The following is a 114,136-nucleotide window of genomic DNA, read 5'->3' on the forward strand; positions in this document are numbered from 1 at the left end:
TTTTCAGTTGGCAACTAAATACTGCATCTTGAAGATTAAGGCGGGTCCCGCCAGATGAGGTGTTGGTGACAATTCGATTTTCACCTGCCACCCTGGCCAGTTTACCAGTAGTCAACCATTCTTTTGGGGATCTTTTTTGTACAAGGATTCTGATGTCAAATGGTCGCTTATCTATCAATGCTAACTTAACGCGTTGCTGAACAATATAGGGAGTGGAGCCGATTTTGTGGAAGATATAGGACTCAACTGCCTCCAATTGATCAAAAAGTTTCTTTTTTTCTTTTATGTGTACTTCATACCTTTTCTCTTGAAGGGATAACCTCATGATACCTTTTCCACCGTAAGCACTAATGGGTTTTAATATCACGTCTTTATACTTATCAACTAGTTTCCACAGGCTTCGTTTAGTCAGATATTCGGTCTCAGGAATAAATTTATTAACTCCAGGGTGTTTGAGTAAAATTCTTGCCATATAAAGTTTGCTGTCCATTTTTTGGAGAGTGTCATTGTCTATTTCTAAAATGGGATAACCAATTTTCCTCCAACGTGAGATCATCTGTTGCCGATAAGCATCCTCAGGATTATTCACTTCTTTCATGTGGCCACATCCTTTAATTTACAATGAAACCTCTTCCATATTATATGTGAAGGGAGAAAGGTGTGGTTAGGCTGCTGTATAGGTAAAATAAAATTATGAAGCCAAAGTATGGGGTATGGCTGTACTTTGGCTTCAAGATTACGAATTGGCTATGTCCATTGCTTGAATAGATTGGGGTCGAATCTTTCAAGGTGGTAAAGAAACGAAGACAACATTCCTAATTCCTTTAATCCTTTAAACAAAAGCTCAGGTTTATGGCGTACTTTTTTATAGGAATTGACTAGATCTATCACTTTGAGTGTACCGTTTTCCATAACGAAGATGTGTCGCATAGCTGCATCTATTCTGGTAAATTCTAAACGTTTCATTTCTTTTAACAAGAATATTATTTTGTCGGCCAATGATTCAGATAAGTATTGATGTCTTTCCAAGAATTGGCTAAGAGTAAGTGCATCTAGGTATTCCATCATGATAAAGTGGGTTCCTGATGAATATACTCTTGGAACGATGGTAGAGGACTGACATAGAATTAAGGCTTCAAGTTCTCTTTTTGCGTGATGCTTTTTGCCGTAGATTTTTATGCAGTGATAGGGTGATAAAAGAAAAACAGCACCTTGTGCTCCTTCTCCTATCAATGGATAATTTGTGGGATTATTAGATCGCATGCGACCTTTCTTCAAGATGTCTCGAATCTTATGAATCTCACTTTCATTCAATGTATTCACCCCCTTTCTTACAATAAGATATGAGTAGTGGGACCAGCTTGTTTTAGTCAGTTGCTGAAATCTATTAATTTGAGGAATGAATCTATAAATTTGTGATAGGGGGTCTTAGATAACAATAAGAATAGAGCTCACGCTCGTAAGCTCTATTCTTAGTTCATTTCTGAAAAACCGGCTAACCTTTTAGCATAGAGCATGTTAGTTAACACTATTTTTTTAAACAGTTTTTTGTTCCCCATATCCAATGCTATCGTAGGATCGGGATTATTATTATTAACTTCAATAATCCATAGGTGACCTTCCTTATCGATTGCCATATCGATGCCCAGATTTCCATAGTTACCGTAACCGTCAATACACCTACAGGCTTCAAAAGCAAGAGAAAACATTCTCTGCTTAACAGATGCAGCTTCTTTTTTGGTTAAGTTCATTTTTGATCGAAGCGCAGCATCCCCACTTTCAGCGATTCCCCCCGCAGAAATATTGGTAACAATACTATCTGCTTCACCAAACCGAGCAACGAACCCCGTTTCCGACCATTTCCCTCGTTGATTCTTTACCATAATAATACGAAAGTCAATTGGCGACCCGTTATAGGAAAATAAATCAATCCCTTTTTGAATAATATATTTAGCTTTATTAATTTTCTTTTTTATTTTTTTCAATAAATGATCAGTATTGTCAAAACTTTTCCTATGATGTTGACGGTAAGTCTTGCTAAGGGTAAGTTGACCTTTCAATTTAGCAACCCGGAGAATGCCATGGCCGCCATAACTATTAAGCGGTTTAATGAATACATTCTCATAACGAGTTAAAAAAGACCGAAGGTCGTTAATATCTTGATAAAGGACAGTTTCAGCAAGATGAGGTTTTATTACAGGATTTTTATTAAGCAAAAGGTACATATCCCATTTATCGATTCCCTGACTATTAAATATACGGTTCCCAATTACCGATTCAAAGTAGTCAACCCAATCTTTATTTGCATCGGTTATCTTAAAGATGGATGAGGGATAGCTAAACAAGCCTGGTTCCCATTGATTAGCATAGGGATTATATTTATAGCCAGTTATAGTTTGTTCCTTTCGGTTTACGCCTTCTAGACTGAAAGCAATGATTAAACCATTTAGGGAGGAGTACTTCCTGCAATAATGTTTCACATGATTTAAAGAAATAAGGAGACCCTTGTTCGAACGGGCACCAAGGATACCAATAAATGGTCCAAGAATGAGTTCATCCTTGCTTCGAATGAGCTCATAGCTCAGTTCCAGTGGAATTCTTAAACGTTTAATAAGGGATTGGGACACAATGAGTTCATGAGAGGAGAGGAAATCGCAATTTTGTAGCGTTATTTTCATCGTCTGGATGCCAAAGCGTAGAGTCCAATGATCCCCGATTAACCGCAATTTTCTTCTTGTCAGGGAATGAAGCATTAAAATGGGAGGATGAGTTTCATATGAGATAATTCTATAGACCTGTGCCATTTTCAACCCTTTCTCACTCATGGATTCAAATAAGGATCGTAACTCCGTGCAAGATAAGCTGCATAAAGCAAAGGAAGACGATTGGCCTCTCTGTACAGATCGCGTCGGCCTATCTTTTTAAAAATTTGCCGACCAGGCTTATCATTTACCTCTATAATCCATAAACGGCCATTGGTATCAATACCAAGATCCAATCCTAATTCCATCATTCTTCCATATTGTCTTTCTATGGCATCCGCAATAACGTAACTAATCTTTTGAGACTTTTCAAGAAGCGACAGCGCTTTTTTTCTTCCGAAGTTTTGTTGAAGGATAGGCATGACTTCTTTTGCGTTTCCTCCCCCGTGCAAATTAGAGGTAGGACTGACCGGTGCTCCGATACGCATCCCTTTACCTGTAATATGCCATCGACCATATTCGTTTTTTTGAACAAGTATACGCATGTCTGTCACTCGTTCAGGTAGTAAGCAGAGGTCAAGGCCCTGCTGAATAATGAATGGGATGCCATCAACCCAATCATCTATCCATGAAACAATTTTATTATCTGGTAACCGCCTTTGTATAATTTTCCTTCCATCTTTTCTTCCTGTTATCAGATACCCCTCTTGAAGACGCTCTACCTTGAGGATGCGATTTCCCCAAGTGCCATGGAAAGGTTTGATATAGAGAAGCGGAAATCGCAACAACATTTTTTTCAGGGAATGACGGCTATATATCTTGGTTTTAGGTAAGTATTTGCGAAGTGAGGGTATATTCTCTAAAAGGTTATGAATCTCCCATTTTCCAGGTAAAAGTTGGTCAGTGAAGGGAAGCAAAGCATGTTTTCTGATATGGTCATAGAGTCTATCAGCGGTTTCAAAATGTTTATCTATGACTATATCCGGCCACTTGAATTTCTTTTGCTCCCAAGAGCCATCCTCTCTGATGCGGTGACCTTTAATTTTCCTTTTTCTAAACATAATATCTTTTGGGGTAAAGACGTAGATCAAATGCCCGAGATCTTCGTTTTCTTTAAATAGTGGGCGGAAATCGTCGTATCCGCCTGGAGTGGTGAGTATCCCTATGATTGCCCTATATTTCATAGGTTCCGTCCTTTCATTAGGAGATTGGTTTTGTCTTTATCATATGATCACCAGAAAACGATTGCTTGGATTATAGTACAGAATATTTTCCGCTCTCCGTTATAGGCTCGCAAACAAGCGGTTTTGCTAGGGACACATAAGCTAATAGAAAATGCGAAGAGAGGGAGTGCCATTGCTGAAACATATCATTATGCGCAACAAATGGAGAATTGCACGTGTGTTGCTAGACGATCCGTACCTTTCACAGTACGTACCGGATACCGTTTGGTTTAGCTCCAAAGGATTAATCAAGAAGCTGAAGCGGCATAAGCATATCTATATCAAGCCGAATGATGGATTGAAGGGAGAAGGGATTATCCGCGTCAAATCTCTTTCAGATCAAAAATATGAGGTTTCCTATGGGAAAAAAGTGAAAAAGCTAAATTTCCCCGATATGATCGATAGAGTTAGAGAACAGATTAGCGGCAAAGGAGATTTTCTAATACAGAAGGGAATTGAGCTAGCAACCTATGATAAACGTCCATTCGATATCCGTCTGTTGCTTGTAAAGGATTTAGGCCGATGGCATTTAACTATGATTACGGCAAAGGTTGCGGCTTATAAGAACGCCATTGTTACGAACGTATCCTATAACAAGAAATTGAGGTCAACGGATGATCTTGAATTTCCAATTTCTAAAGTACTCTACGAAAGTGATCAAAGATTTAATCCATTTGCCACCTTTCGAGAGCTGATGGATGTTTCTTATCAGATTGCCAATACTCTTGGCAGGCAGTTTCCATTCGGCATACTCGGGTTGGATTTAGCCGTTGATAAAAAAGGAAACATCTGGTTTATCGAAGCGAATACAAGTCCTGCAATTAAACCAATGAGAAAAACAAATGATCGTAAATGGTATAGGATCGTAAGGGAAGCCCAGAAGAACATTGAAATTATTGAGCCATAAAATTGAACATGGAGGCAGTGAATATGGTTAGACATGAGTTTATTGAAAGTAAAATGACAAAAACCCAACCATTGTTGGAGGATCCTATTCTTAATCAGCATGTGCCAGAATTACATTGGTTTAGCGAACATCATTTAAAAAGAATGTTATCAACCTATAATACGGTTTATATTAAACCGGACAAAGGAAGTTTAGGTTTGGGGATTTGGCGTATGAAGCTTTTGAATGATTCGAGATGCAAGCTTGCCAACGCGAAGAGTTCCGAAAAATACTCTCCCGCAAAAGCAATTGCAATGCTAAAGGGGTACCTTAATCCAAAAGAAGACTATTTAGTTCAACAGGGGATTAATCTATCTACTTATAAGGGCTGTCCCTTTCATATAAGAGTGGTATTACAAAAAATAATGGGGCGATGGCAGGTTTCCATGACGAGCGCTCTTGTCGCGGGCAAAAAGAATGCTGTGGTTACAAACTTGGCACGTGGCGGCACAGAATTGTCCGTGGAGGAAGTAATGTATCATAATGATCAAAAATGGAGCCAAATCAATACCTTTCGGGAGCTGATTGACCTGTCCCATCAGGTTGCATCCACCCTTGGTTCAAGTTTGCCACTTCTTGTTTTAGGACTGGATATGGGAATTGACAAAGGGGGGAAGATTTGGTTTATCGAAGCTAATACGAAACCCAACATGAGAGGAATGCGCGAACTTAATGATGAGAAGTCATTCGAAAAGTATATTCAGGCGAGGAAATGGATACGGGAAAATGAGGGGAAGAAGAACAGGAAATAAAATCAAAAGATCAATTCATTCTTGGGATGACTCTGTCATAGATGGTATAGATTAACAAAAAGGGGGTTTAGCATTGCCTAGACATAAACTTATCGCAAGCAAAATGATCAAGACGAAACCACTGCTTGATGATCCAATCCTATCCCAATATGTTCCAGAACTCCATTGGTTTAGCAAAGAAAAACTTAAAAGAATGCTTTTTCAGTATGGTACGGTGTATGTAAAACCAGATGAAGGTAGTTTGGGTATAGGCGTGAGACGCCTGAAACGAATAAATGACACTGCTTGTATCCTTGAAACTGAAACTTCATCCAAAAAGATATCTATTTCTAAAGCATGTAAGATTTTAAAACGTGAACAGAGTCCTAAGGAGTTATATTTAATCCAAGAGGGTATTGACTTATCAACGTATAAAGGTTGCCCTTTTCATATTCGTGTGGTGATGCAGAAACCGATGAACCGATGGCAAGTCTCTATGATGTGTGCTACTGTCGGTAGAAAAAACGCAGTGATTACGAATTATGCATATGGCGGCGATGATGTTTCCGTGGAGAAAGCAATGAACCATCGTGATCAAAATTGGGATCCAATCAATACATTTCGGGAATTAATTTATTTGTCTCACCAAGTTGTTGCGTGCTTGGGATCCAAATTACCCTTGCTGTTAGTAGGGCTAGATATGGGAATTGATAAGAACGGGAAAATATGGTTTATTGAGGCCAATACGAGACCTGATATGGATGGAATGAAGGAACTGAATGATAAACTAGCCTATAGAAAGTATATGGAAGCAAAAAGATGGGTTGGTCACGATTAGTAATATGGCAACTTGAAAAAAGGAGAGGAGATTTGATGGTTCCGGATGAACAATTTTTAACCGTCTGTCAGGTTCTGAAGATGATTCAGAATGCAATGGATCAGAAAATCCCTTTTTCACTTGTTCGGGTGGGAGATGGAGAAAACCTAATATTGGCTCAGGAATCCGTAATGCCAATAAAAGAAGTTTTAAAAAAGAAGTGGGCGAAGAAAGCGAATCGAGGTGAAAAAGGCGTTTATCTGCCGAACTTAACATTAAGGAATCAAATGGTAGAAGCAATTAAGAAAGCCGATGTCGTAGGTATACCCTTTTTGACCAATGATCCCATTAAAGCAGAGCATAACATCAAGCGACCACTAACCGAAGCTGCGTTTGACTATTATTCCATTCATCCTAGACACGTCTGTCATACCTTTGTTAATAGAGTACTCGCTCAGAAGCGAGAATTCTGGAACCTTTTAAAAGGAAAAAGGGTATTGCTCGTAGGGGGATGGGCAGAACAAGTACGTAAAATACTGATGTTGGAGCCTTATGGACTTGATAATATTTTAACTATTCCATTCTTCCATAACAAAGAGATGGAGACAACTATCCATAATATTTCAAAACTTAGTAATCAATTTGATATTGCATTGGTATCCTGTGGGGTTAATGCAGTAGTCTTGTCTCAACATATTGCTGAGAAAACGGGGAAAGTAGCAATAGACTTTGGAAAAAATCTTATGTTTATCGTTCAGCAAAAGGCTGGACTCGAGCATTCTTCTAGAGATGCACATGAGGGCCTAATACCTTAAGTCTCAACCATGATGCCCATTTATAAATACCTATTATTTTCTATGATATAAGCCGCCTCATAAGATATTTTAGCTTCATATACTATTTAAACTTCAAGTTCAGAAGTGGAGGGCTTAAGGTGGAGGTGTAAAATGGCCAGAGTTGGAAAAGTGACTGTAGTGATCCCTGTGTACAATCGCGCATTACTTCTTTCAAAGGCTGTGGATAGCGTGCTGGCGCAATCTTATAAGGATTGGAATCTCGTCATTGTTGATGATGCATCGACGGATCATTCCCTCGAAATTTGCTCTAACTATTTAGGAGATAGCCGAATAAGAGTCCTGCAAATGCCAGAGAATTCTGGTACAGGTAAATGTTTAAATTACGCACTGTCCTTTATCGATACTCCGTATTTCGTCATTCTGGATTCAGATGATTGGCTAGAGCCAACGACGCTGGATGTGCTTCTAAAAAAGATGGAGGAGGAGCCCAGCACCACATCATTGGTTTATGGCAATACAAAGATTTGGAAAGAAGATCAAAACGGTTTGCATTTTAGGAGTATTAGAAAATATCGCTCCTTCCAAGATAAGTATGATTTCATCATGTACCCGCATATTCCCTACCCCCGTTTTTTTCGGACAGAAACGGTCAGGGAAGTCCGCGGGTTTGAGAGTGACATTCCTTATGAAGGGCGTTACGGTGAAGACCGTTACCTTTTGCTGAAGTTAATTGCGGTTAGCCGCTTTTCTTGGATTGACGAGGACCTCTATAACCTACGAATTCATTCGACTAATATTACTAAAACGGATCAAAAAAAATTTGCGACGGTTAGAGAATACTTGTATTCAAAAATGCTACAAGAGTGGGGAGGAAAGTATCGACCTATCTTTGAGATGAGAAAGGATGGGTGGTTAGTTTTAAGAGAATTACAGCCTGTTGATTCTCTGTCGCAATAAAGAAAAAGAGAGGTGATATGCTTGAGCAAAGCGTTATTTACGGTTGTTATTCCTACTTTTAATAGACGAAATACGATTAGTAAAGCAATTGAAAGTGTCCTAGACCAAAGCTATAAGAATTGGGAATTACTGATTATCGATGATGCCTCAACAGATGATACGTTAAAAGTGATTGAGTCTTTTTTAACGGAAAAAAGAATTCGTTATGTTAGACTCCAAGAAAATGTAGGCATTTCAAAGGTAATGAATAAAGCATTAGAGCTTGTGAGTACACCCTATTTCGTACAGCTAGACTCGGATGATTGGTTTGAAAGTAAGGCATTGAGTGAGTTTCATAAGGCTATCCAAAAAGCTCCGAAAGAAACCGCCTTATTTTATGGAAATATAAAGATGGTAGCGGATCGAGATGGCAAACTCGAGGTCAAACGTTATATTAAGCATCGTAGGTTTGAGGACAAATATGATTTTTTGCGATATCTAAAAAATATGCTTCAACCCAGGTGCTTCCGAACAGAAGCTGTAAGATCTGTCGGCGGTTGGGATACCAATGATCCGTTTGAAGGCAGGTTTATGGAAGACAGGCGGATATGCTTAAAATTAATTGAGAGCTATCCAATTTATTGGATAAATAAACATTTAGGTAACAGAAGAAAGCACGGTAACCAGCTTACACAAAAGGACTCTATTGAGAAACGAAATCTTCTAAGAAAACTCGTTATTGAACACTATTTAGAGAAGTGGGGCAATGAGTATATTCCTATTTATACGATAGGAAAGTCTGGCTATTTGAAAATATCCCAATTGGTTAAAACTAGTGACAGCGCCCAGGGGGAAGAGTATGCGTAAAAAATGCATTATCTTCAATCTAAGTTTTAATGAGCTGAAGAAGAAGAATCGAAATAACGGTCAAGATCATGTTGCAAGACTAACTAAACCTTGGATCGATTATCGAATGTCCATCTTCATGAAGTATACCTGTAAAAGTTTTAAAGCCCAGACGAATCAGGATTTTATTGCTCTAATTAAATATGATCCTCAATCCGATAAGCACATACAAGAAAGTTTAAATCAATATGATAAGCTTCCAGCAAACATACAATTCATCAAGGCCGAAGAGTTTGATGATCATGTTGCTGAACATGCTATCGGCTCTGATTTTTTATATCTGGTGAGATTAGACTCCGATGATATGTACCATAGGACTTTTGTACAGCAATTACACGACGCTGTACCTAAAGAGAAAACGTTAGTCCTGATTTGTAGTAAAGGCTATAAATATGATTGTACGAATCAGCTTCTATCAATTGACCCTCGGAAGTCCCCGCCCTTCTATACCCTTATCTATAAAACAGAGGAGTATCTTAAGGGGGTGAGATATTTATTAAAAGGCGGCCATCCAGGTGCCATCAAGCTTCCACATGAGTATATGCCCAAGCAGAACTATGTATATATCATACACAACCGAAATATTAGAGGGACATTTAATCAAGATAAGGTGATAGAGGATAATCCGGAAAAAATAAAAAGGCTGCTGAAAAGATTTACAAAAAAGCAGAAGGCAAAACAAGATCATACGATTTTTTAGGAGGTTAACCATGAATGTGGATTGGTTGATTGTCGGAGCGGGCTTCACGGGAGCTACTCTGTCCGAACGCCTTGCATCCCAATGTAATGCAAAGGTATTGTTAGTTGACAAGAGGGATCATATCGGAGGCAATTCTTATGATTGCTATAATGAGGACGGAATTTTGATTCATAAGTATGGCTCGCACACATTTCATACTAATTCTCAGATGGTATGGAATTATTTGTCCCAATTTACCGAGTGGCGTACTTATTTTCACCAGGTATTAACGGTGGTTGATGGCAAAAAGATTCCTGTACCGTTTAATTTGAATTCGCTCTATGCCCTTTTTCCACCTAGATATGCCGAAAAATTGGAGGAGCTGCTCATTCAGCATTTTGGTTTTGGTGTCAAGGTACCCATTCTGAAGCTTCGGGAAACAGCTAGCGGAGATTTAAGTTTTTTAGCGGAATATGTATACAAAAAAGTATACTACGAATATACGTTAAAGCATTGGCAATTAAATCCTCAAGAATTAGATCGTTCGGTAACTGCTCGGGTACCTGTATATATTAGTAGGGATAATCGTTATTTTCAGGATACTTACCAGGGCATGCCTAAACATGGTTATGCTGTACTATTTAGCCGAATGCTCCGTCACCCTAATATTAAGCTCTTATTAAATACGGACTATCGTGAGCTTTTGGGAAGCATCAGGTTCAAGCGCATGATATATACTGGACCGATTGACGAGTTTTTTCAGTACAAACATGGTACTCTTCCTTATCGCAGTCTTCGTTTTGATTTTGAAACGATTAATCAAGAGTATTATCAAGAAGTAGGCACCATTAACTATCCTCATGAGTATGACTTTACCCGTATATTGGAACAAAAACATCTGACAGGACAAAAAGCCTCTCATACTACCATCTCCCATGTGTTTCCACAATCCTATGACCCTAAAGTAAATGACCCTTACTATCCTATCCCTCGTGAAGACAATAGGAAAATTTACAGTTTGTATTTACAAGAAGCGGATCAAATTAAAGATAAAGTCTTATTTGCAGGCCGGTTGGCAGACTACAAGTATTATAACATGGACCAGGCGGTTGCACGGGCCTTGACACTGTTTAAGGAAATAGCTTCAAAGAATATATAATATCGGAGGTGAATGTATGATTTGTTATGCTCTCCTTGCACATGAAGATGAAAAGGGGTTGCTTCAACAAGTACGGAATATTAAGAAATACAACAGGGATGATGTGTTTATTGTTTTGTATAACGGAGGGCACAATAGGAAATTTGGGAAAAAAGTAGCAAAGAAAGAAAAGATACAGATATGTCCATATAGCAGACCATTTGAACCGAAGGGTACAGGTAGGATGTTTTATGATGTAGCCAGATGGCTTGAAGAAACGAAAGTTAAATATGATTATTTAGTTTATTTTGAATCCGACATGATGTTTGTCAATCATGGGTTTGAAGATACTCTTGATGAATTACTTAAAGACCATGACTGTGTTTGGAAAATCGCCCGGACTATATCAGATCCTCATAAAACAAAGTGGGAGCCAGGTAAGATGATGCTCGAAGTAATAGAGCCTTGGGTAGATATCTTTCCAGGGGGCACTCTTACTAGAACTTTCAATCCTCTACAAACCTATCGTCGAAGCATGATTTCCAAGATGCTAAAAAAAATCCATCCGGACAGATTGGAGGAATTTTTTTCAAAGGTAAAAATCAGGTGCATGGGGGAAATGCTTTATCCTTCTCTTGCAGCTGCATGTGGGGCAAAAATTCGGACTTTCCCAGGGGCAACGAAAAAATTCCTGAGGTGGAGACCTCCCTTAACCGTAAAAGATATTAAACGAGCGAAAGAGAAAAACAATATCTTTGCAGTACATCCTGTAAAGGATAAGGAAGTACGGGAATGGATCTATAAAAACCTCTAAGGGAGGAAGGATAGTGGATTTGTCATATTTCCTAGATTCCGATGTACGGATAGAAAAAATTGAATGGGTGCGACTGCCGGGAGAACGGTGGAGAGAAATTGGCTGTAATGCTAGGAAGGGTTGGCATGGAAAAGTATATATCAATGAAGTGGCGCGCGTAACTATTGCGGGCATTACCGGATTCGGATGGTCACCGGTTAATCAATCCCAGGCAAGTCATTGGATTGGTACACCAATAAAAGACGTCTTTAGTGCAAACGGGAGAGTAAATGAACCATTTCGGTCTATGGAGTATCCTTTATTGGATTGGTTGGGGAAAATTACAAATACACCCGTTTATGCCTTGATTACAGATAACAGATCGAATAAAGTTCAAGTGCCTATTTACGAAACAACACTATACTTTGATGATCTTCATTTGTCTAACCAGCAGGAAGCCATAAAGTTTATGCAGAACAGAGCGATGGAAGGATGGGCCATAGGGCACCGTTCCTTTAAAATCAAAGTTGGCCGCGGAGCACGCCATATGCCTCTACTAGAAGGGGTCAACAGAGATATAGCTATTATCAATGGTATACGCGAAGCAGTAGGTTCAAGCGCTCATATTATGATAGACGCAAATAATAGCTATAATTTGAATATTACCAAGCAAGTCCTTTCCGAGACAGCCCATTCTAAGCTTACATTTATAGAGGAGCCTTTCTATGAGGATCCCGTTCTGTTAGAAGACTTGCAAGAATGGATGGACTTGTGTGGGATCGATGTCCTAGTAGCTGATGGTGAAGGGTTAACCGCTGCTCCTGCCCTTGTTGAGTGGGCAATGAAGGGTCTAATTGACGTTATTCAATATGATATCCGATTCTACGGTTTCAACAAGCTTTTGGAACTGGAAGATCGCTTGAAGGGAACGAATGTAAAACAAGCGCCTCACAATTATGGGGGCCCCTTTGGAAATTACGCGAGTGCTCATATCGCTCCCTACATGAAAAAATTCACATTTATTGAATGGGACGAAGTTAATATACCCGGAGTAGATACTTCAGCCTATCAGATTGATGAGGGTAGAGTGCTTGTCCCTAATCTTCCAGGTTTCGGATTAGAGCTGGATGACCGATACTTTCTAAAAAAAATACAGAGTGAAGGCTGGACAATAAGAATATGATTGTCTATGCCCTGCTCGCTCATGAAAATGAAGAGGCTCTTCTACGTCAGGTAAGAAACATCAAAAAATTTAATCGTAAAGACACACAAATTGTTTTATACAATGGTGGCTTCAATAAAGATTTTGGAAAAATTACAGAAAAGCTAGAAAATATTCACATCTGTCCTTATAGTCGGCCTTTTGAACCTTTGATGACCGGCCGCATGTTTTATGATGTAGCAAGATGGCTTAAAGAGAATAGGGTCAAATATAATTATCTTGTTTATACCGAGTACGACATGATGTTTGTTAATCATGGCTTTGAGGATCGGCTTGATGAATTACTGATGGGGTATGATTGTATATGGAAATTTACGAAAACTTATAAAGCTTATGATCAAAAAATATGGAAACCAGCAGAAAGACTACTGAAAGAGCAGGAAGCTTGGAAGGATATCCTCCCAGGAAATCAAATATACCGAACATCTAATCCTTTGCAGTGTTATAAGAGAAAAATAGTAAAAAAAATGCTAGCCAGAATTGACGAGGAAAGAATGGAGCAATTTTTTTCCTCAGTAAAAGTTAGAAATTTGGGTGAGATGCTTTATCCTACACTAGCAGCAGTAAGCGGAGCAAAATTTAGGAGGTATCCAAAGCCTTTTCGAAAGTTTCTGAGATGGAAGCCGTCTCTTACGATTAAAGAGGTTAAGAAGGCTAAGAAGCATGGAGATATCTATGTGGTTCACCCGGTTAAAGATGAAGAGGTACAGGATTGGCTTTACAGCCATTAGCCAAATCGATTTAAAGGGAGAGACAAAATGCTCATTTGTAGTATTACTACGAATAACCACATTCCCAGGGCAAAAGTAATGGCAAGATCTATCAAGGAGCATATGCCTGATGCGAAAATGATTTTATGCGTGGTGGAAAAGAAGCTAGATCCTTCCTTATGGGAGTTTTCTCATTTTGATCATTTAGTATTGGCCAAGGATTTGGGAATAAATGATTTTGAAACTTTTATATTCAAATATAACCGATTTGAAGCTGCTAATTCATTAAAAGCTAAACTTTTAAAATATTGTCTTAAAAAGTTCCGCGGGAAGCCTATTTTATATTTAGATACAGATATTCGTTTATACGGACCGCTTACTGAAATCCAAGGATTATTGAAAAAATATGACATCTTATTTACACCACATATAGTAAGACCAATTGGAAAAGCATCGCATATACCCAAATTCGAGCTGCCTATTCTACGAACAGGAATATTTAATGCAGGCTTTATGGCGCTAAAACGGTCAAAGGAGTCTCGTCGTTTTCTTGACTGGTGGGATATGAGGCTGGATCAATACTGTTATAAAGCCTTGGCCGAAGGTCTCTTTTTTGACCAGAAATGGCTGAACTTAGCTCTTTACTATTTCAATGTCGGTGCGATTACACATCCCGGTTATAATGTTGCTTATTGGAATACCACGAATAGGAAGGTTTCATTAAAAAAAGATAGCTGGCTAGTTGATGGTGAACCATTAAAATTTTTCCATTTTTCAGGTGCTGAAACCGGGAGATTAAAAAGTATGGTAAAAAAATATGCAGTTGATCGGTCAAGCGTGAAATGTCTCCTAAACTTAAGGGATAGCTATATTAGTGAATTAAGAGAAATGGGACAAAAGGAACAAAAGAAGGCAGACTGGAGCTATGATTATTTTTCAAGCGGGGAATTGATTCAGGACGAATCACGAATTGCGTATAGGGTGGGCTACGAGAACTTTAACCAAAATTTTAAGAATCCATTTAATCAATCAAATGCTACTTTTATTGAAAAAAATGCATAGGGGATAGTTTAATATTTGTGAAAGGGAAGGAGGAGAGTATGGGAGGGAAAAATAGATTCATCATTTCATGTTTAGGAGAAAATACAGAAGTTTACCATGAGCGGATTCTAGCGTTAATCAGAACCCTCAAGCATTTTGGAGGAACTATGGCTAAGCAGAAAACCATTGTTTATTTTAATGGGGCCAAGGATCCGAAGGTGGAACAAGAGTTAATCAAATTAGGCGTTACGGTTCAGATTAGCAAGCCGTTTGATGTAAGGTCCCCTCATTCAAATAAGGTGAGAATGCTTGAAATCGATGAGGAGCGTGATTATGATGTCTTATTGATACTTGATTGTGATCTTGTAATTGCGCAAGATTTCGTGGATCAAATTTTGAACGATAGAATCCAGGCTGCTCCTGTATATATTGATTTTCTAACCAACAGTCAGTGGCGGCACATTTTCTCTGTATTTGACCTGCGTTTTCCAAAGAAGAAAATGGAAACTTTCTTAGGGGAGAAAACCGTTCCCTACTATAATTCCGGGGTTATAGCCATACCTAGAAAATATGTTAGGCCTTTAAGAGAATTATGGAAAAAATATATTAAGCTTCTACTTGATCAATTCGAGGGAAAACTTAACGACATAGCAGAAAAAAGTTACTTTACAGATCAAATTGCTTTAACTCTTGCCCTCCAAGAAGGGAAGTTTCCCTTCACCCCTTTTCCTCTGGAAATGAATTTTCAAATTAACCAGAGTGTCCACGAAAAATTTTCCCCCGATCTTCGAAAGCCTTATATAATACATTACCATAAAAAATTAATAAACAATAAAATTAGAAAAACTGGGTACAAAAACCCTGACAGGTTTATTCGGAAATTAAATCGGTTCCTAAGAAGGGGGTAACCGCAATAAATAATATGAAAAGACAGGGTTGTACTCATGAACAACCGTAAGAGTTTTCTGAGTAAAAGTGAAACAGAGTCTATAAAGCTATGGACAAAACAAATAGAAGAGTCTCCGGAGGAATCCCTAAAATCAAGGGATTGGTCGATATTAAAGTTAAATTATAAAATTGCAGGTACTGGCAAGAATCGAATTGTTTACGATTTAGACAATGGTCTGGTGCTAAAGGTTTCGATCTCATTAAGGGGAATTAAGCACAACTTCGTAGAGTATGATTTGTATAATACGGTGTCTTCTTGCCTGAAAGACCATCTTGCTGCGATAGTTGACCATGGCTACGGTTGGAATATTATGGAGAAGTTAGATGTGGAAGTACCTAGATCGAAGAAAAATAAGAAGAAGGTGCTAAGAATATATCAGAATTTTATTGAAGAGGGGATCAGACCTCGTGATATCTTAAGCAAAAACAAGAAAAATGCTAGATGGAAAAATCTTGGGATGGATCAGGCGGGGAAAATTAAAGTTTTAGATTATGGAGATTTTTTAAGATGGGAATGAATAAATTGGATGGGTAAAAGGATCTATTATTTAAGTAATCCCTTTGCTACCTTGCAATAAGGAGCCATTCCTGTAATGAAGTAGCAACCAACGAAGAAGATTTAAAAGGCTTAGACCACCTTAAGAAAAGAGCTGATAATAATGGTGTTGATTTGGTTTAGGTAAGAAGTTTCCTCCGAACTAAGCGAGAGACTTCTTTCTTTTATTGTAAGACAGTAATTAGATTATGCTATGAATTAAAAATTTGGGTTTTATAGTATGGAAAATTGGGTTTTTCTAACATTCAAAATCATCATATTAAACATAAACTACAAGAGAAACTAAAAGCAGTTATTATCAGAGAAAAGAAAGGAATGGAGGTAATGAATAGGAAACCCTTATGCTTTCCTAAATTTATTCAGCCTAAAATCTCTATTATTCTAACGAAGGGAAGCACTTTTAAAAGGATGTATTATTGTATCAAATCTATAATACAAAAGACATGTGACATCTCATACGAAGTAGTTCTTATAAATGAAGGGCCACTCTCAGAAAAACTACGGAAATACTTTCCAAATATAAAAATAGTAGAAATTCCTACAAAACAGGGATTCCTAACCCTTTTAAATTACGTCGCAGGAAGTGCTTTAGGGGACTATGTTGTATTTCTTGCGAGTGACTCAAAAGTAAAAGAAAACTGGTTAGGACATCTATTTGAAACGATGGAAAGAGACAAACAAATCGGTGTAATTGGACCAAAATTACTGGACCCTAACGGGAAAATTTGGGCTTCGGGTGGAGTTGTTTGGAAAAACGGAAAGAAGACACTGTATGGAAAAGGGGATGATAAACGAAATTACCAATACAATTACCTAAAGGAAGTAGATTATTTACCTTCTGTGTGCATCATGATGAGAGCTTCTATTTTGAAACATCTTAGAGGGGGGGATTCAAGATTTACTTCTCCTGCGTATGAAGATATGGATCTTGCATTCAGATGTAGGCAGCTCGGATATAAAGTGGTATATGAGCCAACCTCAGAAGTTATCTTCTATCCAAGTGACAAGGACTCCATTTCTAGACGAGGAAAAAGAGTTATTCGTAAAAGGAACAGAACTGAGTTTGTTAACAAGTGGCGCCATATTTTATACAGTGAGAACTTTAAAAAGGGAAAGGATGTTTTTTGGGCGCGAGATCGCAGTCGAAATAAAAAAACAGTTGTTGTGATTGATGAAAATGGGCCCAAATTTGATAAGCAGACCGTTGCGAGAAGTACCTTTCATTACTTGAATTTGTTTATTTCCATGGGCATGAATGTAATTTTTATTGGTGATAATCATTGGGTGAATCAGGTGAATTATTGCAGGCAAGAACCCTATACTACCACTTTGGAAAAGCTGGGTATACAAGTCCTCTATGGTGAGTGGAATGAAAGTAATTTAATTTCCTGGATAAAAAAGCATTCTAGATATATAGATTATGTTTACTTGTGTAGGCCGCATATCGCAAAAAAATATTTGAATCAATTTAAAAAATATACAAGCGCAAAGATCATTTACAATAATTGTGACCTCCATTACTTAAGGGAGTTTCGTAATTATCAAGTAACAAAGAATCCATTTCTATTAAAGCAAGCAGACAAATGGAAGGGAATTGAATTTGAGATTATCGAGAAGAGTGACGTCATTCACGTAGTAAGTTCTTTCGAGCAGGAGCTGCTAGAACGGTATTTTCCCAAAAAACCAATAAGGCATATTCCGGTTTTTATTTATGATAAACAACATACTTCACGGGAATGCAGTACCTTTGACAATAGGTCACATATAATGTTCATTGGACAGTTTGCACATAAACCGAATGCCGACGCAGTTGAATGGTTTTGCCAATCAATATTACCGCTTGTTACAAAGCATGCCCCTGGGATAAAAATATATATTATCGGAGCTAATCTAACAAGTAATATTAAAAAATTAGCTTCGGAAAATGTAATAATAGAAGGTCAAGTATCGGATAGCAAGCTCGAAGAGTTCTATAAGAAGTGTAAACTTGTAGTTGCACCTTTACGTTTTGGCGCAGGTGTAAAGGGAAAAGTTATAGAGGCAATGTATAATGGAGTGCCAGTAATTACTACCTCTATCGGTGCAGAGGGTCTTCCGGAGATTGAGGAATTTTTACCGATTGCTAATTGTGAAGAAAACTTTGCCAGCTATATATTAGACGTTTATTACTCAAGGGATAAATGGGAATATATTACAAATAAATCATATGAATACATTCAAAGGTTCTTCTCTAAGGACTATGCACGCCAACAAATCGAAAAAGACATAAGGATAAGCCAATGACAAGGAATGATGTTAAGTGAAGCTTATACTATTATCTGGGGGGTCAGGAAAAAGGCTGTGGCCCCTATCAAACGAAGCTAGACCGAAACAGTTTCTAAAACTTCTGAAGGGTCCAGATAACCAATGGGAATCAATGATTCAAAGGATTTGGAGGCAAGTAGCATCAGTCGGTTTGGAAAACTCGTGTTATATTACTACAAACCAATCCCAAATTGAGATATTAAATAACCAACTAACCCCTCAACCACATCTTCCCTTAATAGTTGAACCTCAAAGTCGGGATACATTCCCGGCAATAGCTCTAGCAGCTACCTATCTTTACTCCAAGGCAAAAGTTGATTTAAGCGAGGTAGTTTGTGTATTTCCAGTAGATGCCTATGTAGACGATTCCTTTTTAAAAAGGATAAAAGATCTAGAGAGATTAGTTCAAGAGTCACAAGCAAGTGCAGCTCTAATGGGAGTAAGCCCATATTACGCTTCAGAAAAATATGGCTATATTGTGCCAATAGATGTTTTGAAGGGGAATTCAAGAGAATATTGTCTTGTTGATAAATTTGTTGAGAAACCATCCGTAGAGGATGCGAAGGCACTCATTGAAAAAAAAGCTCTTTGGAATTGTGGAGTTGTTGCGTTCAAACTTGGCATGCTCATCTCATTGTTGGAAGAAAAAGGATTACCGATTCACTATGAGGAGATGTTAAGTAATTTTGGTAGTTTATCTAAGGTAAGCCTTGATTACGAAATATTGGAAAGAACCAAGAACCTTGTAGTAATTCCGTACAATGGCAACTGGAGAGACATGGGAACTTGGGATGCTATTGCCGAGCAGATTAACACTCCTATTATTGGTAGGGGGATTTTAAGCACTGATTCACTTAATACGCAACTAATTAATGAGTTAAATATTCCTATTATCATATTAGGCTTATCAAATACGATTGTAGCTTCAAGTCCAGATGGAATCCTTGTAGCAGATAAATCAGCAAGCTCAAAAATTAAGGATTATCTTAACACTGGTGTATCAGTGAGACCAATGTATGAAGAAAGGAGATGGGGATGGTACCATGTCTTGGATCACATTAAATATTCTGAGGGAAATGAAGTTCTAGTTAAAAGGTTATTCATTAAGAAAGGTGAAAACATTAGCTACCAGTTTCATAAGAAAAGATCTGAAGTTTGGACGATAATCTCGGGGCTTGGCATGCTGGCTTTAAATGACAAGATAAAAAACGTAAGTTCCCATGACGTCATAGAAATCGCTACAGGATCAAAACACGCAATAAAAGCTATTACTGATCTTGAAATAATAGAGGTACAAAAAGGTACACAGCTAGTAGAAGATGATATCGAAAGGATTTACAAGGAGTGGGGAGAGATCGAAAAGAAATGTACTGTGGAAGATTCGAAAGATAAAGGATAAAAATAGGGGGTGAAAAGTAAAAATGAACGTTGGTACTATATCAACAATTAACTATTTGCCCCAAGCGATTTTAATGGCTAAATCGGTAAGGAAACACATGCCAGAATGCAGGATTGTACTCTGTTTACTGGAAAGAGAAAAGCCAAAGTCATTTGAAGGATTAAGTTATTTCGATACAATCATACTAGCTAGGGAATTAGGGTTTGATAACTTTGATCACTATATTTTTAAATATAGTAACGCTCCAGCTAGTTTTTCACTTAAAGGAAAATTATTACTTCATTTGATAGATAAATATCCAGCTGATAAGACTTATATTTATCTTGACTCCGATATACAAATCTTCTCGAGGTTTGAAGAAGTCTTTTCTGAATTAAATGAGTATCCCATTGTACTTACACCTCATTTATTACAGTCCCCTGAAAAAGAAGTGCACATGTGGAGGGAAACAGGCATTCTTCAAACGGGGATGTTCAATGCAGGCTTTTTGGCTGTTCGAAGATGTTTAGAGGCAAGACAATTCCTTCGCTGGTGGGATTACAGGTTGGAAAATTACTGCTATTCTGACATTAAAAACGGAATCTGCTTTGATCAAAGATGGTTAGACTTAGTTCCAGGCTTATTTAATACCTCGATATTAAAGCATCCCGGTTATAATGCTGCTTGGTGGAACTTATCAGAGAGAAGAATCCAAATGGGTAATGACGGGGGATATCATATTCTAGGCAAACCTTTACGTTTTTTCCACTTTTCTGGATTGAACAAGAGATTAGATCAAATGATCAGGGTATGGTATCGAGAAAAGAGTGATATTGATACTTTTCTAGAACTTAAAGGACAATATCTTAGACAATTAAAAGACTTGGAAAAAAAGTTTATTAAAACACCGTGGAGTTATGGATATTTTGAAAGTGGGGAGATAATAAAAGACCGATCAAGAAAGATTTATCGAAAGAATGAAAAGCTTTATTTAAAAAAATTTGGAAATCCTTTTAGATTGGAAAATAGCATTTTTTCAAAAAAGATCGTGAAAAAGTTAAAATCCAAAAAGTCTTAGAAGAGGAGGTTGCATGTATGACATCAGGGGGATCAAATCCAACTGTATCCATTATCATTCCTCTAGACTGTGTATCGGTAACCGCCGATAAATGTATACGCTCGATAATTCGCAATACAAGGAAAATTTCTTTTGAGATTATTCTTGCGGGTGACGAGAAAATAATAATGAAACATAGCAATATTGACCCAAAAGGAAGAATAGTTAATACGATAACTGAAGAGAAATCTTATACTAAAATATGTAACAAAGGGCTATACAATAGAAATGGCAAGTACTTTGTTATTCTTGACCCCAAAATCAAGGTAAAACGGGGATGGCTAAAACATATGATCAATTTAATGGATCATGATCCTACCATTGCAATGGTTGGCCCCAAGATTTTATATCAGGATGGAAAGTTACGTGAGGCTGGGGGAATCGTTTGGCGTGATGGAACTCATGAGCCCTATGGACAATATGATGATCCTAGAAAATCTAAATATAATTATGTAAAGGAAACTGACTTTATTTCCGCCAAGTGTTTAATGATCAGAAAAGATGTGTGGAACTGGTTAAAAGGATTTGATACTAGGTTTGAAGCAGGAGGCTACGATGTAATTGATCTTGCTTTCCAAGTTAGGAGGCAGGGGTTCAAGGTTAAGTTTCAACCGAAATCAACTGTTGTTCTTGAGGGACATGATCTTTATCCGGTAGACGAAAATAAAGGTTTGTTTTACAACAAGTGGAAAGAAACTCTTGAGAAAGAACAATTTCCAAAAAATCAACATCATTTTTGGGCTAGGGACAGAAGTGGAAGGAAAAAAACTATATTAATGCTGTATATGGATGGTCCAGATTTTGATAAATCAACAGCATCAAGAATGGCTTTTCATTATCTAACGCTGTTTGTCAAGATGGATCTGAATGTGATTTATGCAGGTGAGGCATTCAAAAGGCGGGAACCTTACACCTCTATTCTTGAGAAGATGGGAGTAGAGGTCCTATGTGGTAACTCAGATGAAAAAAATATTAATGAATGGATCAAACGCAATGCAGAATACATTGATTATGCTTATCTCATTTTTCCATTCATAGCCCAAAAGCACATCAATGTATTACGTAATCATACGAAAGCTAAAATTATCTACAATGGCTGTGATCTGTTTTTCTTGCGAGAACAACGAAATTATGAGTTATTGAAAGATCCAAAAATGCTGGAATCAGCAAGTAAGTGGAAGTCTATGGAGATGAAGCTAATTAGAGAAGCAGATGTAAATCATACTTTAAGTACGTACGAAAAAAAAATAGTAAGAAAGCTATTCCCTGAAAAAAAAGTAAGAATTGTACCAGTGTTTATCTATGATAAGAACCAAGATGATTCTCAAATTAAGTCATATATGAAAAGAGAGGGTCTTCTTTTTGTCGGGACATTCAAACATAAACCAAACGTGGATGGGATATTATGGTTTGTCAAAAATGTATTTCCATATATATTAAGAAAAGTTTCAGATATTAAATTCTTCATTGTAGGGTCCAATCCCCCAAAAGAGATTAAATCCCTAGAATCGGAAAACATAATAGTTACGGGTCACGTTTCAGATCAAAGATTAGAGTCTTTCTATAAGAATTGTAGAGTAGTGGTAGCACCGTTACGATTTGGAGCTGGTGTTAAAGGGAAGATTGTGGAAGCAATGCGTTATCAGGTTCCTGTAGTGACAACAAGAATCGGAGCGGAAGGGTTTAGAAAAATTGAAAACTTTATTAAAGTTGCCCTAAATGAAAAGGAGTTTGCGATAGATGTTATAAAATTATATAAACAGAAAAAACTTTGGGTTAAAGCTTCTATGAGAACCAATAGGTATATTAATAAATATTTTTCGGTAAATGCTGCAAAGAAACAGATGAGAAAGGATATTAAGGCATGAACGCGAGAAGTTAGATAGGGTATGTAAAGGAGGTATAAAGCTTTGAATTGTATCCCACAGCATTTTAGGGACCGGACAATATGCATTGTTGGTTTAGGATACGTAGGCTTAACTCTAGCAGTAGCTATGGCTAATAAAGGGTTTAATATAATAGGTGTTGAAATATCTTCGATAATAAGAGATCGTCTACTCCAAAAAAAAACGATTATGTTTGAGAAGGATCTTGATGATCATTTAAAACGCCATTTGTGCTCAGGAAGAATAAGAGTTTACGAAAAGATTCCTAAGATTCCAGAAATATCTGTTTACATTATTAGTGTTGGTACACCATTAGGAATAAATAAGCAAATTGAGTTAAGTGCATTAGGTAAGGTTTGCGAACAGATTCGTGATGTAATTAAGAACGGTGATTTAGTAATTTTGAGATCTACTGTAAAAGTAGGAACAACTCGCAAGTTTGTGAAACCTATTTTCGAGGGAACAGGGGTTTCCTTTGAACTAGCATTTTGCCCTGAACGAACTGTTGAGGGTAAGGCTTTAATAGAATTAAATTCATTACCGCAAGTTGTTTCAGGTCTGACTGATTCAGCATGTTTAAGGGTTGCGGAGTTGTTTGGCTTCTTAACTCCAACAGTGGTTAAGGTTGCAAATGTAGAAACGGCTGAATTGGTAAAATTGGTTAATAACACACAACGAGATGTTCTGTTCGCATTTGCAAATGAGGTGGCTATGATGTGTGAAGTACTTGGGGTAAATGTAACCGAGGTCGTTCATGCAGCTGTTACCCACTATCCACGTGGTATACTGCCATTACCTGGTCTAGTCGGGGGTCCGTGCTTAGAAAAGGACCCGTATATTCTTGCGGAGAGTCTTAAACAATACGGATATCAACCTCAATTAACTTTGACTGCACGTAAATGGAATGAGGATTTGCCAATGCAGACAGTAAAGAAAATAAAAACTGAATTTGATATGATTATAGAGCAAGATCTACTAGCAGCGCCAGTGATCTCAATTTTAGGATTAGCGTTTAAAGGGAATCCCGAAACCGATGACTTACGGGGGACAATGGCCATCCCGCTTATTGCCGCACTTAAGGAATCTTTTCCTGGGAGTTATATTCAAGGCTATGATCCTATTGTAGATGGAAAAAAGATCAGTGCGCTAGGAATTAAGCCGATTCAAACACTTGAGGAAGCATTTTCTGGGTCCAATATTGTAATTATTCAAAATAACAATCCCTTATTTCAAAAAATGCCGATACACTTGCTAGCAAAATCAATGAGCAAACCTTCGTTAATCTATGACTATTGGAACTTATTTTCTTCAAGTAATGAGTTACTTCAAGGTATAAAGTATATTGCACTGGGAAACCACCAAAATTAATGGGAATATCAGGGGTGAGAACAGATGACCGTTTCGTTGGTAACAGGGGCTGCGGGCTTTATTGGATATCATCTTGCCAAGCATTTAAGTGAGGATCCAACTGCAACAGTAATCTGTGTAGATAACTTCATAAGAGGAGAAAGGGATAATCTCTATGAGGACTTAACAGGCCGCCCTAATGTGATTGAATATTCAATAGATTTGACGAAGCCCGATCAGCTAGTAAAATTGCCTGATAATATCGAATTGATTTATCATTTAGCAGCTTTGAATGGTACACAAAACTTTTACGAGAGACCGTATGAGGTAATGAAATGCTCCACCTTACCGATATTTTATTTGCTGGACCGGTATCGGGATTCGCCAAGCTTAAAAAGGTTTATCTATGCTAGCACATCCGAAGTTTACGCGAGTACTGTGAGAAAGTTTAAATGGGTTATTCCAACTACGGAAAATGTGCCGCTATCCATAGAAGATCCTTGTAACCCCCGATGGTCATACGGTGCATCGAAGCTTCATGGTGAGGTTTTAATTAATAGTGCACACCAGTCCTTCAACATCCCTTACTCTATTATTAGATACCACAATATTTATGGACCGCGAATGGGTGATAAGCATGTTATTCCCGACTTCGCGATACGAATAAAGAAAGGGATCTTTGAATTATACGGCCATAGCGATACTAGATCTTTTCTTTATATTGACGATGCGGTAAAGGCGACAGTGTTATGTGCACATTTGGAAGATACAAAAAATGAAATCATAAATATTGGAGGAAGTTTGGAGATATCGATTCTTGATTTGGCAAAGAAGATGATGGAGATAAGTGGATTATCTGGGGATATGAAACTCTATCCTTCTCCTAATGGTAGTGTTAGTCGAAGGGTTCCATCCGTAGAAAAACTTGAAAAACTCGTTGGATTTAAAGAGTCTGTTTCTCTTGAAGAAGGTTTGAAGAGAACCTTGGACTATTACTTGAAGTAAGATATATAAAACCACTCATATTCCTCGATTGTGTCACCTCCTCCCTCTTAAACACCCAAATACTAAAATACACGAATCACTCAAGAACAAAAGCCGTTGCCCTTAGATGTTTTGATTAATAGGATAGTAGCACAATGGTTTAAGGGGATGAGAAGATTGAAGCCAAGTTCGAATCGAAGAAAGAACAACTCCAGAGAAAAGCAAAGCTTCCGGGAAGAGATTCGCACTTTAAACTCCTTACTCTTTTATCTAAGAGGTAACAGGTCGGTATTTGATCAAACAAGGGCCAAAGTGCAAAAGGGTATAAGAAGATTAGATTATGCTCTTGTTAGGATGCCGAAGCATCAAACTGATAAATCCCATTCATACGTTTCCGTAAAAATTGGGGAAAGAAAAGTCCTGTTAAACAAGAGTGCCTTAGTCAGAAGAAAGAGAATGAGCTTGTCAGGGGCAAACAGCGCTTATGATCGTAGAAGAATAGATAGGCTAATAAGGAATCTCCGAGTATTAGATTCCAATCTTAATCAGGTATTACGTCATGTAGATTACGAGTCAAGATCCAGGCTTCTGAAGATGATGAGATCAATCAGGGAAGAACATCTTAATAACTGGGGTTCAGCAAGAGGGAACTCATCTAAGAACAAAGAGGTTAAAAAGGATAAGCCAGCGAAAAAGAGAAAGGCAAAAGAGACAGTAAAAGCTAAACAAAAAAAATCGAAACAACTTGCGAGTAAGGATAAAACAAGTCTGAGTGGTACCAAACAGGCCGCTGAAACGAAGGACAGTAAAATAGAGAAAAAGTCAAACAAAAAGGATCAGTCAAAGCGTCTAAAGAAAAAAGGAAAGGCAAATAAAAGTGCAAGTAAAAAGCGGAAGAAAAGACCTAGCGTTTCAAGTCCTCAACAAAAGAATAGAACAAAAACAAAAAATTCGAATTCAAGACGCCAGCCTCGTGTAAACGCAGAATTCTTCGAGAGCACGACTAGAGATTTTCCTGAACAACGAGTAGATGATCTCCTTCAGAGCGATCAGAATCAAGATTCTCTGTTCCAAGACCCTAGATATATTGATACGATCACAATAAAGTAAAAAACCGCCATCCCCAGGCGGTTTTCATTTTACTGCTTGATAAACATCTGCGTAAACATATTCCCGTAAGCCCCGCCTGACACAATCCCAATCCCAATATAGTTATACTCATTGCTTAGGATATTGGCCCGATGCCCAGGAGAGTTCATCAACGAGGTATGCGCGCCATCGACACTTTGGTTCCCCGCAATGTTTTCACCTGCGGTTTGGAAGCCGATGCCTGCGTTGCGGATCATGTCAAACGGAGAGCCATGGGTTGGCGATTGATGTGAAAAATAGTTTCCGTTGATCATATCCTGCGATTTTACGCGGGCCAGGCGGGTTAACTCCGTATGTGCTCTTAACGGGCTTAAACCGTTGGCTTGGCGCGCTTGATTCACCAGATTAAGCATCTGCTGTTCCTGTGCAGACAATCCTGCAGCGGGTGCTGGAGTCGCAGGAGCTGCGGGAGCCGGAGTTGGCGCAGGTGCTGGAGCAGGCGTCGGAGCAGGTGCCGGCTGCCATGGCGCAGTTTGAGAACCGTCAGTTGGCCAAGTGATAACGTGCCATTGGGCATTAGGCCATTGTTGATTGGTTGGGCCAGCCTGAGCTCCAGGCGACTGAGCATGTTGCGCCTTGGCGGTATTTCTGCCAGGTTGGGCCGTTTGTCCCTTCATCGTTTTGCCGCCGTCCACGTTCTGGACATTCACGGGCGGATTTTCCGCTGGCAAGGCGCCTTGGGTGCCGGCACCGCAGCCGGATAGAGCGAGACTGAAGAGTAGAGTGGGAACCAGAAAATGTTTTAGACTATTCATGTATAACACCTCCTGTTTCTAGGGTGTCATGAATAAGTCTGCTTCATTCAGGTCCGCAGGCTTACTTGCAAAGTCCTTGGCGGTGAGCATAGATGGCGATTTGAGTCCGGTCTTCGACTCCTAGCTTGCTTAGGATATTGCTGACATGAGTTTTGACGGTTTTAATGCCGATGAATAATTCTTCGGCAATTTCCTGATTGGATTTTCCATCCCCGATCAGTCCTAGCACTTCAAGCTCTCGAGAAGTCAGTTGTTCATGCGGTAAGCTCTTGCTCTCACCTTGTCGGAAGCGGTTCATGATTTTTCCCGCCACCTGGGATTCGAGCACAGGCAAGCCTTGGTAAGCCTGGCGTATGGCTTGAACAATTTCGGGGGCTCTTGCTGTTTTTAGCAGATAGCTAAAGGCGCCGGCTTCTATCACCGGATAGACCTTTTCATCATCAATAAAACTGGTAAGCACAATGACTTTCCCCTCGGGGTACACGGAACGGATCTGCCGGGTCGCTTCGATTCCATCCATGCCATCCATCACGAGGTCCATAAGGATGACGTCAGGTTTGGCTTGTTGCGCTAGTTTCACTCCTTCGATGCCATTGCTGGCTTCGCCTACGACTTCAATATCCTCTTCGGTAGAGAGGTAGGCGGCTAAGCCCATCCGAACCATTTCGTGATCATCGACTAACAGTACTTTAATTGGATTACTCATGACTGGTGTTTCCTCCTCTGCCCATAATGATGGGAATGGTCACTTCAATCAGGGTACCTTGGCCAGGTGCAGAGGATATGTTGAGGACCCCTCCGATTTCAGCGACACGCTCTTGCATTAACGCCATCCCATATGAGGATGATTTTCGTTCATCTTTAATCGTAAAACCAATGCCATCATCTGTTATTTTGAATCGAAGCTTGTTCCCAATAACCACGAGCTTTACTTCCACGCGATGAGCCTTCGCATGGCGCAGGGTATTAGAGAGGGCTTCTTGAAGAATTCGGAACAGATGATCCTCCATTCCCTTAGGCAGGGAGGGGATTTCTTCTATCGACCATTGAAAGCTTATGGGGTGCTTGCCTTGCATTTCACGAAGCAGGTCCTCAATCCCTTGCTTTAATCCTTTGCCTTCAAGATGGGCAGGGCGTAAATGGAGCAGAAGGGCTCTCATCTCGGATTGAGCCGCGGCTGCCATTTCCTCTACGAGCTCAGCTTGTCCCTTGGCTTTTTCCGGATTTTGCAACAGGGTTCTTTTGAGAGCGGCCATGGTCATGGAGATGGCAAAGAGCTGCTGGCTGACCGCGTCATGTAATTCTCGGGCAAGCCGTTGACGTTCCTCCACGATGGCGGCTTGTTTGACTTGATCGTTTAATTCCGCATTATGGGCCGATAACCGTTGTAAGGAGGCGACTTGTTGCTGAAAACGCGTCGTCATATCGTTCAGCTGTCTACCCAATTGCCCAAGTTCATCTTCGCCTAAGTCGGGAATCCGGATGTCTAGATTTCCTCTTTCTAGCATCATCGCCGATTGTAGAAGAATTTCGATTCTCTTCTTTAACAAATTCCCGTAGATATAGCCAAAGCTAGCTCCTATAAGGACAGCGATAAGCCACATGGTTAGCATTTGCGTGACGATAAGAGAAGGTCCAGGGAAAGGGGGAATCGTAACTCCCCAAGATTCAAAAAGCCATTCCTGAAGACTTGATAGTTGGGCCAGCTGGTACCATAGAAAAAAGAAAAAGCTTCCGCCCAGGGTAACGGATCCCAAACATACCCAGGTTCCATGACGCATAAACTGCCATTGAATGTTTGACAACTTTCGTTTTGTCATCGTGTTTTCCTTATACATAGGTAACATTGACGTCTCCGACAAGCAGATGAACGATAAGGCGAACCCTCTGGTCTGCTTGTTGATAATTTGAAGTGGTTAGGGTTACGGTCCGATTTAATCCCCCTTGCTTATTGCCAAAAATATCAATATCTCCGATGTTCACACTCGCGATGAAGGAGATATCTAGCTCATAGGGTACGAAGATGTCGATATCGCCGATCCAGCCGCTAATCATGATGACAGTTTCCCCGTTATGGATAAGTGCCCTGGATAAATCGATTTTTACTTCTCCAATCCCATGCCATATATTCATATCTTTCAGTTCCCAGCGGTGTCCCGTTAAGAAGAGATTTCCGATTAAAGATTGCTTAGTTTCAGGGGAGCCCATGGTATAAGCTTGCTTCTCCTGGCCCCCGGACAACGGAGGGGGTGTCTCCATGGTTTCCTTAGGCGGAGTAGGAACGGAAGCAGAAGGGATGTCAATCTCCTTTTTCTTGGAGCGAATCAATTGGTAGCCCCAATACATGATGGCTAGGGCGAATATAAAGCCGATGAGATCTCCGGCTCGGATGGGGGTCCAGGCATCAATAAAAAATAAGGTTCCGAATAAGAACAAAATTCCTCCGATGATTCTTCGGCTTCGTTCAAGTAAGCGCAAGGCGAAATAGAGGATCAAGAACGGAAAGAGCTTCCCGGGATGGAAATGCATAATCCCTAAGGTGTGCAATAAAATGCCAATACCCGTAAAAATAACGACGATTCCTAAAAAGTATCTGGTTGTCTTGGATTGATGCATGAGAACGTGCACCTCCTTATGCGGGAGTATATTGGAAGGTTAAGCCATAGCATGATTTCCCAGCTATGGCCTTTGTTCAATATATCATAGTAGATAGTTATATTATAGTGCACTCTCTTTAAACTTTGTACTGTCCGAAGGAGGGAGTTACCTCCGCCTTGGGGCGGATGGAGCGTTATTTCTGGCTTCAATCCGACGGGTCAATAAGTTTATAGCGCGAGTCGCTATAACAAAGCCTCGGCCTTGCCGACGTTGAGCGGTATTCGGGAGTCTTCGAGCGGATTGGTCAAGAATTTGTTTGACTTGTCGTGGTGTGAGTTGAGGTGATTGGGAGAGAAGCAAGGCGCAGATTCCTGTTAAATGGGGGGTGGCCATAGAGGTGCCAGATAAAGTCTTGTAGTAGGGGGCTTCAGGCCAGGTGGATAAGATATCTACCCCTGGTTGTACATAGTTTAGTGTACTGCCATAGTTACTAAATGGGGCCACACGATTTTGCCGGTTGGTGGCACCTACGGTAAGAACCTCCGGATGCCTCGCGGGATAGTCCAGGCTTTCGTTTGCGTTACCTGCGGAGGCAATCATGAGAATGCCATTGGCCAGAGCAGTTCTGATGGCTTGGTGGAGCACTTGGCTGGAATCCCTGGACCCAAAGCTCATGTTGAGGATCCGTATATTGTTATCGATGGCCCAATCAATGGCTTGAGCAATATCGCTTAACGTGGCGCTTCCTTCGGAATCAAAAGCTTTGAGCGAATAAAGCCGAGCACGGGGACTTACTCCTACGACTCCCACTTGATTGTTCACTGCCGCAACCGTTCCTGCCACATGGGTGCCATGCCCGTTGGCATCAACAAAAGGACTCGATGCGTCGATGGTATTGACCCCCCCTTTAATATTAGGTTGTAGATCGGGATGCCTGGCATCAATACCGGTATCAATAATGCCTACATTAATGCCTATTCCTTGCACTCTGGGCCAGACTCTGGGTGCTTGCACTCGTGCAACACCCCAGGGTATCGTTTGCTCTTCTTCGTAGGCTTGATGGAGCTTATATTGGATGTTTTTTTCCACGATAAACCCCTGTTCCTCCCCTGAGTCTCCTTGGGTCGTCATCCGACTCTTGAGGGCGTCATAATCCTGTTGAAGTAGAGTGATGGAATTCCATTTTTGCCAAAGCTTCATTCGTTGCTTTAAGTAAACCGGAAGGTTGCTATAAAAATATAATAAATCCTTTTCTGTTTTATACATCACGCAAAGCTGATCTTGATTTCTCACACGCGTTCTCCCGCCCTCCGTTAATATTCTCCAATATTCTATGTTTGTGTGCAAAAATGGTTAAACCCCCAGGAAAAGCCTGGGGGTTAAAGTGAAAAATTAATCGCTCTGACGTTTTGAATAATCCTTTTATAAATTTTATCGTTAGGTAGCTGCTTAAATAATTGATGCCCGGGAGAGGTGTTTACTTCTAAAACCCAATAGCTTCCGTCTATGTCAATGGCAAAATCGATGCCAAGCTCCCGGAGTCCGGGATAACTTAGGGTTAACTGGTTAGCAATGATTAAGCTAAGCTGTTCAAGTTCATCTTTTAATTCTTTCATTTCGTCTACAGAAAGCTCAAGAGTTTTAGAGAGGGCCTCGCGGAAAGAGATCGCCTTTCCCCCCTGAGCCAGATTGGTTGTAATACTATTGGGTTCCCCGAGCTTGCCGACAATGCCAGCGTATACCCATTCCTTTTTAGGCTTCTGCAGGAGGACTCGAAAATCTATCGGTTTGTTTTCTAGGGAGATGAGATCTATGCCTTGCTGGATTAGATATTTGTGACCCGCAGTTTTGCGTTTTAGCCATTGTAAGATGGGGAAAATAGAAGAAACGGCTCTGGAGTCATTTCCCGATTTTATTATATACACTTCAACTTCTTCATCATAATCAATCCGAATAATGCCATTGCCCTTCATTCCATTTTCCGGCTTTAAATAAACCACCGAATGAATCAGCAGCATTTGAATTAAATTTTCTCTCGTAAGGCGCAGCGTATCGGGAATGTAGGGCCGAATGGCTTCATTTTCTAACAGAAGCTGTGTTTTTTTCCATTTGCTTGCTACGTATTGATATCTACGTTTAGGATACACAGATATCCTCTCCTAGAATGTATTAGATAATCTATCCTATGTACCTAGAGCGATTTTGGAATAGTTGGATGCCTATGTCTGGAAAACTATAAGGCGTGAGGTGAAGAAAATGGGCGATGGAATCAAAAAAATAGGGGTACTTTTTTTGCTGGCAGCAGCACTTGGAATTGTGATTTTAGGGCTTGGCCCTTTGAGGGATCGATTAACGGACTTAAATATGACCCTAATCGTCGATTGGTTAAGAAGTCTAGGATTAATTGCAGTTCTGATCGGAGGCGGCTTAATTATCCTCCAAGCGTTTTTGCCCATATTCCCATTTATTGGGCTGGTTACGGCTAATGTTCTTGTTTTCGGTTTGGTTGGGGGCTTCTTCATCAACTGGACCAGCTCGGTATTGGCTTCCATACTCATGTTTTATCTTGCTCGCTCAACCGGAAGGGAGTGGGCGGAGAAAAAATTAAGTCGTTATCCGAAATGGACTCGGATCAATGATTTTTTGCAGGCCAATGGCTTTAAGAGTATTTTAACTTTGAGACTGTTTCCGATTATCCCCCCCGTAGCTTTGAATCTTTTATCCGGCATTTCTAAAGTAGGAGCTCGATCTTACGTGGCTGCGACCTCACTAGGAAAAATTCCCGCGATTCTCTTGCAATCCATGATTGGTAATGACCTGCTGTCCTTCTCAGAAAACAAGACCAGAATTTTACTTTTAGCTGTTGGTTTTGGCTTGGTCCTGTTTATTGGCATGAAAGTTGTAAGGAAAAAAATGAAGCTCTCATGAAAATCGTGGACATGGGCTAAACTATCCCCAAGAAGAATAAGTAAGGAGAGAAAGCCATGATTCCTGTACCCTCTGAGATTCAAGGAAAAGAAGCAACCTTTGGCGAAATTCGTGAGCCTTTTATAGAGCATGGTTTTATTCTGGGTGGCAATTGGGAGTATGAGCATGGTTATTTTGACGCTGCATTAGAAAGAGACGGCGGTGAAACCATTTATTTGCGATTGCCGGTGGAGGTCATTGAAGGAGCGCTCGATGATTCTGGTGCCAGGTTGAAATTCCAGCAGCCATTTATCGTGCGGCACGTGGTTCACACCCAATTGGCGAGCGATTCCATTCCTCTTGTGGATCAGCTTCCGTTCCAGATGAATACGCTTGTGAATCAGTTTCAGACTCCGGAGGCCGTAGATGGAGAGATTCATCGTGTGGACCAAAGGGTGCAAGAAGCCCAGGCAGCTATTGCTAAGTTAATGCGATATGTTCGTTAATAAATCCCGGAGTCTTCTGGGGTTTTTCTGTGAATGAAGGGAGTCTTAGATCCATGTACCGCAAAGGAATGCAGCTCTTTTTCTTTCTATTGCTTTTTATGATGTCTCCATTGGTCCAAGCCGAAGGGAAGGAAGCTGACCAAGCGATTTTTATTGTGAAAGCATCTCCTTCTTCCTTATTCGAAAGCCGACTGCACGTTCAAAACCAGAAATTAGTGAAGGAGATCTTAAAAGGCAAAACCGTGCCTATGACCCGTGTTCCTGAGCTTCCTTATGCTTATTTGGAGCTTGTTCAAAAAGGCAAAAAGGAAGTTTTCATGGTCAGTTACTCGTTTAATCTGTTCCAGCTAGAGAAAAGGGAGAAGATCCTGCTTCCCCTCGATGTAAAATCCAAAATGCGTACGTACATTGAAACGCTTCGCCAGCATCACTTCGGACAGATGGTGACCTGGCGGGAAGCAGAGCGCATGCTGCCACGCAAAGGCTATGCGGAGGTCGTCGATGTGGAGACAGGGCTTCGGTTTCATGTTCAGCGCCGAGCTGGAAGCCAGCATGCCGATGTTCAGCCGTTAACGGCAGAAGACACGAAGATTATGAAAAAGATCTATAATGGCAAATGGAGCTGGAAAAGACGCGCGATCCTCGTGCGGACCGATGGGAAAATACTTGCTGGTTCCATGCATGGTATGCCCCACGGTGGGGGTGCAATTACCTGGAATGAGTTTCCCGGGCATTTCTGTATCCACTTTAAAGACAGCACTACCCATCGTCGCGATACTCCAGACCCAGGACATGATCTGATGATTAGCAAGGCATCAGGGGAACTTCATGATCGGATTGTTTACGGTTCTCCAGAAGAATTGGCTTCACTATTTATTACGGCCGTAAATGAACATGATACAAGCATCATTAGGCTCTTATTAAATCAAGCAGAGTCGGCAGAAGTGGAAAAGCTCTTGAGAAATCTTGAAGATATTGAGAGTGTCCGAATTCATTCGATTGAGAAAGCGAAAACCAAGGAACTGGATCTGCATGTAGAAGTTGTACCGATGATCGTAAACCTTGCAAGAAAAGGACAGAGGGAACAGAGAGTACCCCTTGTTTTTCTTTTCACACGAGGCTCCTTATGGGAAAGATGGAAATTAGAACTAGAGGGTATTTCGCTATAATTTAATCAGGCACGGAGGGAAGAGATGAAAGTTCCAGTTGGGATTTCCAATCGCCATATTCATTTATCAAGAGAGCATGTAGAGGAACTATTCGGCCGAGGCTATGAACTGAAAAAATTAAAGGATTTGCAACAGCCTGGGCAGTTTGCATGTGAAGAAACCGTAACCATTGAAGGGCCTAAAGGACGGATCCATCATGTTCGGATATTAGGACCGGAAAGAAAGCAGTCCCAATTGGAAATTTCTAAAACGGATAGCTATATCTTAGGAATTCAACCTCCTGTTCGGGATTCAGGGGATCTTCAAGGGACTCCAGGGATCATCCTAGAAGGTCCAAAAGGGCGGGTTGTGTTAGAAGAAGGAGTGATCCTGCCTGTTCGCCATATCCATATGGACGAAGAGGATGCTAGAAAAATTGGGGTAAAAGACAAGGACATTGTTAGTGTGAAGACGAAGGGCGAGCGTGCTGTCATCCTCGAGAATGTCCTATGCCGGGTGAATAAAAATTATGTACTGGAGTTTCATGTGGATACGGATGAAGGAAATGCGGCAAACCTCAAAAACGGCGACTTGGTGGAGATCATTGAAGTGGATGCCTGCCGCGAACTCCGAGTGATGAGCCCTAAGACCATATTGCTATTTAATTGCGGAAGTTCTTCCATTAAATACAAGCTTTATGAAATGCCAAGCAAGGTGATTCGGGAATCAGGAACCATTGAGCGCGTCACGCAAGAAGACTACGGGCAACATTTTCAGAGCATTGCGGATGCCATGAAGCCGTATACCATTGATGCGATTGCCCATCGGGTGGTTCATGGAGGAGAAGAGTTTGCCCATTCTGTTGTGATCACGGATGAAACAAAGGAAGTCATTCAAAAGCTGTCACCGCTGGCCCCGCTTCATAATCCCGTTAATTTACTGGGCATTGAGTGGGCTGAAAAATTATTTCCTGGCTTACCACAGGTGGCTGTTTTTGATACCGCCTTTCATCAAACGATGCCGCCATCTTCCTACATTTACCCTATTCCCTATGAATATTATCAAAACCATAAGATACGTAAATATGGTTTTCATGGCTCCAGTCATCGGTATGTAATGGAGCGGGCAGAAGAAATGATGGAGATACCTAAAGAAAAATTGCGACTCATTAGCTGCCACATCGGCAACGGGGTTTCCGTTACGGCTATCCGCTATGGAAGATCGTATGATACTTCCATGGGAATGACACCTCTTGCCGGAGTAAGCATGGGTACGCGCAGCGGGAATATTGATCCGGGTATCGTTCCTTACTTGGCAGATATTGAACAGACCGATGTTCATGGAGCCATTGAAATTTTAAACAAGAATAGCGGGTTACTAGGTATTTCTGGGGTTTCCAATGATATCCGCGAGATCCTAAAGGGAGCCGAAGAAGGGAACGAACGCTGTCGATTAGCGATCGACATCTTTACGACAAAGCTCCATACCTTTATTGGCTTATACTTAGCTCGACTCAATGGAGTAGACGGCATTATCTTTACAGCGGGGATTGGTGAGAACAGCGCAGAGATTCGTGAGAGGATCTGTACCGGACTCGAATATGCCGGCGTGTATTTGGATCCGGAGGCGAATATGAAGAGAGGAGAACGCTTTATCAACAGTCGCTTTTCTCCGGTGAAGGTGATGGTGATTCCAACGAACGAGGAACTGATCATGGCAAGGGACGCGTACCAATTGATTCTGTAGTAAGAGGCTTATCGAGTTAATTTTTACTCGATAAGCTTTTTTATTTTTTTCCTAAAATTATATTCAAGTTTCGCCTCATTTTAACCGATTTAATAGATAACAGATATGTTAGAATGGTAGGGTAGTTCATCTAGGGAGAGAAACAGATGCAAAAGAAAGATTTGGCCACAATTATAGGTATTGCAGCGGGTTGTGTAATCCTTGTCGTCTCCATCTTGGTAGCTGGGGGCTTGGCAGGGGCAAGCGGATTCATCGATATACCCTCCATCCTCATTGTTATTGGCGGGAGCATCTGCTCGATGCTCATCTCCTTTCGAATGGATGGCATTAAAAAAATGTTCCCCATCATGAAAAAAACCTTTTCTTCGAGAGATTATGATCTAGCTAAGCTGGTGGACGACTTTGTCGGGCTAGCTACTACGGCCAGACGTGAAGGACTGTTAGCCCTAGAGGAACAGATGGAAGCGATGCAAGATGATTTTATAAAGAAGGGGATTACCCTTGCGGTTGATGGCACTGAGCAGGATGCACTTCGGGAGATCTTGGATGCCGAATTAGCGGCATTAGAGGATCGTCATGGCCGTGGACGCGCCTTATTTGAGAAAGCAGGAGAATTGACTCCCGCATGGGGAATGATTGGAACCTTGATTGGTCTAGTTCTCATGCTTCGAAACCTAAGTGATCCGTCGAGCTTAGGTCCTTCTATGGCTGTTGCGATGATCACGACCTTTTATGGTTCAGTTATGGCCAATTTCATCTTTATCCCCATTGCCAATAAACTGGCCCAAAACACAGAGGAAGAAGTTTTTGTTAAGCAAATTATGATAGAAGGTATTATTGGGATTACTTCAGGAATTAACCCGAAAGTATTAGAAGAAAAGCTGTCCTCTTACCTGCCGCCAGAAGCCAGAAAGAAGCCTGATGCGGTAAAAGGAGAAGATGAGTAATATGAGCAAACGGAAAAAGAAGGATCCGCCGAAAGGCGCCCCGATGTGGATGACGACGTTCTCTGATTTGATGACGCTGATTCTCGTGTTTTTTGTGTTGCTGTTTGCCTTCTCTGAATTGGATGCGAAAAAGTTCCGTGCCTTTCTTGAATCCTTCACAAATAAAGCAACCTTTGAATACAATCATTCTATTATCGAATTTGATACCCAAGGGAAGATGGTCAGGGGAGAGGAAGTGCAGAAGGATCCTAATAATCAAGCAGCCCTGGAGAGGCCTACGCGTGATGCTGAGATTCAGAGAAAAAATCAACAAGAGTTAGATGAAATCACCCAAAAAGTCCAGGAATTCCTCAAGGAAAATGAACTAGAAACCAAGGTCCAAGCGACTCGTACCCCACAGGGTGTTGAGCTTGTCCTGCAGGACGGTTTGCTTTTCCGCTCGGGTGAAGCGGAAATCCTCCCCAATGGAGTCCCGTTCTTGAATAAATTAGCCGATTTATTTCAGACGCTGCCTAATCATATTATGATAGAAGGTCACACCGATAATTTGCCTATTTCGAACGTTGTTTTTCCTTCGAATTGGGAGCTGTCCTCCGCAAGGTCAAGTCGAGTAGTCCGTTTTTTCATCGAGCGGCATGGTCTTAAGCCTACTCGATTTGTAGCCATCGGATATGGCGATACTCGACCGATGGCTCCCAATACGACGATAGAGGGAAGGCAAAAAAATCGAAGAGTAGTGATTGCCATTGCAAGTCTAGAAAACTAGTGAACTATTAATTTGGTCATATCCTCCCCCTCTTGCTCATAAGATAGCAATAGGACAAAGCAAGAGGGGGATGCGATATGCAAATTCACTTCTACCAACAGTGGGACAAACAGAATGTGCAAGAAAATGGGCAACCGGATGAGCCTCATAAGTCTCCGTTCTCCAACAAAGGCATGATCTTACTCATTTGTATGTCCATATTGTTTGTTTTTTGGGCTACTCTAACCTTGTTTGCTGATCGGGAAGGACAAGCTGTGGTGCTAAATCAACATCAAGCGGGTCAAAGTCTGGCCGTGGCGAAGCCGGACGCCATGCTATATACCGTGAAGTCCGGAGATACCTTGTGGGCGATTGCAGGACTATATTATCCGGAACGCTCAAGAGAAGAAGCGGTCCAATTGATTAAAGAGAAAAACGGATTCAATGGAGCAACGATTCAAGCAGGCCAAACGATCTTGTTACCCTAGATAAAAAATTCATTGAATATCCAAGAATACCAACCACAACCCCTCATTCTGGTAGTATAATAGAAACGGAGAGAAACCAAGAGTGAGGGGGACCATTAGAATGCACGCTAGAGAGATCATGCAAGATGGCCTATCTGCACAAGGGATTGAGCTTGAGATTGTGGGGGATGCCATTTATCGTTTTTCACAGCTTCAATGTGAGTGGATGATCCCTCAGCATATCATCGACCGGATGCTGGACCAGGATTCTGACCGAACCATACAATATATCTCCTCCAAATTATTTTACGTAGTAAGAAGGATAGAAGAATAGCAAATCATCGAAGTCAACTTTCTAGTTGACTTTTTTCTTTTTTCACCATAAGCTATGCTTTTGACTCATAAATTTTGGTTAGATGTAAAGAATTTAACAAAGAACACTTGTACATAGTAAGGAGAGATGAATATGGTACAGGCAGGTCAAATGGCAACGTTAGAAGTTATACGGGTTGCACCGTTCGGGTTTTTCTTGTCGGCAGGGGATGAAGACATCTTGCTGCATAAGAATGAAGCGGAAGGAGAGTTACGAGAAGGACAAAAAGTATCGGTATTTCTATATATTGACCATGAGGATCGATTGGCTGCAACCATGAAAAAGCCTTTATTAACCTCAGGGGAGTTTACTTGGCTCTATGTCTCGGATGTGAACCGTAAGCTTGGTGTTTTTCTAGAAATGGGGATCCAAAAACAGTTATTGCTTTCTAAGGATGATCTGCCTAAGGAATGGGCTTCCTGGCCACAAAGGGGAGATAAAGTATTTGTTGGACTCAAGCTGGATAAGAAGGGCAGGCTTCTGGCCAAACTAGGACTCGATGTGGAATTGCAGGAGATGGAGCAGGAAGCTGGAAAAGACATGCTCCATAAAGAAGTTTCGGGGTATGTATATCGAGTGATTGCCTTAGGGGCATTCTTCTTCACTGAGGAGCAACATATTGCCTTCTTACATCGAGATGATATTAAGGGCGTGGTTCGGCTTGGTCAGCGCGTGAGCGCACGCGTGAAGAGCATCAGGGAAGACGGGCGCCTGAATGTCACCCAAAATCCGAGGAAGGTAGAGGCGTATCAAGAGGATTCGGAGCAGATCTACCAAATTCTTAAAGATCGCGGCGGGGCGATGCCTTTCTCGGATCAAACGGATCCGGATACGATCCGCGATCGATTCGGCATCAGCAAGGCAGCCTTTAAAAGAGCAATGGGCAAGCTGATGAAGGAAGGAAAGATCTATCAAGAAGAAGGATGGACCTACTTGACTTCGATTAAACAGAAGTAGAGCGGTCTTGACATGGAAGGGAGCGGATCAATAACAACATGGCTTCTTTTTGGCAGGGTGACCCGCATCTGACCATATCGGCTTTTGTCATCCGAGCTACGGTCACCTACTTGTTTTTATTTGGGCTGATCAAGTTCCTAGGACAAAGGACGATGAGCAACCTGCAAGCGCAAGATTTTCTATTTGCCATTGTTATCGGGGATGTGATCGGTGAACCTCTAGTCAATGGTGAAACCAACCTCTCAGGTCCTTTTTCAGTAGCTCTTACCCTTACAGGAATTCATTATGTGATCACCTTCATGGCCTTAAAGTCGGCGAGGATCCGCAGGTTTGTGGACGAAGAGCCCAGAATCTTGATTTCACGAGGAAAAGTTCTTCGCAATATGATGAAGAAAACGAAGGTCACGCTGGACATGCTGCTGATGTCTGCGAGAATGAAGAATGTAACCAATTTATCCGACGTCGAATTGGCGATTCTAGAGCCTAACGGTGAGATCAGCATAATTACAAGAGCACATGCCAATCCCGTTACACCTAGGGATCTAGGATTGCCTGCAGCGGAGATCAAAATGCCTTCCGTACTCATTGAAGACGGTCATGTGGTCAAACGCAATCTGCAGTATCATGATCTAACCGAAGAGTGGCTTCAAGAGCAGCTTATCCAAAAAGGCATTCAGTCTCCGACAGAGGTGTTTCTAGCTTTACTGGAGTCGGATGGCACGGTTTATGTCAGCAGGAAAGATGAACCCTACAGACGGTAAGAGGAAGTGGATTAGGAGTAGATCTCCTTCCACTTCCTCATTTTTTTTAACGGGCTCCAATCCTCATGCTTGATAAGCTCAGCCATATCCTCAAGTGATTTTTGAACTTTGCGGCGGAACTCGAAATTTTGCCTTACCGTCTCGATAAACGGCTCACGAGGCATTTGAAACTGATAGGCGATTAATTCTAGCATGTGCGCTTGCCATATTTCCTTAGCACGAGAGCCCGAACAAGGAATATCCGGGTATCGAAAATATTGTCCGTTCATGGTCAGCGCCTTATCAAAATAGTAAGCATAAAATTCAGAGGGCTTGATGCCGCATTCTAACTTAAGTTTTTGGGCGTGGTGAGTCGCTATGGAGTATACACTTTCTGTCGCATTGATATGCTTTAACTGCTGCTCATCAAGTAAGCTTAGCCAAACTTGACACTTAGCCCCCTTCATGGGTCCTAGCATGGCAGGGAGGGCTCCATACTTGGTGATATAGGCGGAATAAAGCACATCCGTATCTCGCAACTTGCCCTTGAGGTTAATGACGATATCGTTTAGTTTCGGATTGAGGCTGTATTTATACTTTAATTGAGCTAAACATGCATTGGAACCATAGCTGAGAATCGGATAGCGTTCAGCAAGCGGGCTTGCCTTCTGTTCCTTGAGAAACTTAGATAAAGTGATGTGACGATCATCCAGCTCAACGGTAAGATTAGCCGGATTTCCAGCTCCCGTTAACCGATAGGCCATTCCATTCATATAAATAAAGGAGTAAGAGGGAGCAGGGCCTGGGTAAATATCGGGGTGATCATAAGGTGACAGGTGAAGAGGCTTGTTGAACGTGTACATATCTCTTTCCTCCCATACCGTGATGTATATATTCTATGAGAGCTTTTAACTTTATGCCACAGGCTCGCGACAAAACTAGTCGCAACTAGTCTGTTTTCGCTAAAGGATTCGACAGGGCAAAAAGCGAAAAGGAAGGGTAGAGGAAATGAAGAGGAGGGGCCAACTATGGAAAACATGAAAGAAATGCATCAGCTGACAAGTGCGGCCTTGCGTTTTGTTCAGGATGTAAGCGAATACGTCAAGGAAAGAGGATACATTTTACTTCAAGAGGAACCAATCATTCATTTGCGTACAGAAGAGCAGTTATCCATGACAATTACACAGCCCCTGTACGTCGGTGAAAGTGACATCGAAGTCACGATTGCGGCTTACCTAGAAGAAGGAAAGCTTGATGATATCGTGGTGGAGACCACTTTTGAATGCCTATTAGGGGATTCGCTTGATATTCAAGAAATCTATGCCGAACTCAAAAAGCTGCGGAATGAACGAACGAACCATTTCTTCATCTGTGTCAGAGGTTCTCAAGAAGACGGCTTTTGTGATGAGGAGATTTCCGTGATCGTAAGAAAGAAGCATAACATCTTTAAGGATAATACTTTTGAACAATGGGATCACTTAATTAAGCTCTTGCAAAGAGGGCAGGAGCATTGTCACCCACTGCTTGGTTATAATCCAGAAGTTACACCGTAGAATCTAGGATTCTGCGGTGTTTTTCTGTTATGATAGAGTATGGGTGATAATCATGAATAAGAAAAATATGCAGCGAATTTTAGAGACACTAGGAGAAATGTATCCTGATGCCTACTGTGAGCTGAATCATGAAAATCCGTTCGAGCTGACGATTGCCGTACTCCTGAGTGCGCAGTGTACGGATAAAAAGGTGAATCAAGTGACAGCCCAATTGTTTCAGAAATACAAGACGCCTTGGGATTACTTGTCGGTACCTCTTGAAGAGCTTGAACAGGATATTAAACAAATTGGATTGTATCGAAGTAAAGCAAAAAATATACAAAAGTTATGTAGGGCCTTGATAGACGAACACCAAGGAGAAATCCCGCGTTCCCATGAGGAATTGACGAAGTTAGCTGGGGTTGGAAGAAAAACGGCTAATGTCGTTGTGTCCAATGCGTTCGGAGTTCCAGCCATTGCCGTAGACACCCATGTTGAACGGGTGAGCAAGAGATTAGGCATTTGCAGGTGGAAGGATTCTGTCCTCGAAGTGGAAAAAACGTTAATGAAGAAGGTACCTCAAGAAGATTGGACACAAACTCATCATCGGCTTATTTTTTTTGGTCGCTACCATTGCAAAGCACAAGCACCTGCCTGTGAGGTTTGTCCCCTAATGGACCTCTGTCGGGAAGGAAAAAAACGAAAGAAGGATCAGCTCGCGTAGGGCTGATCCTTCTTTTCTTATACCTTTTTAAAGTTTTCTATGATTTGCTCATAATCATGCTCGCGGCCTTCAAATTGATCTGGAGTAAAATGAGCATTTACCCAATTCATGAGCTCAGGTCGGCTATGAAAGATATGCTTATCTTCCCCCCATTCCGTTGAGATTTCTCTTACCTCGATTTTCGTTCCTTTGACCTCAGCTACAATCATATTCCATTTATCCTGTTTGAAAATTTCATGCTTCTCCATTGATAAATACGTCCTTCCTACAACGAAATTATGATTAGTTTTCCCAGTTTAAAGACGATTCCCTGCAGGCAATTATTGGGCAGCTGCGGTTTCGTCGATTTCTACAGGACCTGGCGGAATGCGAGGCTGATCCCCGATGCCAATATACTTATCATATATATCCAGCACTCCACGCGCAATATAAGCTGCAGAGTTTGTGCCTCGACCCCCTTCCGGTACCACAACGGCAATCGCCAGCTTGGGTTTTTCTGCGGGAGTAAACGCAATGAAGGTCGCATTCTCTACTCGTCGGTCCTTCTTCCATTTGCCTGGTTCATATTCGACATACATATCTTGCTCGGAGGTTCCCGTCTTAGAAGCAACTGTGTAAGGAAACCCTTGGAAAGGCACTACTGCCGTTCCTCCTGGCTGGGTGACCATCTTCATTCCATCTAACACGACTTTCCAGTATAAGTCAGGGATCTCCATTTCACTCAGAACCTCAGGCTGGGTCACTTTAATTTCCTCGCGACTCTCGATGCGATCGACGATCTGCGGACGAAGTCGCTTGCCCTTATTCGCCAGCGTTGCCGTATACTGTGCAAGCTGCATCGTGGTATAACGTTCTTGCTGACCGAAGGAGGCCTGAACAAGGGCAGCTAGAGCACTGATTCGTTTACTCGTATCGATATAATCCTCCAATCCCTTACTTTCAAACGGGAGCTGGACGCCTGTTTGAATCCCCATGCCAAAGTGGTGGTGGTAGCGCTGGAAGGTTTGAACAGAATTTCCTTTGCTCACGAGATTCTCAGCAATCCTGGCCATATAAGTGTTGGAGGACTTTTGCAAGGCAATTTGGGGGGTCAGCCACCCTAGATCTCTCTTATTTGCATTGCTAATGGAATCCGTCCCACGCCCGTAACGGTAAACCACGGGGTCTCGCCAGCGGTCATAGGGAGAAATGATTTTCTCGTTCAATCCCATAAGCACCGTGAGGGGCTTAATCGTTGAACCCATGGGTACCATCGAGCTGGGATGACGCTCAGATTCTTTTATGGCTTTGGGTCTTGCATCGTAAGGAGCCGAGCGAATCGTCCCATTATTAATGGAGAACTGGATGTCATTGTATCTATCTTGATCCACCCCACGAATCCACTCGTTCGGGTCATAGTCCGGATGGCTGATAATGGCGGCAATTTTGCCTGTTTCTGTTTCCATGGCTACGACATAGGCGTTCTTGACTTGGCGGGTATCGGTGTGAGCACCAGGTCGCTGACGGAGTTCTTTTAGATACTGGGCAATGAACTCCTGGGATTCCTTTTGCACTCTTCGATCCAGCGTGAGGTAGAGATTGCTACCTGGAAGCGGCTTGGTTACCGATACTTCTTCGAGAAGGGTGCCCCGTGCATTAACGAGGAGCTTTTTGGCTCCATTTTCACCGGCTAGTGTGTCCTCATAACTAAATTCTACGCCATCCATCCCGACATACTGATTAGGGAGATAAATGTCCTTGCGTTGTTTATAGTAGCTTTCCGTGGCCCTTGCTGTTTCCGCTACCGCATAAGGACGTACAAAGCCGATGGTCTGGACAGCAATTCGATCTTCGCGATAATAGCGTACCGGCTTCACGACCACGTCAATTCCTTTTAAGGCTGTTCGATTTTCTGAGAGAATGGAGATCTCTTGTTCTTTTAAATCAAACTTCAAGTCTTTTTCCAGGAACTTCGGATCTTTTCGGATGACCCGATTCCCTTCGGCATCATAGCCTGTATCCATCTTTTTCAGAACATCCTCAAGTGGCAGTTGGATAATAGGGGCCACTTGGTTCGCTAAATATAAAATATAATCCTTGGTCATCCAGTCTTCCTCTCGGAAAACAACGGTATAAGAAACCTTGTTGTCAACCAGGATCTCTCCATTTTTGTCTAAAATCTTACCGCGAGGGGCTGGGATCGGGATGGTTTGAATGGATTTTTCAGTTGCAATTTTGAGATATTCTTCTCCTTTGGCAATTTGCACGATCGATAGACGAAAGATAAGCGCGGCAAAAAAGATAAACACGATCGTGAACAAGAGCTGTACGCGTCTGGCAATCAAGGTTTGTTGTTGTTTCTTTTTCTCCTCATTGTTATATATGTCGTTATTATAAATCATAATTTTCGAGTCCTCTTTCTATTGATTAACCCACAGAGCAAGTCCGACCAAGACATAGACAGCGGCGAGTATGTTTAAGGTTTTCCTGCGCTGAGCTCCTTTTTGCTCCGGATGGGGAAATCCTTTTTTCTTGAGCCTAGCTTCTACCCAGTTCCGGTAAGGTCGGGAGGAGTTCACAGCGGCTAACACAAGGCCGAGAATAATCCAGAACACAAGGCAGCACTCCTTATTTAAAGTCTATTATTTTCTTTTGTGTTTTAGCATACCCAAATATTCTATCAGATTTTGCAACATAATGCTCGATTGTCTCAATAGGCTTAAAACAGGTAAAAAAGGGCGAATTAGAACAAGGGTTTCCTGCATAGTATATAAGACCAAAACGTTAGGAGCTATGGGGAAATTCAATTAGAGGGTGAGAGGATTATGAAAACGAAGGTTCGTTTTAAGAAGGGAGACATGGTCAGGGTCATAAATCCTAATAATCATTTCTTTGATGAAGTGGCGGAAATCCTCATGTTTGATGAATTTACCAATAAGTACTTGCTTCAGTTTAATAACGGCTATAAGTGTGAAATGTACCATTATGATCTAGTGAAGTACTTGTCGCACAAAGAACAGAGGAACTTGCAGAAGGCCCACCTGTTTCAGTTAGCTGATTTAGCCTTAAATGTAAAAGACCGTGACTGGTTCGAAAAAATCACCAAGCGTCTAAAAGATTTTAAAGAGTAAGTCCCCTTAATGAAGAAGAAGGGTCTGCACGTGCTGGCAGACTCTTCCTATATTTCTAACCATTCTGTTTCTCGAATGACTCGTTCGGCCTCCGCCTTACGTTCCTCTTCGCGTTTCTTTTCTTCCTCTAAGCGAATTTCCTCTTGCAACAACGCTTCTGTCACTTCTTCTTTCCGGATTAAAGTAAGATAGGAAAACAAGGCCACTTTAAGCTGTTGCTCCGTGGGTTCTAGGGTTGTAATCTTTTTTTGCAAAATAGCGGATAGTGGAAAAATCACTTTTTCTTCGATTGGCTTCATCCATCGGGGAATGACCCATACGCCAATTAGGCTTACGATAGCTGCTCCGTTAGGCCCTAAAGGGTATGAAGTGAGCAGAAACAAGAGTAGAAAGGTCACCACCCCGTTGGTGGAGCAGTGGCGATTTACGATGCTGCAACGCTGGATTTCCTGGAGAGAGTGGTAGCCCTTTTTTCCTTGATGGCTAAACACCTTATGCTCCGCCCCATGATACTGCTTCAGTGAAAAAGGAAAAACAAAGTGATAGCCAAACACACCAAGCAAGATCCAAAAAAATGGAAAACCAGGCTGGAACCACACCCAGAGCACCAAGGCCAGCATACCTATTAAGAAATAGAGAGGGATGGTAAACAGCGTCCGCTTCATAAAAAAGACAAGCCCCTCATAGTCAAAAGGCATCAGCTTGGTCTGAATCTTCCCTTGTTCATCCATCATGGCATGGGCGATGTGATCCTTATCCATGTAGAAGACCCCTTCCGGGTAGGACATGCCTCGAATCATATGGTTTCTCCTATTTCTATGTTTTCTTTTAGTGTACCATGAGTCGCCGTTTTTTTCATGAGGGGTTAGAGAGCTGTAGATATGGAAAAAATGGTTGAAAAAGTGGGAGAATGAACCATGGAATATACAGTAGGTTATGGAAGGAAAACCGTTACGTTTCATTTGCCAACAACGAAGCAAGTAACGGAGGTTTCCTATCGAAGAGACACTGCAGAGGATCAATCCGGACTTATTCAACAAGCCTTACAGTATCCCATTGCCAGTCCAAGCCTTCGTGAATTGGCGCAAGGCAAGCGCAGTGCCGTGATACTGATCAGTGATATCAGTCGCTTATCCCCCAGTTACAAATTCTTGCCGATGATTCTAGGTGAGCTGATGGAAGGCGGGTTAGATCTTTCACAAGTCCGAATCGTGGTGGCACTAGGCATGCATCGTAAACAGACCGAAAAAGAACTCGTACAGCTCGTGGGTGAATCCATTTATAACCAGGTGGAGGTATTAAACCATTCCGCCCTTCCAGAAGATTGTGTGCATGTGGGCACCACCTCACTAGGAACGCCAGTTGAGATTTTTCGTCCAGTCGTAGAGGCGGAGCTGCGAATTGCTACGGGGAATATGGAGCCGCATGGGTTAGCGGGCTTATCCGGGGGGGTGAAGGCCTTAATGCCGGGGGTTTCCTCACAACGGAGCATCCAGCATAATCATGCGTTTTCTAGACAGTGGAAGGTACAGCCTGGGGATCAGGAGAACCCCATTCGCAAGGATATGGAAGAGACCTTGAAATTTTTACCTGTTCACTTCTTATTTAATACGGTTGTGAATCATCAACAAGAGATTCTGGAAACTGTTGCAGGTGATGTGTTGGAAGCGCATCGTCACCTAGCCGAAAAAGCCAAACAGCGGTTTTTGGTACCGATAGACCCTAGCTTTGATGCGGTGATTGTCTCTACAGGAGGACACCCAAAGGATTTGCAATTATATCAAGCCGTTAAAACCTTACAGAATGCCTCCAAGTTGGTTAAGCCCGGAGGGAAAATCCTTTTGATCGCGGAGTGTAAGGAAGTATTTGGAAACGGCTTGTTCCAATATTGGGTCGAAACGGTGCAAGACTCCGCTCGAATCGCTCAGATGATGGAAAAAGAGTTTGTCCTAGGAGCGCATAAAGTGATGCATATTCACGAGATTTTGCAACAGCATGAAGTCTTTCTATTTTCAGAGGTTCCTGACAGTACCGTAGAGCTTCTGGGCTTTCATCCGGTAGCTGATTTGCAAGCCTGTGTAGATCAATTGGCCGAATTGAAGGCATTGGCGGTCATGCCGTATGGAGCTTTAACCTTTCCAACACAGCAAAAGGAGGAATAAACATGCATTGGGGCGGGTGGCCGTTGGAGCGAATGATGATTCTGTTCATCAGTCTGGCTTTTCTTATGATCGGAATTCAGGTGACCTTGTTTCATTATCGACAAAACTTTCATCACAAGGCCATGTGGATACCGGTCATCGCAGCTCCTCTGTTTTTTCTGGTCGGCATGGGGCTAACCTTCTATAACGAGAAATGGTTGTCTTCCTTGTTCTTCTGGTTGATGTGGTTAGGCTTAGTGGACGGCTTAATCGGGTTTTATTATCATTTCCGGGGAGTGGGTGTTCGAGTAGGAGGATGGGCCCTGCGAAATTTCCTTATTGGACCGCCGATTATTCTGCCTTTAATGTTTACGGCGTTAAGTGGGCTAGGTTTGATCATCATGTATTGGAGGTAAGCGGAAGTGGCAAATGAATCACATTATCCAAACTATGATGTACTTCGCAACAAGGAGGAATGGGACGAGCATACCCGGTCGATTGTATTGTCTCGGTATAATCGTACATGGGAGTTTCAATTTCTGACTCTACAAGAAGTTGAGATTCTGCATCTCATTTGCAGTAGGCTAGTGGATGATACCCGAGAGGACTTGGTTGCCTATATGGTGAAGCACATCGATCAGACTCTTGTGGACTCTCCCGGAGAAGGGCAACGGAAGGTGGGTGTGCTTCCCGCTCATCAGCTGATCCGTGAAGGGCTTCAATGGCTGAATGAAGCTTCAATTAAACAGTATATGCTCGGCTTTACCCAGCTGGAGAAAAGACAGCAGCTTCATCTCCTGGATGAATTCAGCAGGGGGAATTTTCTTCAGAAGGAATGGTTCAAAAAACTATTAAGTTTAGCTACAGAATCGTATTATTCTCATCCTACCGTTTGGTCTGAGATCGGGTACGGGGGACCGGCTTATCCTAGAGGTTATGTTAGGGCGCAGCTGGGACAGCTTGACCCTTGGGAAGCTCAACCAGAATGAAAAAAGAAAATCTGACGGCTATCCGCCGTCAGATTTTGTCGTGTAAGCCGCCAAGGCCTGTTCTTCTGTTGGAATGCGGACAAGTCTTAAGAAGGCATAATTTACACCACTCCAAAGAAAGGCTGTATACCAAGCACCGAAGATAAGGGGGATGACGAACAGCTCGGTCATCACAATCAAGTAATTCGGATGTTTAATCCAGCGATAGGGTCCATTTTTCACTAAAGTGCTGTTCGGCAGAATATAAATGCGCGTGTTCCAGTAGGGACCAAGGGAGCGAATGCACCAATAGCGTCCTCCTTGGGCTAGCAGGAATAAAGAAAAAGGCAACACCCACCAGGCCGGAGGTGTAGTAGTGAACAATAGAACCTCTATGAGGAAGCTGCTAAGAAAGCCGATGTGGATCAATACAATATACTTGTAATGCTCCCGACCCACCTCATAGCCGCCCTGTTCCAACATCCAATCCGCGTTACGTTTGGCTAGCCAGAGCTCTCCTAGACGTTGCGTAATTAATAGGGAAAATAACAAGAGAAAAAATGAAGGCATCTCTTACAACCCCTCCATGAGCAGCATTTCCGAACTGAATCCTGGACCTAGTGCGGCTATTAATCCGGTTTCTCCAGGTAGGATTCTCTGGTGATGAAGAAAATGATCTAAGACGTGAATAACGGTACAGGAGGACATGTTCCCATGTTCCCGCAGAACCTGCTCGGACACGGAAAGTTTGTCCGGAGACAGAGAAAAAGCATCCTGATAGGCTTCCAATACCTTTCTTCCTCCTGGATGGATGATGTAATGCCGAGGCTCAGGCACCCCTTGCTGAGCTAGAAAGGCTTGTAGATCTGGGGCCGTTTTCTCTTTTACAATGGTAGGGATGTCCCGGCTAAAAATCACGTGAAACCCGGAGGAGGAAATATCCCATCCCATGACATCCAGGGTGTCCGGCCAAAGCGTGCTTTGGTTAGCAAAGATTTTAGCCTTACCCGAGGATTGGTGCTCTTCTCCTCCAATGAGGACAGCTGCGGCACCATCTGCGAAAAGCGAAGTGGCGACGAGATTGCTTTTCGTTAGATCATTGCGCTGGAAGGTGAGACCGCACAGCTCGACGGTAATGAGGGCAACGATCTGATCAGGATGGCCGAGGGCATACTCGTAAGCCCGAGAAAGACCCGCAGCGCCTCCCGCACAGCCCAAACCCCAGATGGGGGTTCTTTTGATATGGGGATTTCCCTCCAGCTCATTTAAAATAAGCGCATCAATGCTTGGGGTGCTCAAACCCGTCGTGGAAACAAAGAACAGGTGACTGATATCTGAAACCTTCAGATCCGTCTTACTTAAAGCCTGTTGCAGGGCTTGAATCCCCAAAGCTTTTGCGTGCTCTATGTATAGTTCATTTTTCTCCTTAAATTGATGATATTCCTTAAACCAGTCAATCGGAACACAAAAGTATCGGGTATCGATCCCTGTATTTTCAAACACACTTAATAGACGATCAATATCGGCAAAGACATCTGAAAACATGTCCCTGACAAAGGGTTTAACGTCCGCTTGCCGAAAAACATAAGGAGGCTGGGCAATTCCTGTGCTAAGAATAACGGGCAATGAAAAGACCCCCATTTCAATTTACGAATGTATAGGTTATTATTTCCAACAAAGGGAAAAACATTTACAATAATGGAATAGGAATAGAAAAAGGAACCAAGAAATGATTCTTAAGGAGGGCTTAGGATGGGTACTAAATATCAGCACCGAAATGAGATAGAAGAACAGTACAAATGGAATTTGTTGGATCTTTATAAAGAGGAGTCAGAGTGGGAACAGGATTTTCAAAAAGTTGACCAGTTAGGGCAATCGATCGTCAAGTTTAAAGGAAAGCTGGCCCAAACCTCCCAAGCGCTTCTTGAATGTCTGGCTTTAGATGAGCAAGCCAGTTTGATTTTGGAAAAGGTGTATGTGTATGCGGCTTTGAACAAGGATGAGGATACAAGAAATTCGAAGTATCAAGGTTTAACGGATCGAGCCTCCAGCTTGAGTGTAAAGTCAAGCGGGGCTACCTCGTTTATTGTTCCTGAGATTCTAACGATACCGAATGAAACGTTGGAACGGTTCTATCAAGAAGAGCCTAAGCTGCAATTCTACAAAAAGTACTTAGACCGGATCTTGCGCAAGAAAGAGCATATTCTCTCGGCCGAGCAGGAAGAAATTCTCGCACAAACGGGTGAAATGGCTTCTGCACCGCGAACCATCTTCGGGATGATTGACAATGCCGATATGCAATATGGGACCATAGTGGTTGATGGCAAGGAGATTAAACTCACCAAGGGAAGTTATTTTGAACTATTAGAAAATCCGGATCAGAAGGTTCGACAAGAGGCCTTTAAGACGTTCTATAAAAGCTACATCGGTCAGAAAAATACAATTGGGGCAACCCTGAATGCCAGTATCAAAAAGGACGTATTCTTTGCCCGCATCCGTAAGTATCCCTCAGCTCTTGAGGCGTCTTTGTTCGGTGACAATATCTCCGTGGATGTATATAACAACCTGATTGCAACCGCTCGAGCCAACTTGGCTCCAATGTACGAATATATACAGCTGCGCAAGGAAATGCTCGGCGTGGATGAGCTACATATGTATGATTTATTCACACCCTTAGTCGGTGAAGCGAAAATGAATATTCCTTATGAGGAAGCCTACGCTACCATGAAGAAGGGACTGGCGCCGTTAGGGGAGGAGTATAGGGCTCTCCTAGAGGAAGCCCACCAAAACCGATGGATCGATGTGTACGAAACGGAAGGGAAACGGAGTGGTGCTTATGCTTGGGGTGCTTACGGTACGCATCCTTACGTACTTCTCAATCACCAAGACAACTTAAACAGTATGTTTACCTTAGCGCACGAAGTGGGTCACATGCTCCATTCTGCGTTAAGTGATGCCAACCAGCCTTATCTATACGCACAGTACACCATTTTTGTTGCAGAAGTGGCTTCTACCGTCAATGAAGCTTTATTGATGCAGCATCTATTGAAGAATACAACGGACAAAAAAGTAAAGATGTATCTGATTACCTATTTCCTTGATCAATTCAGAACCACCTTCTTCCGTCAAACGCAATTCGCTGAGTTTGAGAAGGTGACACATGAGATGGTTGAGCGCGGAGATTCACTCACAGTCGATTCGTTGTCCGAGGTTTATCTGGACCTAAATAAGGCATACTACGGAGATGGGATTATCCATGATGAAGAGATAGCGTATGAATGGTCTCGGATTCCTCATTTCTATAACGCGTTTTATGTATATAAATACGCCACGGGCTTTGCGGCCGCTATTGCCTTGTCCAAGGCGATTCTCGAAGAAGGGCAGCCGGCAGTCGAAAGGTATTTGGAGTTCTTGAAGAGCGGAGGTTCTGACTACTCTCTTGAGCTGCTGAAAAAGGCGGGGGTTGATATGACCACCCCTAAGCCGATTGAGGATGCCCTTAAGGTTTTTGCTGAGTATGTGCAGGAGCTGAAAAAACTGCATCAGGAAGAATAGAAAATCTATGCAAAATAAGAAAAGAGGCCAATCGATTAGGATTGACCTCTTTTTTCATGGATTCTGGACCAGCCGCTTTTTTCCTTGTACAACGAGGTTTCACAGGATGCACAGAGATACCGCACCGTCCAAGATTCAATGGTGTTATCTTTCTTGCAGCGTGGACACTTGGTTGTCTTCGTAGGGATTTTAAATTGGCAAATCAGGAGTACAGCTGTGGCAAAAAAGAGGTAGTACGAGATTAGAAAGGCTAAGGGAATCATCAATAGGGCTAGTGATAAAAGGATAAATGAAATCGGCCTCCGTTGAATCAAGAACATCCCTCCTTACCTATACATATGGCCAAGCTTTCTTATTCATGCTTCTTTTCCATCAAGAGAACCCTTGCTCATGATCCAGATGCCGACAGGCATGAAGCAGGCGAAAACAATCATGAGGTAATAGGAAGTACCTAACTTAAAGTCAAAGCCAATGATCATCAGGAGAAAAAAACAAATGCGCCCTAAACTGATGGCAAATTCACGAAAAACCAGCCGTTGCATCATTTGACCCAGCTTCATCCCTCTTGCCATTTGTGCGTAATGCAAAGACTTGGCCGGTATCCATAGCAAGGGCAAGGATACGGAGATCACTAGGTTAAACAGAACAAACCAAGGTGCAGAAGAAAAAAGCAAGGTTAAAGTAACGATCATGGAACAAATCATGCCCATTCCAATCAAGATGTCTCGGTTGGATTGATTGAGCGAACGCCCCACGATCCAATACATGAACGCACTAACCCCCCCAAAGACGAAATTCCAAGCACCCAACTCAAACTCGTCTTGTAGAAAAAAGAAAAGGAATAGTCCGTATGACATTTGCACGAAGGCAAAGTAAAAGCCGTAGGCTGCGCACGTAAACCCCATCTTGGCCATGTCCTCGTTTTCTGCCAAGAAAAAATATCGCTTGCGAAAGGATTCCTTCATTCGTGTACTAGGGACCTGTGTACTCAAGACTAGCTGCAGAATCAGCAGGCCCAAGATCATTAGGAAGGTGTAACGATATCCATAATATACAATGAACAAACCGGCGCAAAAGGGAGTAATCAGTTGAGCCAAGGTTGTGATCATAGACTCGAGACCGATAAGAAAAGAACGATTGCCAGCGTCGGAGATCCAAAGAATCTGCAGGTTAAATCCAATGTAAAACAAGCCAACATACCCCCCGTATAATGCCCCTAATAAGGGAAGAGAGCTGTGCAGACTGTCTTTGGCATGGAACAGATAGAGAAATAAAAGGAGCGCGAGTAACGAGGACAGGATAAAGGTCGACCTTGTCCCGAGCCTGTGCAGTAAATAGGCACCGATTAACGATGCTGCAAAAATAGAACTGACAGAAAACAGGTTAAAGATGCCAATCTCCCGAAACGATTTTCCATGGTCCCAGAGATAGACATTCATGAATACATTGACAAAGCAAAAAATGATCGAAAAAATCAACTGAACGGAGAAAACAGCTTGAAGCGGCGATAGAATATAGGACTTTCGAGGCAAAAGGACAACCCCCTTTCTCTTAATGTATATTCCTCGTCAGAACTGGAAATGTTAGGAAAGGAAGAAAGGAAACAGTTGAGGAGGAATCTATGCCTAGGAAATGGTTGTCAACTTTGACTTGGCATGCGGCTTTATTAGCTGCTTTTTCTTGCGTGCTGATCACAGGAAAAGCGAGTGCCGTAGAATCGATAGTTTATAAGGTTGAGAAGGGAGATACACTTTGGGGTATTTCTCAAGTAACTGGAATTGGTGTAGAGGAATTGAAAAAAGCGAATCGTATAAAGGGAGACCTGATTCGCAGCGGAGATAAATTAAAGATTCCCGCAGACGGGAAAAAAACGAAGTCTAAGCGTGGAGTCACCTTTACCAAGAAAGATTTTGACTGGTTTGTGCGGATCATTGAAGCAGAGGCGGGGGGAGAATCCTTTGAAGGAAAAGTGGCGGTTGCTAGTGTAGTCCTTAATCGCGTCCTGCATCGGGAGTACCCGCAAACCATTACGGATGTCATATTTCATAAGGTCAAAGGGGTATATCAATTTTCGCCTGTCGGAGACGGACGGATCCACAAAGTAAAGCCATCCCAAGCTTCCTATCGGGCAGCACAAACCGCTTTAAAAGGAGTGGACCCCACATCAGGAGCACTATTCTTTTATAATCCACATACCGCGCGAAGTCAGTGGATTCGGTCAAGAGTCGTGATCGCTGAGATCGGCAGACATAATTTCGCTTATTAGTGGTTACTCCATGTGCAAAATATGGTACAATTACATAATGGATTGGAAACAGACCCAGAAGCATCTGGTTTACTAGGAGGACTTATGATGAAATGTATTAGTGTATACACAAAAGATTACGAAGTATTTTCCGATATCTACGAGAGAATCCTGGAATTGAATCTTGCCGAAAACGATGAAACGGAGATCGATGGCATTACGGTAAGTGACGCGGGCGAAATTCCTGACGACTACATCGAAAAGATGCGCCAGAAGCCAGAAGTCGCGGTGATGCGCATTAAGAAAAAAGGCGTCATTATCTTGCAGCACGGTGAAGTGTTCGAAATTCTTCTGCCTTCCGATGAAGAAGAAGGAGAAGAGGACGTAGAGACGGCTTAAGACGGACGGCAAGAAAGCCCCTGGGAACAGGGGCTTTTTTGTGTAGGTTTAAAAATAACTACTCCTTCTTCTTGAGACCAGGACGAATCCCAATAAAAAACCGCTCGCTAATCCACCGAGGTGGCCTGTAATGCTAATGCCAGGCAGAAAGGTAAGCACGACCCCGATGACTAAGATTGGGAGGATCGTTTGGCGGGAATAATAATCCATTAGATCCTTCCGGTACTTCGATAGGTAGGCATACATCCCATAGATTCCGAAAATCGCACCTGAGGCTCCTGCTGCCACCATAGCAGAAGAGAACAATAAAGTCATAACAAAGCCGATCAAGCCTGATCCTAGGTATAAGACAAGATAACGCCACTTTCCAAGCATCGTTTCTAGTCCAGGTGCAAAGATCAGGATGGCGAAGCAATTAAAGAGAAGATGCTCCCACCCGATATGAAGAAAGATCGGAGCGAATAAGCGGTACCATTCTCCTTCTAGTATTAAAGGCTTGTAGTAAGCCCCAAATTGAACCAGGGTATATGGGTTAGTGGAACCACCTAAAAAGGTCATGAATAAAAAGATAATGATATTTAAAAAGAGAAATAAAGAGGTAAGTGGATAGCGTTTTAGGTAGGTTCTCCAATCTTCATTGCGATGGAACCAGGACATGACGATGCTCCTTTCAAAAAGACTATTAATAAATTATAACAAATTCTGGCATAGGCTATGTGCCTTTTTAATAAAAATAATTCTAATTTAATATTGAATTTAATCAGAGAATAGATATAATATTACTATAGACACAGTGGAAAGATCAAAAAGTTAGGCTTTGAAGGAGCGATGAAATATGACAAAGCTGAAACTAAGAAATAAAGAAATTAGTTCACCTGAATATCTAAAGAAGCTGCAGGACCTACAGAAGGAATCTGGAAAGACCAAGCGTTCTGCTAAGCTTAAAGGATCTGGAGCGGCAACTGAATAGCTGAAAATGGGGAAAAGGAGAAGCGAATATGCTTCTCCTTTATTGTTTGTATAAGGTTCGGAATATCCCCAAACCGAGTTTTTTGGAGATTTGGTGTAGTTTTAGGCTGGTTTTTGGAATGGAGATTAAAATTTTGGTATAGAACCTCCTGTTTTACGCTGATTTTTTAGGTAAATAGGCTTTTATTTTTAATCATGGCCTGGTCCGGAACCGCATGACTCCTGTTCGGGTTAGGATACTCACAAAATTTTTGATTTGCTCACGGAAAAGTGGCGTTTGCTCACGAGTTGGTATCGTTTGTTCATGTACCTGTAACCATTACAGCTAATCTGGGAGGTTTGGTCACAAGACTCAATGAATTGCTCCCTCAGCAGTAATGGCTACAATTAAAATGGAGTAGTTGGATTTACTTTTTCTCGGGTAGTAACCCCCATGTCTGGAGGGCTTGCCCTCCTGGTCACCGTCTCCAGTGAAAATCCCCTTCCGCGGTTTGGTCCCGTGTTTTTTCGAGAAATGAAGTGATTTGGGTCTACTTTTTAGAAGTGCAATCTAAATTTCGGTTTAGAGCCTTTGATTCCAAGCTGATTTTTTAAGTAATGCGTCTTTTATTTTTCATCTATGTCTGTTTCGGCCCCGATTACGCTTGCCCGTGGCCGGATGCTCACGAAAATCCTGATTTGCTCACGGAAAAGTGGCGTTTGCTCACGAGTAGGTACCGTTTGCTCATGTACCTGGAACCATTCCAGCTAATCTCGGAGGTTTGGTCACGATACTCGGTGAGTTGCTCCCGAACCCGTAATGGATACAATTAAGATGGAGTCACTTGCTTTACTTTTTCTCGGGAATCGATTAGGCATCTCGGATCATCCTGTGATCAAGCACCAACTTTAATGCCAAAGATTTTATATAAACCTGTAATGATTCCAGGTAGGTGGCGGACACTGAGGACCCGCGCCTTTTAGGCTTTGCGCCAGCCAAGCAATCCTGTGGAAACATTAAAAAGAAGGTACCCATCTGGATACCCTCGGATTGTTTTTGGTTATTAGTGGTAGTGCTCAAGTTCCGTTTCTTCTTCTAGAATTTCACGCAAATAAGGGGTGATTTCACTTAGTCTCTGGGGTTCGATACCAAGACGAGTGCAAATCTGATTGAAATGAGCGAGCTTGTCATCGAGTTTCGTTGTCCGCTGTTTCTCAATCTCTGCTAAAATAGTGTCTTCAATGGATCGAGTCAAGACGTATAGTCTCCCTTCGCCTTTTTGTTATATCATTACACTTGAAGAGGGCGTTTATCCCCTTGCAAAGTCATTATAACGGGTAGAAGAGCATCTTGAAAAGGGGAAAATTTTTTCCGTTTTATGGGCAAAATAGTTTAAACTGAAGTTCGGAGATTTTGTCGGAGGTGGAGAAAAAGTGGATTTAAAAAATATTCGAGAGGTAGATATCATAGGAGATATCCACGGTTGCTATGATGAGCTTCTTTTGTTGCTGGACAAGCTCGGATATCGGCGTGATGGGGAGCTGTATCGGCATCCGGAAGGTAGAACCCTTGTGTTTTTAGGCGATTTATGTGATCGGGGTCCCCGTAGCTTGGATGTGATATTGCTGGTGAAAGCATTAGTTCAGGCAGGACTTGCATACCATTGTCCAGGCAATCATGATGACAAGCTTTTGCGCTGGAGTCAAGGAAGACGCGTTCAAGTAAAGCACGGGTTAGAAACGACGGTAGACGAGGTGGAGAGAACCCAAAACCCGGCGGAGACCAGGCAATGGATAGAGGAATATATTAAAAATCTCCCGTTATATCTTCAATTCGATCAAGGGGAGCTGGTGGTCGTGCATGCGGGGATCCGCTCCGATCTGATCGGAACCAATCATAAGCGTCTGAGAGATATTTGCTTATATGGGTTTCCAACAGGTCAGATTGATCAGCATGGCTTACCAGAGCGAGATCCTGTAACCAAGCACTATCGTGGAAAAGCCTTGCTTGTTCACGGGCACACACCTGTATATGAGCCGCAATGGGAGCAAAATGTAATTAATATTGATACGGGTTGTGTTTTTGGAGGAGCCCTGACTTGCTTTCGGTATCCAGAAAAGGAATTTGTCAGTATTAAGGCACTCCAAGTTTATGGGGAAAGCAAGCGATTCCAGCCCAAATAAAAAAATGATAGAGTTTTAAGTCTTGCCTACATTTGAGGCAAGACTTTTTGTTTGCAAAGATTATGGAGTCACAGTTATGGTTTTAATATAAACTTCTTCGGTAGGTTGACTGGGCTCACCCATAGGGCTCTTCTTAACGTTAACATTGGAGATCGCCTGAACAGTTTCCATTCCCTCGATCACCCGACCGAATATGGTATAGTTCGGGTATCCATTTAGGTTTTGGCTGTCTGGACCATTGCATATGAAAAACTGACTGCCGTTCGTATTCGGTCCGGCATTTGCCATGGCTAGAATTCCTTCTTCGTAGCGGTGAGGGGACGGGAGCTCATCGGCAAACGTGTATCCAGGTCCGCCTGTTCCCGTACCGGTAGGATCACCGGTTTGTATCATGAAGCCTTTCATGACCCGATGGAAAATAATATTGTCGTAGAATTGCTCCTTGGCCAAGAAGATAAAGTTGTTGACCGTTTCTGGAGCATCTTTAGCAAATAGTTCTACTTTAATGTCTCCCTTGTTGGTGACAATCGTAGCCGTATAGGCTTGATTCGGATCGATCTGCATCTCTGGCGGCTTGTCCCACGACTTGGTGGTGGTGGCTCCCCGGTCAGAGGCAGGCTGGGCTTGTTCCTTTCCTCCACAGGCAGAAAGCAAGACAAGAGATAAGCACACGACCCATACTGCGTACCATCTTTTCATATTTTCATCCTTTCTCCAATATAAATACATACACTTCATTATACCTCATGTTCAAGCATAGAATGAAGTAGTTGGAATCCAATCAAAGAAGAGGAGAAGCTCAATGAGGAAAAAAAGCAATCCAATTTTGCTGCTTATGCTAATGCTTTTGGTCTTCCTTGGTGGTTGTGGTCAGAGCGTTTCAACAAGTCCTCCAGTCCAAGAGAAGGTGGATGAGGAAATCACACCTCCTCCAGAGTCAGCAACTGCCGCTGAACAAGCTGTTCAGGAATCTCCTCCTGAAACCGAAGGAGAAGCTACGGAAGCTACGGAAACCACAGAAACTCCCGAGCCCTCGGTTCCTGCAGCCGAACACCCGCCGTTTGAATATCCGGATGCGATCAGAGGCATTTATGTAACGAGTCATTCGGCAGGCGGAGCTAAGTTTCCTGAACTGTTAAACTTGGTGAACACCACAGACTTAAATGCCATGGTCATAGATATTAAAGATGATCATGGATGGATTACCTATAAAAGAGATGATGAGTTGGCTTCATTCAGCAAACCTTTTATGAAGGACCCCAAGCAAATATTACAAACTCTCTCCGACAACAAGATCTACCCCATTGCACGTATCGTCGTTTTTAAAGATTCCGTACTGGCAGCTAATTCTCCTCACCTGTCATTCAAGAGTGGCGGCCAAGTATGGAAAAACAGGCGAGGAGAGGCCTTCGTTAATCCCTTTTTGAAAGAAGTGTGGGAACATAACGTCGCTATAGCGAAAGAAGCGGCGAAAATGGGATTTCAGGAAATCCAGTTTGACTATGTACGTTTCCCGGAAGGGTTTGAAACAAGAGATAAGACCCTTACATATGGAATGGGAGCTTACACCCAAGCCGATTTGGAGCCGCGTTTAGTCCAGGAATGGGAAAAGCAAAAAGAACAGTGGGAGCGAAAACATCAAGAGATTTGGGCCGTGGCAAGAGAAACTCAGCCGCCTATTGAAGCTCTAGCCAACGAGACCTCTCCTATAAGTGCTCCTATTAACAACCTGACAGCAGCACCGCCGAAGCCTCAATACGACTCTGTCGCCGCACGGGTTACCGCTGTGACCGACTTCGTGGAATATGCTAAAAAGGAGCTTGAACCTTATAATGTGAAGGTTTCTGTTGATATTTTCGGCTATACTGCTACTTTACCCGAAGCTCCGGGAATCGGTCAGAACTTTTTAAAGATTAGCAGTCACGTCGATGTCATCTGTTCCATGATCTACCCCAGTCATTGGGGGCCGGGCTACTTCAAGATTGCGAAACCTGATGTTGAACCCTACCGTTTAGTCCAAGAATATGCCAAGATGGAAAATGAAAAGCTGTCGCAACTAGAGAACCCGCCGATATCACGTCCATGGATTCAAGATTTTACAGCGCCATGGTTAGGGAAAGGGAACTACATTCCTTATGGAAAGAGAGAAGTGGAGCTACAAATTAAAGCACTGAATGAAGCGGGCATAAAAGAATTTCTGGTTTGGAATGCGGGCAATAATTATACCCCAAACGTGGACTATACGCCCTAGAAAGGAAGAAAACGTGAAACCATCCATTGGAGGGCTTCACGTTTTTTCATGGCTGCGAATAATTTGTAAATAGACCGTTATTTTAGGAAAGAAGGTGATCCTTATTTTTGAGAATACCTTTCTTGACTTTGCTACGATATCTGCCGTGGTAGCTGCATTCGTCTCTGTTGTTGGCAATGCTTTTAATATCCATGCTAAGTTCCGCGCCTTAATCGCGATTGTGATGGGCGTCATATTGGTTACTATTCCGATTGCTTTTATGGAAAAGGCTGTTACCGCCTTGCTGATCGGACTTACGGCAAGCGGGGTATATACCCAGGTTAAAAAAAGAGAGTATCTACCGCCGGAACCACCGGCTTCAGAAGGTCAAAATCCCAATGTGCCGAAACCGCCAACGATTAACGGCCCGAATGATGTGTAGCCTCTAAATAAGCCAGAATGCCTTTACCTATTCCGATGGCTGCAAGCTCCTGGTATTGCGGAGTAATCAGGAGCTTTTCTTCTTCGGGGTGGGACAGGTGACCTACCTCCACGAGAACGGCAGGAACCGTGTTGTGGCGGAGAACGAGAAAATGATTCATGTGGACATCTAACGGTTTGGAGCCAATCTCTTGTACGAGATGATCGTGAACGGTACGAGCCAGTGCTTTGCTTTCCTTAGGGAAAGGATTCTCGGTAGAGTAATAGACTTTAGTACCGTGAACGGTTTTATTGAATTGATCGATATGGATGGAAACAAATAGAACAGCTTGAAGATGAGAGGTGTCGGCAAAACGTGCGCGAAGAAGCAAATCCTTTCGTAGAGTCGGATCAAGAGCATAGTCCCCAATCCGAGTAAGGAAAGCTTTTACTCGATGCTCGGATAGCCATTTTTGTGTGAAGTTAGCGATACTTAAAACAATGTCTTTCTCCTTGACGCCCGTTGTCCAGCCTTTTGCTCCTTCTTCCTTGCCACCATGGCCCGGATCGAGAATGATATAGGCAATAGGAGGGGGAGGAGGGTCAGGAAAAGGATTAGGTTCTGGATTTGGATCTGGTGTTAAATCCGGAGGAAAAGTGCTAGACTGGGATGGAGAGTCTCCCTCCTCAGTCTCCAGGGGTGAAGGTTGAAACGTTGTCATAAACAGAAGAAGGAAAAAGAAGAGCATGAAGATAAGAGAACAATAGCGGTTCATGGTATTCAGCCCTTTTATTTTAAAATATTCTGAAAAAACAAAGTTTATGAGCGTTTTATAGGGTTTATCCATATAAAATTGGACAAGAGGGAGAGTAAATGTGGTAGAATAGAAAGAAATAGACCAAATATTGAATCTCCTTCTCCTATATTTAGAGGAGATGGAAGGAGGGGTTATCTGTTGCAATTGTTTACGAAGAAGGACCAGGTCCCAAACGACTACAAAACGAAGGAAGAGCTGCAAAAGTTGGGCAAGATACCTGTAGGTTCCCCTATTGCTAAGCTAAAGGATAAGGATCGCTTCCATTACCTGTTCGACCTCAATCAATCCGCGCCGATTCCTGCCCGCCACTCAACCCAACTAAAACCAACGGTCGATAACCTGGCCAAGGCTCTTTTTGCGGTTAACCGACACGCTAAGACAAGCCCTCAGCCTCAGAAGCTCTATCAGCTGAAGACATCTGTTATTGAGAAGCTCATCGAGGAGGGAAAAGCGGAGAAGGTAGGTCTTCAGCAATCACCTAATCCAAGCAAATATCATCAGCAGACCTCGAACACGCTAGTTAAAATTGGAGAGTACGGCTTTCATATTCTTTCAACCCGTGAAGATCTTCTGGAATTGCCACACTTAGGAGAATGGAGCGAAGAGTTCCGCAACCCAACTGAAACTTTTCCTCTTCGCCAAGCTGTCCAGCTTCTAGAGCAATATGCCCAACCGAAGGAGAATCATCCTCCAACCCAACTAAAACGGCCAGTCCCCACTCCTAAACCAAACCATCGAAGAAAGACGTACTTTGATCCATTCCCCAAAAAATGAAGAAGCCCCGCTATGGGGCTTCTTCATTTTGTATTCTCCCCAATCATGACTTTCATACTGACCAGGAATCCGGAGAAAAAGCAAATGATGGTAATTTTCCAATCCAGCAAGAAAAAGCAGAATAGGGTAGAAAAAAAGGTGAATAGCAACCAGCCTAACGATTCTTTCATGCGTATCCCCTCTTACATGGAGTTGGGATCGGTGGGCTTGGGTGCATCGACTTTTTTGTCTTTTTCAAAGTAAATATCAGCAATGATTTCGGCTAAGGCGATAGCGGTATTAAAGCATTCCTCCAGCGTGTTATCGACGCCACCGATTTCAATTAAGATACTTTGCGGCGAAACCGATTGGTTGTATTCGCCATTTCCTTCCGCTTTACCTAGAACTCCAATAGATAGGCCAGGATATTTTTCCTCAAGCCCGTAATGGATTTTCTTTGCCAGTTCAGCATTTTGCTCCCAGTGTTTATTTCGTTTACCGATTACAAAATAAGGTCTTGCAAAGGATTTGCCATTAACAACGGCGGTGGTTTGATCTTTCGGCTGGGAATCGCGATGGAGATCAAAAATATAACCCACATTTTCATGCTGTTTGAGTGCAGCTTGCACAGTTTTTAGCGATGCGGCATAGGAAAATGCATAGGGCAAGCCTTGCTCTTGAAGAATTTTCTGGTGATCAGTGTTATCGAATGCAGTCTTGACTCCTCTTCGTTCCAGTTCTTCCGCCAATCTTTTACTCACTAAGGTAATGTTTTTGTTTTCGTCCGTTACACTTGGGTTGCTCGAAACATGCGTCCACGATTCGGTGTTGTGGGTATTATAGATAAAAACCAAGGGCTGGGGTTGATCTACAGTAACCTTTTTTTCCTCTTCTTCCGCTTCATCCTGGTTGATGGTAACAGACTCAGGCGTTATCAAAGCTTCAGTGGGTGGAGGAGATTCAATCACGAGATTCTGAAGGTTCATATTGGATCCTGAGGCAATGACCTCTACATGAAACATCGACAAGCCTGGCAACTCTCTACCTAGCAGGGAACGGAGATCCGTGGGCTGGAGGCTGGTCATGGTTTCAAAAAGAAAAAGGGATAAAGGCTTCGGCTGCTTTTCCAGCGTTTTCTGTTGATATCGAAGATAAGGAATTTCAAGTTCAAAAGCTTGAACGATGGTTTCGGAAGAGAGCTGTGACATAGCTTGTCTCATGGATGGAGATGAAATCTTCAATGAAGCCTGACTGAATACCCAAGCAAAGGAGAGGAATAGGAACGTTGTAAAGAGAGATAATAGTATAAACAGATTAGGTAACCTCATTTTATATAATCGATTCATCGCCAATCCACCTTCTGCATTTGTCCATTTTACTTGAAGTATATGGGCGCAAGGCAGGAGGAATGACAATAATATGAAAAAAAGGCATATCTGCTTGCTATCCATTAGTAAGTACATATGCCTTTTTTCGCCATAGCGGCCCTAAGTCACAAATCGATGATTTCCGATCGTCATTGTGATGGTTCGGCTATGCAAAAAGCGATTATTTGTTTTTCTAGGATTATAAAAGTAAAGAGCTCCTTTTGTGGGATCTCCTCCAGCCATTGCTTCTTCTACGGCGCGAACCGTCTCTGGCTTAGGATCCATCTTAAAAATTCGTTTGGTCTGAACTGGCGTAAACTGGGAAGACTCAAAAATAACCGATTTGATCGTTTTAGGGAAAAATACGGATTGGGTGCGATTCAGCACAACAGCAGCGACCGCTACCTTCCCCTCATAAGGCTCGTCGGCAGCTTCCGCTTCAACCAGCTTAGCAAGCCAATATACATCACTTTCGTGCTTGCTCTGAGAGATGAAGATCATTCGCTGGTTCGGTTCCCACTCGACATCTTTTCTCAGCTCTTCACTGATAAATCGAAGCGGGACATAAGTTCGGTTGTTGCGGATCACAGGGTCATGGGTGAACCTTTTAGATTGTCCATTTACAACGGCTTCTTTTTGATTTATCGTAAGGTTGATATTGATGTCCTGTTTACTCAAGCTTACGGTATGGGTCTGCGAATCCCAGTCTACTTGTGCACCAAGGGCTTCGGCAATGAAGCGGACAGGTACCATCGTGGTTCCCTCGGCAATAAAGGGCGCCCCACTATCAAATTTTACTGCTTCGTTGTTCACATAAACCTCAATGACATTCTCCTTTCCTTCAGCTATAGTAGATAAGCAAAGGAAAGATAAACATAGAGTTGCTATAAACCACATCGTTCTCATAATCTGTACTCCTTCAAGAATTTGTACCCTGGTTTTGAAAACGGTTTTAATCATTATAACGAAACATGGAGTGGAATTCGAGTGAAAATGACAAAATTCAACAACGTAGATCTTGGAACATATGGAAAAGAATACAAGAAAAAGCGTATGATAGAGTCTATTCAAGGCATGTCGGACCGCGAATTTGAAATGGTACTAAAGGCTGTGAAGGCAGTTGAGGAGATGCGGGAAAATAAATACCCTTTTATGGGGAATTTCTTGCAACTCGAAGTGGTGGACAGTAAAGAGGATTTTAGCTGCAAGATGCCCATCTCAAGGGATCTATTGAACCCTTATCGAATTGTCTACGGAGGGATCACGGCTCTTTTTGCGGATATGGCGATGGGGTGGATGCTAGAGGAACTTATCGAAGGGAAAGATAAGGTTGTTACTCTCGATATGAATGTGAATTACCATAACCCAGGTCGGGGCAAGGAGCTCATCGCCCATTGCCGCCTGAATCATCGCGCTCAGAATATTATGCAAGCCTCGTGTCGCATTGAAAATGAAAAAGGCGAAGTCATCGTTACAGCGACCGCAACGTTTCTTCATCTGATCAGAGCCCCGCGTGTGGATCGATACTAGCTTTCGGATGGACGGTTTACCATGTGATAAGCGGTTTGAGTGAGACGATCGAACATAAAATCACGGATGGGCCCTTCGAGGCCTATTTGATCCATGGCCTGCTGCATACAAGAAAGCCAGGCCTCTGCACGTTTAGGCGTGATGGGAAAAGGCATATGCCGAGCACGCAGCATGGGATGACCGTGTTGTTCTGAATATAACAGAGGTCCACCAAAGAATTGAGTAAGAAAGAGATATTGCTTTTCCTTGGTTTCTGTAAAATCTTTTGGGAAGATGGGAGCAAGATCTGGATGTGCGGCTACCAAGTCATAGAAGGCGCTCACCAGCTTTTCTATGGTTTCGGCCCCGCCGATTAGTTCATAAACCGTTTTTTCTGATTGAGAGTTCAATCTAATTCCTCCTCACTATTGATTGCCATGCTTCCTATTGTACATGATAACAAGGAGGAAGGTAAAACGTGCGAACATTGTAGAACTATTGGTTTACATGTTTCGTTTTTATGGTACAATATTCTCTGGTTTTAGTAGCAGTTTCCATTTTTGAAGGGAAAGGTGACGAATGAGTATTTATCATATTCTAGGCGCCAAACAATTTAACCGTGAGGCTTTGGAAGAAATTTTCTCCTTAACGGCAGATATGGAGCAGGTAGAGGCTAGCGGTGGCTCGGATCGATATAAAAACAAAGTCATGACTACATTGTTCTTTGAACCAAGTACGAGAACAAGGCTATCTTTTGAATCCGCTATGTGCCGACTAGGCGGGAAGGTCATCGGTACAGAGAATGCTGCACAGTTTTCTTCGGCGATTAAGGGAGAAACATTAGAGGACACGATTCAAATTGTTTCAGGTTATAGTGATGTCATTGTTATGAGGCATACCGAAATTGGGGCAGCAGAACGAGCAGCAGCAGCGGCTTCGGTTCCGATTATTAATGCTGGCGATGGCGCAGGTGAGCATCCGACCCAAGCGTTGTTAGATATCTATACGATTAAGAAAGAAATCGGACGAGTGGACGATCTGCATATCGCCATGATTGGTGATCTTACTTATGGAAGAACGGTTCATTCCCTGTCCTATTTGTTAGCCAATTTTAATAATATAACCATTTACTATACAGCACCTGAAAATGTATTAATTCCTCCTTATGTTAAAAAGTTCCTGGATGACAAGGACATCCGCTACATTGAAACAGATAATTTGGAAGAAGTGGCTTCAAAGGTAGATGTTCTTTACCAGACACGGATCCAGAAAGAACGATTTCCGTCTCTCGAGGAATATGAGAGAGCCCAAGGCAAGTATATTATTGACCAAGGGATCTTAAATGTAATGAAGAAAGATGCCATTATACTACATCCACTTCCAAGAGCAGGTGAGATTGCGCCTGAGGTGGACCGTAACCCAAGAGCTGCTTATTTCCGTCAAGCGCAAAATGGCCTTTATGTGCGCATGGCGCTGATCCATAAGTGCTTTGAAAAGTTGGGCTTCGTCAAACGGTAATTGTGACTTTTAGCACAGCGCGCTCTGTTTATTCTCATTATTATAGTATTAACCACCAAAACCGTATAACAAGTAGCAGTCTTCGGTGGAATACGCGTATAGGGGAGAAAATAATGGGGTTGAAGCATAAAGGGTTCGTGCTGTTGTTAAATGCTTTGGTTGGTGGTGGATATGTTGCAGCCATTCTCCTGCTTATTCAATGGGTTTCCACTGTCGATTTAGGGTTAAGTGCTTTCTTGATTCCATTTGGTCTTTTAGCCTTGATTGTCATCGGCTGGACGTTCGTTGACCGTCGAAAATATGTTGAACATGTTCCGCGCCATAGTTAGATTAGAATCCTCTTGAATTCCTCAAGAGGATTTTTTGGCTTCAAGAAAAAATATATTTATTTCTTTTTGTTTTTTTCCACGCAAAAATGGTTAACGTAGTAAGAGGAATGAACAGTACTTTTGTGTGATGAGGAGGAATGGGTATGCTAATGCATCCGAATGAGTCAGGGAATTCGCCTCAATTTCGGCAAGGAGTCGAGCAAGACCTTGGTGCGGGGCCATTTACAGAGTATTTTCAGCGGACAGGTCCGCTTGTTGATATCTATGAAACGATGGAAGAAATTGTTGTTTCCTGTGAAGTGCCTGGACTGCAAAAAAAGGACGATATCCATATTCATGTAGCAGGAAAGCATCTTACGATTAATGGTATCATTCAACGGGCATCAGAAGATACGCAAGATAACCGTTACCATCGAACCGAACGCTACTTTGGCAACTTCTATCGCATGGTCGACCTTCCGCATAAGGTAGCTGAAGAAAGTGCCAAAGCAACGTATCGCAACGGGGTGCTAGAAATCCGCATGACGAAAACAACAGCGGATAACGGAAAAAAGGTGGATGTAGAATTTAATCACTAAGGGAAGAGTAAGACCGTACCCAATTGCACAATCTATATAAAGGATTGTAAAAGGGGTGAGGAAAGTATGTTTATGAGAAGTCGCTCAAGACAAGCCCGTCACGAAGGGTTTAAGCAAGGGATGTGGACCACTTTACTCCTTGCATCCCCATTTATTGTAGCGGGTGCCAAGTGGATGATGGAAAACGCAGATCCTATGGTTGATCGGGTCAAGAATCTTAAAAAGACGGACTTGTACACACAGTTTTTTGATGAGGAAGCGCATGAAGAGAAAACTATGAACCGGAAGCTTTCTACCATTCGCTCGGGTGAAGGGAATTTTGGCAATCACGATGTAGAGGTTGCCAAGGAAAATGATGAAGCCTTGTTTCAGATGTTTAAAGAGATAGCGAAAAAAGAATTAAGCAAAAAGTAAGGAGCATGCAAACGCGCATGCTCCTTTTTTCCGCTTTTATTGTTCCTTAGGCGTGATATACGTTCCGTTATGAAATGAAAGAAGCAACGTTTTCCCTATAGGAACAAAGAAAAAATCACTCCATTCCTGAGCGTATTCTTGCGCGGTTTTTTGTGCCAGCTCCTTGCAACTCGGACAGGGGAGTTCAAGCATTACCGCGGCTTGGGGACTGAGCTTTTTTAAGAGACTTTGGTCGTTTTCTGGGCTACTGGGCCGATCAGGTACAGTTAGGATATGAGCTCGCAGCATGGGGTGGCGTTCCACGAGTCTAGCCTCTGCTTCCTCATCAATATCATTGGCAAGCAAGATCCGTAAGTCCTCGTAGCGCAACAATCCGACTAAAGAGTTGTTCGCTTGCGATGTGAATAAGGGACGCTCCGGAGCAAGGATTTCCAGCTCTATTTTTTTATTTTCTGAGAGTACCAGGTGATCCCCTGTCCTTAGGGTTAGGAGTAAGGGAATATGATCGAGTCGAAACAGATCTTTCGTCAAGGCCGGGACATAAACCTTCGCAGAAGGGTATGTGGCTAGCAAGGCAGTCAAGCCGCTAATGTTTTCTGGGGCAGGGTTTGAAAGCAGGATCTCACTAATGCTCATAACACCATGCTCGTGTATGTAGGATAACAACTGTTCACTATCCTCTTTATGACCCGCATCAATTAAAATCGCACGGTCACTGATTTGAATCATGATGCTTTTCCCTTGGTTTAGATTAATAAAATGGAGAAGCATATCCTGTTCTTCCATTACGACGGTTTGATCGTACGATTTCGCAATGGGATGCGTACGGGCGTCCGTAATGAAATGAAGATATTGAAGTAATAAGTAGAGGGACAGAATCGTCATCAGGATGCCGAAAAGAATAGAATGAAAGAAAAAACGTAGCATGAATGACCTCCTGCGCAATCATTTTTCGGGGCTATGCTATAATGTCATGAACTCAAGGTTTCTCTCATATTGATTAAGCATCCATGAATTTGAAACGGAGGCGAGGGCCGAGATGTTTTACTTGCGTTGGTTATCTCTAGCTTTAGTGATGATCCTTTTATTCCCTTTTCAAGTCCTAGCAAGTGATAGCAGCTTGAACCTACATAGCGAGGCTGTCATTTTACTTGATGCCAAATCCGGACAAGTCCTCTATGAAAAAAATTCAAAGGTTAAGATGTATCCGGCAAGCATTACCAAGATTATTACAGGTATTATGGCGATAGAAAGCGGCCGTTTAGATGAAGAGGCAACCACTTCCAAAAGGGCAAGATGGGCAGAGGGTACTCGAATTTATTTGGCTCAGGATGAAAAAAAACCTCTCCACGACTTAGTGTATGGGCTTATGATGAATTCGGGAAATGATGCCGCCATCGTGATCGCAGAACATTTAGGCGGAACAGTTGAGAATTTTGCAGAGCAAATGAATGCATTCGTGAACGAGAAGATTGGAAATAATGAATCCAACTTTGTAAATCCGCACGGCTTATTTGCGGAGAATCATTATACTACAGCTTATGATATGGCTATGATTGCGCGATATGCCATGAAAAATCCCATGTTTCGGGAAATAGTCAGCACAAAAAGGCGCGTTTGGCATGGAGCCGAGTGGGAAAGTCACTTGGTGAACCATAACAAACTCCTGTGGAGATATGATGGAGCAACAGGAATTAAGAACGGTTATGTAACCCAATCGGGAAATACGCTTGTTTCCTCCGCCACGCGGGGTGGCATGGATCTGATTGTCGTCGCGTTAAAAGCACAAGGAAGTGAAAAAGTGTATGCCGATACCATCCAGCTATTTGATTATGCATTTGAACAATTTGATACAAGGAGATTGTTTAGCAAGGGAAAACGATGGGTGGCAGAGGATGGCAAGGCGTGGGAAGCGATAGAGGATGTTTTTCTTACGGTGAAGAAAGGAGATTCGATTAGTTATAAAGTTCAGGACAATGGAGATGTGTTGGCCGCTACAGGTGGTAAAAAACAGATGATTACCGGCAAGCTCGTGGGAATAGAGGACAAAATGGCGGAGAGTACTCTTTCTCTTGGCCCCAAAGAGGAGGCGCGTTCTGTCGAGGAATCATCGGAAAGATCATCGCAACTCTTCCTTCTTGGTATCACAGGCCTCCTATTCTTCATCCTCGCAGGAGCGTGGATGTGGTGGAGAAAAGCGTCGGATAAGAGCAAAAAAGCTTCCTAAGAAGCATTTTGGTCTTTTTCTTGAACTTCAAGGGGACAAGGGGTAAGATGGGTACGTATAAGAATACTCAGAGGATAACGGAGGGAAATTGATGTCTATGCCAACCGGTGCAAGCATGCATATTATTATTCGTATTCAACTGGAAAAAGCTCTTATTACTTTTGGCGACATTGCCAAAGCAATAGGGGATGCAGGCGGTGATATTGTCGGAATTGACGTCATTTCTTCTAGCAAAACCCATACGATACGCGATATAACTGTAAACGTTACCGATAACAAGCATAGTCAGCTCATCAGCGACGCGATCTCGAGTCTGGTGGGAGCAAACGTAATCAATGTGTCTGACCGAACCTTCTTGATGCACATCGGCGGAAAAATTGAGATGAAGTCAAAAATTCCGATTAAAAACCGTGATGACTTATCTCGTGTCTACACGCCGCATGTAGCAAGAGTATGTACAGCTATCCAAGAAGAGCCAAACAAAGCGTATTCCCTGACCATTAAGCGAAATATGGTTGCCGTAATTTCCGATGGGACAGCCGTCCTGGGCTTAGGGGATATTGGACCTGCTGCCGCTATGCCGGTCATGGAAGGGAAAGCTATGCTGTTTAAACAAATAGCCAATGTGGACGCCTTTCCTTTGTGCTTGGATACTAAAGATACGGAAGAAATCATTAGCATTATTAAAGCCATCGCACCTGCTTTTGGCGGCATTAATTTGGAGGATATTTCTTCTCCAAGATGCTTTGAAATTGAAGAGCGCTTAAAAAAGGAACTCGATATTCCAGTTTTCCATGATGATCAGCACGGTACAGCGGTTGTTATTTTGGCTGGATTAATTAATGCATTGAAAATTGTCGATAAGAAAATAGAAGATCTTAAAGTAATTGTAACGGGTATTGGAGCAGCAGGAATTGCGTGCACGAAAATTCTATTAGCAGCTGGTGTGAAAAATATTATTGGAGTCGACCGTTATGGGGCGATCAACCGGGATATTAGTTATGAAAATGCGCAATGGACCGCTTATGCTCATATGACGAATCCCTTTAATGTCTCCGGAAGTCTATCAGATGTGATTGAAGATGCGGATGTATTCATTGGTGTTTCCGGCCCTGGTATCCTAAAAGTAGAAGACCTGAAAAAAATGGCTCATGATCCGATTGTCTTTGCCATGGCGAATCCTGTCCCTGAAATTGAGCCGGACTTAGCTGACCCGTATGTACGTGTTATGGCAACAGGCCGTTCTGATTATCCAAACCAAATTAACAATGTTCTGTGCTTCCCGGGGATTTTCAGAGGGGCACTAGACTGCCGCGCTTATGAGATCAATGAAGCCATGAAGCTAGCTGCTGCTGAAGCCATTGCCTCAGTAGTGACAGACGAAGAATTAAGTGAAACCTATATTATTCCTAGCGTTTTTAATAATAAGGTCGTCGAAAGAGTAAGAGAAGCGGTGATTAAAGCTGCGACCCAAACGGGAGTAGCACGTAAGGATCCACGCGATCTCAAGTAAAGTATAGAATCGGACGATTAGGCAAAAACTATTGGAGCCTAATCAAAAAAAAGTTGGTGATAATCATGATTTTCCTTGAACCTCAGTTTCGAAATGAACATGGTGAAATTTTGAACGTCGTGAACACGCATGGTAAGGCGGTCGGCTATCTTTCCTACATGTATAAGGATCAAGGGGACTTGTATGTACTTGGTCAGCTTGAAGATGAAGGGGAAAAGCAGAATTTTCTCGATGTAACCACTCATTTTATTTCTGGGCTGAAGGAAGCGGTGGTAGGCAACGAGGAAGCGGAGCCTTATGTTTACATCCATCTTGGCGGCGAAGTTCTAAACCTCGGCAAAGAGAAATCAGATCAAAAAGCTGAGGAAGAAGAGGAAGAATAGGTTTTTGGTAATAATTATTGTTATACAATAAAGGTGCGATATGATAAAGTTTAAGTATCAATTAACTATACCTAGTTGGTTGAGAGTTATTGGCTTCTCCTTAGCGGAGAAGCCTTTTTTTGGGTTTTTCTAACATACATAATGTGCCGTTGTCAAGGTAATAATGATGGATAGTTCCAATTGAGGAGGCGAAGGTGTTGCAGCATCAAGATCAGCTCCGTATGGGAATTTCTTCTATTATTTACGACTTGAAACAGTGGGATTATCGAGTTGGGCACAGCGGGTTAAATTCATTAGACATCACTTTAGAACGTGATGGCGAAGAAATTGCAGATGTTTCCTTTTCTGATGAAGAAATGAGGATATTCAGGAAAAGAGAATTGTCTACTCTAGAAGAACAAGAACTGCAATTGTACCTTGATGATCTGCTATGGGAAGACGATTTTGAAAACTTTTCACATCTAGGCACTATGCAAGTGGAGTACCATAATGGTCATGAAGTGGCACGCATGTTAGAAGAAAAATATAAAGATGACTTATTATATATCCGCTACAACGAAGATATGGACTTTATGGGCTATCTAGAAGAGGCTTCGATTAAGCGTATCGACGGATCAGATACCTTGGTATGCTATTTTAACCCCATCGATGACGAATCAGAACTGATTCGGACCACCGTGTTGCTCAAATCTGATGTTAAGGCCGTGGCTACAGCCAATGCGGTCAAAGCAGAAGGTGGCGGAGACGTTCTAGAACTGTCCCGTCATGTAGAACACTTACATTAGTTAGGTAAGCCTTGAAGAGGAGTTAAATCTTCAAGGCTTTTTGTATGCCATTAGGCTAACACCCATCCTTCCTTCTCTGCATAAGCTAAAAGTACGTACAGGAGCTAACCTGTTTGCACTAAATATAGAGGAGTGTTTAGGATGGCTGGAAAAATAAGAAATTACTATGCAGGAGGCAATACAGCTCGGGGCTTCCGCCATTTTTATGATTCAAATCTTCAAGGTCTTGACCGTCTTTTCATTTTAAAAGGAGGACCAGGAACGGGGAAGTCTTCTTTAATGAAAAGCATTGGAAAAAAATTTTCTGATCAGGGCTATGATTTGGAATTATTGCATTGCTCATCAGACAATGATTCCATTGATGCATTGATCATTCCAGCCATAGGATTTGGCATCGTCGATGGTACAGCTCCACATGTGATTGAACCGAAGGCACCTGGAGCGATTGAACAGTACGTGAATCTGGGAGCCGCGTGGAATGCCAGCCAGCTGGCGAATCAAAAGAAAGAAATACTGAATCTTACCTCTCAGATTACTGATTCATTTAACACGGCTTACTCCACTTTCGGAGAGGCGTTACGAATACATGATGAATGGGAAAAAATATACATCGAAAATATGAACTTTAATCAAGCAAATCTGTTAACGAATGAATTAATTGAGCGTTTTTTTGGCGAAATTTCTCTACACAAAAAATCGGATATTCGACACCGTTATCTTGGTGCGGCGACGCCACAGGGAGCAGTCGATTTTATCCCGAACCTAACCGAAGATGTCGCCAAACGTTATTTTATTAAGGGACGCCCTGGCTCCGGAAAATCAACCATGTTAAAAAAACTTGCGGCTGCCGCTGAAGAGCGAGGGTTAGATGTAGAGATCTATCACTGTGGGTTTGATCCGAATAGCCTGGATATGGTGATTGTTAGGGAAATCGGCATCGCTATTTTTGATAGCACCGCCCCTCACGAATACTTCCCAGAGCGAGAAAATGATGAGATTGTAGATATGTACCAACGAGCCATCTCTCCGGGTACAGACGAGAAGTATGCTGCAGAAATTGAAGAGATCTCCAACCGCTACAGCGGTAAAATGAAGGAGGCCATTAGCTATCTTGCAAAGGCAAAAGCCCTGCACGATGAGCTAGAACAAATTTATGTGGCCGCAATGAATTTTGACATCGTAGATGAAATTAAGGCCGAAATCGAAGAGGAAATCGACAAGTTAGCACAAATTGCGGCTTCGACAGAAACAGAGTAAAAGAGCAGAAGGAAGAGGTAGAACCCTTTTCCTTCCTTTTTTGTGTAGAAAAGGAACGGGGTAATTGAAAGAATTTTAAGATAAATTGTTAGAAGGAGTCGAAATAAAACGAACGATTTATGTTGGAATTTTAATCCTAATTATTTACAATTATAGACAAGGAAGAAGATAACGAAGAAGTTTGCAGCATGCTGACGAAATAACTGACGGGTTTATGGCAAAAACATGACAAAGGGTGTTGAAATCATGGAGAATCAAGTATTTTTAATAGGCAAAAGAATCAGAGGACACCACTATATCGTCACTAAAGGCTTGCTGTCTACGGAACAACTAGATGGTATGAACCGAAAAGGATGGATCCTGTCTCGTGTCAAGCAGGAACATGCCAATTACCAATACGACTTCGTCAAAAATGGAAGACAAGCCCCCCAAATCGTAGGATTTTAATAAGCTCCTGTTCACGAAGATAGGAGCCTTATTTTTTTACAAATAGAAAAGGGTGTCCCCCGGGAAGCGATCGCTTTTATTCGGAGGGCACCCTTTTGTTACGATTAAGGTTCAGAAATGACGGTCGGTACCACGACCCAGGTGGCTTTCCCAGGTGTACCCTTTTCACTTCTGGTTTGCTCTAATAGCTTAACGATAACATTCAACCGTTTGGAAGGCTGGTTAACAGGTAAATTGCTAAAAGTGATAACCTTTGATTCATTGGGCTTAATTTCAAATTTTTGTACGTAATTTTGGATCTTAGGAATCTCTGATCGGCTCTCAGGATGATCTTCCATCATAATGGCCGAGAGGTTGTCCATGATGACGCGATCGGTTCCATTGTAAAGAGTAACGCTTAAGCTAAAGGGCCCCCAGATTCTTCCTTGTGCATCCATCTTCTCAGATGTCAATTTGACATCTTGAATCACAACAGGGAATTTCACTTCGCTTGAAGCCGCGTCTTGTTTTGTGTTTTCTGCAAGTTTACCTAGTAGATCCGCTTGGCTAGTTAATTGGGTTTCCATGGTGCTCATTCGTTGTGACATGTCAGCCAACTGATCATCTCTCTGCTTCTGGGCGGTCTCTAGGTCCTTAACCTTATTTTGTAATCGAATAAATTCAGTGTCCATTACTTTTTCTTGAGCACAGCCTGTTATCAAAAGCTGCATGGCAAGAAAGGCAGTAACTAATAGGCCTTTTTTAAGCATATGCTCCCCCTTGAAAAATCTTAAACATACTTTCGTTTATAACAAATAGAGTATATCACCGGTCCATGTATGTGGCAATCAAAGTGAAGTGAAATGGTTCCAATCCACGATTAACAACAGGGCATCATTAGCATGGACTTCAAATAATTCCCCAAAATATTCCTGTACCATATTGTCTCGTTGTCGGCGGTGAAGGGTCTTTTCCTTACCGTATTTTCCGTAGGGCTTCCCGAACAGGCGAAACTGGACTTGCTTAGCATCCCTAAGAAAGATGGAGGGGCGCTGATCCTCGGGGAAGGACTTCAGCATATGACTTACCTTTTTTTTATACTTATAGCTATTTTCGATCAGAATAATATCGGGGCAAAAAAATTCAAGTTTATTCTGAAGGAGATTAAATCGTTCCCGTTCTGTTGTTCCAGTTATGACTCCTGCTTCGAGCACCTTAGCTTCGCAAGCCACGGCATACCCGATGTGCTCGCCAGGGTCAATCGAGAATATGAGGTGTTGATCTGACAAAGGCCGTACTCCTCTCGTTGTAGACATTATTATTTATACTATAACACGAAATTTCTTTGCTTTTACAACTCCATGGACTAAAATAAGGGGTAATGTGAAAAACTGCCTGGTGGAGGAAAATCATGAAAGACTACATCTTGTTGCAACTTATGAGAATCATGCCCACACATGCTCTATCAAGACTAATGGGCCGCCTAGCTCAACACCCTGCAAGTAAGGGCTTGATACCTGGATTCTCTCGGGTTTTCAACATTCCTTTGGAAGAAGCTGAAAAAGTCGTGACGGAATATCGTTCATTAAATGATTTCTTCACGCGTAAACTAAAACCAGAGCTTCGTCCTATTGCGGCTTCCCCACAGGCCATCGTCAGTCCTGCAGACGGAAAAGTGGCTGCGATTGGAGAGATTACAGAGGGACAATTGATTCAAGCCAAAGGGGTTACTTATTCCGTGTGGAATTTACTGGGGCTGTTAGAAGAAGAGGCCTCAACGTTTAAGGGAGGACGATTCATTACCATATACCTGAGTCCGCGAGACTACCACCGCATTCATTCTCCTGTGGAAGGAGACATTACCAGCTATAGTTATCTTCCAGGGACCTTGTTTCCTGTGAATGCCTTCGGAGTCCGTGCGGTAAAAGGTCTTTTTGCGATGAATGAGCGCCTGGTTACCTTCATTCAGTCACCTGCAGGGAAAGTAGGGGTAGTGAAGGTAGGTGCAACGGTAGTAGGAAGTGTGAAAGTGGGTTATAGTAAAGAAGCAGCGACAAATGTAAAGGCAGGTACGATTTTGCATCGGCAACTGCCTACAGAAGTCCATGTGGAACGCGGTGGAGAACTAGGATACTTTGAATTTGGTTCGACGGTTGTCCTTGTTTTTGAACAAGGAAAAATAGAATGGCTTGATCATCTTCGCGAGGGAATGGTAGTGAAAATGGGCGAGCAAATCGGCGAGTGGAAAGGATAAGATTGCTTTTTCCAATTTTTTTATCGGTGTGACTCTTTATTTCATTCCATTTTTGATGTATATTTTATATTGTACATATTAGTTTAGGGGGAACATTTTTTGAGTACGATTGAAGTAGGTAACATTATCGAAGGTACAGTTGTTGGGGTTCAGTCATTTGGAGCCTTTGTTAGCCTTGGCGATAACAAGCAAGGTCTTGTTCACATTTCACAGATTTCTTCCTCTTACGTGCAAGATATCAACCAAGTTCTGAAAGTGGACGACAAGGTAAAGGTGAAAGTTACTGAAATCAAACCAGACGGAAAAATCTCCTTAACCATGCGAATCAACGAGGAGCCTAAGCCGAACAATCGTCCTCCGTTTAGAAAACGCGAAGACCGTGGTCCTGGTGGCCGTAATTTCCAACCACCTCAGAAGGATGACTTTGAAGGACTTATGAAAAAGTGGATGAAGTCCAGCGAAGACAAGATGAGCGACCTTGGCAAGCGTGAAAAAAGAAGATAAACCACTCCTTGAGTGGTTTTTTTCATTTTATAGGCGTTCTGTGGTTCTTTTCTGCCTCATATACTTAACTAACTTTTGTTGAAACGGAAGGCAGGTTAAGTAAAATGAGGTTTTTAAACAAGGTTAAAGGGACCTTAGACATGGCTACTCGCAAATCCCAGGACGCGATAGAAGTAAACAAGATGAACACACAACTCAAAAAATGGGAAGCAGACGCTGATAAGCTCTACGAATCGATAGGAGAAAAGGTGTTTCGAGATCCTGCGATCGAACAACCGGAAACGCGGAATCACATCAATGCCCAAGTTCATGCGCTCCAGCATCTTCACCGTCAGATGAATGACTTAAAAATAAAGATATTGCTGTTAAAGGATTTGATCGAATGCGACTCTTGTGGCAAGGTACACGCGGTTACCATTAAATTCTGTCCAGATTGCGGGAATAATATTGCTGATCTTGTTAAGAGAACGATGAAGAATATGGCAATTGAGGATCAAAAGGAGTAGTATGGTGGCCAATGGGTCGGAGGATGTTCCGGCCTATTGGCCCTTTTTGGCATGCGTTCGCTACAGGCTTTTTTTATTCCTTCTTGCAATATCAGTAAAAAACCAGTACATTTTAAAAGCAAAGGGGGAAGTCTAAGTTGAGTCAAATGAACGTGAAGCTGTACAGCGATGACGATATAAGAGTCCTCAAAGGTTTAACTGCAGTCCGGGTAAGGCCGGGTATGTATATCGGTTCTACCGGTATGAGAGGATTACACCATTTAGTTTGGGAGATTATTGATAATTCCAAGGATGAAGTGCTAGCGGGCTACTGCAACTCCATCCGTGTGACTATACATAAAGACAATAGCGTTACCGTTGAGGATAATGGCCGAGGAATTCCTACGGGAATGAACCGGGACGAAGGGATCCCAACGCCAACGGTTGTATTTACGGTGCTGCATGCTGGAGGAAAGTTCGGCGGCGGGGACGGCTATAAAAAGTCAGGAGGCTTGCATGGTGTAGGTGCAAGCGTGGTGAATGCCTTGTCAGAGTGGCTCGAGGTTCGAATTCACCGAGACGGCCAAATTTACCAACAGCGATTTGAATACATTGCAGAGTCCAGTGGCCAAGAAGCGAAGGTAGGGCACCCGGTTACGGATTTGGTCGTTACAGGAAAAACAAATAAAACAGGAACGACGGTCCGATTTAAGCCAGACAGCCGAGTTTTCAGTGAAACCCACTTTGATTTTGAAACGCTCAAAGAAAGGCTTAAGGATAACGCTTTCCTCCTCAAGGGGGTAACCATTCACCTTAAGGATGAACGAGTGGTTCCTGCCCGGGAAGAGTCCTTCCACTTTGAAGAAGGGATCAAAGCGTTCGTAGAGTATCTGAATGATGGGAAGACTACCCTCCACGATATTGTGTATTTTGAAGGGGAAAAGGAAGGCATCGAAGTCGAGCTTGCCTTTCAATACAATGACTCTTCAGCTGAAAATCTCCTGTCGTACGTCAATACGATTCCCACCATTGATGAAGGAACCCATGTATCTGGATTGCGTAATGCGATGACGAAGGCGTTAAATGACTATGCTCGCAAGCACAACTTCCTGAAGAAGAACGATAAGAATTTGTCTGGGAATGACTACCGCGAAGGATATATGGCGGTTCTTAGCATTCGGATTGACGATCCTCAGTTTGAGAGCCAGACGAAGGACAAGCTAGGAAGCGAAGAAGCAAGGTCGGCCGTAGAAGGTTTTGTGGGAGAGAAGATGGTGTACTTCTTGGAGGAGAATCCGGAAATCGCCAAGCTTGTCATTGACCGAGCCATTGAGTCCCGCCGAATCAAGGAAGAGATTAAAAAAGCGACCGAAGCGCTGAAAAATCCAGGCAAAAAGAAGAAAAAAGGGAGAAAAAGCATCAGCGATAAATTTACGCCCCCGGCCAAGCGGGACCCGGATCGCAATGAGCTGTTTATTGTAGAGGGTGACAGTGCGGGCGGTTCGGCAATTAACGGACGTGATCGGAACTTTCAAGCGGTATTAAGCCTAAGAGGAAAGCCGATTAACGTAGAGAAGAAAAAGATCTACGAAATTATTGGACCTAATGGGAATGAAGAGATCAACACGATTGTCGAAGTGATAGAAACAGGGATTGCCGATGAATTTGATCCCAATCGATGCGCCTTTGACAAAATTATCATCATGACCGATGCCGATTACGACGGCGCTCATATTCAAATTCTCTTAATGACTTTATTCTATCGCTATTTCCCTGAGCTGGTGAGACGCGGTAAGGTCTATATCGCTCAACCGCCGTTATATAAGGTGTATAAACAAGAGAAAAAGAAGCAGGAAATTGTCTACTGCTGGTCCGAAGAGGAACGCAGTCAGGCGATGAAGAAGCTGGGTAAGAGCGCGGAGATTCAACGCTATAAGGGATTGGGCGAAATGAATGCAGAACAGCTCTGGGATACGACGATGAACCCAGGAACACGCCGATTGATTAAGGTTGATATTGAAGACGCGGCGGAAGCGGAACGAATCGTGACCATTCTAATGGGGGATAAGGTACCTCCCCGCCGGGAATGGATTGAGCAGAACGTGAAGTTTGTTGTTGAGGAGGAATAGTGTGAGTCTTTATGACCAGGAATATGTGCAAATGAGTGTTCGGGACGTGTATCGGTCTCGATTTAGTGACTATGCACGATATATCATTTTATCGCGAGCGATTCCCGATGTTCGAGATGGCCTCAAGCCTGTACAGCGAAGAGTTTTATACTCTATGTATAAAGAGCGGAATTTACCGGACAGACCTTACCGGAAGTCGGCTAAGACGGTAGGAGATGTGATGGGAAATTACCATCCTCATGGTGATTCTTCGATTTATGAAACCATGGTAAACCTCGTTCAGAAACATAAAATGCGGGAACCGCTTATTGATGGGCATGGTCATTGGGGAACCGTTGACGGAGATTCGGCAGCGGCCATGAGGTATACCGAAGCGAGACTGACGGACATCTCGATGGAGATGCTAAGGGATATTGAAAAGGATACGGTTGACTTTATTCCTAACTATGATAACACAACCAAAGAGCCGACCGTATTGCCTTCCCGTTTTCCGAATTTGCTTGTCAATGGGGTCACGGGTATCTCCATTGGTTTTGCAACGGAAATTCCTACGCACAATTTGCGTGAAGTCATTCAAGGAACCGTCGCTCTTTTGAAGAACCCGGAGTTATCTCTAGATGAACTCATGACCTATATTCCTGGGCCTGATCTGCCCTTAGGCGGGATTATCCAAGGAAAGTCAGAAATCAAAAAGGCTTACAGGACGGGCTCAGGACGAATCGTGATTCGTTCTAAAACCCACATAGAAAAAGGCAAGCAGGGGAAACAGCTGATCGTTATTGACGAGATTCCTTATACGGTTAAGAAAAAAGCCCTTGTCCAGCAAATTGATGAAGAGATTATTGATAAAAACGTGGATGGTTTGCTAGAGGTGCGAGACGAGACGGACCGCGAGGGTCTTCGTATTGTTCTAGAAGTCCGCAAGGACGCCGAGATTGACGGCATTCTCAATTATCTTTATAAAAAGACCGATCTGCAAATTTCATATAGCTTCAATATGCTGGTGATATCGGATACTCACCCGAAGCAAATGGGGCTAAAAGAAATCCTTCAGGCTTATATCGAGCATCAGAAAGAAATCGTTACCCGACGTACTCAATATGATTATGACAAAGCGGAAAAGCGTCTTCATATTGTAGAAGGCATCATTAAGGCGATTTCGATTCTACGAGAAGTGATTGACACGATCATGGATTCAGACGGAAGAGAAGACGCTAGAGAAAACTTGATGAAAAAATATGATTTCACGCATGATCAAGCGGAAGCCATTTTAGATATCCGACTTCATCAGCTAACGAAGCTAGATATTAAAAAATATGAAAAAGAAGAACAGGAACTGCATAAGAAACTTAAAGAATGGAATACCATTCTAACAAGCGAGACTCGACTTAAGAAAGTAATAGAAAAAGAGTTAATGGAGATCGCGGATAAGTATGGTAATGAACGCCGTACGGTCATAGAGGATGAAATCGAAGCAATTGCTGTCGATATTTCTATTACCGTTCCTTCGGAAGATGTCATAGTAACCCTATCTGAAGACTTATATATTAAAAGAGTATCCATGCGTTCCTTTAGCAGCTCGGGGGGAACCCTCGAAACCGCAGGGGTGAAAGATGGGGATCGGATCAGATTCTTCCGTAAAATCAATACGATTCACTCCTTATTGCTCTTTACGAATGATGGGATGTATTATCAAGTTCCTGTTCATGAGATTCCGGATGCTAGATGGAAGGATCCCGGGACGGCTTTGGTTAATGTCGTGGGATTGGGGAAAGAGCAAAAGGTAGTCGGGATTATCCCTGTTGAAGATTTTAATCAACCGGAGCTTTTTGTCCATTTTGCTACGGCGAAAGGTCTAGTGAAAAAGACGGCACTATCTGACTACAGTACAAACTTTAAGAAGCGTGGAATTGTAGCAGCCAAAGTAAAAGAAGATGACGCCGTGATCCATGTGGCTATAGCCTCAGAAGAGAATCATATGCTTCTGGTAAGTAAAGAAGGAATGGCTATTCAGTTCTCCTTAAAGGAAGTAAGCGCCATGGGAAGAAATACGGCGGGTGTTAAATCGATGAAGCTCGCAGATGAAGACGAACTGGTGGCGGCCTTTATTACAAAGGAGGAAGATGAGCGGATATTGGCCATCTTAACCGCAGAAGGTGTAGGAAAACGGATTTATGTGTCGGATTTCCTTGTTCAAGCTAGGGGCGGAAAAGGCTTAGTGGTCATCAAACGCCGGAAAACCAAGCCACACCGACTCATCTACGCTATTCTTGAGACCGATCCTCTCGGCGATATTTATTACGTAACCAATAAGGGACAGGAAGCTCTTGTGAATTTCCAGCAAATTGATGTATCCGATCAGGGAGGAATAGGAAAAGAGCTGTTGACCCTAGAGAAGGGGACGGAGATTGCTAAAATTTATCAGCGGCCCTTAATTCTTGATGATAAGCCTGATGAGGAAGAAGATATTTCCTAGGTAAGCGCAAAATTCGATATTCCCCGCGCGATGTATGTCGCGCGGGGTCTTTTTGTGTCACGTAAGATCATGTTAAACTATAACAAAAACGAGGTGTAGTGATGAAAATAGGAATCGTCTCGGATACCCATATGCCCTCTAGAGGAAAGGTCATTCCCGATGCCCTAATCCAAGGCCTTAAGGATGTAGAACTTATTTTACATCTTGGAGATTGGACCCAAACGGAAGTCATTCGAGCGTTTGAGCAGCTGGCTCCAATAGATAGTGTGGCTGGCAATAATGACGGAGAAGAAATTATCGCAAGATTTGGGAGAAAAAAGATCCTGAATCTTGGCGGCTTCCAAATTGGTATGGTCCATGGAGATGGAATGCGCAAAACAACGGAAGCGCGTGCCTGGGAAGCGTTCAAAGAAGAAAAAACAGATGTGATTCTTTTCGGGCATTCTCATGTTCCTTTTCTCATGAAGCATGAGGGCGTGATCTTGTTTAATCCCGGCTCACCTACCGATAAGAGACGGCAGCCACGATACTCCTATGGTATTCTAACTTTAACTGATACCATAAAGGCGGAGCACTTTTACTATGATGACAAATCCTAACCAGAAGAGAATAAGAGATTATGGAATCATGATTGGTACCCTGCCAACGGGACCCTTAAACCGAATTTCTGACGTAAGCGGCGTAAAGGTCGGCCATGTGACCTTAAGACAAGGGTCTGTTCAAACGGGTGTTACCGCTATTCTCCCTCACGGAGGAAATTGCTTTAAAGAAAAGGTGGCCGCCTCGAGTTATGTCATAAACGGTTTTGGGAAGACGATAGGGACGATCCAGATTGAAGAATTAGGGACGATTGAGACCCCCATTCTTTTGACCAATACCTTGAGTGTGGGAACGGTAGCTGAGGGATTGGTCAACTATATGCTGCAAGAAAATGAGGAAATTGGGCTCACAACGGGTACTGTAAATGCTGTTGTAGCGGAGTGCAATGATGGGTATTTGAATGATATACGAGGTTTACATGTAAAAAAGGAGCATGTTAGGGAAGCGATTACTCAGGCCAAGGCGGAATTTGAAGAAGGTGCGGTTGGAGCAGGGACGGGGATGTCTTGCTTTGGCTTAAAAGGAGGGATTGGTTCAGCTTCCCGGAGAGTAGAACACGAGGACTATATGATCGGTTGTCTTGTTCTATCTAATTTTGGGCAGAAAGAGGACTTGCTTCTTGCCGGTCAACCCATTGGACAGTGGATTCTAGAAGAAGAGGAGGAGAGGGGGGAGCAGGAGTCAGATAAGGGCTCGATTATCATCGTGTTGGCAACGGATCTTCCCTTAAGCGACCGACAGCTGAAGCGCGTGGCGAAGCGTGCAACGGTAGGATTAAGCCGGACAGGATCATATATTGGTCATGGAAGTGGAGACATTGTAATAGCCTTTAGTACAGCGAATAAAGTGCCGCATAGCCCTAGCGTAGCGATATCGCAACAGTCTGTATTCCATGATCACTATCTTGATTCAGTATTTCGAGCAGCTGGTGAGGCGGTAGAGGAGTCCATCTTGAATTCCATGGTAACGGCGACGACTATAATAGGGAGAGATGGACACCAGAGAAAATCCCTACAAGAATATTTACCAACTTATGTATCAAAGTTCAGATATTCTTCACTTTTTTAAGTGATGTAATATGTTACCATAAAGGCAGTTTAGGAATTCAGATAGGGTTCGGGGGAGAAAATGGATGACTACACCGTTAATGGACTTATTGAAAGAGAAGCGCAAAAAGCCGGAGGATATACTGGCCCTCATTCAGGATGGTGATGATATTATTTTGCCATTGGCAAATGGAGAACCCAAGGTCCTACTAGATTGCATTGAAGCTCATGCCACTCAGTTTCGCCAGGTTCGCATTCACCAGATGCATGCGCTTCGCCAAAGAGACTATATTAATGGTAAATATGTAGATCACTTGAAGCACGTAGCCTATTTTTTAAGTGGCGCGTCACGCAAGGCTTTTTTAGAGGGCAATTGTGATTTGGTACCTAATCATTTTCATGAGGTGCCAAGAATTCTAAGAGAAACCACGAAAACGTCCCTCGTTATTGCTTGTGCTTCATCCATTGACGAGCATGGCTATTTTTCATTCGGCACGCAAGCCGATTATATTTCTTCCTTCATCGGCAAGGTTCCCTTCTTTCTTGAAGTCAATATGAATATGCCTCGCACCTTTGGCGCGAATCAGATTCATATCAGCCAAATCGAGGGATATATTGTAGAGGATTACCCACTGCATGAGGTTCAACCTCCTTTGATTACGGATATCGACCGTCAAATCGCAACGTATGTTGCTGAACAGATTGAGAATGAATCAACGATTCAAGCCGGTATCGGAGCTATACCCAATGCCGTCATCAGTCTGCTGAATCATCATCAAAACTTAGGAATACATACGGAGCTCCTTTCAGACGGAGTGGTGGATCTTGTAGAAAGAGGCGTGGTGAATGGAGTCGCCAAGAAGACTCATCCCGGTAAGGTAGTGGCCACTTTCGCGCTTGGCACGAATCGGTTGTATGAGTACATTCATGAGAATCCAGGAGTTTCATTTTTGCCCGTTGAAGAAGTAAATGACCCGAGATTAATTGCTAGAGAAGATAAAATGATCTCTATAAATGCTACGACGGAAGTAGACTTTTTTGGGCAATGCGCTTCGGAAACGGTGGGAGGTAAATATTATAGCTCTAGTGGAGGCCAATCTGACTTTGCGAGGGGGGCGAGATTCGCCAAGCAGGGGAAGGGGTTCATCTGCATGCACTCTACAACCAAACAAGACACGATATCGAGAATTCGTCCTCAACTTTCGTTAGGTTCAGCGGTAACGACATCTAAAAATGATGTGGATCGGGTAGTCACAGAATATGGGGTTGCTGAGTTAAGGGGAAGAAGCATCGCGGATAGAACACGGGCCCTCATTAGCGTTGCTCATCCTAAGTTCCGTGATGAATTAACCTTTGAAGCCAGAAAGCTGGGATTTTTAATTTGATTTAGATTTAGAGGTATAACGGGAGGGTGTCCCTAAAGGTCGATAGAATCATCGACTCCTAGGGATCCCCTCTTTTGTTATCCCTTTGATAAGCGGTAGTACTGCTCTTGAAGTGATTTGCTTTGGTGTGGCGGATAGTTGCTGAAAGCCCAATAGCCTTCAGCATTAAAATGGGCACCAAGTTGGATGGCGAGTTCTAGATTGAACATGTGTATATTGGCTTCTTGGAGGGAGAAAAAAAGCTTTCGATTGACCAGGCGATCCTCTATGTAGATATCGATGACATGGAGTTCGCCTTCTTGTTTTTCTGCTATTCGCACTTGATGGCGGTCATAAGGGAATTCTGGTTCCGTTCTTCTCTGCTGATTCAACCCCCAACCCCCTTTCAGCAAGGTATTATTGATATCATATACGTAAGCGGTTACACATAGGTTACAAAAACATGTAAGTGAGAGCTCGTTCCTCTTATCTGGGTCGGATAGTCACGAAACCAAGTAAATTGGTGATGCACTGAGGGAGTTTTTTCAAGGTTTTGTATGGTATTAGGTCTGTTTTTTATAAGTGCAATCTAAACTTAGGTTTAGTGCCTCCCAAGTTAAGCTGATTTTTAAGTATTTAGGCTTTTTTTGTCCTCGCAACCTGATCCGGGACTGCGTGGCTTGGTTCCAGGTCTGGATGCTCACGAGCAGGGTCCGAATGCTCACGTACCTGGTAGGATTCCAACTAATTCAAGTGATTTGATCACGAAACCAAGCAAGTTGCTCCCATACCGGTAATAATTCCAATTAGCTAGAGCACCTTGCGAAGTTTTTGAAACCGCCCGAGAGCCAAAATGGAGGTATCAAAGCAATCGTATGATACACTGAATCCGCCCGAGAGCCAAAATGGAGGTATCAAAGCAATCGTATGATACACTGAATCCGCCCGAGAGCTGAAATGAAGGTAACAAAGCGATCGTATGATACACTGAAACCGCTCCAGAGCCGAACTGGAGGCATCAAAGCGGTCGTATGATACACTGAAACCGCCCCAGAGCCGAAGTGAAGGTATCAAAGCGGTCGTATGATACACTGAAACCGCCCCAGAGCCGAAGTGGAGGCATCAAACGGGTCGTATGATACACTGAAACCGCCCGAGAGCCGAAATGGAGGTATCAAAGCGATCGAATGATACACTGAAACCGCCCGAGAGCCGAAGTGGAGGCATCAAACGGGTCGTATGATACACTGAAACCGCCGAGAGCCGAAGTGGAGGCATCAAACGGGTCGTATGATACACTGAAACCGCCGAGAGCCGAAATGGAGGTATCAAACGGGTGGTTTGATACACTGAAACCGCCCGAGAGCAGAAATGGAGGTATCAAAGCGATCGAATGATACACTGAATCCGCCCGAGAGCCGAAATGGAGGTATCAAAGCGATCGAATGATACACTGAATCCGCCCGAGAGCCGAAATGGAGGTATCAAACGGGTGGTATGATACACTGAAATCGCCCGAGAGCCAAAATGGAGGTATCAAAGCAATCGTATGATACACTGAAACCACCCGAGAGCCAAAATGGAGGTATCAAAGCAATCGTATGATACACTGAATCCGCCCGAGAGCCAAAATGGAGGTATCAAAGCAATCGTATGATACACTGAATCCGCCCGAGAGCCGAAATGGAGGTATCAAAGCAATCGTATGATACACTGAATCCGCCCGAGAGCCGAAATGGAGGTAACAAAGCAATCGTATGATACACTGAAACCGCCCGAGAGCCGAAGTGAAGGTATCAAAGCGGTCGAATGATACACTGAAACCGCCCCAGAGCCGAAGTGGAGGAATCAAAGCGGTCGTATGATTTACTGGAATTCGCTGTTGTCTTGTGCCCATGCGAATCCCCACTTCAAAGTGGGGGGAGGATGTCAATCTACCATATGTTCTGATATTTCTTCATCAGCAGAGTTATATCGCTTGCCTATGGCGTTACCTAGCTTGATGACGATCAGCATGGAGAACACGCTAAAGGTCATAAGGCCATAGTATCCAGCTCCGATGGCAATTCCTAAACCGCCGGCAAATAAGATCATAGAAGCGGAAGTAAGCCCCGAAACTCTTCTTCCTTGCTTTAGGATCAGGCCTGCACCGATAAAACCAAGGGCTGGAGGGATTTGCGCAGCTAAACGGGCGGGATCCATCATGGTAACGCCATCCTGTGCATAGACATGGAATAGATCTACAGAAATGATGGTCATTAGAGTGGAGGCGACAGTGACGAAGGAGTAGGTTTTTATTCCAGCGGGTTTATGTTTAACCTCTCGGTCCCATCCAATCAGGAAACCTACAGCCACTGCGACGAAAATTTTTAAATAAGGCTCCAAATCATTAAAGGATAAAGAAAGTTCGATAGAGAACGCCCCTTTCTTTGGGTAATACGTTCGAAAAGGTTGCATAATTGTTTTATTATTATATTAGCCAGCAAAATGAAATATGAATTTGAAGGAGATGCTATGATTTATCCACAAGAATACATACGTTATCTAGTACACTTTCACGGGGATCGAGACTTTTTCGAATGTCATGAAATCCTTGAGGAATATTGGAAGTCGCAAGAACCTCGTTCTGACATCTGGGTAGCTCTGATTCAGCTAGCAGTTGGACTCTATCATCATCGTAGAGGCAATTTGGTTGGAGCCAAGAAAATGATCGAAAGTCACTTGAACCGCTTGGATCCAAGGGACTGCGGGCAATTAGGCCTGGATTATCAGCAACTCACAGAGCTCGTAAGAGATAGACTAGATGAAATTGCCCTTGAGCGCCCGTATCGTGAATTGAATTTGCCCCTTGTTGATTCGGAACTTCTTGCCCGGTGTCAGGCTGAATGCAAGAAACGAGGATTTGAGTGGCAAGGAGAGAGTAGTACGGACCCGGAGCTCGTTCACCGTCATTCTTTGCGAGATCGTTCAGATGTGATTCAGGCCCGAGAGATGGAGCGGTTAAAGAGACAAAAAGCAAGAAAAGAAGATTGAGGTTGCTGAATATTTCATGGTAATGATAGCCATACTTTGAACGGAGGTGTTTAAAGTATTATGGCTGCCATTGCAATCACATTAATCCTACTTACCCTTTTTTTGCTTTTTGTTTCGTGGACCTACCGAACAAAGGCCCCACAGTTTGCGAAGTGTAGTCGTTCCTGTCAGAGATACCTGTTTCGGGCCTTATGGAAAGAGGGGTATTATCCTGAAGTGGAGTATGTCGTGGGAAAAATTGAGATTGACATCGCTTTTCCTTACAGCAAGGTGGCTATTTTTTGCGGATGGAATAATTGGGAGGCAACTGACCTAGAATGGGCTAAATGTAGGAAAAAAGAACGGCTCCTACGTGAGATGGGCTGGAAAGTGATCCGGCTGAGTCCAAGAGAAATCTATCAACGACCCAAAGTTTGCGTACAGAAAATCGAACAAAACCTTTCCATGGCCAAGCTTATATTCTGATTCGCCAGAATATGAGCTTTTGTGTTTTTAATTCGCAAAAAGGCTTGCCAAATTAGCTATAACTATGGCCTAATAGTAGAGACGAATGAAAAAAGTTCAGGGAGAATATGATGTCTTCTTTACATATGTGGTTAGATCAAGTAATTAATGTGTTATTGGATTATGGAATCTGGGGACTATCCGTGATGGCTTTTTTCGAGTCGGCCTTTTTTCCTATTCCGCCAGATGTCCTGCTGATTCCGCTTGCTCTCATGGATACAGATACTGCTTGGCTGCTAGCTCTAGCCACGACGATTGCTTCTACGCTTGGAGCTCTTCTCGGCATTTGGATTGGAAGATGGCTAGGGAGACCCATTCTATCGAAGTTTATTAGCGAGTATCAAATCCAGCGAGTAGAGAGCCTTTTTTCAAGATACGGAGGCTGGGCCATCTTTGTCGCGGCCTTTACCCCTATTCCGTTTAAGGTGTTCACGGTGGCAGCCGGGGTATTTAAGGCGAATGTCCCAACGGTTTTATTTGCTTCACTTATTGGTCGGGGGGCGCGTTTTTTTCTTATCGCTGGTGCTATCTACTTTGTTGGAGATCGAGCGATGGATTTGATTTCTCAATTTTTGGGGCCTGTTACCTTTGCGGTAGCTGCGTTAGTTTTGATTGCAGGGTATATTTTCAAGAAGAAAAAACACCGTTAGTATAATGTACAAACTAGGTAAGTACTATATAATGATGTTGAGATTGTGCTAGGGTGGTGAGCAGCGTCGTGTTTTATCCCAAGAAGTCCATCCATGAAATTCTTACAGCTGCAACAGAGGTGTCTACTGCAACCGAGCTGGCTTTTCAGATTGAAAACGCCTGGCGCAAGCGGTTATGGACACTGGTCGCATCCACATTCGCTATTATTTTATTGATTTGTACCCTTACTATTTTTGTTAGTTTTTCTGTTATTGCCAAGGAAAAAAAACGACAAGAAGCTTCCATTCTTACGAGCGTACAAACGATTTCAAAGCTAGCTACGGTCCAGCACCATTACTCTGATATTTTTGAATGGAATGACCAGAAGGACCTCGTCCTTTTCCAGCTGAAGAAGTCCCTTCTCGCTACAGGTACGGCATCCGTCCTGGCAGGAATTAATTTAGAGGAATCTGAGTTGACTGTCTTTAAGCAGGGCGAGCAAGTGAAGATCACGTTTCCGCGTGCACAGATTTTTTCTGTGGATAGTCAGCTTCAGTTTGCTGGGGAAGCCGATATGATTTTTCGCAGAATTTCTATAGATGACCGAAACCGATTACTACTAGAATCAAAAGAGAGCTTCCGGAAGAAAGCGTTAGAATCTGGCATTATTGCACAAGCCGAAGAAAAAGCGGCATCCCAGATTTCAAGCTATTTGGAAGGATTAGGATATCAAGCAGAGATTACTTTCCAATAAAATCATCAGGATGAATTTCCTGATGATTTTATTTTTCCCTGCTGGTACACTGAGAATAACAGATGTTCGGGAGGTGTTCGCATGTTGTCTCTATCTGACGGATTACGTCATACCATATTACAGCTTCTAGAGGAATGGACGGAAGATGCTGAAGCCTTGCATACTCCAAGCCAGCTTCGTCGGCTTATACAGGAGCAAGGGATTGGAACCTTCTTAAAAGTAGAGCGTATGGACAAGCAAGAAATTGCTGACTACTTAAGAGGAAGAACGGTTGCAGGCGTCGACGGCTCCTCCAACTCCTTTGGCGGCAGCTACCCCGGGACGGTGGCTTTGCTTCAGGCTGGCGCGATGACGACAAAGCGTGATAAATACCTAGCAGGAGACGCGGTTTCTCCCATGAGTCAAAGGGATAAAAAACGTATCGCTGCTTACCAAGAGCGGCATAACTTACGAGAAGAAGAAGCTTATAATCGATACAAGGATGAACGAATGGCTCAGTTGGAAGTGGAAGCAGCTATCGAGCTATTAAAGCATGAGGAGCCTTGCTTGGTTCTGTTTGACGGAGGGTTTGTCCGCTATGAGTCCAAGGCCTTCCTATCCTGGGAGGAATATACGGCTCTGGCAAGACAGAAGGAAATTCTCTCCATAGGGATTATAGAAGAGGTAGGAACCAACTTTATCTCTAGATCTCTTGCAGATGAACTGAACGGGAGATTGCTTCCATTTGATCGCCAGCTTCTTTTTGGCGTGCTGGAACCCGGTGAAGCCTTGCTGCTAGACGAAGGCCTTAAGCATAAAGGGTTTTCTGGCCGTTATTATACTTGCTTTGCTAGACTCTCCAAGCATCCCTCGATCATTGGCTGCGATGTATTTCAAGAGCAGAAGCAGGAGCTGTTGACTGCGCTCCGTTTTTTATATACGAACACTTTGGATGCTGGACGCGGGGTGCCTTTTTGGATTGATCGTGTTGACCATGAAATTAAGCTTTCTTACAAGGAAACTGAAGCCATCGTTCGAAAAACTTTTCCTGCGGCTTGGGTAGAGAAATATCTAGTAAGCCAACGGAGTCGAAGAGATATATAAATTAAGGAGAAGCACGGGAGGAGAAGGAGCAATATGATTCATATTGTCGGTATTACGACGCCGCAAGAAGTATTTGCAGCATCGAAGGACAGGCCCTTTCATTTGAATGAAATTTTGATGATCGAGGACGAACGCTTACATTTCCCAAAAGGGGAAGTGATTTCAACTCAATCTTATAATCGTTTTATTCCCCTGGAGATGGATAGTGGAATGAAGCTCGATCAGACCTTCCTTTCTAGCTTAGAGGAAGCAGGGTATTCCATCCAGGATGACGTCATCCATGTGGCCAAGATCCGATTGCTGGATTCGGTTGCGACACCGGTAACCACAGGTTCAATGGTCCGCGTGCCTGCCTTCCATGAGGTGGAGAAGCTTTTGATACGAAAGTATCCGGAGGATGGCCTGACTTTAGGTGTTGTGGTAGGTACGGAAGAGATAGGAAAACAACTGCCTGAAGGCTTGACGGGCGTGGCTCCCTTATATGACACCAGATTTGGCGTAATGGAACAAACAGGCGTTCCTTTTATTTTTGATTATCGAGCGATGAATGAATATCCGCATATCGGTATTTTTGGAGGGTCAGGCTCTGGAAAGTCCTTTGGAATGCGTGTTTTGCTGGAGGAGATCATTAAGAAAAAAGTGCCGACCATCATTTTCGACCCTCATTTTGAGCTTTCTTTTGATGTGCCTTTTGATGGATTGCCAGCTGGTTTTGCTGAGGATTTCCGCAAAAGAACGGCCCAGTATACGCTGGGTAAGGATGTAGGAATTGATTTCACGGAATTAGCTGCCCAAGATGTGGTCAGCCTGCTGAACTCGTTAGGATCCTTCCTTAGTCCGCTGCAGGAAAATGTCGTTGAAACCCTGCACCGCAAAAACATGACCTTTGAGCGTTTCCGTGATATTGTCTATAACTTGAAGACCGCGATGGAAGAAGAAAAAAGCCTTCAAACCTCGGACGAGCGCGGCCGGGAGCTCAGCCGATTGCTCAACAGCGTCAAAGATAAAATTACCCATATTGGACCTGTGGATGCGGTTCTGTCGCGTTTGAATATGCTAGATCTAACTGGATTGGTTCGTGGAGATGCCCGGCAGGTGGAGGCCGATATGCTTTCTCGAAAGGTGGTTACCATTCGAGGCCCGATTAAGCAGCTTCGCCTATTTGCTGCTTATCTCACCCGCAGCTATTATCAAAAAAGACGAGAATACAAGGATGCTCTACAGCAAGGAAGAAATCCGGAGACCAAGTTTCCTCCTTTTATCGTCGTTTGCGATGAAGCGCACAACTTTGCTCCAGCAGGTGGGGACGAGCGTTCGCCGACCAAGGATATTATTAAGGAGATTGCCCAAGAGGGCAGGAAGTATGGAGTATTTCTCGTACTCGCCACTCAACGTCCTGCTACGCTGGATTCAACCGTAAAAGCTCAGTTGGCAACCAAATTTGTGTTTAAGACCAATAACTCCAATGATATTGAAACCATTAAAGAGGAAACCGATCTGTCTCCAGAAGAGACCAGACGCTTGCCTTATTTACCTTCCGGTACAGCATTTATATCTTCGTCTCTGACCGGTCGAAGCATTCTTGTTCGTATCCGTGTGTCCAAAACACGCAGTCCGCATATGCTTAATCCATTCGACGAGCTCGAAACGGAGTTTAAAGGTCAACAAGATGCGCTATGGGACAAAATTCTTAAAGCGAAGCTCTTTCCTTGCGGGGCTGGCAATATTGACGTAGCCGAGTGGCAGGCTAAGCTGGGAATGCCACTCACCCGGGACCGTATCATCACCATGCTAGAAGATTATGTAGACGAGGGTAAGCTTCACAAAGAACGAGGCATTTTTGGAACAGAATATTGTCTCGCGTAAGGAGAGGGAAAAGTGATACGTTTTTTATACCTGACGGATACCCATATCAGGGGAACATCTCCAGCCAATCGACTGGATCATTTTCCAGACACGCTGAAGAGAAAGCTGAATGAAGCGGTGGACCTAGCCAATCAGTTTAAGGTCGATGCGGTGTTGCACGGAGGGGATGTGTTTGACGTGCCCTCGCCGTCTCCTTCTGTGGTTGGAGAGTTTCTCTCGATTTTCACACGATTAAATTGTCCGTTATACGGAATTATCGGCAACCATGATGTGTTTGCTCACAATCCGCAGACGCTAGACCGAACCATGCTCGGGCTGGCTAATCGATTAGGCATTATTCGAATCATCCATCCCGGTGAGCGGATTTATGTTGAAAAGGAAGGCACGCGCGTACAGCTCACGGGCCAGCATTTCCACGTGGACCTAGATCGCCGGGATCCTACGCTTGATTATTGCATAACGAAGGAAAATGCCGATATCGCCATCCATATGGTTCATGGCATGCTGATGGATCGAAGATTTATTGAAGGCGTAGCCCATACCATCATCGATCAAATCGTGGGAACCGAAGCGGATATGACCTTATGCGGACATAACCACCTAGGATTTCGCGATACAGAAAGGGATGGGAAGATTTTCTTGAATCCCGGTGGCTTTGTCAGGTTAAGCAATCATCCAGCTGAGATGGCTCGACGTCCTCAGATGGTACTGATTGAAATTGAAAATGCCAAACTGAAGTATCGCAAAATTCCTCTCCAATCCGCTCCTAAAGGAGATGAGGTATTGGATCGAAGCAAGGGTGAAGAAGCCATTTATCGAGAGCAGAAGCTGAATGCGATAGTGGATGAAATCAAGCAGGCAGGCCAATTCCAGTATGCAAATATCCATGACATTATTGAACAGCTGGCCAACCGAGAAGGGATCACCGCTCCGGTCCGCGATCTAGTGATGGATAAGATTGCACAAGCCCAGGAACGATTGGAGGCTAGCGAATCATGAAATGGATCCAGCGTGTCATTATTGAAGATTTTCAATCTCACCGGTTAACTGAGCTCGAATTGGTAGAAGGCTTCAACGTTATTGTAGGGCCGAGTGACCAAGGGAAAACAGCAGTACTGCGGGCGATCCGATGGGTCTTATACAATGAGCCTAAGGGCAATGACTTTATCCGGGTAGGTTCCAATAAAGCCAAAGTGACCCTTGTAATGAATGATGGAACTATTGTGAGCCGAGAACGTACATCCTCCAGAAATCGTTATGCCGTAGCTGTTCCAGGAATGGAAGAGCAGGTCTACGAGGGCTTCGGGCATACGGTACCGGAGGAAGTAATGGAAGCAACGGGAGTGCGCTTGTTAAAGATGGATGAGGACCATCAAGTACCAATTAACATCGGAATGCAGCTAGATTCCCCCTTTCTCCTAGAAAGCAACGGCTCGATTAAAGCTAAAGCGATAGGCCGTATTAATGGGGTCCATATTTTGGACTATGCCCACAAAACGACAAGCAGCGAATTGAACAGCAAACAAATGGAAGAGCGGAGAATTCTAGCGGAAATAGAAAAGCGAGAAGAACAGCTTCAGCTTTATGAAGATCTGGACCAATGGGAAAAGGACCTGGTTCAGGTGGAGCAAAAGCTAAAGCAGGTTCAAGACCTTGATGCACGCAGCCAGTGGCTTCGAGATAAACAAGAGATGAGAAAAGAGATCGTTAAAAAACTTCTCACAGCAGAGGACTTCTTAAAAAAACTGGAGACCCTGGATCTAGCTGCCGCAAAGTGGCAGAGGGCTGAAGTCGTAGAGCGTGCAGTGAATCAGTTAGAGCTGATGCAAGGACAACAGCGTGAGATCGAAAAATCGCTGGAAGCTGCTCGTCGCTGGATCATGCAAACCGTACAACTTCCAGAGGCAGAGGGGAAGCTTGAGCAGGCATTGAGCTTACAGAATCAAGAACAGGCGATGCAAAAGCTAAAGCAGACCGAGACAGCACTAAAAAAAGAATCTCTCGAGATTACGAGGGTGTTGGAAGGGACTTGTCATCTTACACAGGCTGATCAGACTTATCACCAGGTACTTGAGGTGGACAAGCAGGAACAGAAATTGGTTGCCCTCCATCAGAAATCTTTGGAATATCAGGATGTTTCTCGCAAAATAGGACTCGTAGTACGGAAGACGGAGCATCTCGAGAAGGCTCAAGCACTATGGCAAACCTGGGAGGATCATGAGAGGCATGCCGATCGTCTGCAGGGTTATTCGATCAAGAAGCAGGAACTGAGTCGTCAGCTTCGCCAAGTAGATTTATACCTGTTGGAAAGTGAAGCCCTAGAACACGCGGGCGGGACATGGGAGAAAGCGATGGCGTATGAGCGGAAAATAAATGAGCTGCTCACTCACCATGCACGGCTATATGCGATGCGCGAGGAAAGTCAGAAACTGAATGTGGAGATTCAGGAAACAGATGCCCTGCTAGAAGGCTGGGCCAAGCAGTATTATGAACAGCTCAAGACGCTGGGGCGATGTCCGATCTGCTTAGGGGAGATTGAACAGCATACCGTGGAGAGAATAGTTTCGGAGATAAGCTAGGGAGGAATCAATCAATGAGCCAAGAGCAATTAAATAAGCTAAAGATAGCCATAGAAAAAGGAAAAGAGCTAAGAACAAGGGCCTTAAGTCGTAAGGAAATTCTTGAGCAGCAAGAAAAAGAATTGCTGGAGGAAATTCGCAAATTGGGCGTAGATCCTGATCGGCTCGAGGAAGAAATCACGAAATTGCAGGCGGAGAAAGAACGTTTGCTAAAAGAGATCGAAAGTCTTATTCCTTATGATCTCATTAAGTAGTTGGGGGTAGGAATATGGACACAGAATCTCAATTACAGGAAAGGGCAGCCCGCTTCCGCCAACTATATGAGCGCAGAAGAGGCCAGCAGGAGCATTTGCTTCAAGAAAAGCGGCAATGGCAGGAAAAGCTTGAACAGCTTCAGGTAGAGATAGAAAACTATACGAAGGCTCGCTACTTGCTTCAGGAAGCTGCATCATTTGCCCGTGAGCAGGCAAGGCAAAATATTGAAGCATGGGTAACCGGTGCGCTGCAATTTGTTTTTCATATGGATAATATTGCGTTTCGAGTCATCCTTTCTGAAAAAAACAATCGGCCCGATGCAGAGTTTTATGTGGTCTCAAACTATGATGGGGTCATGGTGGAAACCAAACCCCAAGATGCGAGGGGTGGGGGGGTAGTCGATATCGTCTCCCTCGCCTTGCGGATTGCCCTTATGGAATCAGGGAGACACAAAATTGATGGCCCGCTCATGCTCGACGAGCCTGGCAAGCATGTATCGGAAGAGTATGGGATGATGTTGGCCCAATTTTTAAAAGGCGTAACTCAAAAAACCAAACGTCAAGTGATCCTGGTCACGCATAATAACTACTTAGCGGAATCCGGCGATCAAGCCTATCAGGCGGTTTTACAACAGGGGGTAAGTGTTCTTACGCTCCGAGATCGAGGTCAATGGTATTAGGGAGGGCTTTAAGCCCTCCTTTTGCATTTCACTGATTAGGCATGCGATCAAAAAGAACAGGCAGCATCCTTAATTCACTGACCATCTGCTCTTCACAAAAGGGACAGAGAGGATCATCCGAAAAGAAAAACTCTTTGCGAGCCCATCCGGAACAAGTATCGACCGCACATTTCCATATTTCCGTTTCGATTTCCTCGACGGGATCTGGTTCCTTTTTGCGATTAAAGAACAAAATGATTCCTCCTTCGTCTTTGCTTTGCTTAGTCTTTCCTGAATCGGAAAAAATATCCGTTTTATTTGCGGGATTACTTTACAAGGATGGATTCGTCGACTAAAATAAGAACATACATTCCGGTAAGGAGGAGCATAATGGATTTTACTTTTGTCCACGCAGCAGATCTTCATCTGGATACGCCCTTTGTCGGATTAAGCCAACTGCCGCCACCATTGCGAGAACGGATCCATGAGTCCACCTTCCAAGCTTACGATGAGCTCATTCAATTTTGCATCGATGAACGCGTTGACTTTTTAGTGCTGTCCGGGGATATCTTTAATTCAGCCGACCGAAGTTTGCGCGCTCAGTTAAGGTTTCGTGATGGTTTGGCACGACTATCCTCTCAAGGCATCTCCAGCTATGTGATTCATGGCAATCATGACCCTCTAGATGGGTACCGGGCACGTCTTGATTGGCCTGAGGGAGTACATATATTTGAAGGGGATCGAGTGGAGTCCGTTCCCTTTATGAAGGCTGGACGGGAGCAAGCACGGATTTATGGCATTAGCTATGCTACGAGTCACGTGCAGGAGAACCTTGCTCCTTTATTTCGCAGAGAAACTCATGATGTCTTTGCCATCGGCATACTTCATACGAATGTGGGCAGTGTAAGTGCACATGGCAACTACGCTCCTTGTTCGATCGAAGATTTGAATAAAGCAGGAATGGATTATTGGGCTCTTGGGCATATCCATGCGCGGAATGTGCTGAAGCAGGCCAACCCGGTCATTGTATATCCTGGAAACACGCAGGGACGAAGTTTCAAGGAAACAGGGGAGAAGGGGTGTTATCTAGTCCGAGTAGAGAATGGACTCCCTTCGCTTCACTTTAAGCCATTGGACAAGGTTCGCTGGTTTGACCTCCGGATTGATGCTAGCGGTTGTCACACGGAGCAGCAACTAATCAGCTTGCTAGATGAGCACATGAATGATTGTATGCAGCATGCGGGAGGGGGATCCGTCATTACTCGCGTAACCCTGGTTGAGAATGAGTGGCTGTCTTCAGTTCTTAAAAAACAAAGTGTCATGGAAGATCTACTCTTAAGATATCGCGAGGTCAGTGAACCTTTTTTGTGGACCCAATCGATTGGCGTTGTCTCGCCTCAATTGCATATCGAAGATCCCTTTTTGCTCGAGATGGCAGACTGGGTCAATCGCCTGAAGCAGGACTCCTCCCTTGCGAGAGAATTGTTACAAGATGCTCAAGCTCCTCTCGTGCTTGAACACCGGCTTGGAAGCAAGTGGTTGACGGGAATTAACGCGTCCGAAAAAGAATGGGTGAGAGAATTTGAACGGATGCTGAGCGCTACGGATAAAGGAGGGAATTGGAAATGATCATTACCTCCGTCCATATTTACGGTTTTGGCAAATATCAAGACTATTCCGCCGCCTTTGGTCCTGGTCTTAATCTTGTAGACGGTCACAATGAAGCAGGAAAAAGCACCCTTTTGGCTTTTTTGAGAGCCATGCTGTTTGGCTTTGACAGCCGCAGGAATCCCGAGCTTCGTTATGAGCCGTTCGGAGGCGGAAAGTTTGGTGGAATGCTGACGTTGCTCGATTCAAATGGACAAGAGATTCGCATTGAGAGGCTTGGCCATAAAAAATCTCAGGGAATTGTTCGCGTGTTTCTCCCGAATGGAGAAGAGAAGGGGGAAGAATGGTTAGCGCGCTTGTTAGGGGGCATTTCCCCGCAATTCTATGCTCAGGTGTATTCCTTTGGCCTTACTGAGCTCTCCCACCTGAACAGCTTAAATCAAGAAGATGTGGCCCATTTTCTATATAACTCCGGTACGGGGGTATCTCTTCAGCAATGGGAGAGAAATTGGGTGGAGGAAACAGAAAAGCTTTTTAAACCCAAAGGGACTCAGCCTATCATTAATCAGCTCTTGAACCAATTGGAAGCTATCGATCGGCAGCTTCGTGACGGTCAGCAAGAAAATGAGGCCTATAATCGGTTATTAGACATGAGAGAGGACTTAGAACTGCGAATCTCCTATTTGCAAGAGGAGATGGGATCTCTTCAGCAACAGGTTAAAAAATGGGAAAGAGTAAAGGAATTATATCCGTTGCAGCAAGAGCTGAAGGCCAAGGAGTCCCAATTACGTGCGTTTCCTGAGAATCTTACTTTTCCAGAACAAGGACTTGCAAGACTTCAACAGATGGAGCAAGAGCTGTTTCGTTTAGAAGCTGAGATAGAAGATCTAAAAGAAGCAATGAACGAACAGACTGGCCGGATGAACCACCTTTTCGTAGATGAAGCTTTGATTCATCATGGTGATGAAATAATGATGCTATGGAGACAGGCTCCTCGCTTCCAAGAAAAAAAGGAACAGCTAGATGCCTTACGAGGAGAGCGTGATCTCCTCGCACGTACGATTGACCGCTATTTAACTCAGCTTGGTGATGATTGGAACCGAGAAAAGCTAGCTTCCTTCGACGGGTCCATACGCCGCAGGGAATGGATAAGAGAGCAACGCCAACTTCTGCAAGATCTGGCTTCCAACCAAAAATCAATTCATCAGATGAAAATCCAAAAAGAAGAGGAAGCTAGTGAGCTGCGCCATCAATGTGAGCTCGCGAGAGCCAAGGCGCCAACGGCAACCCTACCTCCCTTAGAACAACTCGAACAAGAATTTCTAAAGCTTCAAGCGATTCATATCGCTCTCCAGAACGACTATGAACAAAGAGCAAGGATAAATCAAGGGAGAAATGCGGCGAAGAAAAACAAAAATACGAGCGTTACAGCCAAAGGGCTTATATTGTTGCTAGGGCTGGCTATAAGTGGCGTCTGGGCGGTTATGTTTGAGCCCTCCTGGTTCTTCGTGCCTGCCTTAGCAGCTGTATTTCTCGTCATCTGGCTCTCCACGAAAAAAGGCGAAAAGGAATCTCAACAGAGCTTGGGAGAACTGGATGCTAGAATTAGCGAGAAAGAGCAGCAGGTAGCAACAATAGCTGACCAATCCTTTAAAGGAGAAAAGTCGCTGGATGCCATTTCGTTATATATACGGCAGATGAGAATGAAGCATGAAGAGCATCTCCGATACCTTGAGAAGATACGTTTCAAGGAAGAGCAGCTCACCTTCATCACTCGAGATATCCAAAAGATTCATCAGAAAGCACAAGAAGTTACTTTCCTTTATGAACGAGAATGGGAAGAATGGAATAAGCAGCTGGTGGATTTCGAGTTGCCTCTTGGGCTAAGCCCTGAAGGAGTGCTAGAAGTTTTACATATCACGGAGAAGGCGAAAGAAGTGCTGCTTCAGTTTCAAGAACGAGTAGAAACATACGAAGCTCTTGAACTGGAGATTCATAGATTTACTGAGGCTGTAGAGCGCATTTGCCATGCACTCCAGATCGATTCTAACCCAGATCAGCCCTGGGCTCCAATCCAGTTGCTATATGGTAAATTATTGGAGAGCTACGAACGGGTAAAAGAAAGGAAATCGCTAGAAAACAAAGTCCAAGAACACCTACAGGATCTAAGGAAAAAAGAAGGATTGCGGAGAAAATGGCAGGATGAGCTTCAGCGGTTGCTGCAATTAGCCCATGCGGAGGAAGTTGAGGAGTTTCGAAAACTAGCGATACTCTTTGAGGAAAGACGAAAGTGCGAAGAGGAAGCTAGACAACTCACACAAGCTTTACATGCATCGGCAAACGAGGAGCTTATTCATCTGCTCTCTACATGTGAAAAGGAAGAGGCGGAGCTTAAGTTTGACAATGGGTTAGCTGATCTCGAGAAGCGTCAGCAAGAGCTGCAGCAGCTCATTGATGAGAGAGGTCAATGCAAGCAGAAAATCAAGCGAATAGAAACTGGTACAAGCTTAACGGCACTCCATCAGGAAAAACAAGAAATTCTTACCGAACTAGAAGAGGCTTCCAAGCAATGGACGACTTCACGAATGGCTCTCCTGATCGTAAAGAAGATTAAAGAGGCCTACGAATTAGAGCGTCAACCAGGAGTATTGCAAAGAGCCACGGCTTATTTTAAACAGATGACAAACGGACGTTACCAACGAGTGTTTTCACCTCTAGGAGAGCCCAAATTAATGGTTGAGACGAATAATGGTATGCGGCTAGATCCTTCCTTTTTAAGCAGAGGAACACGTGAGCAGCTGTTTTTATGCTTGAGATTTGCGCTAATTGAGGAATGTGCAGGTCCTGAAATGCTCCCAATCATTCTGGATGATATTTTCGTTAATTTTGATCAAGGGAGAACGGATCAAGCCATTGAAAGGCTTGCGGATGTGAGTCAGAAGCAGCAAACTTTTTTGTTTTCTTGCCATGAGCATGTCGTTGAGCGGGTCAAGCAGAGAATACCTCATCATCGTTATTTGAGCTTGAGTAAGATGGAACTATCAAGATAAGGAGGGGACTATTTTCCTCCTTATTTTTTTCTAGGAAAACTGTGGAATTGTTAGTATAATATATGATGAAGGACAAGATGGAGGTGATCAATGACGGACTAGCATGAACGATGGTTTACAGCTTGGCAACTTATTAATAGGGAGATGAATGTATGATTAACCATCTTTATTATTTACTTTCCCTTTCACAACCCCAAGGTGACAAAGGGAAGATCATTGTTTTTCATCGCGATGGGAACTATGAAACTCAATGGACAAGCATTGCTGAGGAAGTAGAAGAAACACTGATCTACTATACCGGCCCGGAAAAAGAAAAAGCATGGCAAGCGGTAGAAGCTCTACAAGTCGAAAAAGCAAAAGAAGGCTTCACCCCCGATAGTACACTACTCAACCTAACCCTCTCAGCCATCCCTACATCTTACCAATTCATTAGGAAGCTCGAATGTTTTTCACATAGGAATATGAATGATGAGATATTTCAAGAGCTAAGAAAATGGAGAAGACATGCCGCTTCTAAGGCTCAGATTCCTCCTTACTTTATTGCCACAGACAAGCTATTGTCCATACTCTCTACGGTAACTCCCCATCATCAGGACGAACTTGTTCAAATTCCCGGCATTGGCAGCAATAAAGCCCAACTATATGGACCAGGTATACTCGAGATTACCCAGAAGGCTCCGCAGCTTTACCCTTTTCCTCTTGATTGGGTAAATGATAAAGTATTGCCTGAAGAACTTGCCGTGTGGCTTCTAGAAGAAAAAGTAGCAAAGGAAGAGAAACGACAGCATCGCCAAGAACAAGAACGTATGGAGAAAACGGCTTTATTAGAAGCGATCCACCAGCATGTATCCATAGAGCCATTAGCTCAGAAGCTCTCCTTAAATATCGCTCAGCTTATGAAAAAAATCCTGGATCTTTCTAAAGAAGGATATGACCTTCTTCCTTACTTAGAGAGCGAAGTGAGTAAAATACAAGAGTCATCTCGAATTGAATCGGTGGTATCTATGGTCGGAAGTAGCAGGTTGAAGCCGATATTTGAGCAGTTATACGGGGATGGAAAAGGGCTGGCATCCAAGGAAAGAGGGGAGAAGTATAACCAAATTCGCTTAATCTGCGCGCTTGTACAGCTTAAATCGGCTTCATAGAGTAAAGTTACTTAAACAACCGGATGAGCGATCCATCATCCGGTTGTTAAAGGTTTCATTTCAATAAGATGCCAGAGAACAAGATTCTTGCCAGTAGCTAGATTTTGAGCTGAACACTTAGCTAGCTTAAGCTTCGACATGTCACCCAGAAAACCCCGGTTTCTTAGTAGCATGTCGCGTCGTGCCCGTCCTTTGATTACGGTATTTGTCTCTTGCTCTAAGATTTCAAATGTATTTTCACGAAGATTCATGCCTACGAATGAACCGATGGATTCTAGCTCCTCCGTCCGATCTATTCGGATAGAATCAATAGCTTTTAGGATGGAGGTGATTTCATCCTGATTTGCTGTAAAGCGATAAGCCTCCTGACTGGGACGTTCCCACTCAAAGGCCATTGATACTTCTTGCTCCACCATAAAATTCATCCACTTCCGGTACAGATTCAAGGTTCTCGGACCGATGGCGGCTGCTTGCTCGAGCAGCTCATTGGCATCTTGACTGGAGCTAAACAAGTCAAAAAGCTGATGGAAGGATTGTGAAAGCAAGGGTTGATCCGTTTGAGATGCATGATCGACTGCAGGCACCAGCTCTAGTCCAAAGGAACCTGGAAAAGTATGCTTGATAGTGAGATCAGACTGCCGTAAGACATGGGCCGGTATGTAATCCGTTTGCAAGGGACCACGCTGGATGGAGTAGGCAATCTGATCGGTTATGGACTGTAGGCTATGCAGGATCGAGGATAAAGTACGAATAGGAATAGATCCTCTACCAATATCTTTCCCTGAGAGAATGAGCCGCAGTTTTTCATTCACCGGTTCCTGATGCCCGGTAGGGGGAACGACTTCCTCAGGCTCATCCGGCACAAGAGTGTCAATAGGAAGATCCCCAATCACATCCTCCGACAAGCTGGCTTCCAGCTCTCGTTCTTGCTCTTTAAACTCAAGCAGTCGCTTCACCAGCACAGCGGAAGAGAAGATGTACTCCGTTGAGTTCGGACTTAATTGCTTTTTTAGCTTTTTTAATTCCTCTTCCGTACTTTTGATTTTCCTATGAATAGCTAGGAGCTCATCACTCAAAGGGTTCACCTGCTTTCATATTAAGGCCTTGAGAATTTCGTTCCACGACATGACAACGATTCCTGTAGGGATATGTTGAGTATTAAAGCCGAATTGCTCGGTCCAATAGTAGGGTCCTATAATGGTATTCCAGGCTTCGGATTCATTGGGCAAGAGGCCGAAGTAGGTATGAATCTTATAACGCTCGGTAATCTGCTGCAATCTTATGCAATCTTGTAAAGAAGACTCCTGACATTGATCTTTGGGCAGGAACACACACATCTCAAGCTTATGGGGGTGTAGATTTCCCGTGATAAATGCCCCGCTAAACCAAACCTCAGCAGGAGTGAGTTGACGTTTTACTTCTGCTAACCATAAAAAAGAAAGTGTGAAGATCTCTTCGCGTGTTTTGGAATCGGGAAAGTCGAGCACAAATTGCTGGACGAATTCCTGGTAGGTATAAGAATGAAGACCAGGCAGAATCGATCCGCTACTATCGAATGGCTCCACCATGATTTCCCCTTCCTTTTTTTCGTATGCTTATTTTCCCAAAATGAGGGAGATTTATGCAGGCGGACGCTCCGTTCTATTTCTTTAAGGTCACGCATAGCTTAAGAAAAAACAAATTCATAGGACTTGAAGGGGGGGCTATAAAAGTGAAGTTGATCAGAGAGTATACCAACGCCTACGATTTAGCTTCAGAAATTGCAGAAGAGCTAGCTCAACAGTTTGGTTGCCATGAACCCGTAGAGTTTGACTATGATCGTTTTGAGAAGCCTGGCGATATTCGTTTTACGTTTGTCCTTGAAGGGATGGAAATTGAGATCTATTACTCCAGCCTAGTGGAACGTTATCAGACGGTGAATGGTTTTGTCAGTTCCTTTAAACAAGCCACATCCTAAAACTCATTAAATAGGTAAGGCCATGAATGCTTTTTTCAGAGCATTGATGGCCTTTTTTATGGGCAAGATAGCTAGACAATGATGATGTAATGCAGGGTGATTCTATATGCACAGATTAATAATTGTCTTTTTATCTTCCATTCTCATTGCATTTGCGTTTAACAGCTTTCTTCTGCCCAATAAGATCTTAAGCGGCGGAATCTCAGGGATTGCGATGATGATAGGCCTGGTTACACCGTTAAATACCGGAATGACGATTTTTGCGCTCAATGTTCCGATCTTCGTCGCTGGCTATCTTAAGCTCGGTAAGAAATTTGTAGCTTACAGTATTTTTTCAGTCGCGGTTACCTCGATTGCTATGCAATATATTCCACAGAAGGCATTCACCGATGACTTGCTTCTTTCCTCCGTTTTTGGCGGGGTTATTGCAGGGATAGGGATTGGATTAATTTTCCGATTCCGTGGGTCTACCGGGGGATTCGATATTATTGGACTGTTGTTGACCCTTAATAAGGACTTTCCTCTCGGGGTTGTCATCTTTGGAATGAATGCGATAGTGGTGTTTATTGCAGGATTCGTATTTAGTTGGGAAGAGGCTCTTTACACCATGCTATCCATCTACGCAACAGGACGTGTGATTGATACGATTCATACGCGTCATATTAAATTAACCCTTATGATTGTGACGGATCAAGGCGATTCAGTAAAGGGAAGCCTTTTATCGGAGTTGCATCGGGGGATAACCGTTGTAGAAGGTGAAGGAGCTTACACCAAAGAAAGAAGAAAAATTCTGTTTGTCGTCATATCCCGGTATGAATTATCTGAGGTTAAAGCCATCATTAGGAAGAGCGATCCCAATGCTTTTGTTAATATCACGCAAACGGTGGAAGTCATGGGGTCCTTTCGAAGGGATTAAAAACTACATAAGAACACTAAAAAACGACGTCTAGTGAAGGACGTCGTTTTCTTTTCCATATAAAATGCTTGCTTCAATAATTTGGAGGATATCCTCCGCTTGAATTGATCCTAACCCGTGCTTAAGAACAATAGGAAGGTCGAGTTCCTGCTCGGTTAGTAATCGATACAATTCAGGCCTTACAGATAAAACGATTTCTGAAAGCTTCAGCGTTTCCATCTGACATCAACCTTTCTAATCGTAATGGGTAAGCAATCGATCAGAACGAATGGTGTTGCCTGTCATGCATCTCACAGTAATCTAAAATTCATGCCTTATTATAGCATAGTTCGATGGAATTAATCTATTACATTATTTGCCCATCTTTAGCATAACCATTGGTAAAGGAGGTGGCGAGGATCATGAGTCAACAATGGAGTACGCATAAGGTGGAGACCAAGTCTCTTCTTGCCCTAGAGGATCAGCAACGCTTCTGGAGGAGATTGCATCATTATTTTTCCGTCCAAGGTATGCTTCGGGAGCAAAGGAAAAATGGGGTTTGGGTTGATGTGCTGTACAGACGCGATCAGCAGTGGGAGGTTTATTTTTCCGCTCCCCCTGAAATAACCCCTTATTTGGCCAAATGGTTTAGAAAAGATAGAAAAAGGTCGAATAAGCTTGAGGTGAATTTTACGCAGGCGGAGCCGGGGACATTAGCCGTTCCGACAGATTCGACGATATGCGAGCTAAAACTGGCTTTCGACAATTTATTTGCGCTTCCTACTCATCAATCTACCCTCCTGCCGCAATCTCTTTCATTAAAGTCAGGAGAAGCTGCTAGGGTCAGCTTCTGCATAAGACCCATTCCAACGGTCATGTGGAATCATTATAAGCCTAATCTAATAAAAAGCAAAATGGAGCAAGGCATACGTATGGGAAGGGGCAAAGTAGAAGCAGCGGGGTGGATCCGTGTGTTGCTCTATTATATTACTCTGTGGATGGAGAAGCTCCTTCCCATGAAGAATGTAACCATACAGGATGTACCCTGGTTATCGCAGGGAACCATCCGCAAGTTAAATGATTGTCATTTTGAAACCTATGTCCGGATTGCGGCACCGCAACGATTCATCGCTAAGCTTGCTCGACCTTTTCAAGGAGAAGGGGGAGAAAATCAATTTATCATATCCTTTTTGCCAAGAAAAGAAGAGAAGACGGTAAGAAAAGAGCTGGATCAACAAAGGCTAAGTCTTCTTACCCGAAGTGACTTAAATCCCAATATTCTAGGCAGCAGGGAAGTATCCAATATGCTATCCTTCTTCCCCAGTGCGCAAAGTTCTGGACGAGATCAAGCTAGTCCAAATTTATAGGGATAAAATCTCTCCTCTGTGAATATAGAATAATATTCCACATTTTTACACAGAGGGGAGATACCAAGCATGCACCAGAAAAGCCTAGTTACACTTATGACTGCACTATTGACCTTTGTCATTTTCATACAAAACCCCTATTTCGCTGTACTCGGACAAGCTAGTCCGTATGACGATTCCGAAGAGTTCGTTGAACAACCAGCGTTAAAGGTCATGACTATAGAGGAACCGGTCATCACGCCTGATCCTATAGAGGAGGCAAGAGAGGAAAAACAGTCGTTAGATAATACGACCGCTTCTATCCTTTATCAAACGATAAAGGAATCGGAGGAGATCCATCGTGAATTTGTTAAGGAAGTAAGGACAACAGATGTGACTCGACTTGATTTACGTAAACCTTCCGGTTTAGACAAGGAAACAGCCGATGCCCTGCTAGAGGGGACAGGCCTGGAAGGTTTAGGTAAGGCATTCGTCGAAACGGAGGAGCGCTACCAGGTCAATGCTTACTACTTAATCGCACACGCCGCTTGGGAGAGTGGGTGGGGAAAATCAAGGATTTCAAAAGAGAAAAACAATCTTTTTGGTTTCGCTGCCTACGATAAAAGCCCTTATCATAGTGCGAAAGGTTTTCGCAGTAAGGAAGAAGGCATAGATGTGGTAGCCAAGTATGTACAGGAGCATTATCTTAATCCAAATGGGCGTTTTTTTAATGGCCCACACTTGAAGGGGATGAATGTGCGTTATGCAACAGATGAAAATTGGCAGCGCGGAATTGCTAAGGTAATGACCGGCCTGGCAAACAAGGCGACAGAATACAAAAAAGGCTAAGAGCGTAAAGGCTCTTAGCCAACAGTCTTAAGATTTTCTTCGGAGGGCAATAGCCAAGGAAACAGCAAGGCCGCCCCAGATAAGTACTGCACTCAACCCAAACATAAGCATTGCGGTCCCTGTCATTTAAGCTACCCCTTTCTTGTTTAACGACTTGGAATGCTTCCAGCTTAGTCTAGTAAAGAACCAGGCTATTGCCATTACTAAAAGTACGCTACCTGCACCAAGGGTGAGAAGTGCACTGATTGGATAGTCTTCATATGGTTCTCTAAAGGCTCCGATCAAGTTCTGAGCATAGATAAATAACAAAATCGATGGTGTAATAAATTTAAGGATGATTTCCCACCAAGCACCGATGCGGAAATCCGAGGTCGCATTTCCAGCTTCACGAATATCTCTAAGCTTGTAGAACCATCCAAACAGAATTAATTGAATGAGTCCGGAAAGCAAGATGCCAAAGCTATTGATAAAGTGATCGACGATATCTAAGAAATACAATCCAGCTCCCGTCGCATACAACAGGCTTACACTGAAGGAGACGGCTGTTACCCAAACCACGGCTCTTTCTCGGGTAAGGTTAAACTTATCACGGATGGCTGCAACCACAACTTCCATAATCGAAATCGCTGATGTGATACCCGCCAATACGAGGCATCCAAAGAATAGGAAGCCAAAAAGATTATTAAAGGCAGGAAGCGTGTTAATCACTTTCGGGAAAACGACAAAGGCAAGTCCAATTCCACCGGCAGCAACTTCACTAATATTAACGTTATTCTCGAATGCCATGAAGCCCAGGATGCTAAAGACGGTGATTCCCGCGAGAAGCTCGAAGCCTGAGTTTCCAAGGGCGGTAATAAAGGCGCTGTTATTCACATCACTCTTTTTCGGAAGGTAGCTGGCATAAGTAATCATAATTGCGTAACCAATACTTAAGCTAAAAAAGATTTGTCCATAGGCAGCAATCCATGTTTTGTAATGCCAAACCTTAGACCAGTCTGGGGTAAAGAAGTGATTCAGTCCCATGGCAGCTCCTTCTAGGGAAAGGCCACGGAAGGTGATGATCAGGAATAGGAAGATGAGAAGAGGCATGACGAATTTACTGACTCTTTCAATCCCGCTTTTAATTCCCTTATACAAGGTAATGAACACGATGGACCAAACAATGACTAGCGGTAGAATCAGGTGAGTTTGTAATCCTCCCATATTCCACACGCCATCTGTGACCCCTAGGAAGTCGCCAAATAAGAATCCTTTTGTATCGTCTCCCCATTCTAGGTTAAGACTTAACTTCGTGTAGCTTAAAGCCCAGGCAATGATGACGGAATAGTAGGTGATGATTACAAACGAGATCAAGACTTGGAACCAACCCATCCATTCCCATTTTTGATTTAGATTTCTCCAGCTTAAAGGAGCGGATCCGCCCCCCTTTTTCCCGATTCCAAATTCGAGGATTAAAATAGGAATCCCAGCTGTGAGAAGTGCGAATAAATAGGGGACTAGAAAAGCTCCTCCTCCATTTTCATAAGCGACATAGGGAAATCTCCAGATATTCCCGAGTCCGATAGCTGAACCGACAGCAGCTAAAATGAAGCCTGCTCGGGTTCCCCATTGTTCATTGTTCATGTTGCGTTCCTCCTTGATTGTGTGCGTCTGAATGTTGGAAAAATTAAAGGCGTGATTTAAAAAGTAGATGAATCATAGCACCTATTATTTTATTTGTAAAGTAATAATTGTCTGAATTTCGTTGATGACTAAGGGTTTCCACAAGAAAATATATTACAATTCATCTTTGCACTTGTAAAGTTGAATTTATTTACAGCACAATTTGCTCATTGAAGTATCAGCCTGTTTCTTTTAATATAGAAAAAGCTATATAGAGAGGAGAAAACGATGAGTTTTCAAACATACTACCTATCCAACGGGATTCGGGTGCTGATTAAACCGATTCCTACGAGTTTTAAGGTCTGTATCGATCTTTTGGTCGGGGTAGGCTCCCAATATGATCCTGTGGGGAAAAAGGGGCTCGCCCATTTTGTAGAACATATGATGTTTCGTGGAACGAAAAAAAGAGGATATAAACAAATTTCTATAGACACCTTGAAGATTGGCGGCTATCTGAATGCCTTCACAGAGCGAGATACGACCACGTATACGCTAGACGTCCCCTACAGGCAGATGGAAGCAGCCTTGGACATTTTGCTTGACCTGTACACAGATCCCCAGTTTCCTGAAGAAGATATCGAGAAAGAGCGCTCGATTATCCTTGAGGAGATCGACATGTACAACGATATTCCTACCGAGTTTCTGATGGATCGTTTTATGGAAACTCTCTATCAGGATCATCCATTCGGCGACCCGATTCTTGGTACCAAATCAAGTGTACAGAAGATCACGCGCGCTGATGTGGAAGGATTTTATAAACAGTGGTATTTCGATACGACCTTCACCGTTTCGATAGCGGGCCGAGTGGAGCCTACAGACATTCTACCTATACTCGAGCAGAACCTAGGCAAAATACCTCGGACCGCCACGCCAATGCCGGTGAAGAGTAGTGTCCAGCCCAAAAAGCAAGCGGTCCGCTACCACCGCGAGGTCGATCAAGCACAAATGCTTCTCGGTGTACCTGCCCCTGGTCTTGAGGACCCGGATCGCTTGGCGATACAAGTGATGAATGCGATTCTTGGAGGCAATGAAATCTCGCGACTATATCAACGGATTCGCGAGGATAATGGGCTTGCCTATGCGGTAGATACGAACCATGATGCTTGGCTAGGAGAAGGCTGCTTTATGGTCAGTGTCGGTTTAGATCATCGAAAAATGGGTGAAGTCGAATCGATCATATTAGAGGAATGGGAACGAATGAAGAACGAGCTCGTGAGCGAAGAGGAGCTCGTGGTCGCTCGCAATAGCATGGAAGGTTCAAGAATTATGGAGCTTGAAGGAGCAGGTGCTTACAATTCCTATATGGGTTCCATGGCCGTAAGAGGACTGCTTGTAGATCCGGAGGAAGAACTCAAGCGACTCCAAGAGATCACCGCGGAGGATGTCCAGCGTGTAGCCAAGCGAATCTTAGATACGAATCATTATATTCTAGCGGCTTTACTTCCGCGTAGGAAGTCAGCCAGGAGGTAGTATCCCAATCTATGTATGCCTTTGGCCGAAGGACTATTAAGACAGCGATCTCGGTGATGGCGTCGCTATTTATCGCGAATTTACTAGGCTTAGAACCAGCGGTTTTTGCCGCGGTAGCCGCTGCCCTCTCGATTCAGCCTACCAATAAACGCTCCATGAGATACGCGGTAGAACAAATTCAGGCGAATATGGCAGGGGCATTCATTGGCGTGGTAATTGCCATGTTTTTTGGGGTTCATCTTTACACGGTAGCCCTTGCCATCATTGTTGTCATCACGATTACAAACTTGTTTAAATGGAAGGATAGTATCCCTTTAAGTATCGTGACGGTTATCTTTATTATGGAGGCACCGACCGAGGATTTCTTGTTCTATGCCTGGAATCGATTTCTGATTACCTTCGTTGGTGTTGTGGTTTCAGGAGTCATTAATGTTACCTTGCTGCCACCGAAGTACGTGACGCATCTGCGTCGGCATTACGAGCAAGCTCTGAAGCTGCTTATTGTGTACATTAGCAAGTGGCAAGCGGATGGGGTCTTTCATTTAAAAGAAATGAATGGACTCAAAGACGTGATTCAGCGAACCCATCAATTTGAACAATGGATGAGAGAGCAGTCCAAGAGTGAAGTGCATCCAAAAGGCTACTATAAAGGGCTCCATATTGAATCAAGTAAAAATGAGCTCCTGAGCGATTTTCTATTGGTTACTGAGCACTATAGCCGAATAAGCTGGACAGAAGAAGACCGAAGTAAAAGCCAGGAGCAAATTAAGGGACTCTATGAGTATGTGCTAGCTGTCATGGCACATACTCATTTACCTCAGGGCTATGGTATTGACTTGGCCTGGTGGAAGGAAATTTATTTGCGGAATCCAGATTCCTCCATAGAACAAAGCTATATCGAGATCTTGGCTGCTTTGGGGAGGATGGAGAAGCGACTGCGAAGATATAATCGTTACGTAAGTAAGGAAAACAAGATTTCCTTGCTTACAGAAGAAAATCGCTGGCTGGCTTGGAAGTGGAGATGGTAGCTTACTCATGACGAGTAAAGCTGCCATCTCTTTTTTTCAATCTCATAGACAAGAAAAGCTTGTCCGAAAAGAAACTGTCTATGTTTTTTTTCTTGGCTGTAGGATGCTTGATCTGCCAAACGGACAAAAGGAAGCTTTTCTAAGGCTTTTCTTGCGCGTGAGTTGTTCTCGGCGACCCACAAATGAATCTGTAGCAGCTCAAGCTCTTCAAAAGCGATTTGTAATAGGCAACGCTTGGCTTTTTCGTTTAGCCCGGTGCCACGATAAGCGGAACCGATCCAGGTTCCCATTTCTGCTGATTTTGCTTCCAGATCGATGGAGGTGAGCAGGATCAAACCGGCCACGTTTTTTTCTGAAGCCTCAATGACGTGTGCTAGGCAGAAGCCAAGAAATTCACTTGCTTGGATCTCGTTTAGCCAGCGGCTGAATGTTTCCCTCGAGCCTAGAGGCAGATCGAGAAATGGGGTTGCTCCTTTATCTGGCTCGAATAGCTTGTATAGGAGCTCGTCATCGCCTTCCTGAAGGCTACGAAGCATAAGCAAACACTCCTTTTAGAAAAATCGGGTACATGCCTAACACCCCTTGTTTTTATTCGTCATATCGTGCAGTAGATGAATAGGGGAGGCGGATAAAAGCCGATGGCGCCAAAAAAGAAAAAAGCTCCAGTATCAGTTCAGGATAACATGAAGCATTACCTCAAGATGGTACCTGTTGATACCTGTATCCATTGTACCCAACAATGCCGCAGAGGTCTCGAATATATCGACAAAATGTCTAAACCGGGGGCCATAGGCTATGGTGTACCGTGTCATCTAACCAGAGGAACTCCAGTCCAGGAAAATAAAGTGAAGAAAAAGAAATAAGCCCGGCATGCTTGGCATGCAACGGGCTTTTCTTTACCTATTCTTTAATCAAGTAATAAGAAGGATAACTTGCCTCATATTGGCTGATCTTGTCCTCGTGCTCTAACGATAAGCCAATGTCGTCTAAGCCCTTTAGCAGGAATTCTCTGCGGAAAGGATCAACGTCAAAGGAGAATTCCAAGCCTTCGTTGTCTGAAATCGTTTGAGCCTCTAGGTTAACCGTTAGGCTATAGCCTTCTTTGTTTTGCGTTTTTTGGAATAGCTCTTCAACCTGCTCTTCAGAAAGCTGAATAGGCAAGATCCCATTCTTGAAGCAGTTGTTGAAGAAAATATCCGCGAAAGATGGGGCGATGATGACCTTAAAGCCATAATCCAATAGAGCCCATGGAGCATGCTCACGGGATGAACCGCACCCGAAGTTCGCTCTTGCAATGAGGATATTGCTTCCTTGATAACGTGGTTTATTTAATTCAAATTCAGGATTGACCTGTTCTTGTTCGTCAAAACGCCATTCGAAAAACAAGAATTGCCCGAATCCAGAACGTTCAATTCGCTTTAAAAATTGCTTAGGAATAATTGCATCAGTATCGACATTGACCCGGTCAAGCGGGGAAACTACACTGGTTAATGTTTTGAACGGTTCCATTGTACATCCACCCTCCTAGTTAAATTTCCACTGACGAACATCAGTGAAATGTCCTTTAATAGCTGCTGCTGCTGCCATGGCTGGGCTGACCAAGTGCGTTCTTCCGCCGCGGCCTTGGCGGCCTTCGAAGTTACGGTTGGAAGTGGAAGCACAACGCTCCCCAGGAGCCAAAATATCTGGATTCATTCCTAAGCACATGCTGCAGCCTGCTTCACGCCATTCGAAGCCAGCAGCTTCAAAGATTTTGTCCAACCCTTCCTCTTCCGCTTGCTTCTTAACGGCTTGCGAACCTGGCACGATCATGGCGCTCACCGTAGAAGCTACTTTATAGCCCTTAGCTACTTGAGCGGCTGCACGCAAGTCCTCGATTCGGCCGTTGGTACAGGAACCGATAAATACGCGGTCAACGCTGATCTCGGACATTGGCGTTCCTGGAGTTAAGCCCATGTATTCTAAGGCAACCTTAGCCGCTTTTTGTTCATTTGCACTAGTGAAGTTTTCTGGATTAGGAACCGTCTTGGTGATATCGGTACCCATTCCTGGGCTGGTTCCCCAAGTGACCTGAGGGATAATCTCAGAAGCTTCAATTTCAACGATACGGTCAAATTGTGCACCTTCATCTGTCTTCAACTGCTTCCAATCGGCAATAGCCTTCGCCCACTCTTCACCCTTCGGTGCATAGCGGCGTCCTTCAAGGTACTGGAAGGTTGTTTCATCTGGAGCGATTAATCCGGCTCTTGCGCCACCTTCGATTGTCATATTACATACCGTCATACGATCTTCCATGGAAAGCTTGCGAATAGCTGAACCCGTATATTCAATGACGTAACCTGTTGCAAAATCAGTACCGTACTTTGCGATGATC

125 protein-coding genes (2 of these 125 running past the window's edge) are annotated in these 114,136 nt (G+C 43.2%); 84 read left to right on the forward strand and 41 right to left on the reverse strand.

The features are described 5' to 3' along the window. The 4 genes from EIZ58_RS03045 to EIZ58_RS03060 all read right to left on the reverse strand — a co-directional run. On the reverse strand, window positions 1–598 hold the 5' portion of the coding sequence (locus EIZ58_RS03045; RefSeq protein ID WP_134699043.1) for a YheC/YheD family protein. Its footprint begins 248 nt before the window's first position; 598 of the gene's 846 nt are visible here — the first part of the coding sequence; it begins with the start codon at window positions 596–598; the stop codon falls past the left edge of the window. Between the two features lie 149 nt (window positions 599–747). Beyond that, a complete protein-coding gene (locus EIZ58_RS03050; protein ID WP_134699044.1) occupies window positions 748–1,314 on the reverse strand; it encodes a serine/threonine-protein kinase in 567 nt (188 codons plus the stop codon). Window positions 1,315–1,472: 158 nt separating this feature from the next. Continuing rightward, on the reverse strand, window positions 1,473–2,825 hold the full coding sequence (locus EIZ58_RS03055; protein WP_134699045.1) for a YheC/YheD family endospore coat-associated protein: 1,353 nt from the start codon (window positions 2,823–2,825) through the stop codon (window positions 1,473–1,475). Then, the gene (locus tag EIZ58_RS03060) at window positions 2,822–3,886 is read right to left on the reverse strand and encodes a YheC/YheD family endospore coat-associated protein (protein ID WP_134699046.1); all 1,065 of its coding nucleotides are present in this window, start codon (window positions 3,884–3,886) and stop codon (window positions 2,822–2,824) included. The genes EIZ58_RS03055 and EIZ58_RS03060 overlap by 4 nt, the downstream gene beginning before the upstream one ends. Window positions 3,887–4,058: 172 nt before the next feature. Here EIZ58_RS03060 and EIZ58_RS03065 point away from each other — a divergent pair, with 172 nt between their 5' ends. The 21 genes from EIZ58_RS03065 to EIZ58_RS03165 all read left to right on the forward strand — a co-directional run bounded on the left by EIZ58_RS03065 (window position 4,059) and on the right by EIZ58_RS03165 (window position 26,271). Further along, complete coding sequence (locus EIZ58_RS03065) at window positions 4,059–4,832, forward strand: YheC/YheD family protein (RefSeq protein WP_167577456.1); 774 nt, start codon at window positions 4,059–4,061, stop codon at window positions 4,830–4,832. Window positions 4,833–4,855: 23 nt separating this feature from the next. Beyond that, window positions 4,856–5,623: a YheC/YheD family protein gene (locus tag EIZ58_RS03070; protein WP_167577457.1), complete on the forward strand. Its 768-nt coding sequence runs from the start codon at window positions 4,856–4,858 to the stop codon at window positions 5,621–5,623. Window positions 5,624–5,696: 73 nt separating this feature from the next. Next, entirely contained in the window at window positions 5,697–6,440 is a 744-nt protein-coding gene (locus EIZ58_RS03075; protein WP_134699049.1) for a YheC/YheD family protein, read from the forward strand. 35 nt (window positions 6,441–6,475) lie between these two features. Next, the gene (locus EIZ58_RS03080) at window positions 6,476–7,234 is read left to right on the forward strand and encodes a GT-D fold domain-containing glycosyltransferase (protein ID WP_134699050.1); all 759 of its coding nucleotides are present in this window, start codon (window positions 6,476–6,478) and stop codon (window positions 7,232–7,234) included. 132 nt (window positions 7,235–7,366) lie between these two features. Continuing rightward, window positions 7,367–8,173, forward strand: a complete 807-nt coding sequence (locus tag EIZ58_RS03085) for a glycosyltransferase family 2 protein (protein WP_134699051.1) — start codon at window positions 7,367–7,369, stop codon at window positions 8,171–8,173. A 21-nt stretch (window positions 8,174–8,194) separates the two neighbouring features. After that, window positions 8,195–9,019, forward strand: coding sequence for a glycosyltransferase family 2 protein (locus EIZ58_RS03090; RefSeq protein WP_134699052.1), 825 nt, complete (start codon window positions 8,195–8,197; stop codon window positions 9,017–9,019). Further along, entirely contained in the window at window positions 9,012–9,758 is a 747-nt protein-coding gene (locus EIZ58_RS03095; RefSeq protein WP_134699053.1) for a glycosyltransferase, read from the forward strand. Before EIZ58_RS03090 ends, EIZ58_RS03095 begins: the two co-directional genes overlap by 8 nt. 10 nt (window positions 9,759–9,768) lie before the next feature. Then, window positions 9,769–10,896 carry a UDP-galactopyranose mutase gene (gene glf / locus EIZ58_RS03100; protein ID WP_134699054.1) on the forward strand — a complete coding sequence of 376 codons (1,128 nt, stop codon included), beginning with the start codon at window positions 9,769–9,771 and terminating at the stop codon, window positions 10,894–10,896. A gap of 16 nt (window positions 10,897–10,912) precedes the next feature. Further along, window positions 10,913–11,689 (forward strand): hypothetical protein, encoded by a 777-nt coding sequence (locus tag EIZ58_RS03105; protein ID WP_134699055.1) that lies wholly within the window; start codon window positions 10,913–10,915, stop codon window positions 11,687–11,689. Window positions 11,690–11,702: 13 nt separating this feature from the next. Further along, complete coding sequence (locus tag EIZ58_RS03110; RefSeq protein ID WP_240688922.1) at window positions 11,703–12,851, forward strand: enolase C-terminal domain-like protein; 1,149 nt, start codon at window positions 11,703–11,705, stop codon at window positions 12,849–12,851. Further along, window positions 12,848–13,621, forward strand: coding sequence for a hypothetical protein (locus EIZ58_RS03115; protein ID WP_134699057.1), 774 nt, complete (start codon window positions 12,848–12,850; stop codon window positions 13,619–13,621). Before EIZ58_RS03110 ends, EIZ58_RS03115 begins: the two co-directional genes overlap by 4 nt. A gap of 78 nt (window positions 13,622–13,699) precedes the next feature. Then, window positions 13,700–14,662 carry a hypothetical protein gene (locus tag EIZ58_RS03120; protein WP_167577458.1) on the forward strand — a complete coding sequence of 321 codons (963 nt, stop codon included), beginning with the start codon at window positions 13,700–13,702 and terminating at the stop codon, window positions 14,660–14,662. Between the two features lie 38 nt (window positions 14,663–14,700). Then, window positions 14,701–15,549, forward strand: a complete 849-nt coding sequence (locus tag EIZ58_RS03125) for a hypothetical protein (protein WP_134699059.1) — start codon at window positions 14,701–14,703, stop codon at window positions 15,547–15,549. A 36-nt stretch (window positions 15,550–15,585) separates the two neighbouring features. Continuing rightward, window positions 15,586–16,107, forward strand: coding sequence for a hypothetical protein (locus tag EIZ58_RS03130; RefSeq protein ID WP_134699060.1), 522 nt, complete (start codon window positions 15,586–15,588; stop codon window positions 16,105–16,107). A gap of 353 nt (window positions 16,108–16,460) precedes the next feature. Next, a complete protein-coding gene (locus tag EIZ58_RS03135; protein WP_134699061.1) occupies window positions 16,461–18,428 on the forward strand; it encodes a glycosyltransferase in 1,968 nt (655 codons plus the stop codon). A gap of 16 nt (window positions 18,429–18,444) precedes the next feature. Continuing rightward, entirely contained in the window at window positions 18,445–19,848 is a 1,404-nt protein-coding gene (locus EIZ58_RS03140; RefSeq protein ID WP_134699062.1) for a sugar phosphate nucleotidyltransferase, read from the forward strand. Window positions 19,849–19,870: 22 nt separating this feature from the next. Next, window positions 19,871–20,905, forward strand: coding sequence for a glycosyltransferase (locus EIZ58_RS03145; RefSeq protein ID WP_134699063.1), 1,035 nt, complete (start codon window positions 19,871–19,873; stop codon window positions 20,903–20,905). A 17-nt stretch (window positions 20,906–20,922) separates the two neighbouring features. Further along, a complete protein-coding gene (locus tag EIZ58_RS03150) occupies window positions 20,923–22,812 on the forward strand; it encodes a glycosyltransferase (protein ID WP_134699064.1) in 1,890 nt (629 codons plus the stop codon). Between the two features lie 42 nt (window positions 22,813–22,854). Further along, entirely contained in the window at window positions 22,855–24,198 is a 1,344-nt protein-coding gene (locus tag EIZ58_RS03155) for a nucleotide sugar dehydrogenase (RefSeq protein WP_134699065.1), read from the forward strand. A gap of 24 nt (window positions 24,199–24,222) precedes the next feature. After that, complete coding sequence (locus EIZ58_RS03160; protein ID WP_134699066.1) at window positions 24,223–25,182, forward strand: NAD-dependent epimerase/dehydratase family protein; 960 nt, start codon at window positions 24,223–24,225, stop codon at window positions 25,180–25,182. A 333-nt stretch (window positions 25,183–25,515) separates the two neighbouring features. Beyond that, a complete protein-coding gene (locus EIZ58_RS03165) occupies window positions 25,516–26,271 on the forward strand; it encodes a hypothetical protein (RefSeq protein ID WP_167577459.1) in 756 nt (251 codons plus the stop codon). Window positions 26,272–26,300: 29 nt separating this feature from the next. Here the strand turns inward: EIZ58_RS03165 and EIZ58_RS03170 are convergent, their stop codons facing one another. The 6 genes from EIZ58_RS03170 to EIZ58_RS03195 form a co-directional block, all read right to left on the reverse strand. After that, a complete protein-coding gene (locus EIZ58_RS03170; RefSeq protein ID WP_134699068.1) occupies window positions 26,301–27,065 on the reverse strand; it encodes a CAP domain-containing protein in 765 nt (254 codons plus the stop codon). A 61-nt stretch (window positions 27,066–27,126) separates the two neighbouring features. Continuing rightward, on the reverse strand, window positions 27,127–27,771 hold the full coding sequence (locus tag EIZ58_RS03175) for a response regulator (RefSeq protein ID WP_134699069.1): 645 nt from the start codon (window positions 27,769–27,771) through the stop codon (window positions 27,127–27,129). Continuing rightward, on the reverse strand, window positions 27,764–28,885 hold the full coding sequence (locus EIZ58_RS03180; RefSeq protein WP_134699070.1) for a HAMP domain-containing sensor histidine kinase: 1,122 nt from the start codon (window positions 28,883–28,885) through the stop codon (window positions 27,764–27,766). The genes EIZ58_RS03175 and EIZ58_RS03180 overlap by 8 nt, the downstream gene beginning before the upstream one ends. Before the next feature lie 10 nt (window positions 28,886–28,895). Further along, window positions 28,896–29,681, reverse strand: a complete 786-nt coding sequence (gene liaF / locus EIZ58_RS03185) for a cell wall-active antibiotics response protein LiaF (RefSeq protein ID WP_134699071.1) — start codon at window positions 29,679–29,681, stop codon at window positions 28,896–28,898. A 147-nt stretch (window positions 29,682–29,828) separates the two neighbouring features. After that, on the reverse strand, window positions 29,829–30,956 hold the full coding sequence (locus tag EIZ58_RS03190; RefSeq protein WP_134699072.1) for a S8 family peptidase: 1,128 nt from the start codon (window positions 30,954–30,956) through the stop codon (window positions 29,829–29,831). An 86-nt stretch (window positions 30,957–31,042) separates the two neighbouring features. Next, on the reverse strand, window positions 31,043–31,810 hold the full coding sequence (locus EIZ58_RS03195) for a YheC/YheD family protein (RefSeq protein WP_167577460.1): 768 nt from the start codon (window positions 31,808–31,810) through the stop codon (window positions 31,043–31,045). Between the two features lie 109 nt (window positions 31,811–31,919). On the opposite strand from EIZ58_RS03195, the gene EIZ58_RS03200 reads away from it, so the two are divergent. The 10 genes from EIZ58_RS03200 to EIZ58_RS03245 all read left to right on the forward strand — a co-directional run bounded on the left by EIZ58_RS03200 (window position 31,920) and on the right by EIZ58_RS03245 (window position 40,220). Next, window positions 31,920–32,591: a TVP38/TMEM64 family protein gene (locus EIZ58_RS03200; RefSeq protein WP_134699074.1), complete on the forward strand. Its 672-nt coding sequence runs from the start codon at window positions 31,920–31,922 to the stop codon at window positions 32,589–32,591. A 56-nt stretch (window positions 32,592–32,647) separates the two neighbouring features. Continuing rightward, window positions 32,648–33,076, forward strand: a complete 429-nt coding sequence (locus EIZ58_RS03205) for a YugN family protein (protein WP_134699075.1) — start codon at window positions 32,648–32,650, stop codon at window positions 33,074–33,076. A 53-nt stretch (window positions 33,077–33,129) separates the two neighbouring features. Then, window positions 33,130–34,245 carry a hypothetical protein gene (locus EIZ58_RS03210; protein ID WP_134699076.1) on the forward strand — a complete coding sequence of 372 codons (1,116 nt, stop codon included), beginning with the start codon at window positions 33,130–33,132 and terminating at the stop codon, window positions 34,243–34,245. A gap of 24 nt (window positions 34,246–34,269) precedes the next feature. After that, the gene (locus EIZ58_RS03215) at window positions 34,270–35,970 is read left to right on the forward strand and encodes an acetate/propionate family kinase (RefSeq protein ID WP_134699077.1); all 1,701 of its coding nucleotides are present in this window, start codon (window positions 34,270–34,272) and stop codon (window positions 35,968–35,970) included. 146 nt (window positions 35,971–36,116) lie between these two features. Continuing rightward, on the forward strand, window positions 36,117–36,917 hold the full coding sequence (locus tag EIZ58_RS03220) for a MotA/TolQ/ExbB proton channel family protein (protein WP_134699078.1): 801 nt from the start codon (window positions 36,117–36,119) through the stop codon (window positions 36,915–36,917). A 1-nt stretch (window position 36,918) separates the two neighbouring features. Next, window positions 36,919–37,683, forward strand: a complete 765-nt coding sequence (gene motS, locus EIZ58_RS03225) for a flagellar motor protein MotS (RefSeq protein ID WP_134699079.1) — start codon at window positions 36,919–36,921, stop codon at window positions 37,681–37,683. A gap of 77 nt (window positions 37,684–37,760) precedes the next feature. Next, complete coding sequence (locus EIZ58_RS03230) at window positions 37,761–38,150, forward strand: LysM peptidoglycan-binding domain-containing protein (RefSeq protein ID WP_134699080.1); 390 nt, start codon at window positions 37,761–37,763, stop codon at window positions 38,148–38,150. A 100-nt stretch (window positions 38,151–38,250) separates the two neighbouring features. Then, on the forward strand, window positions 38,251–38,463 hold the full coding sequence (locus EIZ58_RS03235) for a hypothetical protein (RefSeq protein WP_134699081.1): 213 nt from the start codon (window positions 38,251–38,253) through the stop codon (window positions 38,461–38,463). Between the two features lie 126 nt (window positions 38,464–38,589). Then, window positions 38,590–39,459 (forward strand): CvfB family protein, encoded by an 870-nt coding sequence (locus EIZ58_RS03240; RefSeq protein ID WP_134699082.1) that lies wholly within the window; start codon window positions 38,590–38,592, stop codon window positions 39,457–39,459. Window positions 39,460–39,497: 38 nt separating this feature from the next. Beyond that, window positions 39,498–40,220 (forward strand): DUF421 domain-containing protein, encoded by a 723-nt coding sequence (locus EIZ58_RS03245; RefSeq protein ID WP_134699083.1) that lies wholly within the window; start codon window positions 39,498–39,500, stop codon window positions 40,218–40,220. 11 nt (window positions 40,221–40,231) lie between these two features. On the opposite strand, the gene EIZ58_RS03250 is transcribed toward EIZ58_RS03245, so the two are convergent. Continuing rightward, entirely contained in the window at window positions 40,232–41,062 is an 831-nt protein-coding gene (locus EIZ58_RS03250; protein ID WP_134699084.1) for a hypothetical protein, read from the reverse strand. A gap of 165 nt (window positions 41,063–41,227) precedes the next feature. Here EIZ58_RS03250 and EIZ58_RS03255 point away from each other — a divergent pair, with 165 nt between their 5' ends. Together EIZ58_RS03255 and nth are read left to right on the forward strand one after the other, a co-directional pair. After that, window positions 41,228–41,752 (forward strand): hypothetical protein, encoded by a 525-nt coding sequence (locus EIZ58_RS03255; RefSeq protein WP_134699085.1) that lies wholly within the window; start codon window positions 41,228–41,230, stop codon window positions 41,750–41,752. Between the two features lie 52 nt (window positions 41,753–41,804). Continuing rightward, window positions 41,805–42,455, forward strand: a complete 651-nt coding sequence (nth, locus tag EIZ58_RS03260) for an endonuclease III (protein WP_205672100.1) — start codon at window positions 41,805–41,807, stop codon at window positions 42,453–42,455. Between the two features lie 17 nt (window positions 42,456–42,472). Here nth and EIZ58_RS03265 read toward each other — a convergent pair whose 3' ends face one another. The 3 genes from EIZ58_RS03265 to EIZ58_RS03275 form a co-directional block, all read right to left on the reverse strand. After that, a complete protein-coding gene (locus tag EIZ58_RS03265; RefSeq protein ID WP_134699086.1) occupies window positions 42,473–42,703 on the reverse strand; it encodes a hypothetical protein in 231 nt (76 codons plus the stop codon). A 72-nt stretch (window positions 42,704–42,775) separates the two neighbouring features. Beyond that, window positions 42,776–44,836, reverse strand: a complete 2,061-nt coding sequence (locus tag EIZ58_RS03270) for a peptidoglycan D,D-transpeptidase FtsI family protein (protein ID WP_134699087.1) — start codon at window positions 44,834–44,836, stop codon at window positions 42,776–42,778. Window positions 44,837–44,854: 18 nt separating this feature from the next. Further along, entirely contained in the window at window positions 44,855–45,049 is a 195-nt protein-coding gene (locus EIZ58_RS03275) for a hypothetical protein (RefSeq protein WP_134699088.1), read from the reverse strand. A gap of 210 nt (window positions 45,050–45,259) precedes the next feature. Here EIZ58_RS03275 and EIZ58_RS03280 point away from each other — a divergent pair, with 210 nt between their 5' ends. Further along, window positions 45,260–45,565 carry a hypothetical protein gene (locus tag EIZ58_RS03280; RefSeq protein WP_134699089.1) on the forward strand — a complete coding sequence of 102 codons (306 nt, stop codon included), beginning with the start codon at window positions 45,260–45,262 and terminating at the stop codon, window positions 45,563–45,565. Between the two features lie 47 nt (window positions 45,566–45,612). On the opposite strand, the gene EIZ58_RS03285 is transcribed toward EIZ58_RS03280, so the two are convergent. Further along, on the reverse strand, window positions 45,613–46,365 hold the full coding sequence (locus EIZ58_RS03285) for a DUF1385 domain-containing protein (protein ID WP_167577461.1): 753 nt from the start codon (window positions 46,363–46,365) through the stop codon (window positions 45,613–45,615). A gap of 117 nt (window positions 46,366–46,482) precedes the next feature. On the opposite strand from EIZ58_RS03285, the gene EIZ58_RS03290 reads away from it, so the two are divergent. The 3 genes from EIZ58_RS03290 to EIZ58_RS03300 are packed head-to-tail and all read left to right on the forward strand — an operon-like array spanning window position 46,483 to window position 48,695. Continuing rightward, entirely contained in the window at window positions 46,483–47,727 is a 1,245-nt protein-coding gene (locus EIZ58_RS03290) for a nickel-dependent lactate racemase family protein (RefSeq protein ID WP_134699091.1), read from the forward strand. A gap of 2 nt (window positions 47,728–47,729) precedes the next feature. Next, on the forward strand, window positions 47,730–48,122 hold the full coding sequence (locus tag EIZ58_RS03295; RefSeq protein ID WP_134699092.1) for a hypothetical protein: 393 nt from the start codon (window positions 47,730–47,732) through the stop codon (window positions 48,120–48,122). Between the two features lie 6 nt (window positions 48,123–48,128). Continuing rightward, the gene (locus EIZ58_RS03300) at window positions 48,129–48,695 is read left to right on the forward strand and encodes a gluconate 2-dehydrogenase subunit 3 family protein (RefSeq protein ID WP_134699093.1); all 567 of its coding nucleotides are present in this window, start codon (window positions 48,129–48,131) and stop codon (window positions 48,693–48,695) included. An 18-nt stretch (window positions 48,696–48,713) separates the two neighbouring features. On the opposite strand, the gene EIZ58_RS03305 is transcribed toward EIZ58_RS03300, so the two are convergent. Beyond that, entirely contained in the window at window positions 48,714–49,244 is a 531-nt protein-coding gene (locus tag EIZ58_RS03305; RefSeq protein WP_134699094.1) for an isoprenylcysteine carboxyl methyltransferase family protein, read from the reverse strand. 3 nt (window positions 49,245–49,247) lie between these two features. Beyond that, window positions 49,248–50,300, reverse strand: a complete 1,053-nt coding sequence (locus tag EIZ58_RS03310; RefSeq protein ID WP_134699095.1) for a type III polyketide synthase — start codon at window positions 50,298–50,300, stop codon at window positions 49,248–49,250. A 126-nt stretch (window positions 50,301–50,426) separates the two neighbouring features. Here EIZ58_RS03310 and pepF point away from each other — a divergent pair, with 126 nt between their 5' ends. Continuing rightward, a complete protein-coding gene (gene pepF, locus EIZ58_RS03315) occupies window positions 50,427–52,229 on the forward strand; it encodes an oligoendopeptidase F (RefSeq protein ID WP_134699096.1) in 1,803 nt (600 codons plus the stop codon). A 35-nt stretch (window positions 52,230–52,264) separates the two neighbouring features. Here the strand turns inward: pepF and EIZ58_RS03320 are convergent, their stop codons facing one another. Beyond that, the gene (locus EIZ58_RS03320) at window positions 52,265–52,543 is read right to left on the reverse strand and encodes a hypothetical protein (RefSeq protein WP_134699097.1); all 279 of its coding nucleotides are present in this window, start codon (window positions 52,541–52,543) and stop codon (window positions 52,265–52,267) included. A 42-nt stretch (window positions 52,544–52,585) separates the two neighbouring features. After that, window positions 52,586–53,761: an MFS transporter gene (locus tag EIZ58_RS03325; RefSeq protein WP_134699098.1), complete on the reverse strand. Its 1,176-nt coding sequence runs from the start codon at window positions 53,759–53,761 to the stop codon at window positions 52,586–52,588. An 89-nt stretch (window positions 53,762–53,850) separates the two neighbouring features. Here EIZ58_RS03325 and EIZ58_RS03330 point away from each other — a divergent pair, with 89 nt between their 5' ends. Both EIZ58_RS03330 and EIZ58_RS03335 read left to right on the forward strand, forming a co-directional pair. After that, window positions 53,851–54,495, forward strand: a complete 645-nt coding sequence (locus EIZ58_RS03330; RefSeq protein WP_134699099.1) for a cell wall hydrolase — start codon at window positions 53,851–53,853, stop codon at window positions 54,493–54,495. Between the two features lie 87 nt (window positions 54,496–54,582). Beyond that, complete coding sequence (locus EIZ58_RS03335) at window positions 54,583–54,873, forward strand: NAD/NADP transhydrogenase alpha subunit (protein ID WP_134699100.1); 291 nt, start codon at window positions 54,583–54,585, stop codon at window positions 54,871–54,873. Window positions 54,874–54,921: 48 nt separating this feature from the next. On the opposite strand, the gene EIZ58_RS03340 is transcribed toward EIZ58_RS03335, so the two are convergent. Further along, on the reverse strand, window positions 54,922–55,530 hold the full coding sequence (locus tag EIZ58_RS03340; RefSeq protein ID WP_134699101.1) for a rhomboid family intramembrane serine protease: 609 nt from the start codon (window positions 55,528–55,530) through the stop codon (window positions 54,922–54,924). A 178-nt stretch (window positions 55,531–55,708) separates the two neighbouring features. On the opposite strand from EIZ58_RS03340, the gene EIZ58_RS34760 reads away from it, so the two are divergent. Further along, window positions 55,709–55,843 (forward strand): hypothetical protein, encoded by a 135-nt coding sequence (locus EIZ58_RS34760; protein WP_255438162.1) that lies wholly within the window; start codon window positions 55,709–55,711, stop codon window positions 55,841–55,843. A 1,042-nt stretch (window positions 55,844–56,885) separates the two neighbouring features. Here the strand turns inward: EIZ58_RS34760 and EIZ58_RS03345 are convergent. Continuing rightward, entirely contained in the window at window positions 56,886–57,077 is a 192-nt protein-coding gene (locus EIZ58_RS03345) for a hypothetical protein (RefSeq protein WP_134699102.1), read from the reverse strand. A 178-nt stretch (window positions 57,078–57,255) separates the two neighbouring features. Between EIZ58_RS03345 and prpE the strand changes: the two genes are divergently transcribed. After that, window positions 57,256–58,005: a bis(5'-nucleosyl)-tetraphosphatase PrpE gene (gene prpE, locus EIZ58_RS03350; RefSeq protein ID WP_240688923.1), complete on the forward strand. Its 750-nt coding sequence runs from the start codon at window positions 57,256–57,258 to the stop codon at window positions 58,003–58,005. A 60-nt stretch (window positions 58,006–58,065) separates the two neighbouring features. Here the strand turns inward: prpE and EIZ58_RS03355 are convergent, their stop codons facing one another. Beyond that, window positions 58,066–58,704: a peptidylprolyl isomerase gene (locus EIZ58_RS03355; protein WP_134699103.1), complete on the reverse strand. Its 639-nt coding sequence runs from the start codon at window positions 58,702–58,704 to the stop codon at window positions 58,066–58,068. 103 nt (window positions 58,705–58,807) lie between these two features. Between EIZ58_RS03355 and EIZ58_RS03360 the strand changes: the two genes are divergently transcribed. Both EIZ58_RS03360 and EIZ58_RS03365 read left to right on the forward strand, forming a co-directional pair. Beyond that, window positions 58,808–60,256 carry a putative glycoside hydrolase gene (locus EIZ58_RS03360; protein ID WP_205672101.1) on the forward strand — a complete coding sequence of 483 codons (1,449 nt, stop codon included), beginning with the start codon at window positions 58,808–58,810 and terminating at the stop codon, window positions 60,254–60,256. Window positions 60,257–60,350: 94 nt separating this feature from the next. Beyond that, the gene (locus EIZ58_RS03365; RefSeq protein ID WP_134699104.1) at window positions 60,351–60,677 is read left to right on the forward strand and encodes a hypothetical protein; all 327 of its coding nucleotides are present in this window, start codon (window positions 60,351–60,353) and stop codon (window positions 60,675–60,677) included. Here the strand turns inward: EIZ58_RS03365 and EIZ58_RS03370 are convergent. Beyond that, a complete protein-coding gene (locus EIZ58_RS03370; RefSeq protein WP_167577462.1) occupies window positions 60,655–61,431 on the reverse strand; it encodes an N-acetylmuramoyl-L-alanine amidase family protein in 777 nt (258 codons plus the stop codon). The genes EIZ58_RS03365 and EIZ58_RS03370 overlap by 23 nt on opposite strands. A 180-nt stretch (window positions 61,432–61,611) precedes the next feature. Here EIZ58_RS03370 and EIZ58_RS03375 point away from each other — a divergent pair, with 180 nt between their 5' ends. Then, window positions 61,612–62,247, forward strand: coding sequence for a YkyB family protein (locus EIZ58_RS03375; RefSeq protein ID WP_240688924.1), 636 nt, complete (start codon window positions 61,612–61,614; stop codon window positions 62,245–62,247). Window positions 62,248–62,270: 23 nt separating this feature from the next. On the opposite strand, the gene EIZ58_RS33040 is transcribed toward EIZ58_RS03375, so the two are convergent. From EIZ58_RS33040 to EIZ58_RS03385, 3 genes are all read right to left on the reverse strand, one after another. After that, the gene (locus tag EIZ58_RS33040) at window positions 62,271–62,417 is read right to left on the reverse strand and encodes a hypothetical protein (RefSeq protein ID WP_167577463.1); all 147 of its coding nucleotides are present in this window, start codon (window positions 62,415–62,417) and stop codon (window positions 62,271–62,273) included. Between the two features lie 12 nt (window positions 62,418–62,429). Further along, complete coding sequence (spoIIP, locus tag EIZ58_RS03380; protein WP_167577464.1) at window positions 62,430–63,572, reverse strand: stage II sporulation protein P; 1,143 nt, start codon at window positions 63,570–63,572, stop codon at window positions 62,430–62,432. Between the two features lie 141 nt (window positions 63,573–63,713). Then, window positions 63,714–64,499: a stalk domain-containing protein gene (locus tag EIZ58_RS03385; RefSeq protein WP_167577465.1), complete on the reverse strand. Its 786-nt coding sequence runs from the start codon at window positions 64,497–64,499 to the stop codon at window positions 63,714–63,716. Window positions 64,500–64,586: 87 nt separating this feature from the next. Here EIZ58_RS03385 and EIZ58_RS03390 point away from each other — a divergent pair, with 87 nt between their 5' ends. After that, complete coding sequence (locus tag EIZ58_RS03390) at window positions 64,587–65,123, forward strand: PaaI family thioesterase (protein WP_134699615.1); 537 nt, start codon at window positions 64,587–64,589, stop codon at window positions 65,121–65,123. Here EIZ58_RS03390 and EIZ58_RS03395 read toward each other — a convergent pair. Next, window positions 65,120–65,512, reverse strand: coding sequence for a globin domain-containing protein (locus EIZ58_RS03395; RefSeq protein WP_134699108.1), 393 nt, complete (start codon window positions 65,510–65,512; stop codon window positions 65,120–65,122). The genes EIZ58_RS03390 and EIZ58_RS03395 overlap by 4 nt on opposite strands. 169 nt (window positions 65,513–65,681) lie before the next feature. On the opposite strand from EIZ58_RS03395, the gene pyrB reads away from it, so the two are divergent. The 4 genes from pyrB (at window position 65,682) to EIZ58_RS03415 (ending at window position 67,941) form a co-directional block, all read left to right on the forward strand. Beyond that, window positions 65,682–66,620 carry an aspartate carbamoyltransferase gene (gene pyrB / locus EIZ58_RS03400; protein WP_134699109.1) on the forward strand — a complete coding sequence of 313 codons (939 nt, stop codon included), beginning with the start codon at window positions 65,682–65,684 and terminating at the stop codon, window positions 66,618–66,620. Between the two features lie 113 nt (window positions 66,621–66,733). After that, on the forward strand, window positions 66,734–66,949 hold the full coding sequence (locus EIZ58_RS03405; protein WP_134699110.1) for a hypothetical protein: 216 nt from the start codon (window positions 66,734–66,736) through the stop codon (window positions 66,947–66,949). 143 nt (window positions 66,950–67,092) lie between these two features. After that, on the forward strand, window positions 67,093–67,527 hold the full coding sequence (locus EIZ58_RS03410; protein ID WP_167577466.1) for an Hsp20/alpha crystallin family protein: 435 nt from the start codon (window positions 67,093–67,095) through the stop codon (window positions 67,525–67,527). Between the two features lie 72 nt (window positions 67,528–67,599). Beyond that, the gene (locus EIZ58_RS03415) at window positions 67,600–67,941 is read left to right on the forward strand and encodes a hypothetical protein (RefSeq protein WP_167577467.1); all 342 of its coding nucleotides are present in this window, start codon (window positions 67,600–67,602) and stop codon (window positions 67,939–67,941) included. A 36-nt stretch (window positions 67,942–67,977) separates the two neighbouring features. Here the strand turns inward: EIZ58_RS03415 and EIZ58_RS03420 are convergent, their stop codons facing one another. Then, on the reverse strand, window positions 67,978–68,868 hold the full coding sequence (locus EIZ58_RS03420) for a ComEC/Rec2 family competence protein (RefSeq protein WP_134699113.1): 891 nt from the start codon (window positions 68,866–68,868) through the stop codon (window positions 67,978–67,980). A gap of 112 nt (window positions 68,869–68,980) precedes the next feature. On the opposite strand from EIZ58_RS03420, the gene EIZ58_RS03425 reads away from it, so the two are divergent. The 6 genes from EIZ58_RS03425 to EIZ58_RS03450 all read left to right on the forward strand — a co-directional run bounded on the left by EIZ58_RS03425 (window position 68,981) and on the right by EIZ58_RS03450 (window position 74,553). Further along, entirely contained in the window at window positions 68,981–70,168 is a 1,188-nt protein-coding gene (locus EIZ58_RS03425; RefSeq protein ID WP_134699114.1) for a D-alanyl-D-alanine carboxypeptidase family protein, read from the forward strand. A 91-nt stretch (window positions 70,169–70,259) separates the two neighbouring features. After that, window positions 70,260–71,681 carry an NAD-dependent malic enzyme gene (locus tag EIZ58_RS03430; protein WP_134699115.1) on the forward strand — a complete coding sequence of 474 codons (1,422 nt, stop codon included), beginning with the start codon at window positions 70,260–70,262 and terminating at the stop codon, window positions 71,679–71,681. 65 nt (window positions 71,682–71,746) lie between these two features. Further along, the gene (locus EIZ58_RS03435) at window positions 71,747–72,064 is read left to right on the forward strand and encodes a hypothetical protein (RefSeq protein ID WP_134699116.1); all 318 of its coding nucleotides are present in this window, start codon (window positions 71,747–71,749) and stop codon (window positions 72,062–72,064) included. A gap of 197 nt (window positions 72,065–72,261) precedes the next feature. Further along, on the forward strand, window positions 72,262–72,849 hold the full coding sequence (locus EIZ58_RS03440; RefSeq protein ID WP_134699117.1) for a hypothetical protein: 588 nt from the start codon (window positions 72,262–72,264) through the stop codon (window positions 72,847–72,849). Window positions 72,850–72,990: 141 nt separating this feature from the next. Beyond that, window positions 72,991–74,106, forward strand: coding sequence for a PRK06851 family protein (locus EIZ58_RS03445; protein ID WP_134699118.1), 1,116 nt, complete (start codon window positions 72,991–72,993; stop codon window positions 74,104–74,106). A gap of 246 nt (window positions 74,107–74,352) precedes the next feature. Next, complete coding sequence (locus EIZ58_RS03450) at window positions 74,353–74,553, forward strand: hypothetical protein (RefSeq protein WP_134699119.1); 201 nt, start codon at window positions 74,353–74,355, stop codon at window positions 74,551–74,553. Between the two features lie 104 nt (window positions 74,554–74,657). Here the strand turns inward: EIZ58_RS03450 and EIZ58_RS03455 are convergent, their stop codons facing one another. Together EIZ58_RS03455 and EIZ58_RS03460 are read right to left on the reverse strand one after the other, a co-directional pair. Further along, a complete protein-coding gene (locus EIZ58_RS03455; RefSeq protein ID WP_134699120.1) occupies window positions 74,658–75,302 on the reverse strand; it encodes a hypothetical protein in 645 nt (214 codons plus the stop codon). Between the two features lie 78 nt (window positions 75,303–75,380). Beyond that, window positions 75,381–75,821, reverse strand: coding sequence for a hypothetical protein (locus EIZ58_RS03460; RefSeq protein ID WP_134699121.1), 441 nt, complete (start codon window positions 75,819–75,821; stop codon window positions 75,381–75,383). A gap of 122 nt (window positions 75,822–75,943) precedes the next feature. Here EIZ58_RS03460 and asd point away from each other — a divergent pair, with 122 nt between their 5' ends. The 8 genes from asd (at window position 75,944) to EIZ58_RS03500 (ending at window position 85,411) form a co-directional block, all read left to right on the forward strand. Then, window positions 75,944–76,786 (forward strand): archaetidylserine decarboxylase, encoded by an 843-nt coding sequence (asd, locus tag EIZ58_RS03465; RefSeq protein ID WP_134699122.1) that lies wholly within the window; start codon window positions 75,944–75,946, stop codon window positions 76,784–76,786. 99 nt (window positions 76,787–76,885) lie between these two features. Then, window positions 76,886–77,290: a S1 RNA-binding domain-containing protein gene (locus EIZ58_RS03470; RefSeq protein ID WP_134699123.1), complete on the forward strand. Its 405-nt coding sequence runs from the start codon at window positions 76,886–76,888 to the stop codon at window positions 77,288–77,290. A 140-nt stretch (window positions 77,291–77,430) separates the two neighbouring features. Further along, the gene (locus tag EIZ58_RS03475) at window positions 77,431–77,796 is read left to right on the forward strand and encodes a hypothetical protein (RefSeq protein WP_134699124.1); all 366 of its coding nucleotides are present in this window, start codon (window positions 77,431–77,433) and stop codon (window positions 77,794–77,796) included. Between the two features lie 146 nt (window positions 77,797–77,942). Further along, window positions 77,943–79,904, forward strand: a complete 1,962-nt coding sequence (locus tag EIZ58_RS03480) for a DNA gyrase/topoisomerase IV subunit B (RefSeq protein WP_134699616.1) — start codon at window positions 77,943–77,945, stop codon at window positions 79,902–79,904. A 1-nt stretch (window position 79,905) separates the two neighbouring features. Continuing rightward, window positions 79,906–82,380: a DNA topoisomerase IV subunit A gene (gene parC / locus EIZ58_RS03485; protein WP_240688925.1), complete on the forward strand. Its 2,475-nt coding sequence runs from the start codon at window positions 79,906–79,908 to the stop codon at window positions 82,378–82,380. Between the two features lie 101 nt (window positions 82,381–82,481). Then, complete coding sequence (locus EIZ58_RS03490) at window positions 82,482–82,979, forward strand: metallophosphoesterase family protein (protein WP_134699125.1); 498 nt, start codon at window positions 82,482–82,484, stop codon at window positions 82,977–82,979. Continuing rightward, window positions 82,963–84,048 carry a DmpA family aminopeptidase gene (locus EIZ58_RS03495; RefSeq protein ID WP_240688926.1) on the forward strand — a complete coding sequence of 362 codons (1,086 nt, stop codon included), beginning with the start codon at window positions 82,963–82,965 and terminating at the stop codon, window positions 84,046–84,048. The genes EIZ58_RS03490 and EIZ58_RS03495 overlap by 17 nt, the downstream gene beginning before the upstream one ends. Before the next feature lie 64 nt (window positions 84,049–84,112). Beyond that, window positions 84,113–85,411: an acetyl-CoA hydrolase/transferase family protein gene (locus tag EIZ58_RS03500; RefSeq protein ID WP_240688927.1), complete on the forward strand. Its 1,299-nt coding sequence runs from the start codon at window positions 84,113–84,115 to the stop codon at window positions 85,409–85,411. Between the two features lie 77 nt (window positions 85,412–85,488). On the opposite strand, the gene EIZ58_RS03505 is transcribed toward EIZ58_RS03500, so the two are convergent. Both EIZ58_RS03505 and EIZ58_RS03510 read right to left on the reverse strand, forming a co-directional pair. Beyond that, window positions 85,489–85,782, reverse strand: a complete 294-nt coding sequence (locus EIZ58_RS03505) for a hypothetical protein (protein WP_134699126.1) — start codon at window positions 85,780–85,782, stop codon at window positions 85,489–85,491. Between the two features lie 1,537 nt (window positions 85,783–87,319). Next, entirely contained in the window at window positions 87,320–87,847 is a 528-nt protein-coding gene (locus EIZ58_RS03510) for an MgtC/SapB family protein (protein ID WP_134699127.1), read from the reverse strand. Between the two features lie 57 nt (window positions 87,848–87,904). On the opposite strand from EIZ58_RS03510, the gene EIZ58_RS03515 reads away from it, so the two are divergent. From EIZ58_RS03515 to EIZ58_RS03560, 10 genes are all read left to right on the forward strand, one after another. Then, the gene (locus tag EIZ58_RS03515; protein WP_134699128.1) at window positions 87,905–88,423 is read left to right on the forward strand and encodes a DUF309 domain-containing protein; all 519 of its coding nucleotides are present in this window, start codon (window positions 87,905–87,907) and stop codon (window positions 88,421–88,423) included. 60 nt (window positions 88,424–88,483) lie between these two features. After that, complete coding sequence (locus EIZ58_RS03520) at window positions 88,484–88,888, forward strand: PDDEXK family nuclease (protein WP_134699129.1); 405 nt, start codon at window positions 88,484–88,486, stop codon at window positions 88,886–88,888. Window positions 88,889–88,998: 110 nt separating this feature from the next. Further along, a complete protein-coding gene (locus tag EIZ58_RS03525) occupies window positions 88,999–89,577 on the forward strand; it encodes a YqaA family protein (protein WP_240688928.1) in 579 nt (192 codons plus the stop codon). Between the two features lie 56 nt (window positions 89,578–89,633). Then, on the forward strand, window positions 89,634–90,311 hold the full coding sequence (locus EIZ58_RS03530) for a DUF4230 domain-containing protein (protein ID WP_167577468.1): 678 nt from the start codon (window positions 89,634–89,636) through the stop codon (window positions 90,309–90,311). Window positions 90,312–90,392: 81 nt separating this feature from the next. Continuing rightward, complete coding sequence (locus EIZ58_RS03535; protein ID WP_134699131.1) at window positions 90,393–91,394, forward strand: DNA double-strand break repair nuclease NurA; 1,002 nt, start codon at window positions 90,393–90,395, stop codon at window positions 91,392–91,394. Window positions 91,395–91,427: 33 nt separating this feature from the next. Then, window positions 91,428–93,260, forward strand: a complete 1,833-nt coding sequence (locus EIZ58_RS03540; protein WP_134699132.1) for an ATP-binding protein — start codon at window positions 91,428–91,430, stop codon at window positions 93,258–93,260. 12 nt (window positions 93,261–93,272) lie between these two features. Further along, complete coding sequence (locus tag EIZ58_RS03545; RefSeq protein WP_205672102.1) at window positions 93,273–94,259, forward strand: metallophosphoesterase family protein; 987 nt, start codon at window positions 93,273–93,275, stop codon at window positions 94,257–94,259. Then, on the forward strand, window positions 94,256–95,839 hold the full coding sequence (locus EIZ58_RS03550) for an AAA family ATPase (protein WP_134699133.1): 1,584 nt from the start codon (window positions 94,256–94,258) through the stop codon (window positions 95,837–95,839). Before EIZ58_RS03545 ends, EIZ58_RS03550 begins: the two co-directional genes overlap by 4 nt. A gap of 14 nt (window positions 95,840–95,853) precedes the next feature. After that, on the forward strand, window positions 95,854–96,093 hold the full coding sequence (locus EIZ58_RS03555) for a hypothetical protein (RefSeq protein ID WP_134699134.1): 240 nt from the start codon (window positions 95,854–95,856) through the stop codon (window positions 96,091–96,093). A gap of 14 nt (window positions 96,094–96,107) precedes the next feature. Further along, window positions 96,108–96,773, forward strand: coding sequence for an ATP-binding protein (locus tag EIZ58_RS03560; protein ID WP_205672103.1), 666 nt, complete (start codon window positions 96,108–96,110; stop codon window positions 96,771–96,773). Between the two features lie 28 nt (window positions 96,774–96,801). Here the strand turns inward: EIZ58_RS03560 and EIZ58_RS03565 are convergent, their stop codons facing one another. Next, window positions 96,802–97,005, reverse strand: a complete 204-nt coding sequence (locus EIZ58_RS03565; RefSeq protein ID WP_134699135.1) for a cold-inducible protein YdjO-related protein — start codon at window positions 97,003–97,005, stop codon at window positions 96,802–96,804. Between the two features lie 137 nt (window positions 97,006–97,142). On the opposite strand from EIZ58_RS03565, the gene EIZ58_RS03570 reads away from it, so the two are divergent. The 3 genes from EIZ58_RS03570 to EIZ58_RS03580 all read left to right on the forward strand — a co-directional run bounded on the left by EIZ58_RS03570 (window position 97,143) and on the right by EIZ58_RS03580 (window position 102,555). After that, on the forward strand, window positions 97,143–98,381 hold the full coding sequence (locus EIZ58_RS03570) for a metallophosphoesterase family protein (protein ID WP_167577469.1): 1,239 nt from the start codon (window positions 97,143–97,145) through the stop codon (window positions 98,379–98,381). Continuing rightward, window positions 98,378–101,410, forward strand: a complete 3,033-nt coding sequence (locus EIZ58_RS03575; RefSeq protein WP_134699137.1) for an ATP-binding protein — start codon at window positions 98,378–98,380, stop codon at window positions 101,408–101,410. Before EIZ58_RS03570 ends, EIZ58_RS03575 begins: the two co-directional genes overlap by 4 nt. 152 nt (window positions 101,411–101,562) lie before the next feature. Further along, window positions 101,563–102,555, forward strand: coding sequence for an HRDC domain-containing protein (locus EIZ58_RS03580; protein WP_134699138.1), 993 nt, complete (start codon window positions 101,563–101,565; stop codon window positions 102,553–102,555). 35 nt (window positions 102,556–102,590) lie between these two features. Here EIZ58_RS03580 and EIZ58_RS03585 read toward each other — a convergent pair whose 3' ends face one another. Then, entirely contained in the window at window positions 102,591–103,631 is a 1,041-nt protein-coding gene (locus tag EIZ58_RS03585) for a hypothetical protein (protein ID WP_134699139.1), read from the reverse strand. Between the two features lie 15 nt (window positions 103,632–103,646). Further along, complete coding sequence (locus EIZ58_RS03590; protein WP_167577470.1) at window positions 103,647–104,120, reverse strand: DUF6932 family protein; 474 nt, start codon at window positions 104,118–104,120, stop codon at window positions 103,647–103,649. Between the two features lie 146 nt (window positions 104,121–104,266). Between EIZ58_RS03590 and EIZ58_RS03595 the strand changes: the two genes are divergently transcribed. Together EIZ58_RS03595 and EIZ58_RS03600 are read left to right on the forward strand one after the other, a co-directional pair. Beyond that, window positions 104,267–104,512 carry a hypothetical protein gene (locus EIZ58_RS03595; RefSeq protein WP_134699141.1) on the forward strand — a complete coding sequence of 82 codons (246 nt, stop codon included), beginning with the start codon at window positions 104,267–104,269 and terminating at the stop codon, window positions 104,510–104,512. A 106-nt stretch (window positions 104,513–104,618) separates the two neighbouring features. Next, a complete protein-coding gene (locus EIZ58_RS03600) occupies window positions 104,619–105,428 on the forward strand; it encodes a YitT family protein (RefSeq protein WP_134699142.1) in 810 nt (269 codons plus the stop codon). Window positions 105,429–105,458: 30 nt separating this feature from the next. Here the strand turns inward: EIZ58_RS03600 and EIZ58_RS03605 are convergent, their stop codons facing one another. Continuing rightward, window positions 105,459–105,647, reverse strand: coding sequence for a hypothetical protein (locus EIZ58_RS03605; RefSeq protein ID WP_134699143.1), 189 nt, complete (start codon window positions 105,645–105,647; stop codon window positions 105,459–105,461). A gap of 182 nt (window positions 105,648–105,829) precedes the next feature. Here EIZ58_RS03605 and EIZ58_RS03610 point away from each other — a divergent pair, with 182 nt between their 5' ends. Both EIZ58_RS03610 and EIZ58_RS03615 read left to right on the forward strand, forming a co-directional pair. Then, a complete protein-coding gene (locus EIZ58_RS03610) occupies window positions 105,830–106,774 on the forward strand; it encodes a hypothetical protein (RefSeq protein WP_134699144.1) in 945 nt (314 codons plus the stop codon). A 69-nt stretch (window positions 106,775–106,843) separates the two neighbouring features. After that, window positions 106,844–107,602: an N-acetylglucosaminidase gene (locus EIZ58_RS03615; RefSeq protein WP_134699145.1), complete on the forward strand. Its 759-nt coding sequence runs from the start codon at window positions 106,844–106,846 to the stop codon at window positions 107,600–107,602. 27 nt (window positions 107,603–107,629) lie between these two features. Here EIZ58_RS03615 and EIZ58_RS03620 read toward each other — a convergent pair whose 3' ends face one another. After that, on the reverse strand, window positions 107,630–107,728 hold the full coding sequence (locus EIZ58_RS03620) for a methionine/alanine import family NSS transporter small subunit (protein ID WP_134699146.1): 99 nt from the start codon (window positions 107,726–107,728) through the stop codon (window positions 107,630–107,632). Beyond that, window positions 107,729–109,225 carry a sodium-dependent transporter gene (locus tag EIZ58_RS03625; RefSeq protein ID WP_134699147.1) on the reverse strand — a complete coding sequence of 499 codons (1,497 nt, stop codon included), beginning with the start codon at window positions 109,223–109,225 and terminating at the stop codon, window positions 107,729–107,731. 267 nt (window positions 109,226–109,492) lie between these two features. On the opposite strand from EIZ58_RS03625, the gene EIZ58_RS03630 reads away from it, so the two are divergent. Then, entirely contained in the window at window positions 109,493–110,734 is a 1,242-nt protein-coding gene (locus EIZ58_RS03630; RefSeq protein ID WP_134699148.1) for a M16 family metallopeptidase, read from the forward strand. Window positions 110,735–110,745: 11 nt separating this feature from the next. Continuing rightward, on the forward strand, window positions 110,746–111,762 hold the full coding sequence (locus EIZ58_RS03635) for an FUSC family protein (RefSeq protein ID WP_134699149.1): 1,017 nt from the start codon (window positions 110,746–110,748) through the stop codon (window positions 111,760–111,762). A gap of 5 nt (window positions 111,763–111,767) precedes the next feature. On the opposite strand, the gene EIZ58_RS03640 is transcribed toward EIZ58_RS03635, so the two are convergent. After that, window positions 111,768–112,298, reverse strand: a complete 531-nt coding sequence (locus EIZ58_RS03640; protein WP_134699150.1) for a GNAT family N-acetyltransferase — start codon at window positions 112,296–112,298, stop codon at window positions 111,768–111,770. 102 nt (window positions 112,299–112,400) lie between these two features. Between EIZ58_RS03640 and EIZ58_RS03645 the strand changes: the two genes are divergently transcribed. Then, a complete protein-coding gene (locus EIZ58_RS03645; protein ID WP_134699151.1) occupies window positions 112,401–112,625 on the forward strand; it encodes a hypothetical protein in 225 nt (74 codons plus the stop codon). Window positions 112,626–112,662: 37 nt separating this feature from the next. Here EIZ58_RS03645 and leuD read toward each other — a convergent pair whose 3' ends face one another. Beyond that, complete coding sequence (gene leuD, locus EIZ58_RS03650) at window positions 112,663–113,271, reverse strand: 3-isopropylmalate dehydratase small subunit (protein WP_134699152.1); 609 nt, start codon at window positions 113,269–113,271, stop codon at window positions 112,663–112,665. 15 nt (window positions 113,272–113,286) lie between these two features. Continuing rightward, window positions 113,287–114,136, reverse strand: the 3' portion of a protein-coding gene (gene leuC / locus EIZ58_RS03655; RefSeq protein WP_134699153.1) for a 3-isopropylmalate dehydratase large subunit. 563 nt of this gene lie beyond the right edge of the window; only the last 850 of its 1,413 coding nucleotides appear in the window; its start codon lies beyond the right edge, outside the window; its stop codon occupies window positions 113,287–113,289.

Origin of the sequence: Ammoniphilus sp. YIM 78166, assembly GCF_004522215.1 — a bacterium.
Lineage (GTDB): Bacteria > Bacillota > Bacilli > Aneurinibacillales > RAOX-1 > YIM-78166.

Excerpts from the sequence above, each read along its gene's own strand:
- EIZ58_RS03055 (WP_134699045.1), bottom strand. The coding sequence starts at position 2,825 with ATGAGTGAGAAAGGGTTGAAAATGGCACAGGTCTATAGAATTATCTCA.
- EIZ58_RS03060 (WP_134699046.1), bottom strand. The coding sequence starts at position 3,886 with ATGAAATATAGGGCAATCATAGGGATACTCACCACTCCAGGCGGATAC.
- EIZ58_RS03070 (WP_167577457.1), top strand. The coding sequence starts at position 4,856 with ATGGTTAGACATGAGTTTATTGAAAGTAAAATGACAAAAACCCAACCA.
- EIZ58_RS03080 (WP_134699050.1), top strand. The coding sequence starts at position 6,476 with ATGGTTCCGGATGAACAATTTTTAACCGTCTGTCAGGTTCTGAAGATG.
- EIZ58_RS03085 (WP_134699051.1), top strand. The coding sequence starts at position 7,367 with ATGGCCAGAGTTGGAAAAGTGACTGTAGTGATCCCTGTGTACAATCGC.
- EIZ58_RS03095 (WP_134699053.1), top strand. The coding sequence starts at position 9,012 with ATGCGTAAAAAATGCATTATCTTCAATCTAAGTTTTAATGAGCTGAAG.
- glf (WP_134699054.1), top strand. The coding sequence starts at position 9,769 with ATGAATGTGGATTGGTTGATTGTCGGAGCGGGCTTCACGGGAGCTACT.
- EIZ58_RS03105 (WP_134699055.1), top strand. The coding sequence starts at position 10,913 with ATGATTTGTTATGCTCTCCTTGCACATGAAGATGAAAAGGGGTTGCTT.
- EIZ58_RS03115 (WP_134699057.1), top strand. The coding sequence starts at position 12,848 with ATGATTGTCTATGCCCTGCTCGCTCATGAAAATGAAGAGGCTCTTCTA.
- EIZ58_RS03120 (WP_167577458.1), top strand. The coding sequence starts at position 13,700 with ATGGCAAGATCTATCAAGGAGCATATGCCTGATGCGAAAATGATTTTA.
- EIZ58_RS03125 (WP_134699059.1), top strand. The coding sequence starts at position 14,701 with ATGGGAGGGAAAAATAGATTCATCATTTCATGTTTAGGAGAAAATACA.
- EIZ58_RS03130 (WP_134699060.1), top strand. The coding sequence starts at position 15,586 with ATGAACAACCGTAAGAGTTTTCTGAGTAAAAGTGAAACAGAGTCTATA.
- EIZ58_RS03135 (WP_134699061.1), top strand. The coding sequence starts at position 16,461 with ATGGAGGTAATGAATAGGAAACCCTTATGCTTTCCTAAATTTATTCAG.
- EIZ58_RS03145 (WP_134699063.1), top strand. The coding sequence starts at position 19,871 with ATGAACGTTGGTACTATATCAACAATTAACTATTTGCCCCAAGCGATT.
- EIZ58_RS03150 (WP_134699064.1), top strand. The coding sequence starts at position 20,923 with ATGACATCAGGGGGATCAAATCCAACTGTATCCATTATCATTCCTCTA.
- EIZ58_RS03160 (WP_134699066.1), top strand. The coding sequence starts at position 24,223 with ATGACCGTTTCGTTGGTAACAGGGGCTGCGGGCTTTATTGGATATCAT.
- EIZ58_RS03165 (WP_167577459.1), top strand. The coding sequence starts at position 25,516 with ATGCCGAAGCATCAAACTGATAAATCCCATTCATACGTTTCCGTAAAA.
- EIZ58_RS03170 (WP_134699068.1), bottom strand. The coding sequence starts at position 27,065 with ATGAATAGTCTAAAACATTTTCTGGTTCCCACTCTACTCTTCAGTCTC.
- EIZ58_RS03175 (WP_134699069.1), bottom strand. The coding sequence starts at position 27,771 with ATGAGTAATCCAATTAAAGTACTGTTAGTCGATGATCACGAAATGGTT.
- EIZ58_RS03180 (WP_134699070.1), bottom strand. The coding sequence starts at position 28,885 with ATGACAAAACGAAAGTTGTCAAACATTCAATGGCAGTTTATGCGTCAT.
- liaF (WP_134699071.1), bottom strand. The coding sequence starts at position 29,681 with ATGCATCAATCCAAGACAACCAGATACTTTTTAGGAATCGTCGTTATT.
- EIZ58_RS03200 (WP_134699074.1), top strand. The coding sequence starts at position 31,920 with ATGGGCGATGGAATCAAAAAAATAGGGGTACTTTTTTTGCTGGCAGCA.
- EIZ58_RS03205 (WP_134699075.1), top strand. The coding sequence starts at position 32,648 with ATGATTCCTGTACCCTCTGAGATTCAAGGAAAAGAAGCAACCTTTGGC.
- EIZ58_RS03210 (WP_134699076.1), top strand. The coding sequence starts at position 33,130 with ATGTACCGCAAAGGAATGCAGCTCTTTTTCTTTCTATTGCTTTTTATG.
- EIZ58_RS03215 (WP_134699077.1), top strand. The coding sequence starts at position 34,270 with ATGAAAGTTCCAGTTGGGATTTCCAATCGCCATATTCATTTATCAAGA.
- EIZ58_RS03220 (WP_134699078.1), top strand. The coding sequence starts at position 36,117 with ATGCAAAAGAAAGATTTGGCCACAATTATAGGTATTGCAGCGGGTTGT.
- motS (WP_134699079.1), top strand. The coding sequence starts at position 36,919 with ATGAGCAAACGGAAAAAGAAGGATCCGCCGAAAGGCGCCCCGATGTGG.
- EIZ58_RS03230 (WP_134699080.1), top strand. The coding sequence starts at position 37,761 with ATGCAAATTCACTTCTACCAACAGTGGGACAAACAGAATGTGCAAGAA.
- EIZ58_RS03235 (WP_134699081.1), top strand. The coding sequence starts at position 38,251 with ATGCACGCTAGAGAGATCATGCAAGATGGCCTATCTGCACAAGGGATT.
- EIZ58_RS03240 (WP_134699082.1), top strand. The coding sequence starts at position 38,590 with ATGAATATGGTACAGGCAGGTCAAATGGCAACGTTAGAAGTTATACGG.
- EIZ58_RS03245 (WP_134699083.1), top strand. The coding sequence starts at position 39,498 with ATGGCTTCTTTTTGGCAGGGTGACCCGCATCTGACCATATCGGCTTTT.
- EIZ58_RS03250 (WP_134699084.1), bottom strand. The coding sequence starts at position 41,062 with ATGTACACGTTCAACAAGCCTCTTCACCTGTCACCTTATGATCACCCC.
- EIZ58_RS03255 (WP_134699085.1), top strand. The coding sequence starts at position 41,228 with ATGGAAAACATGAAAGAAATGCATCAGCTGACAAGTGCGGCCTTGCGT.
- nth (WP_205672100.1), top strand. The coding sequence starts at position 41,805 with ATGAATAAGAAAAATATGCAGCGAATTTTAGAGACACTAGGAGAAATG.
- EIZ58_RS03265 (WP_134699086.1), bottom strand. The coding sequence starts at position 42,703 with ATGGAGAAGCATGAAATTTTCAAACAGGATAAATGGAATATGATTGTA.
- EIZ58_RS03270 (WP_134699087.1), bottom strand. The coding sequence starts at position 44,836 with ATGATTTATAATAACGACATATATAACAATGAGGAGAAAAAGAAACAA.
- EIZ58_RS03280 (WP_134699089.1), top strand. The coding sequence starts at position 45,260 with ATGAAAACGAAGGTTCGTTTTAAGAAGGGAGACATGGTCAGGGTCATA.
- EIZ58_RS03285 (WP_167577461.1), bottom strand. The coding sequence starts at position 46,365 with ATGATTCGAGGCATGTCCTACCCGGAAGGGGTCTTCTACATGGATAAG.
- EIZ58_RS03290 (WP_134699091.1), top strand. The coding sequence starts at position 46,483 with ATGGAATATACAGTAGGTTATGGAAGGAAAACCGTTACGTTTCATTTG.
- EIZ58_RS03295 (WP_134699092.1), top strand. The coding sequence starts at position 47,730 with ATGCATTGGGGCGGGTGGCCGTTGGAGCGAATGATGATTCTGTTCATC.
- EIZ58_RS03305 (WP_134699094.1), bottom strand. The coding sequence starts at position 49,244 with ATGCCTTCATTTTTTCTCTTGTTATTTTCCCTATTAATTACGCAACGT.
- pepF (WP_134699096.1), top strand. The coding sequence starts at position 50,427 with ATGGGTACTAAATATCAGCACCGAAATGAGATAGAAGAACAGTACAAA.
- EIZ58_RS03330 (WP_134699099.1), top strand. The coding sequence starts at position 53,851 with ATGCCTAGGAAATGGTTGTCAACTTTGACTTGGCATGCGGCTTTATTA.
- EIZ58_RS03335 (WP_134699100.1), top strand. The coding sequence starts at position 54,583 with ATGAAATGTATTAGTGTATACACAAAAGATTACGAAGTATTTTCCGAT.
- EIZ58_RS03340 (WP_134699101.1), bottom strand. The coding sequence starts at position 55,530 with ATGTCCTGGTTCCATCGCAATGAAGATTGGAGAACCTACCTAAAACGC.
- EIZ58_RS34760 (WP_255438162.1), top strand. The coding sequence starts at position 55,709 with ATGACAAAGCTGAAACTAAGAAATAAAGAAATTAGTTCACCTGAATAT.
- EIZ58_RS03355 (WP_134699103.1), bottom strand. The coding sequence starts at position 58,704 with ATGAAAAGATGGTACGCAGTATGGGTCGTGTGCTTATCTCTTGTCTTG.
- EIZ58_RS03360 (WP_205672101.1), top strand. The coding sequence starts at position 58,808 with ATGAGGAAAAAAAGCAATCCAATTTTGCTGCTTATGCTAATGCTTTTG.
- EIZ58_RS03370 (WP_167577462.1), bottom strand. The coding sequence starts at position 61,431 with ATGAACCGCTATTGTTCTCTTATCTTCATGCTCTTCTTTTTCCTTCTT.
- EIZ58_RS33040 (WP_167577463.1), bottom strand. The coding sequence starts at position 62,417 with ATGAAAGAATCGTTAGGCTGGTTGCTATTCACCTTTTTTTCTACCCTA.
- spoIIP (WP_167577464.1), bottom strand. The coding sequence starts at position 63,572 with ATGAATCGATTATATAAAATGAGGTTACCTAATCTGTTTATACTATTA.
- EIZ58_RS03385 (WP_167577465.1), bottom strand. The coding sequence starts at position 64,499 with ATGAGAACGATGTGGTTTATAGCAACTCTATGTTTATCTTTCCTTTGC.
- EIZ58_RS03390 (WP_134699615.1), top strand. The coding sequence starts at position 64,587 with ATGACAAAATTCAACAACGTAGATCTTGGAACATATGGAAAAGAATAC.
- pyrB (WP_134699109.1), top strand. The coding sequence starts at position 65,682 with ATGAGTATTTATCATATTCTAGGCGCCAAACAATTTAACCGTGAGGCT.
- EIZ58_RS03405 (WP_134699110.1), top strand. The coding sequence starts at position 66,734 with ATGGGGTTGAAGCATAAAGGGTTCGTGCTGTTGTTAAATGCTTTGGTT.
- EIZ58_RS03410 (WP_167577466.1), top strand. The coding sequence starts at position 67,093 with ATGCTAATGCATCCGAATGAGTCAGGGAATTCGCCTCAATTTCGGCAA.
- EIZ58_RS03415 (WP_167577467.1), top strand. The coding sequence starts at position 67,600 with ATGAGAAGTCGCTCAAGACAAGCCCGTCACGAAGGGTTTAAGCAAGGG.
- EIZ58_RS03420 (WP_134699113.1), bottom strand. The coding sequence starts at position 68,868 with ATGCTACGTTTTTTCTTTCATTCTATTCTTTTCGGCATCCTGATGACG.
- EIZ58_RS03425 (WP_134699114.1), top strand. The coding sequence starts at position 68,981 with ATGTTTTACTTGCGTTGGTTATCTCTAGCTTTAGTGATGATCCTTTTA.
- EIZ58_RS03430 (WP_134699115.1), top strand. The coding sequence starts at position 70,260 with ATGTCTATGCCAACCGGTGCAAGCATGCATATTATTATTCGTATTCAA.
- EIZ58_RS03435 (WP_134699116.1), top strand. The coding sequence starts at position 71,747 with ATGATTTTCCTTGAACCTCAGTTTCGAAATGAACATGGTGAAATTTTG.
- EIZ58_RS03445 (WP_134699118.1), top strand. The coding sequence starts at position 72,991 with ATGGCTGGAAAAATAAGAAATTACTATGCAGGAGGCAATACAGCTCGG.
- EIZ58_RS03450 (WP_134699119.1), top strand. The coding sequence starts at position 74,353 with ATGGAGAATCAAGTATTTTTAATAGGCAAAAGAATCAGAGGACACCAC.
- EIZ58_RS03455 (WP_134699120.1), bottom strand. The coding sequence starts at position 75,302 with ATGCTTAAAAAAGGCCTATTAGTTACTGCCTTTCTTGCCATGCAGCTT.
- asd (WP_134699122.1), top strand. The coding sequence starts at position 75,944 with ATGAAAGACTACATCTTGTTGCAACTTATGAGAATCATGCCCACACAT.
- EIZ58_RS03475 (WP_134699124.1), top strand. The coding sequence starts at position 77,431 with ATGGCTACTCGCAAATCCCAGGACGCGATAGAAGTAAACAAGATGAAC.
- EIZ58_RS03480 (WP_134699616.1), top strand. The coding sequence starts at position 77,943 with ATGAACGTGAAGCTGTACAGCGATGACGATATAAGAGTCCTCAAAGGT.
- EIZ58_RS03490 (WP_134699125.1), top strand. The coding sequence starts at position 82,482 with ATGAAAATAGGAATCGTCTCGGATACCCATATGCCCTCTAGAGGAAAG.
- EIZ58_RS03495 (WP_240688926.1), top strand. The coding sequence starts at position 82,963 with ATGATGACAAATCCTAACCAGAAGAGAATAAGAGATTATGGAATCATG.
- EIZ58_RS03500 (WP_240688927.1), top strand. The coding sequence starts at position 84,113 with ATGACTACACCGTTAATGGACTTATTGAAAGAGAAGCGCAAAAAGCCG.
- EIZ58_RS03510 (WP_134699127.1), bottom strand. The coding sequence starts at position 87,847 with ATGCAACCTTTTCGAACGTATTACCCAAAGAAAGGGGCGTTCTCTATC.
- EIZ58_RS03515 (WP_134699128.1), top strand. The coding sequence starts at position 87,905 with ATGATTTATCCACAAGAATACATACGTTATCTAGTACACTTTCACGGG.
- EIZ58_RS03520 (WP_134699129.1), top strand. The coding sequence starts at position 88,484 with ATGGCTGCCATTGCAATCACATTAATCCTACTTACCCTTTTTTTGCTT.
- EIZ58_RS03525 (WP_240688928.1), top strand. The coding sequence starts at position 88,999 with ATGTCTTCTTTACATATGTGGTTAGATCAAGTAATTAATGTGTTATTG.
- EIZ58_RS03535 (WP_134699131.1), top strand. The coding sequence starts at position 90,393 with ATGTTGTCTCTATCTGACGGATTACGTCATACCATATTACAGCTTCTA.
- EIZ58_RS03540 (WP_134699132.1), top strand. The coding sequence starts at position 91,428 with ATGATTCATATTGTCGGTATTACGACGCCGCAAGAAGTATTTGCAGCA.
- EIZ58_RS03550 (WP_134699133.1), top strand. The coding sequence starts at position 94,256 with ATGAAATGGATCCAGCGTGTCATTATTGAAGATTTTCAATCTCACCGG.
- EIZ58_RS03555 (WP_134699134.1), top strand. The coding sequence starts at position 95,854 with ATGAGCCAAGAGCAATTAAATAAGCTAAAGATAGCCATAGAAAAAGGA.
- EIZ58_RS03560 (WP_205672103.1), top strand. The coding sequence starts at position 96,108 with ATGGACACAGAATCTCAATTACAGGAAAGGGCAGCCCGCTTCCGCCAA.
- EIZ58_RS03570 (WP_167577469.1), top strand. The coding sequence starts at position 97,143 with ATGGATTTTACTTTTGTCCACGCAGCAGATCTTCATCTGGATACGCCC.
- EIZ58_RS03575 (WP_134699137.1), top strand. The coding sequence starts at position 98,378 with ATGATCATTACCTCCGTCCATATTTACGGTTTTGGCAAATATCAAGAC.
- EIZ58_RS03580 (WP_134699138.1), top strand. The coding sequence starts at position 101,563 with ATGATTAACCATCTTTATTATTTACTTTCCCTTTCACAACCCCAAGGT.
- EIZ58_RS03600 (WP_134699142.1), top strand. The coding sequence starts at position 104,619 with ATGCACAGATTAATAATTGTCTTTTTATCTTCCATTCTCATTGCATTT.
- EIZ58_RS03605 (WP_134699143.1), bottom strand. The coding sequence starts at position 105,647 with ATGGAAACGCTGAAGCTTTCAGAAATCGTTTTATCTGTAAGGCCTGAA.
- EIZ58_RS03610 (WP_134699144.1), top strand. The coding sequence starts at position 105,830 with ATGAGTCAACAATGGAGTACGCATAAGGTGGAGACCAAGTCTCTTCTT.
- EIZ58_RS03615 (WP_134699145.1), top strand. The coding sequence starts at position 106,844 with ATGCACCAGAAAAGCCTAGTTACACTTATGACTGCACTATTGACCTTT.
- EIZ58_RS03620 (WP_134699146.1), bottom strand. The coding sequence starts at position 107,728 with ATGACAGGGACCGCAATGCTTATGTTTGGGTTGAGTGCAGTACTTATC.
- EIZ58_RS03625 (WP_134699147.1), bottom strand. The coding sequence starts at position 109,225 with ATGAACAATGAACAATGGGGAACCCGAGCAGGCTTCATTTTAGCTGCT.
- EIZ58_RS03630 (WP_134699148.1), top strand. The coding sequence starts at position 109,493 with ATGAGTTTTCAAACATACTACCTATCCAACGGGATTCGGGTGCTGATT.
- EIZ58_RS03635 (WP_134699149.1), top strand. The coding sequence starts at position 110,746 with ATGTATGCCTTTGGCCGAAGGACTATTAAGACAGCGATCTCGGTGATG.
- EIZ58_RS03640 (WP_134699150.1), bottom strand. The coding sequence starts at position 112,298 with ATGCTTCGTAGCCTTCAGGAAGGCGATGACGAGCTCCTATACAAGCTA.
- EIZ58_RS03645 (WP_134699151.1), top strand. The coding sequence starts at position 112,401 with ATGGCGCCAAAAAAGAAAAAAGCTCCAGTATCAGTTCAGGATAACATG.
- leuD (WP_134699152.1), bottom strand. The coding sequence starts at position 113,271 with ATGGAACCGTTCAAAACATTAACCAGTGTAGTTTCCCCGCTTGACCGG.